We start from the raw sequence: 115,343 nt of genomic DNA, 5'->3' as shown, positions 1-115,343 counted from the left end.
CCATCCTCTCGGGCTTCGAGATCGCGCAGAACGGCGCGGCCTCGGGAGGCGCGGTGCTGCAACATTCCAACTCCGCGCAGGAGGCGCGCGCCAGCTATACGCTGACGCAGGGCGGCACCTTCGATCTGACCATCGGCTATTTCGACGAGACCGACGGCGTGTCGAGGCTCGACGTGCTGCTCAACGGCAGTGTCCTCGCCAGCTTCGATTGGGACAGCAGCGCCGGCAGCACGCTGGCGAACCTTGCCAGCCGGGCCACGTACACGCTCGACGGCGTGAAGGTGGCCGCGGGCGACGTGCTGGAGCTTGCCGGCATCGGCGACGGCCGCGAACCGCTGCGCGTCGACTATGTGGACTTGACCGCCGTCACGCCCGGCCCCGATCCGACCCCGCTTCCCGCGCTCTACGAGGCCGAGGATTTCGAGATCGTCTCGGGCTTCGCCGTGGCCCGCAACGGAGCGGCCTCGGGCGGCTATATGCTGCAGGCCACCGGCAGCGGCGAGGCGCGCGCCGCCTGGACCTTCGAAGAGACCGGCACCTACGATCTGGCCATCGGCTACTTCGACGAGACCGACGGCGTCGCTTCGATGCGGGCGCTGCTCAACGGGGTGCAGATAGCCGCCTTCGACTGGGACGGCACCGACGGCAGCAGTATCGCCAACCGGGCCAGCGCCACCGAGCACGAGATCACCTCGGTCGCGCTTGAGGCCGGTGACAGGCTGGAACTGGTTGGCTTCGCCGATGGGCGCGAGCCGCTGCGGACCGACTACATCCGCCTCACCCCAACCGATCCAGAACCGCCCGTGCCGGAACCCTCGCTGGACCTGCTCTTTGCCTCAGGCGGCTCGCTGTTTATCGGGCTGAACGACGGCGACGGGCAGTTCGAGGCGCGCGACACCGGCATCAGCGCCGAAGCGGACCCGTCCGGGCTGCAACCGCTCGATTTCCTGAGCGGGGATTTCGACGGGGACGGCGACAGCGACATCCTGCGGGTGGTAGCGGACCTGCCGTACCTGCCGGCTGAAGACACGCCCGGCTACAGCTATTCGGTGACAACCACGCTTTTTGCCAATAACGGAACCGGTGTGTTCATCGAGGGAACCAGTACCACGGAAGAGCTGACCGTCAACATCGGCCTCGACGAGGGACGCGTAACCTGGGCCGCCAACGTCTTCTCAGCCGCCGACATCAGCGACATCGACGGCGACGGTGACCTCGATCTTGCGGCGCTCGGCAATGCGTCGAATACCCTTTTCGTCTTCGAAAATGGCGGAAATGGCCAGTTTGCGCTGAAGTCGGCGGCTTGGGCCTTGCTCAATGAAATTTCGACTGAGGCGCATTTCGCCGAGATGAATGGCGACGGGTTGGAGGACCTCGTCTTCTTCACAGCATACTGGCCGGCAGAGACGATTGTCACGGTCAACGACGGCACTGGGCACTTCATCGCTGTGGACTCGCTTTCGGCTGGCGAAGGCACCTGGTTCGACGATTTCGAGGACGTGGACAACGACGGAGACACCGACGTGCTGTTCGGCGCCTGGGGCGATGGACGCGGGAGATTCATCTATCTCAACGATGGAACCGGCGCGCTCGACGGCGGTGCCTCGATCGACCCACCGGGAGAGGATTCCTTCATCGGCGGCGCGAAGGCAGGCAACTTCGACGGCGATCCGCAGATTGAAATCGTCAACCTCGGCGCGAACCTTACACCGCGCGCGCCCGGTCTCGTGACCTATGACGTGGTGGTCGGCACAGAGAGGGTCGAACTGGTCGAGACCGGCTACGATCCGTCGATCGTCGGAGGCATGCTGAAGGACGGTGATTTCGACCTCGACGGCGACCTCGACCTCCTCGCTCGCCTCGAGTCGACCGGCACGGTCGTGCTGCTGCAGAACGACGGGGCGGGCAATTTCACCGAAAGCGACGCGCTCTTCACCGCGGACACCGAGGTGCCGGTCGATTACATCCTGACGACCGATTTCTTCGACGAGTCGACGATCCTCATCTAGGGAGCTGGAATTAACCAATTGCAGAAGCTCGTAGTGCGACTGGAGAGGCCAGGTGCACCAGCCAGATGGGCGCCCCTGCCTGGAGCCAGGTCCACCATACTGCGCAAACTCATCAAGGGCGCACCCGGGATGAAGGTCCGCTTCGCCGGACAGAGCGCCTCTAGGCGAAGGGCAAGTTTGGGCTGGCTCCGGGCCTTAGCCCTGTCCATGGTCAAGGTCCGAAGATCGATTTCTCAGAGGTCCACCGCCTCAGAAATTGTCAGGGCGTCTTCTAACTCCACACCCAGGTAGCGAACGGTACTGTCCATCTTACAATGCCCGAGCAGTAACTGAACGGCGCGCAAGTTGCCGGTCTTGCGGTAGATTTGAGCCACCTTTGTCCTTCTCATCGAATGCGTGGCATACGCAGACTGCTCTAGCCCGATGGAGCTCACCCAGCCCTTTACCAATCGGGCATACTGCCGCGTCGAAATGTGCAGACGATCATGAACGCGGCCGGGCCATAGATATTCTCTGCCCCTCATCGTCGGGCTAGCGAGCCAGGCCATCAATGACCGCCTCGTGCCCTCGGTGATCTCGAAGCGCACTGGCTGTCGAGTTTTCTGCTGCACGACCGATACGCGCTCCTTGATCGAACCGGCAGAAAGCACGTCCGCCACTTTCAGGCACACTAGGTCGCAGCCGCGTAACTTGCTGTCGATCGCTAGGTTGAAGAGGGCGAGGTCGCGGATCTTCGCTGCGATTTCCAAACGGACACGGATGGCCCAGACGTGTCGAGGTAAGAGGGGCCGCTTTTGACCGATAATGCGGCCACGGTTCCAGGCGGGTTTGGTGGGGCGGACGGCGGGTAGGTTCTCATTTTCCATGGTGAAGGTTTCCCTCCACCGCGCCCAGCCCCATCTCCGACCCGTTGCCGGCGGCGTAATGCTACCATGGAGACCCAGCACCGCAGTGCTGCGAAACGGCGACAAGTCTGAATCGTGGGTGCAGGGCCACGCCCTCGCTGCGAGTGCATTCGGCTGGTCCCAGCCCGTAGCTGCCCTTCGTGGAAAATAGGCCGGTCTGCTCTGAGCCGACATGAAGGGCTGACAGTCGATCTTCGGTACGCTGATCGCAGACGGTCAGAGTGGACAGGGAAGTGTAATTTTGTATCACAACCTGCCGAACGGCGAGGTTCGTGCGAAGCACGCGCGCGGGATGATGACTCCACCAGATCAATCGGGCGTCTCGCACCCATCGGAGAAGTGCCTCAGAGAGAGGTAGAGAGCCGAATCGCATGAAACAATGCCGCCATGCTCTGCTGCATGACGGCATCTATATGTGGTGTCAGTAAGCGATCATAGCGCTAAATGTAGAGATTTAGTCAGGGTTGCTCATGGAGGTTGCTCCTAAAGTCATGTGGCTTACACCACTTCGCTGTTCAACATAGCTTCCCCTGCAATGATTTCAATAAGGTTCAGCCAAGGCCTGATGAGACGGCGATTGTGCGCCGTCGGCCGGATCACGCTGCGTGTCTGTTGATCCTGACCGTGTGACAAGGCATTCCGAATGCCGCGCAATCTATCAAAGGTGTTCCGTACCCCATTGTTCGAAAAAGTTTCGAGAGAATCCTTCTCAGTGATGAGGCTCTTCACGGCGTAGCCACCGTCAAAATTGGTCGGCGTGCAGAAATATTTTTTATGCCGTGTAATTTCTGTCCAGAGTAGCTCCATATTGATGGTTTCAGTTATGAGATTTTGAGCCTTCGGTATATCATCAGTGGCGCTCTTTGCTGATAGCGCCTCCACCACAGATCTCATTGTGGCATCAATTTTAGAATGGGCGTGCGGAGATGATAGTATCTTCTTAATGCGGGACCGCGTTTGAGATTCGATAAAATGAAAGGCGAGATACTCAATAATTCGATAGCAAGTTAAGAAGGTCACGATCTCATTGCCTGAGAGTGTCGCTTCCCTCCAGTAGTTCAGTGCATTGATGTCGATCTCGCGGCCAGATATCTTCTTAGGAAATTCTCCATGAAGATACCGGTCCCTTGCTGAAAAGTCTTTCGCGATAGGTTCGTGAATGAGCACTTGAGGGGTCTTCGTGTCATAGTACGACATGAAGGCATTGAGATGGATAACCAAGTTGTCAATCTCTTCCCAATCCAGCTCTCCTAAATCAATGTAGAAAGACCTTGGGGTACTCAGCGCGCGTCCCCCGTGATGACCGTCTTCGCCATCCTCAGTTCGCTGAAGAAGCATGAATGACGTTAAGTTTCTGTAGTTCGTTGCATTTGAATTTGAAACCGGCTCAGCGCAAGCGGCGATACTCATCAGTCGCTGGGACGCCTCTCCAAACCAACATTTATGGGTATTCCCACCAAATAGGAACTCAAACTCTCGCTCTGCAGTTTCCGCGCTCGCCGAATTCAAGTGATATGCGGTCCATATGACCTCCAGTTTCTTGGTGTCTCTATGATAAATTGCCGAGTATTTCTCAGGAAGAGTGCTTCCATTGAGGCTCTCGAAGAGGCTATATTGCTTATCGGAGTCATCTGGGATAACCAGCCCGATCGTCTTGTCACCCCAAGGGGTTGCGATGAAGATTATCCCATCATTGCCTTTGCTTACCTCAGAGTAACTATTGTTTTCCAAGTAAGCGGCCAGCTTCCCTCTTACTTCTTCTTCACTTACGCTCATCTCTAACCTTTTCCTTGCCTCAGGAAGCGTCGTCACACCGAGAAACCTTTCAGAGGTAAGCCGTTGCGCCGAAGCGCCCGAGTTTCTGCGGCTTCCCGACGCGCACCTGTCTACTTTCCATTTGCTCACCATTTCAATCAAAGTTCTTGATGAGGGGGAATATCTGCAGTCGGTCTTCTCATGGCGCCATGAGACTTCTCACGCTACGCGTCGCCAAGTGGCACACGTGCCATGTGCACTGGCCGAGCCAACAGCCAAGCAACATATTAACATGTCCTTTGGGCCGTTTCGCTGACCAGTCTCGACAGCGCATAGGCAATCTGCATATCCGCAATCTGCGCATTGCGGCCGGACGGCGCCAGCGCGCGTGCTCAGGCTTGCGCTCCGCCAAAGCTATGTCATGAATGTCGCTCGCAGGCCGTTCGGTTCAGGCCAATGCGTGCTCCCGCAACCAACTTTCGCGAAAATATCGCCTCGGACGGCGTCGAGTTTAATCGGCGCCGATTTGCGTAGCATCTCCGAGAGATTAGCCGACAGCTCCAGACGGTGACCGTCCGCGTCCGCGTCCCAATGGACGACCACATTCTCGACGATCTCGTGCAACTCGTCGATCGCGCGTCCAGCGACGGCCTCGTCGGAGATGAGCTGACCCCATCGAGTGGTCCGGGTTAAATGCTAATGCATGGTCGGCCTTCGATCTATGGGGATGAAGGTCTCCGGTGCCGGTGTCCGATATCCAAGAGCGCTATGCGGCCGAGCGGTGTTGTAGTGCTTTCGCCATTGTTCGATGAGGATTTGCGCCTCCCTCAACGAGTAGAAGACCTCGCCATTGAGGAGTTCGTCCCTGAACCTGCTGTTGAAGCTCTCGCAATAACCGTTCTCCCAGGGTGACCCCGGCTCGATGTAGGCGGTCTTCGCCCCCACCAACTCGATCCAGTCGCGGACCTTCTGCGCGATGAACTCCGGGCCGTTGTCGGACCGGATGAACCGCGGCGGGCCGCGCTGGATGAAGAGATCGGTCAGGGCGTCCAGGACATCGGTGGAGTTCAGTCGCCTGTCGACACGGATCATTAACGCCTCCCGCGTATATTCATCGAGGATGTTGAGCGTCCGGTAGGTCCGGCCGTCACTGGTCCGGTCCTGCACGAAGTCGTAGGACCAGACGTGGTTGGGGTGCTCGGGCTTCAGCCGCACGCAAGAGCCATCGTTCAGCCAGAGCCTGCCGCGCTTCTTCTGCTTGTGTGGGACCTTGAGCCCTTCGCGCCGCCAAATGCGCGCCACCCGCTTGTGGTTCACCTGCCAGCCGGCACGCCGCAGCAGCACGGCGACCCGGCGGTAGCCGTAGCGGCCATACTCCCGGGCCAGATCGATGACGTCGGCGGTCAGCCGCGCCTCGTCTTCCCGGCCCTGTGGTGGCTTGCGCTGCGTGGAGCGGTGTTGGCCGAGCACCCGGCAGGCCCGGCGTTCGGAGATGCCGAGTGTCTCGCACACATGCTCCACGCATTCGCGGCGGCGCGAAGGGCTTAGAAGTTTCCCTGGGCAGCCTCGGTCAGGATCAGCTTCTCGAGCGTCAGGTCAGATACCGCCCGCCGCAGCCTCAGGTTCTCCTTCTCGAGTTCCTTCAGCCGCGACAACTGTGCCCGGTTCATCCCACCATACTGCTTACGCCACCGGTAGAACGTGTGCTGCGATATCCCTATCTGTCGCACCGCATCGGCCATTGACAGGCCTTGGCCGTGCAACACCTCGACCTGGCGCAGCTTGGTGACAATGTCTTCAGGCTTCTCACGCTTTCCAGCCATTCTGTAGTCCTCCTGTTCGCCGAAATCCTATCGGATTTCAGGCTTCGTGGGTGGACCACTTCAAAGGGGCTGGCTCAGAATAAGCGCATAAGTCCATAGACTTATACGCTATCAGGCGCCCCAAGGCCATTCAATGAAAATGGTAGGTGGCGGAGACGAAGGGATTCGAACCCTCGAGACGGTTTCCCGCCTACTCCCTTAGCAGGGGAGCGCCTTCGACCACTCGGCCACGTCTCCGCGGACCCGTTTAGAGATGGAGCGACCGAGAAACAAGGCGAAAAATGCGTTTTCTCCGCCGCTCATGTCACATGCTTAATATTATATATGTTTCCCAATACCGCCGCAAAAGATCCGCGTGGTTGGCAACGATTTGTCAACGGCGACAGCCACGGCCTCATGGGTTCACAGGCCATGGAAGAGTGTAGGTTTTGACAACTTCGCACGGAAGCCGGTGCTTGCGAGCGAGGATTTTGTAGCTTCTGAATATCGGAGTTCGTCCACCCAATCCTGGTGCAGTTTTCCGTGGTGACTCGCAAGGAACCAGTTCCTTGCGATGTGTCCGGCGTCAGCGCCTATGGGACATCTGAATTGATTTCGGAAAGGAGGGTTTCTGGCTCATCGTAACCACCAAGGAGTGGAGATGAGACATAAACCCGGAACACCTAAGCCTTCCGCCGAGAAGGTTGTGAAGGACATCCGCCGACGCACCCGCAAACAGCATTCGGCGGAGGAAAAGATCCGCATCGTGCTTGAGGGCCTTCGCGGCGAGGAGAGCATAGCCGAGCTTTGCCGGCGCGAGGGGATTGCGACGAGCCTGTACTACAGTTGGTCCAAAGAGTTTCTCGAGGCCGGCAAGAAGCGGCTTGCTGGTGACACAGCGCGCCAGGCGAGCAGCCCGGAAGTGAAGGTCCTGCGGGCTGAGGCCAGCGCGCTGAAGGAGGCCTTGGCAGAGGCCACCCTTGAGAATCGGCTGCTCAAAAAAAGTATGATCGGGGATGGGGGAGACCACGAATGAGGTACCCTGCATCCGAAAAGCTCGAGATTATCCGGCTCGTCGAGAGATCACATCTGCCCGCGGCGCGCACGCTGGAGATGTTCGGTATTCCGAAGACAACCTTCTATCGTTGGTACGACCGATACCGATCCCTTGGCGAGGCCGGTCTCGAGGATCGCCGACCCCACCCGGGTCGGGTCTGGAACCGCATCCCTGATGATGTCCGGCAGGATGTGGTCGGCTTGGCGCTGGAGGAGCCCGAACTCTCTCCACGGGAGCTTGCGGTGCGCTTCACAGATACGAAGAAGTACTTTGTCTCAGAGGCTTCGGTGTATCGCATCCTCAAGGCGCACGACCTGATCCCGAGCCCTGCCTTCATCGTTGTCAAGGCTGCGGACGAGTTCCGCGATAAGACGAGCCGGCCAAACCAGCTCTGGCAGACCGACTTCACGTACCTGAAGGTGATCGGTTGGGGTTGGTACTATCTGAGCACCATCCTGGATGACTTCAGCCGATATGTAATCGCCTGGAAGCTCTGCACGACCATGCGAGCCGAAGATGTCACTGACACACTCCAGCTCGCGCTGGAGGCGTCCGGTTGCGACCAGCCGACCGTGCTACACCGACCACGACTTCTCAGCGACAACGGCTCGTCCTACATCGCAGGCGATCTCGCAATCTGGCTGAAGGACAAGCAGATGGAGCATGTGCGCGGGGCCCCCAACCATCCGCAGACGCAGGGCAAGATCGAACGCTGGCACCAGACCCTGAAGAACCGCATCCTGCTGGAGAACCACTACCTCCCCGGCGCACTCGAGGCCGCGATCGAGACCTTCGTCGACCACTACAACCATCAACGCGTCCATGAGAGCCTCGGAAACGTCACCCCGGCCGACGTCTACTTCGGTCGCGCCAAAGCCATCTTAGCCGAACGAAGGAGGATCAAGTCCGACACCATCCGCCAGCGCCGCTTGCTCAACCGAACTCAGGCGGCCTAACCTCGAACAGTATGAGCCAGACCCTCCTGACCGGCTGAGCATTCCGGGTCCCAAATTATGTGATGACGGACAATTCAGCGTTCTGAGCAAAATCTCCTAGATAGTGGAGATCGAAGGGAAGCTGTGCGTGCTGTGTTCGACGCTGCGGAACATGTCTTTAAGATATCGTTCAAAGGTTCGATCTCTCTGAATAAGTCGGCGGTGCAGCAGTATTTGAAGCCGGCAGTTGATAAGTCTATCACCGACACGACCATGAGACGGGCTTCGCAAAAGAACTGTGATGCTCTCGTTGATTGGACGGATGCCTGCCACAACTATCGGCACGTTTCTCCGGATGTCGAACCAAAGATGCCATCAGAGGAACTTACCGTTTTACTGGTGTCCCAAGGATTTTCGTATGTGCGCTGGCTGGTCGACTTGAGGAGACGTTACTTAGTTCCAGCGTCAGAATACGCATCGGGCGGTGCAATTTCCTGATCGAATCTAGTTGTCGCTTAGCTGCTAGCGTCTGAGGAGCGGTGAGCTCTGATCCTTAGGCGGTGAAAGAGCGCGGCGTCCATGATGGGCGGATTTTCGCTGAAAATGGTCGTGCTGTGGGAAATATATTGGTGGCGCGCAGAATCCGTGCGGTCGACTGCGGCTTCGGCGATTTACGTAACGAATTCAAAGTGTTTGGATGTTTTGGCGCGACCCTTAGCAGGGAAGCGCCTTCGACCACTCGGCCACGTCTCCGCTGACGCGGATAGCCAAGCAAACATAGGGACTACAAGGCGAAACTGGCCTCTTCTCGAAAAAAATCCAAAACCCCAAAAACCGGCTCAAACGGCACTGAAAGGCACCGAACGGCACCGGTTTTGGGTAAGATCCGGTCAACTTCCCCTACAGATAAAGCGCGTTCGGGCGGCAGGCGCCGAAGGAGCCTCAAGGTCAGCAAAATGCTGCAAGGAGCTCTCAGGCAAAGTTTCCGGAGTGGCGCAATCGATCCGACCTCCTCTTTGGAAGGAGACACGGTCATGAGCTCGAGCCAGGAAAGTCCAGGGGAGGCAGATGTCCAAGAACTTGCTCACTACTGGCGGTTGCCCTCGGCGCGCGCCACGCGCGAGCTCGCCCACGCTGTCGGCGTCCGAAAGGTAGGCGGTCGCTCCCCTTGGCATGGGGTCTGGGTGGTCGAAGGTCTCGCGCCGCCGCCGCAGTATCGCTGGAAGGAGCTCAAGCCTCCGGCAAACCCGGCGCGGTTCAGCCAGAGCCTGCCGCGCTTCTTCTGCTCGTGTGGGACCTTGAGCCCTTCGCGCCGCCGTTCGCTGCGGGCCTCGAACCGATGGCGGACCACGGCTCACCGCGCCACCCGCTTGTGGTTCACCTGCCAGCCTGCCCGGCGCAGCAGCACGGCGACCCGGTGGTAGCCGTAGCGGCCATACGCCAGGGCCAGATCGATGACGTCGGCTGTCAGCCGAGCCACGTCTTCCCGGCCCTGGGGCGGCTTGCGCTGCGTGGGGCGGTGCTGGCCGAGCACCCGGCAGGCCCGGCGTTCGGAGGTGCCGAATGTCTGGCGCACAGGCTCCACGCTCTTGCGGCGGCGCGAAGGGCTAAGGCGCTCCGCCCCTCAGGGCTGAAACGGTCCCCCAGACCGTTTCCGGGACGCCCTTCACCCCCGAGCAGCCTCGGTCAGGATCAGCTTCTCGAGCGTCAGGTCGGACATCGCCCGCCGCAGCCTCAGGTTCCCCTTCTCGAGCTCCTTGAGCCGCGACAACTGTGCCCGGTTCATCCCGCCATACTGCTTCCGCCAGCGGTAGAACGTGTGCTGCGATATCCCGATCTGGCGCACAGCATCGGCCATCGACAGGCCTTGGCCGTGCAACACCTTGACCTGGCGCAGCTTGGTGACAATATCTTCCGGCTTCTCTCGCTTTCCAGCCATTCCGCAGTCCTCCTGTTTGCCGAAATCCTATCGGATTTCACGCATAGTGGGTGGACCACTTCAAAGGGGCTGGCTCAGACTGTCGTGGAGGAGCCACCATGTCCAAGACTAGGTGATCGAGCCTGAGATTTTCGATCAATACGTGTGCATCGCAGGCTTCCTTGCTATCGAAGCAGTGGCGCTGCATGAACTGCTCGTCATTTGCCATTGCGAGGTCGCGAGCCAAGCCCTCATCCGCCTCACGGAACGCGTTGCCTGCGACATCCGTGATCTGCCCGTGATGCGCGCAGAGATCGACCTTGTTTTGTCAGAGTTGGCCGGGATCGGCGCCGGTGATCTGGACGAAGCTTGTGTCCGCGGTGGAGCCCCTGCGGACCTTGACGCGGCCGTGCGTCTCTACGGTGCCCGGCTCGGTGTTCTGCGAGCCCGGCTGGGACAATAGGCTTTCCGCAACAGCGCCGGCCCTCGTTGGCGCTGATAACTTTGACGAAGACAGCTGATCTTGCGTGGCACTCGCCGAGGACTGTCGTCAGGGAGACCTGCATGAATATGCTTTCAACCACCAGCCACGTCGTAACGGCGCGAGACCCGCGAGAGGACGCTGTTCTCGACGTGGTCGACTTCATTCGCCGAGACGGTATGGTGCTCTACGACCTCTTATCTGTTCTGGGGGATGAGGAGGGGGTCGACGCGGTGGCTGAACTCATAGGCCTCTGCGTTGCCTCTCTGCCCGCACGGCCAGCATTGATAGCCGAGCTGGCGGAGGTCGCGCGCTCCCTGATCATGCTTTCGTTAAGGGAGATCGACGCGCCGGCCCTTTCGGGCTGCGCGACCTTCGATGTCCTCAACGCGGTGCGATGGTCAGGGGCGCGGGTGGCCGACCTTTGCCCTCGTCTCGCCGCGACCTGATCGAGACTTTCAGCTCGCGTCGCGCTCGTCAGACAGGCGGTCGATGACCGCCATTACTTCCGATAGCCGCCAGCGCGACGAGTTGCCGAGCTTTAGAGGCTTCGGGAAAGTCTTGTTCTTGATGTCCGTGTAGATGCTGGCGCGCGACCGCTGAAGGATGTCCACGAGAGTGGCGATCCCGACGAGGGTGTCGGGGGTGGGCGACGTGATGTGCATGATGATCTCCTTGTCTCTATGCGGAGGGGAGATCGGACCGTTTTATGACGGCCCAATAGAAATCATGGCGGGTTGGACGAAAAAACTCTTCCGGATGCTGGACGCGATGAGGGCTTGTCCCATCGGCTTCGCGCCCGGATCATTCCGTATGTTGAAACGGGTGCTGAGAAAGCAGCCCTGCCATCTTGCCACCCCGGCGCCACCCCAGACGGCTTTCCGCCCGACGGGCATCAACGCCACATAGGAGGAAGTCACCGTTGATACTGGGGTAATTTGGTAGCGGAGGAGGGACTTGAACCCCCGACACGCGGATTATGATTCCGCTGCTCTAACCAACTGAGCTACTCCGCCAAGAAGTGGGGGCTGAATATGGTTCTGGCGCGGTATCGTCAAGCGGAAAAAACACCTGCCGCGGCGGAAATTTCCAACTTTCTGGGACCGGCGCCAGAGACGCTATTTCACGATGGTTTCGTCGCGCACGAAGAGGTTCGCCCAGGCTCTGTCGACCAGGTCCGGGGTCATCTTGTAGGGCCAGCCTTCGAAGTCGCAGATCGCCTTCATCTGGTCGATCAGGAACACCGGCTGGTAGTTGGCATAGACGTTGTCGATGGTCGGATATTTGGTCTTCAGCAGGTGCACGAGCGAGGCCTCGTCGAGCACCATCTGCTTTTTGCGGGCGACCATGGCGAAGATTTTCAGGAAGTCCTGCTGGTTCGGGCCGTCGATCTTGATCTTGAAGAAAATCCGGCGCAGGGCCGCCTTGTCGAAGATCTCGTTGGGATGGAAGTTGGTCGAGAAAATCACCAGCGTGTCGAAAGGAACCTCGAACTTCTCGCCCGATTGCAGGGCGAGGATGTCCTTGTTCTCTTCCAGCGGCACGATCCAGCGGTTGACCAGTTTCTGCGGCGGTTCGGCCTGACGTCCAAGGTCGTCGACGATGAACAGACCGCCGGTGGATTTCAACTGCAGCGGCGCCTGATAGGTGCGGGCGGTGGGGTTGTAGACCAGATCGAGCATGTTCAGCGACAGCTCACCGCCGGTGATCACCGTGGGCCGGTCGCACAGCACGTAGCGCGTGTCGAAGCGGTTGTTGCGGCGCAGGCGGGTGGGGTCCTCGATGTCGCTCTCGGCGGCGGAATGCACGATCGGGTCGTAGACGGTGATCACCTGCCCGGAATATTCGATGGCGCGCGGCACGAAGATGCGGTCACCAAGCGCGGCACGGATGCCGTTCGAGATCGAGGATTTACCGTTGCCCGGCGGGCCGTACATCAGGATCGACCGGCCAGCGCTCACTGCCGGGCCGAGGTGCGAGATCAGATCGTCGGGCAGCACGAGATGCCCCATTGCGCCGGTCAGCGCCTCGCGGGTCATCTGGATGTTGCGGATCGACTGTCGCTTCACCTGTTCGCGGTAGGCCGAAAGCGGCACCGGCATGGGGCCGAAATATTCCGACTGCGAGAGCGCATCCAGCGCCCGCGCCTTGCCGCTGTCGGTCAACTGATAGTTCATCTCGCTGCTGCCCACCTCGCCGCGGGTGCCCATGGCTTCGATGAGCCCGTGGCTGCGTCCGAGGTCGACCAGTTCTTGGGTGATCACGATCGGCAGGCAGATCGCATGGGCCAGGTCAGTGACCTTATTGGTGTTGTTGCGGAACATGGTCTTGAGAACGATGTCGCGCATCATCGTGCGCGGCAGCACCATGTCTTCGAGCCGCTTCGGCGCCGGGGGCGCGATCACGCTGGTGGTTTGCATGTTCATCGGTCGGTGGTCCCTGATCTGGCCTGCGCGGCGCCATCCTTCTTGCCGCACAGGAAGCCGCATCATTGTGGCAAGAGCTTGGCTTGGGGCGGGAATTGCAGCGGCGCCGGAGCGGCGGTGCAAAGGCGGGGCGGCTTGTGTCGCGCGGGCGGCTGCGCGAGGCTGGTGCCCGATGCAGGATGACGCAGGATCAGGAGACCATGATGGGTGCGCAGGTGACGGTAGGTGTGATCGGGGGAACGGGGATGCTGGGGCGGAGCCTTGTCACCGGGCTGCTTGCAAGCGGGGAGGTCGCGGCGGAGGGGCTCTGGGTCTCGAACCGCTCGGGCGGTGCCGAGGGGCTGCCGGACGGGGTGCAGGCGACCGCCGACGCGCAGGCGCTGGTTGCGGCCTGCGATGTGGTGATCCTGTCGGTGCCGCCCGCGCAGTTCGGCGCGCTGGAGATCGACGCGTCGGGCAAGCTGGTGATCTCTGTCATGGCCGGCGTCAGCGCCGCGCGGATCGCCGAGCACACCGGCGCCGAGCGCGTCGTGCGCGCCATGTCGAGCCCGGCCGCTGCACGGCGGCTGGCCTTCTCGCCGTGGTGTGGGGCGCTTTCCGCCGAAGATCGCGCGCATGTGACCCGGCTGCTGGGCGCATGTGGCAGCACCGCCGAAGTGCCCGATGAGGCGCAGATCGAGATCTTTACCGCGATGACCGGGCCGGTGCCGGGCTTCGTTGCGCAGCTTGCGGCCTCCATGGCCGATTACGCCGAACGCCGGGGTGTCGCGCCCGCAGTGGCGGATATGGCGGTGCGGCAGCTGTTTCTGGCCTCGGGCGAGATGCTGGCCGGGGATCGGCAAACCGCCTCTGCGCATGTGCGCGGCATGATCGACTACGCGGGCACCACGGCGGCGGGACTTCTGGCGATGCAGGAGGCGGGGTTTCAGGATGCGGTCGATGCGGGGCTGGACGCTGCCGTGGCGCGCACGCGCGAGATCGCGGGGTAGGGGTCGCCGCTCAGGCGGGCTCGGCCCCATAGAGGGCACCCAGAAGCAGATAGAGGCCTAGCGTGCCCCCCAGTGCCAGCCCCATGGGAAAGCGACTGCCGCTCTCCCAGCTGGCCCAGCCGGGGGCGAGGCGGCGCAGCGGCGTGGCGCGCACCAGTCGGTGGCTGACGAAGGCGGCAAAGAGTGTCGCGGCAAAAAGCGCCATGACAAAGCGCAGATCGCCAAGGTGGATGAACGGCGCGGCGGCGGCGGCGAATTTCGCATCGCCCGCGCCAACGGCCCCCCCGGCGTTCAGCGCGATGCCTGCCAGAAGCACGGCCATCAGCTGCACGTAACGCCATGCGTAATCGCTCAAAGGCAGGACAAAGGGGCCGATAACGACGAAGACCACGAAGAGGGCGATCACCGATTTATTGAGGATCTTCATCCACTTCATATCGGTGTAGCAAACCCAGAGGCAGATGGGCAGCACCAGCGGGAGGAACCAGAGCGCAGCGGATGCGGAAATCACCAGCACCTCCCCAGCCTCAGTTCACCACGGGCGCTTCGAGAGCGTCCAGCGCACGGGCGGCCGCTTCGAAGTGCTGCGGATGGGTTTCAAGCGCGTCGCGCAGCAGGCCTTTGCCAATCTCCACATCGCCGCGTTTCACCGCCGCAAGGCCCAGCGTCTGCAGCAGCTCCGCGCGTTCGATCTGGGTCATATCCATCACCGGCAGCGTGTAGTTGCCCTGCGCGCCACGGGCCAGCACGAGGTTGTTCTTGGCGGTGAAGAGCTTGGGGTCGCGGCGGATGGCGTCGCCAAAGAGCTTTTCGGCGTCGGCATAATCGCCTCGGCTCAGCTTCGAATAGCCCCAGTTGTTCAGCACGGAGGCGGGCTTGGTGGTCAGGCCCGAGGCGATCTCGTAGAAGCTGTCGGCCTTTTGCCACTGCTGGTGGCTGTCGGCGATCATCGCTTCGAGCCGGTAGCGTTGGAAGGTCTCATGGGTGGGCGGGATGGTGCCCAGCACCTGCTCGGCCTTGTCCCAGTTGTTGTTGCGGATCAGCGCATCCGCAAGCGCCACGCTGTCCTCGTTGCTGGCGCCCTGATGCGCGACCACCTGCGTCCAAGCGGTGACGGCCTCGGGGTAGCGCTTGGCACGGACGAGAGATTTCGCAAGACCGCGCTGAAAATCGATGCGTTCGGGCTGCTGATCGGCGCTGCGCGAGAAATAGGCCACGGCCTCTTCGGGGTCGCCAGCGCTCAGCATCACTTCGGTAAGACCTGCGCCGTCGATGGCGTTCACCCCGGTGAACTCGCGGTCCACGGCATCCTTGTCGATGTCTTTGCTGCAGGCGGACAGGGCGATGAGACCCGCCGCGCAGGCGATCAAAACGTTCCGGTGGCGCATTTTCTGCGTCCTTTTGCTGCTCTTGCCTCGTCTGGGGCCTGCTTTCAGGCCAAGGGCTTAGCCGCCGTGCCGGATGAGATAGTCGCCACCGCCCCGGCGGATCAGCCTATAGTCTTGATTTTGCGCCGGATCATAACCCGTATCGTCCAGCTTTGCGAGCGCCAAGCGCAGGTTGTCGCGGATTTCGTCGCTTTCGCCGTTGTCCAGCGCGTAGGCGCGGCGGAACACCTCGGCGGCTTCCGAGGTCTGGTCTGAGTTGATCAGCACGACGCCAAGGTTGTTCCAAGCGGCGGGCCAGTCCGGTTCAACCTCGACGGCGCGGCGCAGCAAGGTCTCGGCCTGCCCGAGCCGACCGAGCGCAAGGTTCGCTGAACCGAGCGAGCTGAGCACCTCTGCGGTGAGCCCATGCGTGCCAGCAGCGCGGGTGTAGGCCTCGAGCGCCAATTCTGCCTGTCCGGCTTGCATCAGCCGGTGCCCGACGAGCAACTGATCGACCTCGGAGCCTCTGGGATCGAGGGCAGGTGCAAAGGGCGTTCCGGGCTCCTGTTCGAGCGTGTCGGTCCGCCCGAACGCACCAAGGCCGCCCGAAGAACAGGCGGCCAGGATGAGCGGAATGAATATGAGCGTCAGTGCGCGCGGCATGTGGCCTATTTGACGAGACTTCCGATGTTCGAGATGCCCACCACCGAAGGACCCACGAGGATCATCAGCAGTGGCGGCACCGTGAGGATCATAGTGGTCAGCGTCATCTTTGTCGGCAGCTTGTTTGCCTTTTCCTCAGCGCGCATGACCCTTTTGTCACGCATTTCGCCCGCGTAGACCCGCAGCGCGTCGGCGATCGAGGTGCCGAAGGACGAAGCCTGGTTCAGCACGGTGACGAACGACGACACATCCTGCACGCCGCAGCGCTCGCCCATGTCGTTGAGCACGGCAGATTTCTCTTTGCCCGCCTTCATCTCGTTGCTGATGATCTCGAACTCGTCGGCCAGCGCCACATAGGAGGCGCGCAGCTCGCCGGCGACGCGGCGGATCGACTGGTCGAGCGACTGGCCCGCCTCGACGCAGACCAGCATCATGTCGAGCGCGTCGGGAAATCCCTCGACGATTTGCTGGCGGCGCTCTTCGACGCGACGGGTGACCCAGTATTTCGGCGCGAAATATCCCGCGGCGCCCGGGCCGATCATGAACAGCATCTTCTCATGCAGAGGGGCGTCAGGCGTGCCGAGCACAAGCATGTAATAGGCCGAGCCCACAGCCAGAAGGCCCAGCCCCAGCGCCATTTGCGCGAAGTAGTAGATGCGCACCGCGTCGCGCGAACGATAGCCGGCCTGCATGAGTTTCATGCGGATGGCGCTCAGTTCCTCGGCGGTCTGCGGCTCGAGGTATTGGGCGTATTTGTTGAGCTTCTCGTTGCGCCGCGTGTCGCGCAGCACCGCGCGGGTTTCCTTCTCCATCTTCTTGCGCGAGGTCTCGCGCAGCTTGTCCATCGGATCGGGGCGCGAGCGCAGCATCAGCGGAATGCTGGCGAGGATCAGCAGGAAGGCGAGGCCGGCGACGACCATCAGCGGTCCGGCGGGGCCGAGCTTGGCGGTGATCAGCGTATTGAGCGTGTCGAGCATGGCAGGGGCCTCAGACTTTGATGTTCACGAGCATCCGCATGACCACGAGGTTGGCGGTCAGGAAGATGGCCACGGCAAAGCAGCAGGGGATGAAGAGCGGGTGATCGACCACTTCGTCGTAGTAGTGCGGATCGAGGACCTGGATCGCCAGCAGCACCACCAGCGGGAAGCCCGAGAGGAACTTGCCGGACCATTGCGCCTCGGCGGTGATGGCTTTGACGCGGCGGAACAGGCGGAAACGGGCGCGGATCACCTTGGCCAGACCGTCGAGGATCTCGGCGAGGTTGCCGCCCGACTGCTGCTGGATGGTCACCGCCACGGCGAGGAAGCGAAGGTCCTGCATGTCGAGCCGTTCGGCCATATGCTTGAGCGCTTCGCCGATGTCCCGGCCATAGGTGGCCTCGTCCGAGATCACACCGAATTCGGTGGCCAGCGGGTCCTTAATCTCTTTCGACACGATGGTGATGGCAGAGCTGAACGGGTAGCCGACGCGCAGGCTGCGCACCATCAGTTCCACCGCGTCGGGCAGTTGCTCTTCGATCAGCGCGAGGCGCTTCTTGGCCTTGTTGTTCACCCACATAAAGACGCCGCCGACGCCGATGACGACCCCCATGATCACGCGCACCGGCAGCGTGGCTTCGGTGCCCATCGTGAGACCGAAGAAGGCAAAGACGCTGACCCCGATCATGATCAGGATCAGTTGCTGCGGGGTAAAGGCCAGCGCGGCCTTTTGCGCGCGATCGGCCAGCAGCGAATAGAGCGGGATGCCGCGGCGGTCGAGATGCTGGTCCATCTCCTTGCGCAGCTTGGCCAGAACCTCTTCGCGGCTGTCGTGCTTGTTCAGCATCTCCAGCCTGCGGTTGACCCGGCTGTTGAGGCTGATCGATTTGCCAAAAGCGACGAGATAGACACCCTCGACCAGCACCAGAACGCCGATGAAGATCAGGCCGTAGATGATCGGTTCTGCACTCAGCATGGCGCTTACTCCGGACGGAAGGGTTCGTAGATCGAGGGCGGCACGTCATAGCCCCACATGCGGAACCGCTCGGAGAAGTGGCTGCGCACACCGGTGGCAGTGAAATGGCCGAGGATCTTGTTCTCGGGGGTGAGGCCGACGCGCTGGTAGCGGAACACTTCCTGCATCGAGATGACGTCGCCTTCCATGCCGGTGATCTCGGTGATCGAGGTCATCCGGCGCGAGCCGTCCTGCAGGCGGCTGGCCTGTACGAGGATGTGCACCGCCGAGGAAATCTGGCTGCGCATGGCCTTCAGCGGCATCTCGACCCCGGCCATGGCGATCATGTTCTCGAGGCGCGAGATGGCGTCGCGCGGGTTGTTGGCGTGGATCGTGGTCATCGAGCCGTCGTGGCCGGTGTTCATCGCCTGCAGCATGTCGATCACTTCCTCGCCGCGCGTCTCGCCGACGATGATGCGGTCAGGGCGCATCCGCAGCGCGTTCTTCAGGCAGTCACGCGGGGTGACCGCGCCCTTGCCCTCGACGTTCGGCGGACGGCTTTCCATCCGGCCCACATGGGTCTGCTGCAGCTGAAGTTCGGCGGTGTCTTCGATGGTCAGGATGCGTTCGCTGTCGTCGATGAAGGACGACAGCGCGTTGAGCGTGGTGGTCTTGCCCGAACCGGTACCGCCCGAGACGATGACGTTGAGGCGGGTGGCGACGGCAGCCTGCAGGTAGACGGCCATTTCCTCGGTGAAGGCGCCGAAGTTCACCAGATCGTCGATGCCTAGCTTGTCCTTTTTGAATTTCCGGATCGACACCAGCGAGCCGTCCACCGCGATGGGGGGCACCATGGCGTTGAAACGCGAGCCGTCGGCAAGGCGGGCGTCGACATAGGGATTGGATTCATCGACCCGGCGTCCCACGGCGGAAACGATCTTGTCGATGATCCGCATCAGATGGCGTTCATCCTTGAAGGTGACATCCGAGATCTGCAGCTTGCCGTTGCGTTCAACGAAGATCTGCCGCGGCCCGTTCACGAGGATATCCGAGACGGTGTCGTCCTTCAGCAGCGTTTCGAGCGGCCCCAGACCTTTGACCTCGTCATAGAGCTCTTGGTTCAGCGTGCTGCGTTCCTCGCGGTTCAGCACGATGCCCTTTTCCTGCAGCGACTCGGTGGCGATCGCGGCGATCTCCTCGCGCAGTTCGCCCTCGCTGGCCTGATCGATGGCGGCAAGGTTCAGGTTGTCGAGCAGCGCGCGGTGCAGTTCGAGCTTGATCTCGCCAAGCCGTTCCTTGCGCTTCTTCTCGCGATCCTGCGGTGCCGCCTCGGCGGGGCGCGGCGGCTTGGGCTTGCGCATGGACTGCGGCTTTTCAGCGCTGGCCTTGGGCGCGGCGACGGTGGTCGCAGCAGCTTCCTCAGCCGGGGCAGGGGCCACCGCGACAGGTTTCGACGGTGTCTTTTTGTAACGAGAAAACATGGCGGGCTCCTATCACGCGGCTTCCGCATCCGATTGGCCGATGGCGTAGAGCTCGGCGGCCAGTTTGGCGATTTCTTTACGCAGCGGGTTCTTGGCCGCCTGACGGGCCAGCGGCACGCCATGGTCGCCAGCCATCTGCACTTGCTTGCCGCCGTCGGGCAGCAGCACACTGAAGTCGATGCCCAGACCTTCGGCCATCCGCTTGGCGCGGGTCTTGCCTTGAAGGTCGGTGAATTTCGGGGCGTGGTTCAGCACAAAGCGGATCTTCTCGAAGGGCAGATCCTCGGATTGCAGCGCTCGCTTCAGGCGCAGCGCATTCTGTGCCGAGCGCATGTCGAGTTCGACCAGCGCGAAAAACACCTGCGCCTCGGTCAGAACGGTGTCGGTCCAGTCCGAGATCGCCTTGGGCAGGTCGACCACCACAAAATCGAAATGCTCGCGCGCGACGTCGAGCAGAGCCTTCACGTCCGTGGGCGAGAGCATGTCCATCGGCAGCATGTCCGGCGGCGCGGTGAGAACCTGCAGTTGATCCTCATAGGGCACCAGCGCCTGACCGAAGCTGTCACCGTCCATCGAGGGGATATCGCTGAGCAGTTCCAGAACCGCCTCGCGGCGGGGCAGGTCGAGGTAGGTGGCGACGGTGCCAAATTGCAGGCTGAGATCGATCAGACAGACCCGCGGCGCCGCATCCTTGCGCACGGTGGCAAGTTCCCATGCGAGGTTCACTGCGAATGTGGTTGTGCCGGTGCCGCCGCAGAGCCCCTGCGCGGCGACCAGAATGCCATCGCCGCCGCCCTTGAGCTTTGTGCCGTGTTCCGCCGCCGGGACAGCCGCCGCCTCGGCACGGGCGCGCAGACGGCTCACCGCGTTGGCCAGTTCACCTTCGGGCAGCGGGTAGGGGGCGAATTCGTCGGCGCCGCCCCGCAGCAACTGGTGCAGGGCCGCGGGGGTCACATCTTCGGCGATCAGAATGACTTTGATGCCGCGCTCGATCGCGCGGCCGATGATCTTGCACAGAAGCGGAAGATTGTTCTCATCCTCGCTGTCCATGGCAAGTGCGATGAATTCCAGCGTGCCGGCGTCTGGCTGGCCGAGGAAGGTCAGCGCCTCCTCAAAGCCGAGATCGCCCCAGCCCTCGCCGAGAAGCGTTTCCATATCCTCGATGAGCAGGTCGAAATTCTGCACATCCCGGCTGACCGTGCAGGCCAGGATCGGTGCGGGGGCGCTCTGCCGCTCGAGTTTGGTCGTCATGCTTCTGTCCTCTGCCTCTGGCGGGAAGGCGGCGGGCAGGGCGCATATGGCGCTCTGGCACTTCCGACCGCGCGCGGACCGACTCGAGTCTGAGCCGGGACCGCCCCGCTAGAGCAGAAATTGTCGGTCAAGTGGGGCAACATTTTGACCGAAAAACCGTAATTGTACGGTATTCTTGGACGATGGCCCCTGCGGGTCCGGCGTTACTCGCCGCCGCCCGTCAGGGTCGTGCCGGTGACCGTGCTGGTCGGCTCCGCGCTGCGCACATATTCGCGGTAGATCACCTCGGCGTATTTGCCATCCAGCAGGTTGGGGTGATCCTGCACGAAGCCCGACACTTCGGTGACCGTGCGGCGGTTGCGCCGCTCGCGGCCCTCGGTGACGATCAGCGGCTGTGTCTCGCCAAAGGAGACCACCGCCTCGAGCCGCGACGTCGAGATGCCCTGCGTCGCAAGGAATCGCACCACCGCCTGCGCCCGGCGCAGGCCGAGCGACTTATTGTAGGCGGCATTGCCGACCAGATCGGTGTGGCCGTAGACCCGGAAACGAATCTCGGGGAATTGGCGGATCCAAGTGGCCTGCTGGCGCAGCACCTGCTGCGCAGCGGCATCGAGTACCGTGCTGTTGAAGGCAAAGTTCACCATGCTGGGCACTTCGGAGGCAAAGCGGCTGGAGAGGTCGAGCACGTAGTTCTGCTGACCGGTCATCACCAGCGAGTTGTTCATCGTGGCGTTGCCGAAGTTGCCGCCGTCGACGTCAGAGCCGGTTTCCTGCTGCGAGCAGCCCGCGACAAGCGCCAGCGCGAGGGCGGCACTGCCGCCTTTGATCATCATCCGTGTTGTCCGCACCAGTCCTGCCCGCATCAGATCAATCCATCACATAGCCGTAAGAGCCGCTGAAGTCCTGCTTGGCGACTTCGCCTGCCGCGCCCCGCACCGGGCGTTTGCCCTCGTCGGTGGTGCGGCCATAAAGGAAGAGATCGCGCTCGGATGGCGGACGGACACGGTCGGTCGGCAGCGCCAGCGCCTGACCGCGGGTCGGGGTGACCAGATGCGGCGTGACGATGATCACCAGTTCGGACTGCTGGCGGCTATATTCGGCGCTGCGGAACAGCGCGCCAAGCACCGGCACGTCGCCAAGCCACGGCACCTGACCGTTGAGGTCGGTGAAATCATCCTGCAGCAGTCCCGCGATGGCAAAGCTCTCGCCGTCCCGCATCTCGACGGTGGTCGAGGTTTCGCGGCGGCGGAAGGCGTCGATGCGGATGCTTTCCTGATCAAAGCCATTGGTGCTGTCGATCGACGAGACCGCGGCCTTCAGCTCAAGGTTGATGAGATCGCCATCAACCACGCGGGGAATGAAGTTCAGCTCGACGCCGAAGGGTTTGAACTCGACCGAGATCGAGCCCTCGTCCTGCGCCACCGGCACCGGATATTCGCCGCCCGCGAGGAAGGTCGCCTCTTGGCCCGAAAGCGCGGTCAGGTTGGGCTCGGCCAGCGTGCGCACCACGCCTTTCGATTCCAGCGCTTCAAGCAGGATGCCCACTTCGAGCCCGCCAGCGTTGAAGCCAAAGAGCGCGGCACCCTCGGTGTCTTCCGAGAGGGTGAGGGCAGAGCCCAGTTCGTTCTCATTCTGCAGCCAGCTGCCGGATTCGGAGTTGAGCCCGAGATCGCCGCCCAGCAGGTCACCGCCCACCGAGAGCGAACTGCGCAGAGTCTTCGCGACCGAGCGCTGCATCTCGGCGAAACGCACCTTCAGCATCACCTGCTGCACACCGCCCACCGACATCAGGTTCGACACGCGCTCGGGCGCATAGCGTTCGGCGAGGTCCAGGGCCCGCTGCAGCTTTTGCGTGCTCGACACGGTGCCGGACAGCACGATGCCGTCGTTCGCGGTGCGCACCTCGATCTTTTCGCCGGGAAGGATTTGCCGCAGACGCTCTTTGAACTCGGTGACATCGGCGGCGACGCGCACGTCGACATTGGTGATCAGCTGCCCCGCCGCATCCAAAATGGTGAGCGTGGTGGTGCCCGGCGTCTTGCCCAGCACATAGATCGTACGATCCGAGAGCGACGAGATGTCAGCGATGGCGGGGTTGGCGATTGAAAGCTCGGCGAAAGGCGTGTCGCTTTCCACCACGACGGCGCGGTTCATCGGAACGCTCAGCGCGCTTTCGGTGCCAGTACGGACGACGCGCAGGCTCTCGGCCTGTGCCGCTGGGGCAAGGGCACTCACGCTCAGCGCCAGCCCGAAGAGGGCCGCCTTGAAGATGCTGTCAGCTGTCATGTGACCTGCCTTTCGATCACGCCTCAGAGGCGGGTCTTTTTGCCCGCAATTGCCGTCACTCTGCGCGCAATGCCGATTTTATGCAATAATCAATGGGTTCGCTGCGTCTCTTGCTGTGGATCCATGGCAACAAATAGGCAGTTCCGTTCACGAAAACGGGACGCCCAAAGGGCGCCCCGCATGAGTGTCTTTGCCTCAGAGGGGCTGCCAAGGGGCGCAGCAACCCTTTGATACTACGTTAGTTTGTGCAGGGAATCGCGATCTCTGCCACCTCGCCGCCGCGGCGCACGCGGGTGGTGCAGACCTGCGGGCGCTTCTGATCGGGCTCGGCCTGGTTCTTGGCGAAGCCCAGCAGCACGCGCTGGTCCACCTCGATGGCCTCGGCCACGGTGGTGTCATTGGCATTCATCAGCGACAGCGAAAGGCGACCGGTGCTTTGCGCCTGCGCCAGCGAGGCGATCTGCTGCGGGCTGGCGGCCACGGTGACCGAGCGCGCCACGTTCACATCGGCGTCTTCCATATCGGCGGTCTGGTCGATGGCGAGCAGGCGTACCCCGGTCTGGATCAGCTTGGTGAACTCGCCGCGCGGGCGGTTGAGGTCTTCGGTGGCGACGCGGCCTGTCCAATAGACGTCGACGCGGTCGCCCGGACGCAGGAAGCCCGACACCCCCGAATGCACGTCGACCTTGATGGCAAAGGCGCGCTGTCCCGGCTCCAGCCGCGAGGTCAGACCCGCGTCGCCGCCGGGCTCGCTGATCTTGACGGGCACCACCGCTTCGAATTTCTCGATGGGTCGCATGGCCACGCGCGGCGCATCGCCTTCGTGAAACAGCGGCGTTTCGGCGTCGAATGCGCCTTCGGGCATGATCTCGACCGGCCAAGGCGCCAGCTTGACGTCGTCCGGCGTGACGATCTGGCCGTGCGCGATGGCGCGGGTGGTCACATAGATCTTCTTGATGGGCACGGCTGCGACCGATTTCGCGCGCTCTTCTTTCAGCGCGGTCTGATAGCTGCCGATATAATTCTGCGCCATATAGACAGCGAAGCCGGCAAGCCCGAGCCCCGCGATCAGAACCAGTCCGAAAAGCAGTCGCATGTCATACCCTTTCGCGACAGGGCCGCGCGCGGCCCATACATCCTGTTGCGCACGTCAGGCTGTTTCCTGCGCGCTACCAGTCACCGAAGATGCCCGAGGATTGTGTTGAAAACTGGCCCGTTCTGGGCTTTCACCGCGGCAGTTGCGGGGCGGGGGCGAGATAAGGACAGGGCCAATGGGCCTCGGACCAAGCGTCAGCGGCCCCCAACGCACATCGGACCGCGCCCATAGGGTGCAGCCGGAGGAATGCCCTGCGCGGGCGGCAATCATGAGGTGAAGCGGGACCTGCTCAGCAGCCCGAAAATGCCGATCTTGGGGACGGCGTTGGAGTAGGTCAGTCGAAGATGCTGGCTTCTTCTTCGACGGCGGTTCCGACGGTTCCAAGCAGGTCGGAGGCGGAATTGCGCGTCGCATAGGCGACAATCCCTGTGAGGGCGACCACGGCGGCGGTGAGCACGACCCAGTCGACGGTGACTGCGCCGGCCTCATTGCTTGCAAAGCGTCTCAGGAACTTGCGCATCATGTCATCCTTGTCGGCGGGACAGAGTGTCGGCGGTACACTGGCGGCGGACCAGTCCGTTGTTTCGAGACGACCAGACGTTCGGATCGTCGGCGAAGTGGTATCGCCGGGCTCCCCAACCCGGCGATACGATCTCATGCGCGGTTGCGCGGAGTATTAGCCGCCGAACAGCGAGGTCTCGTGATCGCCAACGGCGTCGCCGGTTGCGGACAGCAGCGCGTTCGCGCTGTCGCCGATCATCGAGTAGGCGCCGAGCGCCATGGCCACCACGGCTGCGGTCAGCACGACCCAGTCCACAGTCACTGCGCCGTCTTCATCCTTGCGGAAGTTTTTGATGAACTTAAGCATTTGTGTCTCTCCGTAAATCCAGTTTGCTTTCTTCAACCGGCGTGGTCCCGTTCGCGGGCCTCTCTCATTGCCCTGTTCCCTCGCGGCCTGGGACTATAAAGCCCCTGGATTGAGGCGGGAATTTGGCACAATCGGATTGTTTTTGCAGTCGCGCTTGAAAGTGGCGACGTCGAGCTAAGGCAATGTTTTATATCGGTAATTATGAGAATCTCGAGGCGTTTCTGGCAAAAGCGCGCCAGCGAAGGGGGGATTTGCCACGATTGTGCACGGAATCAGTGGCTTGACTTGGTTGCCCAGCCGATCTGTGCAACACTCATATCAGCCATTGGCCTTGGCCCGGCGCATAAAAACGACTCGATCCGCCGCAGCGCAGAAGGTCGGGCGGCAAAACGCAGAGTGTCGAAACAACGCGCGCCAGCACCATCGGCGGTGCAGGCAGAAATACAGGCACAGATTTTCAGGCAGGCCGCCGCAGTCCGAACACCCGGACCGGCGGCAGATTGGGCAGGCAGCAGTGACCTCCACAGGCAGACTTCTCGCATCCGCGGGGCTTGCGATGCTCGTGAGCCTCTCCGCCATCTCGTCATATGCGGAGCAGCCCGCGCCCTTCGCCGATTTCTCTGCCAAGCGCGTGACCCCTCCGAAACCCGGCACAAAGAAGCGGATCACCGTGCAGATTGCACCAGCCCCGCCGAAACCCGTGCCGCTGGCGCGCGAGCCGGAGGCAGAGGCGCCGCCTGCGGGGGGCCGCGCCGAGGGCGGCGGCACTTACGCGTGGTTCTGGCAGGCGGTCTCGCCGGAACTGGCGGCCACCGGTCCGGGGCGGCTGGAGCCGGCGCTGCTCAAGCTCGCCAGCCCGCCACAGGGCGGCGGCGTGCACGCGCCGCGGCTGCAGCAATTGCAGGACATCGCCGCGCGCTACGGCCGCGACCTGCTCGGCGCCACGGTCGGATCCCGCGTGTCCCCGGCGCTCGCGCTGGCGGTGATGGCGGTGGAATCGGGTGGGCGCAGCGATGCGGTCAGCCGTGCCGGGGCGCAGGGGCTGATGCAGCTGATGCCCGCCACCGCGGCGCGCTTTGGTGTCGCCAATGCGCTCGATCCGGTGCAGAACATCAAGGGCGGTGTGGCTTTCCTCGATTTCCTTATGGAGCGGTTCGACGGCGATCCGATCCTCGTGCTGGCCGGATATAACGCCGGCGAAAACTCCATCCCGCAGTATCAGGGCGTGCCGCCCTACGCCGAAACCCGCGACTATGTGCCCAAGGTGCTGGCCGCCTTCACCGTGGCCAAGGGGCTCTGCCTCACGCCGCCGCAGCTGATCTCGGACGGCTGCGTCTTCCGCGTCAGCGCCAACTGAGTCCTTCTTCTCTTTCCAAATACGCCGGGGGAGACGCGCGCAGCGCGGCGGGGGCAGCGCCCCCAACAAACGCGTCGACGCGAGTGCGACCACCGCCAGCCCCTCGACGCGCCAGCGCCGATCCCGCATAACCGCGCGCATGGATCATCTGCCCATCGACGCCGCCCTTCCCGATCTCATTTCCGCCCTGCGTGCCGAGGGCCGCGCGGTGCTGCAGGCGCCGCCGGGCGCCGGCAAGACTACCCGTGTGCCGCTGGCGATGCTCAAAGCAGGGCTCACCAAGGGCCGCATCCTGATGCTCGAGCCGCGCCGGCTTGCCGCGCGCGCCGCCGCCACGCGTATGGCCGAGACGCTGGGCGAGTCCGCGGGCGAGACGGTGGGCTACCGCATCCGCGGCGAAAGCAAGACCTCCAAAGCCACCCGGATCGAGGTGGTCACCGAGGGCATTCTCACCCGGATGATTCAGGTCGACCCCGAGCTTGCGGGCATTGGCGCGGTGATCTTCGACGAGTTCCACGAACGCTCGCTCAACGCCGATCTGGGGCTGGCGCTATGTCTCGAGATCGCCGGGGCGCTGCGCGACGATCTGCTGCTGCTGGCCATGTCGGCGACGCTCGATGCGGGGCCGGTGGGCGAGCTGATGCAGGCGCCGGTCATCACCTCCGAGGGCCGCAGCTTTCCTGTCGAGGATCGCTGGCTTGACCGCGCCGTGCCCAAGGGCCAGCGCTTCGAGCCCGCGATGGCCGAGCTGATCGAGCGTGCCGCGCGCGAAACCACCGGGGGCATCCTCGCCTTTCTGCCGGGGGAGGGCGAAATTCGCCGCACCGAGGGGCTGCTCAAGGGGCGGCTCCCCAAGGATGTGACGATCCGTCCGCTCTTTGGGGCCATGGAGTTCGCCGCGCAGCGCGCCGCCATCCGGCCCGAGGCGCAGGGACGCAAACTGGTGCTCGCCACGTCGCTCGCCGAGACTTCGCTGACCATCGAGGACATCCGCGTGGTGGTCGACGGGGGCCGCGCCCGCCGTGCACGCTTCGATCCCGGCTCGGGCATGTCGCGTCTTGTCACCGAGAAGGTCACCCGCGCCGAGGCCACGCAGCGCGCCGGTCGCGGGGGCAGGGTGGCCGAGGGCATCGCTTACAAGCTCTGGACCAAAGGCGAGGAGGGCGCGCTGCAGGCGTTTCCTCCCGCCGAGATCGAAACCGCCGACCTGTCGGGGCTGGCGCTGGAACTGGCGCTCTGGGGCGCCACACCCGAGGATCTACCGTTCCTTACCGCGCCGCACCCCGGCGCCTATGCCGAGGCCTGCGCGCTGCTCAAGATGCTGGGCGCACTTGATGGCTCTGGCCGGATCACCGAGCATGGCCGCGCGCTGGCGCGCCTGCCGCTGCACCCGCGTCTGGCCCATATGCTCAGCCTCGCCGGGCCCAAGGCCGCGCCGCTTGCCGCGTTGCTGGCCGAGCGCGATCCGCTGCGCGGCGCGCCGTCGGATCTGGGCTTCCGGCTCGAGGCGATCCGCGATCTGCGCCGCTTCAGCCAGAGCCGCCCCTATGAGGTGAACCGCGCGGCGCTGGAGCGGATCAAGACCGAGGCCAAGCGCCTCGCCCGCGCAGGCGGCGCAGGCAGCGCGGGCGATCCGCTCTCGCCCGCGGCGCAGGCGGCGCTGGCCTATCCCGACCGGATCGGTCTGCGCCGTAAGGGCGATGCGCCGCGCTTCCAGCTCTCGGGCGGCAAGGGCGCGGTGATGGATGAGGGGGACCCGCTGGCCGGCACCCGCCTGATCGTGGTCACCGACACCGATGGCAACCCGCGCGAGGCGCGCATCCGGCAGGCGATCCCGATCAGCGAATCCGAGCTGCGCGATCTCTTTGGCGCGCAGATCGCCTGGCATGATGTCTGCGCGTGGTCGAAGCGCGAGCGCCGCGTCGTGGCGCGTCGGCAAGAGCGGTTCGGGGCCATCGCGCTCGACGACCGCTTGTGGAAAGAGGCACCCCCCGAGGCCATCGCGCAGGCCATGCTGGAGGGGGTGCGCGATCTGGGGCTCGCGCTGTCGGATGCCGCCCGCCGCTTCTGCGCGCGGGTCGAGATTGGCCGCGAGGCGGGGCTGGGCCTGCCGGACATGGGCCCGGAGGCGCTGATGGCAGAGCTCGAGGACTGGCTGCTGCCCTATCTCACCGGGGTGAAGACCGCCGAGGACTGGAAGCGCTTCGACCTTCTGCCTGCGCTGCGCGCGCGGCTCGACTGGGGGCAGATGCAGGCGCTTGATGCGTCGGTGCCGGGTAAGTTCGTTACGCCGCTGGGTCGCGAGATCCCCATCGACTACTCCGGCGAGCACCCCGAGATCACCCTGCGCATCCAAGAGATGTTCGGCCAGCGCGAGCACCCGAGGGTTGGCAAGCAGCCGCTGCGCGTGACTCTTCTGTCACCGGCGCGCCGCCCGGTGCAGACGACAATGGACCTGCCGGGCTTCTGGCAGGGATCCTATGCCGATGTGCGCAAGGACATGAAGGCGCAATACCCCAAGCATCCGTGGCCCGAAGACCCGCGCGAGGCCGACCCGACGCTGCGCGCCAAGCCGCGCGGGCGCTGACCACCGCTCGCGCACGGATTAGGTGGAGCCTAATCCGTAGTGACGCATTGGTTTCTTTTTTCTCACTCATAGCTGGCGCACCTTCCACCGCGAAGACCCCGGTCGGGAGCTAAGACGCTGACCCGCAGGCCGTTCGTGCGCTACAGCCGCATCTCTGCCTGCCGGTGCTCGGCTTGAGCAGCCCCTTCCGTGGTTCAGGAAATTGGACCCTCTGATTTGTACGGAAGGACTCACCGATGTCGGTTGAGAAGACAGAAGCCCTCGTCATCGGCGCCGGGCAGGCCGGGATCGCCGCGAGCGAGCATCTTGGCGCCAATGGCATTTCGCATATCGTTCTCGAAAGAAAGCGCATCGCGGAGCGCTGGCGGTCAGAGCGCTGGGATTCGCTGGTCGCCAACGGCCCGGCGTGGCACGACCGCTTCCCCGGACGGGAGTTCGCGGGGGATCCAGAGGCCTTTGTGCCCAAGGAAAAGGTCGCTGACTACTTCGAAGCCTATGCGCAGCAGATCAACGCGCCGGTGCGTTGCGGCGTTGAAGTGACCAAGGTCAGCCGTCTTGAGGGCCGTCCCGGCTTCCGTGTCGAAACCTCCGATGGTGTGATCGAGGCCGACTATGTGATCTCGGCCACCGGGGCCTTCCAGCAGCCGTCGATCCCGCCGCTGGTGCCCGCTTCGGTGCCTGTCGCGCAAATGCATTCCAGCCAGTACCGCAATCCAGCGCAGCTGGCCGAGGGCGCGGTGCTGGTCGTTGGCGCGGGATCTTCGGGTGTGCAGATCGCGGACGAGCTGCTTGCGTCCGGGCGCAAGGTCTATCTCTCGGTGGGGCCGCACGACCGCCCGCCGCGCGCCTACCGGGGCCGCGATTTCGTCTGGTGGCTGGGGGTGCTCAACAAATGGGACGCCGAGGCCAATCCCGCGTCCGAGCACACCACCATCGCCGTCAGCGGTGCGCATGGCGGACACACGGTGGATTTCCGCAAGCTCGCCGCGCGCGGGATGGTGCTGCTGGGCCGCACCGAAAGCTTTGAGGAAGGCGCCTTTGGCTTCGCGCCTGATCTGGCGCGGAATATCGAGGCGGGCGACGCCAATTACCTTTCGCTGCTGGATGAGGCCGATGCCTATGTGGCGGCCAATGGTCTCGATCTGCCGCTGGAGCCCGAAGCCCGCCGCATTGGGACGGACCCGGCCTGCATGACCGATCCGATCCTGTCGCTCGATCTCGCCGAAGCCGGGATCACCACGATCCTCTGGGCCACTGGATTTCACTGCAACTATAGCTGGTTGGCGGTCGATGCGCTGGACGGGGCTGGAAAGCCGCGCCACCAGCGCGGGGTGTCCACCGCGCCGGGTGTCTATTTCCTCGGGCTGCCTTGGCAGACGCGGCGCGGGTCCTCGTTCATTTGGGGCGTCTGGCACGACGCGAAATATGTGGTCGATCACATCGCCAAGCAGCGCGGCTATCTCGCCTATGCCCCGGCGGTCGCACCGGTGACAGAGCCCGCCTGATCCCACCCACTCCCATAGCCCGCGCCCGGAAGCTGCCCTCCGGGCGCGGGCGCATATGACAAGACCAATCGCGGCGCGTCGCAGCCGCCGCCCGGAGACAAACAATGCAGACCCTCTCGCACTACACCACCCGCGCCGCGGCGCTGACCTTCCGCACCCAATGCTGGATCGATGGACGCTATGTGCCCTCCGCTTCCGGCGCGCGCTTCGAGACGGTGAACCCCGCCACAGCCGAAACGCTGACCGATGTCGCCCATGGCAGCGCCGAGGATATCGACCGCGCCGTGGCTGCCGCCCGGCACGCCTTCGAGGACCGGCGCTGGTCGGGCAAGACGCCGGGAGAGCGCAAGGAGGTCATGCTGCGCCTCGCGACCCTGCTGCGCGAGAACCTCGAGGAACTGGCGCTGCTCGACACGCTCGATATGGGCAAGCCGATCTGGGAGACGGTCAACGTCGACGCGCCGGGCTCGGCGCATTTCTTCCAGTGGCACGCCGAGGCGATCGACAAGCTCTATGATGAGGTCGCCCCCACCGGCGGGCGCGACGTGGCGCTGATCCGCCGGGTGCCGCTTGGCGTGGTGGGCGCGGTGGTGCCGTGGAACTTCCCGCTCGACATGGCCACGTGGAAGCTGGCCCCGGCATTGGTGGCGGGCAACTCGGTGGTGCTCAAGCCCGCCGAGCAATCGCCGCTGTCGGCCCTGCGCCTTGCCGAACTGGCCGCCGAGGCGGGTCTGCCCGACGGGGTGCTGAACGTGGTGCCGGGCTTTGGCGAAGACGCCGGGCAGGCGCTTGGTCGTCACCCGGACGTGGATTGCCTCGTGTTCACCGGATCAACCGAGGTGGGCAAGATGTTCCAGCGCTACGCCGGTGAGAGCAACATGAAGCAGGTCTGGCTGGAGACCGGCGGCAAGAGCCCGAACCTGATCTTCGCCGACGCCGATCTTGATGCCGCCGCCGACAAGGCCGCCTTCGGCATCTTCTTCAATCAGGGCGAGGTCTGTTCGGCCAACTCTCGGATGCTGGTGCATGAAAGCATCGCGGAAGAGATGATCCAGCGGATGAAGACCCGTGCCGAGGCCATTGTGCCCGGCAACCCGCTCGATCCCGAGACGAAGATGGGTGCCATGGTCGATGCCCGGCACGCCGAGCGCGTCGCTGGTTTCCTCGCCTCGGGCAAGCAGGACAGCCGCCTGATCGCGGGCGGTGAGCGGCTGACGATTGGCGGCTCGGATGCTTTCATCCAGCCGACGGTCTTTGCGGATGTCCCGCGTGATGCGCGCATCGCCCGCGAGGAAATCTTTGGCCCGGTGCTGTCGATCCAGACTTTCAAGGACGACGCCGAGGCCATCGCCATCGCCAATGACAGCGTCTACGGCCTTGCCGCCTCGGTCTGGACCCGCGATCTCAGCCGCGCCATGTCGGTCTCGGACGCGCTGGTCGCGGGAACGGTCTCGGTCAACACCGTCGATGCGCTCTCGGCCATGACCCCCTTTGGCGGTATGAAGCAATCGGGCTTTGGCCGCGATCTATCGATCCACTCCTTCGACAAATACTCGGCGCTGAAGACCGTCTGGATCAGCTATTGAGGGTTCCGGCGCAGCGGGGTGGGGTGTATTAGGGCAAGCCTAACGCACCCCGTCCCGGAGGAAGACGTGCCCTTACGCTTTACCCTGCGCCAGATGGAATATTTCGTTGCCGTGGGCGAATGCGGCTCGATCGCGCTCGCGGCTGAAAAGGTGAATGTCTCCTCTCCGTCGATCTCAGCGGCGATCTCGCAGCTGGAGGCAGAGTTCGGCCTGCAGCTGTTCATCCGCCGCCATGCCCACGGGCTGTCGCTGACGCAGGGCGGGGCGCGTTTCATGACCGTGGCGCGCGACCTGCTCGAGAAGGCCGCGACGCTCAACGATCTCGCCAATGACATCTCGGGGCAGGTGCGCGGCCCGCTCAACGTGGGCTGCCTGCTGACCTTCGCGCAGATCGTGCTGCCGCAGCTGCGCCGCAGCTTTGTCGATGCGTGGCCCGACGTCGAGTTCCACCAGTTCGAGCGTGATCAGCAAGAGCTGTTCGACGGGCTGCGCTCGGCGCGGATCGACGTGGCGCTGACCTATGATCTGAACGTGCCTTCCGACCTCGAATTCCTGCCGCTGATCGAGCTTCCGCCCTTCGCCTTGGTGCACGAGGGGCACGAGTTGGCGGCGCTCGACAGCGTCACCCCTGCCGAGCTGTCGGATTATCCCATGGTGCTGCTCGACCTGCCGATGAGCGGTGAGTACTTCCTGTCGTTCTTCACCAAGCTCGGGATCACACCGATGATTGCCGAACGCACCCGCGACATCGCGGTGATGCGCTCGCTGGTGGCCAATGGGTTCGGCTATGGCATGGGCAACACCCACCCGGCGACCGACCTTGCCCCAGATGGCCGCCGCCTGAAGTTCATCCCGATGACCGGACCTGTGCGGACGCTCAAGCTCGGGCTGCTGATGAGCGAGGGCGCGCGTAGTTCCCGGACGATCCGAGCCTTCATTGATCACGCGCAGGCCGAGATCACCGAGACCCGCGCTCCGGGCCTGCAGATGCGCCCGTGACGGCGCTATATATCTGACCCAATTTCATTTTTTACGCCAAATGCTGCGCAGGCAAGCTGCACCCTAATTCAGCGATTAGGGTGAGGCTAACTCAAGCTTTCAGAAGGTATAATTTACTCGAACCTTACTCCGACCGATCAAAGCACCGAGCCCGGCACGACGACACGCCGCAAGGAGAAGACGGTGCGAAACCCCAGCTACGATATCCTGTTCGAACCCGCCAAGATCGGCCCGCTGACCGCGAAGAACCGGTTCTACCAAGTGCCGCATTGCAACGGCGGCGGCTATCGCGACCCCTCTGCCGTTGCGGCCATGCGCGGCGTGAAGGCCGAGGGTGGCTGGGGCGTGATCTTCACCGAGCAGACCGAGATGCACCACACCTCGGAGATCACCCCGTTCATCGAGCAGCGCCTCTGGGACGACGCCGACATCCCCGCGCTGCGCCGCATGTCCGACGCGATGAAGACCAACGGCGCGCTGGCTGGCATCCAGTTGGCCTATTCCGGCATCAACGGCCCGAACCTCTACACCAAGGAGGTGCCGCTGGCCCCCTCGGCACTACCGATCCGCACCTTCACCAATGACCCGGTGCAGGCGCGCGCGATGGACAAGACCGACATCCGCGATCTGCGCCGCTGGTTCGTCAATGCCGCCAAGCGCTCGAAGATCGCCGGGTTCGACCTGATCTGCCTCTACGGCGCGCATGGCTTCGGCATCTTCCAGCACTTCCTGTCGCGCGCCACCAACCAGCGCACCGACGAATACGGCGGCTCGCTGGAGAACCGCGCCCGCTTCGTCAACGAGGTGATCGCCGACATGCGCGACGCGGTGGGCGACACCATGGGCATCACCCTGCGTGTCAGCCTCGACGAGACCATCGGCCAGCTTGGCTTTTCCAACGCCGAAGTGCGCGAGTTCATCGAGATGAACGCCGACCTGCCGGACCTCTGGGATCTGGCGCAGGGCACTTGGGAAGACTGCTCGGGCCCCTCGCGTTTCAAGGAAGAGGCGGCGCAGGAAGTGCTGGTCAACGGCATCCGCGAGCTGACCTCAAAGCCGGTGGTTGGCGTCGGCCGCTTCACCTCGCCTGATGTGATGGCACGGCTGGTGCGGCAGGGCGTGCTCGACTTCATCGGCTGCGCCCGCCCGTCGATCGCCGATCCCTTCCTGCCCAAGAAGATCGAGGAAGGCCGGATCGAGGACATCCGGGAATGCATCGGCTGCAACATCTGCATCACTGGCGACATGACCATGTCGATCAGCCGCTGCACCCAAAACCCCACCTTCATGGAAGAGTGGCGCAAGGATTGGCACCCCGAGACGATGAACGCCAAAGGCGGCAGCTCGAACGCGCTGATCGTCGGGGCGGGCCCTGCCGGTCTCGAAGCGGCACGTGCGCTGGCGGTGCGCGGCTATGACGTGGCGCTGGCCGAGGCGGGCACCGAACTGGGCGGCCGTGTCGCTCGTGAGCGGCTGCTGCCCGGGCTTTCGGCATGGGGCCGCGTGGTCGATTATCGCAGCTATCAGCTGTCGCAGCGCGCAAATGCCGAGACCTATTTCGACAGCCGCCTCACCGCGCAGGACATCCTCGAGTTCGGTTTCGAGAACGTGTGCATCGCCACCGGCTCGCATTGGCGCGCCGATGGGGTCTCGCGCCAGCACGTGGTGCCGATGCCCGCCGATCCGGCGATGCCGGTCTTCACCCCCGACGACATCATGGCGGGCCAGTTGCCCAAGGGCGAGGTCGTGCTTTTCGACGACGATCACTACTACATGGGCGGCGTCATCGCCGAGTTGCTGGCCAAGGCAGGCTGCAAGGTGACCTTCGTCACCCCCTCGGCCTATGTGTCGGACTGGACGCTCAACACGCTCGAACAGGCGGCGATCCACAAGCGGCTGGTCGAGGCGGGCGTGAAGATCGTGCTCAACACCGGCATCGCCGAATTGAAGGCGGGCGAGGTCGTGACCGAATGCACCTACACCGGCCAGACCTCGGCCATCGGCTGCGAGGCCGTGGTGATGGTCGCCTCCCGCATCTCTGATGATGCGCTCTACCACGAGCTGAAGGCGCGTGAGGACGAGTGGGCCGACGCTGGCATCAAGTCGGTCAAGCTGATCGGGGATGCGGCAGCCCCCGGCCCGATCGCATGGGCCACCTACGCCGGTCACCGCTACGCCCGCGAGCTCGACATGCCCGACATCGGCGACGCGCTGCCGTTCCGCCGCGAGGTCACGCAACTCGCCTAACCCCCCGTCCGGCGCCGCAGGGGAGGGCGGCGCCGGGCCCCAGACACAGGGATCTCACCATGACACGCGGAAAGGCCGTAGAAGTCTTCAACGTCTCGAAACGCTTCGGCGACTATCAGGCGCTCGACCACGTCGATTTCACCATCCACGAGAACGAGTTCTTCACCCTGCTGGGGCCTTCGGGCTGCGGCAAGACCACGCTGCTGCGGATGATCGCCGGCTTCGAGACCCCCAGCGAGGGCGCGATCGTGCTCTTTGGGCAGGAGATCGACCAACTGCCCGCGCACAAGCGGCGGGTGAACACCGTCTTTCAGAGCTATGCGCTCTTTCCGCATATGACGCTGGCGCAGAACATCGCCTTCGGCCTCGAGAACCTCGGCTGGGACAAGGCGCGGCGCGAGGCCCGCGTCGCCGAGATGCTCGAGCTGGTGCATATGACCGCCTTTGCCAGCCGCCGCCCCGATCAGCTTTCGGGTGGGCAACGCCAGCGCATCGCATTGGCCCGCGCGCTCGCCCCCGAACCCAAGGTGCTGCTGCTGGACGAGCCGCTCTCTGCGCTCGACCTGAAGCTGCGGCAAGCCATGCGCGACGAGTTGCGCGCGCTGCAGCGCAAGACCGGCATCACCTTCATCTTCGTCACTCACGATCAAGAAGAGGCGCTCGACATGTCCGACCGCATCTGCGTGCTGGGGCAGGGACGGGTGCAGCAGATCGGCACGCCCGCCGAGATCTACGAAGAGCCTGAGAACCGCTTTGTCGCCGACTTCATCGGTGAGAGCAATTTCCTCGACGCCGAGGTGATCTCGCTGGACGGCGCGCGGGCGCGGATCCGCACACCGCTGGGACTGGAGTTCGACGCGGCGCAAAAGGGGCTGACCGGCACCGGCCCGGCCACCATGTCGCTGCGCCCCGAGAAGATCGGCCTACAGGATCAGGCCACGGGCAACGTGATGACCGGCACCATCCGGTCGCGCAACTATATGGGCGGCTATACGCATTTCGTCGTCGAGACCGGCGGTGCAAGCCTGCGCGTCTCGCGCCGCAATGCGCTCAGTCAGGCCGAAAGCTACGCCATCGGGCAGGAGGTCCGCCTTGGCTTTCGCGACGAGTCGGTGCGGGTGCTGGCGCAATGAGGGGCGCGCGCATCTGGGGCCTGATGCCCGCATGGGTGCTGATGCTGGGCACGCTGATGGTCCCGCTGCTGATCGTCGCCGCCGTCTCGGTGGCCGAGCGCGGCTCCTACGGCGGCTTTGCGTGGGATTTCAACCCGCTCTCCTATCGCGGCATCCTGTTCAGCGAGGATTGGGATGGCAATCTCGTCTTCGATCCCAAGTATCTGGCCATCATCGCCCGCACGCTGCTGCTGGCCGGGGCCACGACGCTGATCTGCATGATCCTCGCGTTGCCCGTGGCCTATGTGATCGCCACCCGCCCGCCGCGGATGAAGGCGATTTTGATCTATCTTGTGACGTTGCCGTTCTGGGTGTCGATGATCGTGCGGGTCTATGCGTGGCTGATCATTCTCGGAAACGAGGGTTTCTTGGGCCGCTTCTGGCACTGGATCGGCGGCGAGGGCACGTTGCTCTTCACCCCCGGCGCGATGCTGGTGGGCATGGTCTACAGCTATATCCCGCTGATGGTGCTGCCGGTCTTCGCCGCGATCGAAAAGCTCGACCCGGCGCTGCTGGAGGCAGGGGCTGACCTTTACGCCAGCCGCTGGACCACGGCGCGCCGGGTGATCCTGCCGCTGACATGGCCGGGGCTCGCCGCAGGCGCGGTGCTGGTCTTCGTTCCGGCGCTCGGCACGGTGCTCGAGCCGATGCTGCTGGGCGGCGGCAAGCAGATGATGATGGGCACGCTGATCCAGACCCAATTCGGCGGCGCGCGCAACTGGCCCTTCGGGGCCGCGGTGGCGCTGGTGCTGATGGCGATGGTGGTCATCGTGCTGCTGATCAACGCGCGCCGCGCGATGCGCAAGGAGGCTCGGGCATGAGCAAGGCGCACAACGTCCGCCACTACCCCGGCGCGGGGCTGGTCACTTGGGTGTTCTTCCTGTGGCTCTACGCGCCCATCGCCGTGGTGATCTGGTTCTCGTTCAACGAAAACCGTCTCGTCTCGGTGTGGACCGGCTTTTCGATGAAGTGGTACGAGGCCGCGCTGACCAACCGCGCGCTTCTGGATGCGCTGCGCGTCTCGCTGACCGTGGCGGTCATCGCCACCACCGTGTCGACGCTGGTCGCGCTTTCGGCGGCCATGGTGCTCAGCCGCAACGAGACCATGCGCTTTCGCCGCCTGTCGGAGACCGTGGTCAACCTGCCGCTGCTGCTGCCCGAGATCGTGGTCGCCGTGGCCTCGCTGATCCTCTTCTCGCAGCTGGGATTCTCGAACGGCATGGCACGGCTGATCGTGGCGCATTCGACTTTCTGCACGCCGTTTGCCTTCCTGCCGATCCGCGCCCGGATGCAGGGCATGAGCCGCGACTACGAAGAGGCCGCCAAAGACCTTTACGCATCCCCCTTCACCGCCTTCCGGCGGGTGACGCTGCCGCTGATCCTGCCCGGCGTCTTTGCCGGGGCGATGTTGGCCTTCGTGATCTCGATGGACGATTTCATCACTTCGAACCTGCTCGCCACCGGCGGCACCACGACGCTGCCGGTCTATATCTTCGGCCTGATCAAGCAGGGCACCACGCCCGAGCTCAACGCGATCTCGACCCTGCTGATCCTCGCTTCCCTCATCATCGCGACCGTCGCGCTGGTCCTGTCGGCCCGGTCGATGCGGCGCGGCTGATACCTCCCAACGAAAAACCAACAGGAGAGACATCCATGAAACTCAAGACCCTCCTCGGCGCGGCCACCGCCGTCGCGCTGGCGCTGCCGGCCCATGCGGGCGGCACGCTCAATCTCTACACCTGGTCGGATTCCATCGCCCCCGAACTCATCGAGAAATTCGAGGCGCAGACCGGCATGACCGTCAACACCGACGGTTTCCAGTCTAACGAGGATGCGCTGACCAAGCTGCAGGCAGGCTCGTCGGGCTATGACATCGTGACCCCCTCGCAGCACTTCGTGAAGATCATGATCGACGAGGGGCTGCTGGAAGACATCGGTGCGAAAGATCTCGCCGCCTACGCGCAGGTGGACGACAAATGGAAGGGCAAGTGGTGGGATCCTGAAAACGCCTATTCGATCCCGCTCGCCTATGGCACCGCAGGGTTTGCGGTGAACCGCGACGTCTATGAGGGCCCGATCGACAGCTGGGAGGTCTATTTCACCCCGCCCGCCGATCTGAAGGGCAAGGTGGCCTCGCTGTCTTACCCGGATGAGGTTGTGGGCGCGGCGCAGCTCTATCTCGGCGTGCCCTTCTGCTCGGAGGACAAATCCGAGATGAAGAAGGTCTACGATCTGCTGATGGCGCAAAAGCCCGACGTGGCCGCCTACAGCTCGGACAACATCGAAAACCGCATCGGCACAGGTGAGGTCGGCGCGCACTTCTGGTGGGACGGCAACGTGCTGAAAACCCGCAATGCGGGCTCGAACATCGTCTACGCCGAGCCCAAAGAGGGTCTCGTGGGCTGGCTCGACAGCTTCGTCGTGCCGAAGGGCGCCGAGAACGTCGAAGGTGCGAAGCAGTTCATCGACTTCATGTCCGAGGTGGAGAACGCGACGATCCAGTACAACTACTACGCCCACTCTTCGCCGGTGGAGCTGGACCTCGAGAAAGCCAAATACACCCCCGAGAACGCCCCCGAACTGTTCCCGACGGTGCCGGTCGAATTCTCCAAGGCCTGCTCGCCCGCGGCGCAGGATCTGGTGACCAAGGTCTGGACCGACCTGCTGCAATAAGCGCTGAACCCGCAATTGCCACGCCCGGCCGGAGACGCTCTGGCCGGGCGCCTTCCATTGATCGAAAGCCCCGATGCCATGACCCGCACCAGCCCGCAGACGCTCGAAATCCACAATGCGCGCGACATCTTCAGCCGCGCGCCCGTGTCCCTGCGGCTCAAGGACGGGCGGATCGACTGGATCGGTACGCCCGGCGCCATGCCAGACGGAGAGATGCCCGCTCGGCGGATCGAGGCGGGGGGGCTTTGGGTCTCGCCCGGCCTATGCGACAGTCATCTGCACCTCTTTCAGGGCGGCGTGACGCTGGGTCAGTTGAACCTCTTCGGGATCGACACCCGCGCAGCGTTCGCGGCGGCGCTGACCGCCTATCGCCAAGGCCGCGAAGGCAGTCCTTTGCTCTGCGCCATTTCGGCGAATTATGAAATTCTCGGCCCCGGCACGCGGCCCGACCGACATGCTCTTGATGCGCTGCTGCCCGATCAACCGCTGATGGTCTACGCGGTCGATCTGCACACCGCATGGGCCAACACCGCCGCGCTTGCCGCGGCGGGGCTGATGGATGAAATCCCGGAGGTGAAGAACGCCGAGATCGTGCTCGGGCCGGATGGCAAACCGAACGGCGAGCTGCGCGAGGGCAACGCCATGCGCCTCGTCGGCAGGCTCTCGGCCCATGGCGGGCGCGACAATGCGGCGATGGCGGGGGATGAGCCCGGCCCGGTGAGCGAGGCCGACCGTGCCGCCGACAAGGCTGCCATTGCCGCCGCGATGAAGGCCTGCGCGGCCTATGGGATCACCACCGCCGTCAATATGGACGGCAACCTCTATCAGGCCGAGTTGCTCTCGGAGATGGAGCGGGATGGCGCGCTGCCGATCCGCGTCTCTCTGGCGATGCGGCTGTCGCCCTCGCATGACGACACCCGCATCAATGAGTTGATCGAGGCCGCCACGCGCAAAGGCTCGGAGAAGCTCTCCTTTGGCCGCATCAAGATGTTCCTTGATGGCGTCTTCGACACATGGACCGCCTATCGCACCGATGATTACCCGGACCGTCAGGGCTTTCGCAGCGCGCCGCTGTTCACGCACGAGCGCTTTACCGCGCTTTGCGAAGACGCCGATGCGAGGGGGCTGCAAATTCAGGTGCATTGCGTCGGCGATGCCGCCGTGCGCACGGCGCTCGACGGCTATGAGGCGGCGCGCGCAAAGAACGGTGCCCGCGATGCCCGCCACCGGGTCGAGCATATCGACATGCTGCACCCAGACGATCTGGCCCGCTTCGCTGCGCTCGACGTGGTGGCCTCGATGCAGCCGGTGCATCCGCCGGGCTCCAGCGGCCTGCCGCTCGAGCCGACCGTGTCGATCATGGGCCGTGACCGTTGGCAGGACACATTTCCATGGAAGACCCTGCAGGACGCGGGTGCCACGCTCGCCTTTGGCACCGACTGGCCGACCGCGCCGCTCTCGCCGTTCAATGCGATCCATTCGGCGCTCTCGCGAGAGCCGTGGGCCGAGGATGTGCCGGACCAGCGCATTCCTTTCGAGGCGGTGATCGAGGCTTATACGTTCGGCGGGGCCCATGCGCTCTTTGCCGAGAGCACACGCGGGGCGCTGCAGCCGGGCATGGCGGCGGATGTGGTGCTGCTCGATGGCGATCCGCGGGCGCTGGTCGCGGGTGCTGGCGCCTGCCGGGCCGCGCTCACCATCTGCGATGGCGCCGTGGTCTTTGAGGCAGACGCATGAGGCTGGCCCGCGTCGAAGAACTGCTCGCCACGCTGGTCGGCTTTCCCACGGTGTCGGCGAGTTCGAACCTTGCGCTGATCGACTGGGTCGAGGGGTTTCTGAACCGGGCGGGTTTCACCGTGACCCGCATTGCGGCAGAGGGGGCACCCAAAGCCGGGCTGCTGGCGCGCTTCGGCGAGGGCGAGGGGGGCGTTCTGCTGTCGGCCCACACCGATGTGGTGCCAACGGATGGGCAGAGGTGGAGCGTCGATCCGTTTTCCCTGACCCGGCGCGGGGATCGTCTGCTGGGGCGCGGGACGACCGATATGAAGGGGTTCATCGCCTGCGTGCTCGCTCTGGCCGAAACGCTGCGCGACGCGCCGCCCAAGTGCCCGGTGATGATCGCGCTCAGCTGGGATGAGGAAGTGGGCTGCCGCGGCATCCCGCAGATGATCGACCGGGTGATCCCCGAGCTTGGCCGCCCCGACCTCTGCATCGTCGGAGAGCCAACGCTGATGCGTCTTGGCATCGGGCACAAGGGCAAGGCGAGCTACCGCGCCACCTGCCACGGCGAGGCGAAGCATTCGGCCATGGCGCCGCGCTTCACCAATGCGCTGCATCTCGCCGCCGAGCTGATCGCGGCCCTGCGCGCCGCGCAGGAGAGGCTGGCCGAGCAGGGCGCGCAGGACGCGGCCTATGATATCGCCAGTTCCACCGTGCACGCCGGACGGATGCAGGGCGGCGTGGCGCTCAACATCGTACCCGAGCATGCCGAGGTGGAGTTCGAGATCCGCCATCTGGCGCAGGAGCGGGCCGAGGACATCCTCGCGGGGATCGAAAGCGACCTGCCCGAAGGGATCGAGATCACCCGCACCGGCGCCTATCCCGGGCTCGACACCGACCCGTCCCGGCCAGAGATCGCGCCTCTGGCGGCACTGCTGCCCGATGCCGCGCCGCTCAAGGTCTCCTATGGCACCGAGGCGGGTTTCTTTGCCGCGCTGGGGATTCCCACAGTGGTCTGCGGGCCGGGCACCATGGCGGACGGGCACCAGCCCGACGAATCCATCGCCCGCGCCCAGCTGGACCTCTGCTGCGACGTGCTGGACCGGTTGCTGCGCGGCTGACACTCTTTCCGGGGCCCGCCTAGGCTCTTTCATCTCGCTGCGATTTTTCCGCGCGGTGCTACCGCGCGGGTGGACATTGCCTGCGCCCGTGGCCCAAATCGGGGCAAACGGAGCGAGGTGGCATGGATATCGAGGATCTGGCAGCACGGATCGAGGCCGGGGAGCGGCGCGCTCTGGCACGCGCAATCACGCTGGTGGAAAGCGGGCGGGCCGATCACCGGGCGCAGGCAACGGCGCTGATGGAGCGGCTGCGCGGGCAGGGCCGGGGCCGCGAAGGGCTGCGCATCGGCCTCTCGGGCACGCCCGGCGTCGGCAAATCCACCTTCATCGAAGCCTTCGGCATGATGCTGACGGGGCAGGGGCTCAAGGTTGCCGTGCTGGCGGTCGATCCCTCCTCGGCGCGCTCGGGGGGCTCGATCCTCGGCGACAAGACCCGCATGGAGCGGCTCTCGCGCGACCGCAACGCCTTTATCCGGCCCTCTCCGGCGCAATCCCAACTGGGCGGTGTGGCGCGCCGCACGCGCGAGGCAATCGGTCTCTGCGAGGCCGCTGGCTTCGACGTGATCCTGATCGAGACCGTGGGGGTGGGGCAATCCGAGACCATGGTGGCCGAGATGTCCGATCTCTTCCTGCTGCTGCTGGCCCCGGCGGGCGGCGACGAGCTGCAGGGGGTCAAGCGCGGCATCATGGAGAGCGCCGACATCATCCTCATCAACAAGGCCGACGGCGACCTCAAGGCCACCGCGACGCGCACCTGCGCCGACTATGCAGGTGCGCTGCGGCTGCTGCGCAAGCGCCCGCAGGACCCAGACGGCTTTCCCAAGGCGCTCACCGTCTCGGCGCTCGAGGAGGCGGGGCTGGAGGCCGCGTGGCAGGAGATGCAGGCGCTGACCGACTGGCGCCGCGAGGCCGGTCAATTCGCCGCCCGCCGCGCCGAGCAGGCCCGCCACTGGTTCGAGGCAGAGGTGCGCGAGGGGCTGCTCTCGCGGCTGCGTCAGGAGCCGGTACGCGGCGCAATGGAGGCGCTTGCAAGCCGCGTCGAATCCGGCGAGATAGTGCCCGCGCGCGCGGCAGATGAAATCCTCCGGACTTATCTACCGGCCTTTGCCGGGAAGGGCACTTGACGCCAACCGGCCTTGGAGCTAGAGAAGCGCGACCAGATTCCGGGCGCTGTGAAAGCGGCGCCCTTTGATATTGGCGGAAGGCCCGCTTTCGCCCCGAGACATGAAGGAATGGACCAAATGTCGCGCGTATGCGAACTGACCGGCAAAGGCCCCATGACGGGCCACAACGTGAGCCACGCCAACAACAAAACCAAGCGTCGCTTTCTGCCCAACCTGAACGACGTTACTCTGCAGTCGGAAACCCTTGGCCGCGGCGTTAAGCTGCGCATCTCGGCTTCCGCTCTGCGTTCGGTCGACCACCGCGGTGGCCTCGACAAGTTCCTCGCCAAGGCGAAGGACACCGAACTGAGCGCCAACGCGCTGAAAGTCAAAAAAGAAATCGCAAAGGCTCAGACGGCGCAAGCCTAATCTGGTCCACAGAGATTTCCACAGCCCCGAAGCAGCCTGCTTCGGGGCTGTTTTCGTTTGTTTTTATGTGCTTGGTCTGCTGTGCTCAGCGGGGCTGTCGAACCTTCCCCAAAAGTTATCCCCACGTCATGCCCTTGCGTCGCCTCTGGGGATGGTTCACGAAACCGCTGTAAGCTTCGGTGTTTGGGGAGGAATGTTAAACATGCAGGTGAACCTTTTTGCGGCGATGGCGCTCGCGCTGTCCACAGTGGTAGCCGGACACGCCAAGGCTGAGATCATTGTCGAGGATGCCTACGCCCGCGCGGCCATGCCCTCGGCGCCCACCGGCGCGATCTTCATGACGTTGCGCAACGACGGCCCCGAGGACGCGCGACTCGTTTCGGTTGAGTCGGACGCCGCCGCCAAGACTGAGCTTCACACTCATATCGCAGGCGAGGATGGCGTGATGCGGATGCGCCCGATTGAGGGCGGGCTGGTGATTCCCGCCGGTGGCAGCCACGCGCTGGCCCGCGGCGGCGACCACGTCATGCTGATGGGCCTCACCCACCCGCTCGATCAAGGCGCGCAGATCGGCCTGACGCTGGGATTCGAGTCTGGCGAAGAGATTCGCATCGACGTGCCGGTCGATCTGGAGCGCTGAGCTTCAGCCCGCCAGCAGGTCCTCAACCCAAAGCGGCACGATCCGGCTCGCCGGTCCGACCCGATGCTCGGCAAAGAGTCGCGAGCCGTCGCTGTCGGCGAGGTTGAGCTCCACCGTATGGGCCCCGGCATAGGTCGCCTCCTGCACGAAGCCAGCGGCAGGATAAACCTGCCCGGAGGTGCCAATGGCGGCAAAGAGATCGCAGCTTCCGAGGTGCTCGGCGATCTCGTCCATGTAATAGGGCATCTCTCCGAACCAGACGATGTCGGGGCGCGTCGCGGCGCGCCCGCAACTGGGGCAGGGTTCGGCAGGGGCCATGACCAGCGGCGCCGTCCAGCGAGACCCGCAGACGGCGCAGAGCGCGCCTTCAAGCGCCCCATGCATGTGCAGCGCCTTGGCGCCCGCCGCCTCATGCAGCCCGTCGACGTTCTGGGTCACAAGGATCACCTCGCCCGCATGCTCGCGCTGCAGACGCGCAAGGGCAGCATGGGCCGCGTTGGGCGTGGCCTCGGCGGCCTGCGCTCGGCGGGCGTTGTAGAAGTCATGCACCAGCGTGGGGTTGCGGGCAAAACCCTCGGGCGTGGCCACATCCTCGATCCGGTGCTGTGCCCAAAGCCCGCCCTCGTCGCGGAAGGTGCCCAGCCCGCTTTCGGCAGAGATGCCTGCTCCGGTGAGAATGACGATCTTGCCCAGCTTTGCCAATTTGTCCGTCTCCTGCTTTGCGCCTGCCGCGTGGACAGGCTATCACCGGCCCCGGAAGGAGACCCGCATGGCTTACCGTATCCTCTTTGTCTGCTTGGGCAATATCTGCCGCTCTCCCTCGGCGGAGGGGGTGCTGCGTGTGAGGGCCGCAGAGCGCGGCGTCGCGCTCGAGATTGACAGCGCCGGCACCGGAGACTGGCATGTGGGCGAGCCGCCCTACGGTCCGATGCAGCGCGCGGCGCGGACCCGCGGCTACGATCTGTCGCGGCTGCGCGCGCGGCAGGTGGCGGCCGAGGATTTCCACCGCTTCGATCTGATCATCGCCATGGACCCGTCGAACCTCGAAAATCTCGAGCGCCTGCGCCCGGCACAGGGTGGGGCCGAGCTGCGCCTCTTCACCGATTACGCGCCGGGCAGTGGTGCCACCGAGGTGCCCGATCCCTACTACACACGCGATTTTGACGGCACGCTCGAGCTCATCGAACGCGCCGCAGAGGGCCTGCTGGACGCGCTTTCGCGCTGAGGCGCTGTTGCGCCGAAGGATCGCCTCGGGCGGCGTGCGCTGCGGCGGGTGGACAGCCCGTGCCGCATGCGCCATTGAGACGCTAGGTAAAATCAAGGCGCGTCAGGCGTCGGGGCAGATCGAAGGGTAGTAGAATGGCAAACGGAACCTTTGCAGTGCTCATGCTGATCGCGGGTCTCAGCGACATGGGCGTCAACTATTGCGGCACGTCGAGCGGCTGCGTCGGCAGCAGCGAAACCTCGCCGCGGCTCGCCTTCTCGGCAGGCTCGGTGGTCGAGCGCCACGCCGAGGCGAAGCCCGAGGTCTATCTGCGCTACGATTTCGGTCGCAAGTTTGGCCCCTTCGGTCAGGCCATCGGCGTGTCGCTGGCCGAGGATGGCGAAAGCTGGATCGGCTATGGTGCGACGTGGAACACCGCGCTTGGCAACACGCCCTTCTATGCCGAACTGCACGCCATGCCGGGGCTTTATGCCGACAATGGCGGCTTCGAGCTTGGCGGTCCGATCGAGTTCCGCTCGGGGATCGAACTGGGCTACGAGAACCGCATGGGCTGGCGCTTTGGCCTCAGCTATGATCACCGCTCGAACGCCGACATCTACGACAACAACCCCGGCATCGAGACGGTCCAGTTCCGGGTCAGCATCCCGACCCGTTGAGCGCGCATTTCCGCCGAGCTTGAGACAGGCGCCCCTTGGGGGCGCCTTTTTCTTTGTGCGGCCTAACAAATTCGTCAATTTGAACGTATCGCTTTGGCGCGCCCGCGGGGGCGCTGTAGCATGGGCCGCAGACCTCAGAGGGGGAGAGCCCAAATGTCCGCGCATCGCAACCGCATGTCCCACTCCATAGCCGCCTATGTCGCGCCTTTGGCCGCCTGTGCCACGCTTCTGTTGGCGGGCACAGGGCACGCCCAAATGCAGGGCCATGGCGCAGGGGGCCATATGGGGGGCCAGACGGGCGCGGGCATGATGCATGGCCATGGCGCCGATGGCACCGGGCATGATGAAGTCAACATGCCGGGCCTGCGCGGTCTCAACGCCACGCCCGAGGAAAGCGCCGAGCTTGCCACCATGTTCCGCAATTTTCGCACCTTCACACGCGAGGTCACCAATCTGCCGGACGGCATCAGGACGGTGACGCGCTCCTCCGATCCAGAGGTGATGGGCGTGCTCGTCAGCCATGTCACCGGGATGATCGCGAGGGTCGAGGCGGGGGACGATCCCAAGGTCTTCATCCAGAGCCCGACGCTCGACATCTTCTTCGCCCGCCCCGAGGCGATCGACACGCAGATCGAGGTGACGGACTCCGGGATCATCGTCACCCAGACCTCGGATGATCCGCAGATGGTGGCGGCGCTGCACACCCATGCCGCCGAGGTTTCGGACATGGCCGCACGCGGCATGCAGGCGGTGCACGAGCGGATGATGCATCAGGGCGGCTGAGCCGCCCGCTTCCCGAATTGCAAAAAGGGCCGGGGTGATCGCCACCCCGGCCCTTTCATCTTTCCCCAAATACTCACCTTCCGCCCGCACCGCCAAAGCGGCGACGGGCAGGGGCGCCTCGCTTACCCCAGCGCTTCGTCGCAGCGCGCGCAGGTGGACGAATGGCTGTGCGTGCCCACATCGGGGAGGATCTTCCAGCAGCGCTGGCATTTCTCGCCCTCGGCCTTTTCAAAGACCACGCCCACATTCGGCACATCGGCCATGCGGAAGGCCTCTGCCGGGGCCGGATCGGCGGTTAGCGCGACGTTCGAGGTGATGCAGATATCCTCGAAAGCGACCGACTTCAGCGCCTCGAGCATGTCCGCGTCCTCCACATGCACCACCGGGGCCGCTTCGAGCGAGGCGCCGATGACCTTCTCGGTGCGCTGCAGCTCCAGCGCCGCTGTGACCGCGCGGCGAGCAAGGCGCACCTTGCCCCATTTCTCGGCCAGCGCGGCATCGCGCCAGTCCGCCGGGGTGGCGGGGAAGTCTTGCAGGTGCACCGAGCTTTGCTCGCCCGGGAAGCGGTCCAGCCAGACGTCTTCCATGGTGAAGGGCAGCACCGGCGCGAGCCATGTGGTCAGACGGTGGAACAGCAGGTCCATGACCGTGCGGGCGGCCTTGCGGCGGGCGGTGTCGCCGTCGCAGTAAAGCGCGTCCTTGCGGATGTCGAAGTAGAAGGCCGACAGATCCACGGTGCAGAAGGTGAAGACCTGCTGGAACACGTGCTGGAAGTCATAGGCGCGGTAGCCCTCGCGCACCACCTCGTCGAGCTCGGCCAGACGGTGCAGCACCCAGCGCTCCAGCTCGGGCATGTCGGCGGCGTCGACCCGGTCGCTTTCCTCGAAGTGGCCAAGCGCGCCGAGCATGAAGCGCATGGTGTTGCGCAGGCGGCGGTAGCTGTCGGCCACACCCTTGAGGATCTCCGGCCCGATCCGCTGGTCGGCGGTGTAATCGGTCTGGGCGACCCAGAGGCGCAGGATGTCGGCGCCATACTGTTTGATCACCTCTTCGGGCACGATGGTATTGCCGAGCGATTTGGACATCTTGTTGCCCTTCTCGTCCAGCGTGAAGCCATGGGTGACCACGTTGCGATAGGGCGCGTGGCCGGTGGTGCCGACCGACTGCAGCAGCGAGCTGTGGAACCAGCCGCGGTGCTGGTCGGTGCCTTCCATGTAGACGTCGGCGATGCCGTCCTTGGTGCCATCGGCGCGGTCGCGCAGCACGAAGGCATGGGTCGAGCCGCTATCGAACCACACGTCGAGCACGTCGTAGACCTGCTCCCATTCATCGGCGTTGTAATCCGCACCAAGGAAGCGCTCCTTGGCGCCATCGGCGTACCAGCAATCGGCGCCCTCGGTCTCGAAGGCCTCGCAGATGCGCGCGTTCACCGCCGGGTCCTTCAGCAGGAAGCCCTCGTCGGTGGGCAGCGCGCCCTTTTTGGTGAAGCAGGTCAGCGGCACGCCCCAGGCGCGCTGGCGCGAGAGCACCCAGTCCGGACGCGCTTCCATCATCGAGTAAAGACGGTTGCGGCCCGATTGCGGTGTCCATTTCACCTGATCGATGCAGGTGAGGGCGCGATCCCGGATGGTCTTGCCGTTCTCGTCCTGCCCGTCCTGCACGTCGCGGTCGATGGCAGCGAACCACTGCGGCGTGTTGCGGAAGATCACCGGCGCCTTGGAGCGCCAGCTGTGCGGGTAGGAGTGGGTGACGCGGCCACGCGCGATGATGCCGCCAGCCTCGACCAGTTTGGCGATCACGGCGTTGTTGGCCTTGCCTTCCTTCCCCTTCTGATCGAACACGCGCAGCCCGGCAAAGAACGGCACATGCGGCAGGAACTCGGATTCCTCGCCCACGTTGTGGGTCATCCGGTCGATCCAGTTGCGCTTGACGAAGCACTCATAGTCGTCGGCACCGTGGCTGGGGGCGGTGTGCACAAAGCCGGTGCCCGCGTCGTCGGTGACATGGTCGCCGTCGATCATCGGCACGTCGTAGTCCCAGAAGCCCTCGGCGCCGTCGACGCCGCGCAGCGGGTGGGCGAGGGTCATGCCCGACAGCTCATCGGCCGAAATGCTGCGCTTGCGCGAGACCATATCGGGCTCGAGGCGGGCAGCTTTGAACACGTCGCCAGCCAGCTTGTCGGCCACGACGTAGAGATCGCCGACCGAGCACCAGCATTCCTCGGGGGTGCCGGTGACCTCGTAGAGGCCGTATTCGATCTGCGGGTGGTAGGCGACGGCCTTGTTCGACGGGATGGTCCAGGGGGTTGTGGTCCAGATCACCACGCGCGCGCCATCAAGCTCGCCGCCCGAGACGATTTTGAACGGCACCCAGATCGTGTGCGACTTGTGGTCGTGGTACTCGATCTCGGCCTCGGCCAGCGCGGTCTTTTCGACCGGCGACCACATGACCGGCTTCGAGCCCTGATAGAGCGTGCCGTTCATCAGGAACTTCTGGAACTCTTCCGCGATCACCCGCTCGGCGTGGAACGCCATGGTCAGATAGGGATCGTCCCAGTTGCCGGTGATGCCAAGGCGCTTGAACTCGTCGCGCTGGATGTCGACCCAGCCTTCGGCGAACTTGCGGCATTCCTGCCGGAAGTCGATGACCGGAACCTCGTCCTTGTTCTTGCCCTTCTTGCGGTACTGCTCTTCGATCTTCCACTCGATCGGCAGGCCGTGACAGTCCCAGCCCGGCACATAGCGCGCATCATGACCCATCATCTGGTGCGAGCGCACGATCATGTCCTTGATGGTCTTGTTCAGCGCGTGGCCGATGTGCAGGTGACCGTTGGCATAGGGCGGGCCGTCGTGCAGCGTGAAGGGCGTGCGCGCGCCGTCCTCGGCCTTGTCGCGGAGCCGGTCGTAGATGCCGATCTTGGCCCAACGCTCCAGCCATTCCGGCTCGCGCTTGGGCAGGCCCGCGCGCATCGGGAATTCGGTCTTCGGAAGGTTCAGCGTGTCCTTGTAGTCAGGCGTCTGGGTGGTGGTGTCGGCGCACATGTTCTGCGGTCCCGGAAATGATGTCGGATGTCTGAGAAAGGTCGGCGCGGCGGTCCATACGCCTTGTCCCGGCGGCTCTATTGATCAGAGCGCCGGGCATGTAATTCGAATGATGATCGCATTGCGGGGCATCATGCGCGCCTTATAGGCAAGCGACTCGCGATGGTCCAGAGCTTGCGCGCGGTGCCCAAGGCTGGTGCCGAAATACACGCCATGGGCGGAAATCCCCCGGTGACGCTGCGGCAGTCCGGCGCTCTGGCGCCGCCTGCCCCGAGGCGCTGGCGGGGATCGGCCAATGGCCCAAGCGGGATTTGGCGGCTGCGCGCCGAATTCCGCAATCACGAAGGAAGTGAAGGACCCGCCGGACCAAAATGAGGTTGTTACGGGCAGACGCGGTGCACGCCGGGCTTTCGCGGCCCGAACCGGACGCACCCATAGCGAACCCATGGAGGCTCGATGGCCTATCGTGACGAAGATCTGCCGCGTGGCGGCGCCTATGGCTCGACCCTGAGGGCAGAGCCGACCATGCGTATTGCAGAGCCGCCGCAGACCGGCGCCTTCGGTAATTTTGCCGGGGGTCTTCTGGTGGCGGTCCTGCTTGTGCTCGGCCTGATGGTCGGGATCGGAACCCTGCGCGTGCACGGGGATGGGGACGCCCCCGCCACCGCGCCGGGGGGCGGAGCCATAAGCTCCGTTCCGGGGGAGTGAGGCGGCACCGACGCTGCCGACTTCCTGAGTGCGCTGGCCAATTGTGGCTGGCGCTTGGTGCGCCCCTGTCCAGCCGCAGCGGCTTCGCTGCCACTCACGGATGGTATGGGCAGGGGCTTTCGCTTTCGACCGGCCCCGCGTAACGGGGTTTGTTCAGGCCAGCGCCGCCGGTGATGGTTTCGTGATCTCTTAGGGGGCCGTCGCGGCGCTGGCTGCCTTTAAAGCGCGCCGTCAAAGTGCGAAGAGCCGTCCGACGACAAAGGCGATGCCCGCCGCCACGCCGCCGATGGCCAGCGTCTCGAGGCCCGAGCGCCACCACGGGCTGAGCGACCAGCGGCTCTTGTAGGCGCCGATCGCGAAGAAGCAGGCGAGCGTCAGCACGGTCGCCACCTCCAGAGCGTTGCCCAGCCCCAGAACGAAGGGCAGAAGCGGCACCAGCCCGGCGGCGAGGAACGCGGCGAAAGTGGCCAGCGCGGCGCGCATCGGCTGCGGGTCCACCGACGACAGCCCATGATCCCCGGCCAGAAGCTGCGTGCACCAATGCTCGGGGTTGGCGGCGATCTGCGCTGTCGCCGCCTCCAGCACCTCACCGGAGAGACCCTGCCGGGCCAATTGCGCGCGCAGGTCGCGGCGGGCGGTCTCGGGAGCCGTGTCGATCCGCGCGCATTCCGCCTGCCGCAGCCGGTGCAGATCGTCGAGTTCCGCCTTGGTGCCCGAATAATTGCCCGCCGCCATCGAGAACCCGTCCGCCAGCACATTGGCAAAGCCAAGCGCGAGGATGATGAAGGGCGACAGCTCGGCTCCGGCCACCCCGGCGACGATGGCGAAAGTGGTCACCGATCCGTCGATGGCACCGTAAACGATGTCGCGCAGCCGTCCGTGGCCCTCGGGCTGCGGCAGGTCGGTGGAGATGTCGGGCTGGCTGGTCATGCGGCTGGCTCCTGCTTGCGGGCATAGAGTGACCCTGCCGCAGCGCGCGCGCCTTGTCTTTGATCAACTTGTCTTTGATCAACTTGTCTTTGATCAATTTGCCTTTGATCACCCGGCGCCGCGATGGACGCCGCCGCCAGATGGCGCGCTCAGCCCTTGCTGCTGTCCTTCATCACCAGCCCGGCCAGCGCGGTGCGGATGATGTCGCGCACCGGCGGGCGCTTGCGGCGGATGAAGGGCAGGGGGCGGCAGACCTCGATCGCCGCGACGCCGACCCGTGCGGTCAGCGCGCCGTTGACCATCCCCTCGCCGAAGCGGCGCGAGAGCTTGCCCAAAAGGCCGCCACCGAGCACGGGCTCGAGCATGTCGTCCCCGACCGCCACCGCGCCAGTGGCCACCAGATGCGACATGACCGCCCGCGTCAGCCGCCAGCTGCCCAGCGTGCCCGAGCGCCCGCCGTAGATCTCGGCGATGCGGCGGATCATGCGGATGTTGGACGAAAGCGCGGCGATCACATCGGCCAGCGCCAGCGGCACCAGCGCAGTCACAGTGGCGACTTGCCGCGCCGCCGCCTCGACCTCGCGCCGGGCGGCGCGGTCGAGCGGTTCCAGAAGTTCGGTCTCGGCCAGCCCGATCAACCCCGAGGCGTCAAAGACTTCCTCGCCGCGCTCCTTCAGCCGCTGCCGTCCCCAGCGCGTGTCCTCGCGACCCGCGTAGAGCGACGACAGATCGCCCACCAGCTTGCGCGCGGCCTTGAGGTCCTCGGCAGCCAGCGCGGCATCGGCGGCGCGGTGCAGCGCGTCCACCTTGGCCAGCCGCGAGATCGCCGCCAGTTCCTTGACCACGATGGCCAGCGCGACCAGCACGAAGAGCGCAAGGAGCACCGTCACCGCCAGCCCCAGCAGCGGCACCGAGGCAATGAGATCGGTCACGAAGCGCCACGCCGCAATCGAGATCAGCGTGGTCAGCAGCGTGCCCGCCAGAGCCCAGAACCAGCGCGCCAGCTTCGACGGGCGGCGGGCGGCGAGCGCCGCGGCGGTGGTCATCGCCTGCCCCTGCGGGCCGGGAAGGTCGGGCTCGGGCACCGGCGGTGCTTCGGACGGGCTTGCCGCCGGTCCCTGATCCTCGTCGAGATCAATCAGGATCGGTCCCTGACGCGGCGGCGTGTTCGGGGGCAGGTCGCTCATCCGCGGGCCTCCATGCTGGGGGAGGCCTGCGCCTCCCATACGTAGAAAAGATCAGGCAGGCCCTCGTCATTGGCCGAACCGTCGCCGCGGCGCATGACCGCAAATCCGGCGCGCTCGTAGAACCGCCGGGCCTGCGTGTTGGCAACGAAGGTCCAAAGCTCCAGCCGTTCGGCGGCCCCTTTCGCCGCATCAAGCAGCGCCCGCCCGACGCCGCTTCCCTGCGCCTGCGGCGTCACGAAGAGCGCATGCACATAGCCTTCCTCGCGGGCCAGAAAGCCCTGCAGCCGCCCGTCTTCGGCCTCGGCCACGGTGACCCAGCCGCGCGCGATCATCTGCCCGGCGTGGGCGATATCTTCGGCGCCGCTGTGCAGCACCGGCTTCCACGGATGCGCCGCCACCGCGTCGGAGATCATCGCACCAAGCTGGCCCGCATCGGTGGAGCGGGCCGCGCGCAGGGTCGGGGCAGGGGCGCTCACAGCCGGTCCCCAAAGAGGAACTGCGCCGCGCGGTCGAGGCGGATATGCGGCGGGCCCTCGCCGGGTTTCAGCGTGAGCGGGGCCGGGGCGAAGCGCATGATCTCATAGTCATCGCCCAGCCATTGCTCGGCCCCTTCGCGCGCGGGGGTCAGCAGATGCGTCGGATCCTCGGGCAGCGCACCGGGGTAGAAGGCCGCCTGCCGCCCGCGCGAGCCGTCGGGGTTCAGCAGCGTGCCGCGCACACAGTCAAGCTCGCGCCCCTCATGCGGCAGCGTCTGCTCGACGGTGGCACGCAGTGCGGCCATGGACATCGCCGAGGTCTCGGCCCCGGCGAACCGCGCACGGTCGCGGGCCTCGCGGGTCAGCGCCTCCATGATCGCGGTCAATCGCCCGTGCTGGCTGTGGTGCAGGTGGTCGGCCTTGGTGGCGGCAAAGAGGATCTTCTCCACCCGCCGCCCGCGCAGCAATTGCGTCAGCCACGCGTTGGGGCCGGGACGAAAGGCGCCGAGGATCCCGGCCATGGTGCGGCGCAGATCCTCCAGCGCCTGCGGCCCGGCGTGGATCGCGCCAAGCGCATCCACCAGCACGATCTGCCGGTCGATGCGCGAGAAGTGATCGCGGAAGAAAGGTTTAACGATCTGCGACTTATAGGCCTCGAATCGCCGCTCCATCTCGCGCCAGAGCCCGCGCCGCGCGGGGTCTTCGGGCTTGGGCAGCGGCGCGAAGGTCAGCGCCGGGCTGCCTTCCTTCTCGCCGGGCAACAGGAAGCGCCCTGGCGTGCAGTCCGAAAACCCCGCCTCGCGGGCAATGTTCAGCGCCTCGGTGAAAGAGGCGGCCAGCGCCTTGGCCTTCGGCTCGGAGAACTCCTCGTTGGGATCGACCCCGCCGATCAGCGCAAGGAAAGGCTCGGCGCCGGGCCGCTGCGGCAGGCGTTTGAGTGTCGCGTCGGTCCACGCCTCGAAGCTCTGTTCGAGCAGCGAGAGGTCAAGCAGCCATTCGCCCGGGTAGTCGACGATATCGAGATGCAGGGTGCGCGGCCCCTGCAGCCCCGCCAGCATGCCCGTGGGCCGCACCTTCAGCGACAGCCGAAGTTCGGAAACCGCGCGCGTGCTCTCGGGCCAATGCGGCGTGCGGGCGGTGAGCGCGGCGAGATGGGTCTCATAGTCGAAGCGCGGCACCGTGTCGTCGGGCTGGGGCTGCAGATAGGCGGCGAGGATGCGCGCCTCCGCCTCGGCAGCCAGCTGCGGCATGCGCCCGCGGTCGAGCAGATTGGCCACCAGCGAGGTGATGAAGACGGTCTTGCCCGCCCGCGACAGCCCGGTGACGCCGAGGCGGATCACCGGCTCGAAGAAGGTTTCAGACAGCGTGTCACTGACGTTGCCGACGCCGCGGCTGAGCGTGTCGGCAATGGTTCCGATGACCAAAGTGGAGCCCCTCGTTCTGCGTTTGATGTAACAGATAGAGGCGGATGCGCCCGGTTGCCAGTGGTGCAGGCCGAGGTTGCAGGTTTGGGTAGGTCTAGGTGGAGGGGGCGCTGCCCCCTCGGCGCTATGCGCCTCACCCCCGGGATATTTGTGCCAAGAGGAAGTGGCGGGCGTTCGCGGGGATTGCTGGGGGCGCGGCGGCGGGGTAAGGGGCAAGCCATGCCCAGATACGCGCTTTTGGTGGAATATGATGGCGGGCCCTTCGCGGGCTGGCAGCGTCAGGCGGATCAGCCCTCGGTTCAGGGGGCGATCGAAGCCGCCTTGGCGAAACTCGAAAAGCGCGATCATACGATCGCCGCCGCCGGGCGCACCGACGCGGGCGTGCACGCGCGCGGGCAGGTGGCCCATTGCGACATGGAGAAGGTCTGGGATCCGTTCCGTCTTGGAGAGGCGCTGAACTTCCATCTCAAGCCCGCGCCGGTCGCGATCCGCGCCTGCGCCGCGGTCGCGGATGACTGGCACGCGCGCTTCTCGGCCATGGAGCGGCGCTATCTTTTCCGGGTGCTGGTGCGCCGCGCGCCCGCGACGCTGGAGAAGGGGCAGGTCTGGCGGGTGATGAACCAGCTGTCGCTGGAGGCGATGCGCGAGGGCGCGGCGCATCTCATCGGCCTGCATGATTTCACCACCTTCCGCTCGACCATGTGTCAGGCCGCCTCGCCGGTGAAGACGCTGGACGAATGCCGGATCGAAGAGATCGAGACCGGCGCGGGCACCGAATACCACTTCCACCTGCGCGCCCGCAGCTTCCTGCACAATCAGGTGCGCTCGATTGTCGGCACGCTGGAGCGCGTCGGCGCGGGCAGTTGGCAGCCCGAGGATGTGAAGGCGGCGCTGCAGGCCGCCGACCGCGCCGCCTGCGGCCCGGTGTGCCCGCCCGATGGGCTCTATCTGATGGGTGTCGGCTATCCCGACGATCCCTTCGGCAGCTGAGCCCGCGTAAGGTGCTTGATTTACGCCGCGAAACCCGGCAAGAGCAGCGCCATGACGCAAGTGATCCGAATCCGACGAGCCTGAGCTCCTCCCTTCGTGCCCAATCCGGGCGCGCCGCATACGCTTGTCCGTCTGACATCCCCTTTGAAAACTTGACTTGGCCCCGGGCCCTTGGCACCAATCGGGCCTCATTGCAGAGGAAGACCCAATGATCCCCTCCGTCCTGCCGACCTATTCGCGCGCGCCGCTTCACTTCGTGAAGGGCGAAGGCTGCTGGCTGATCGAGGAGGACGGGCGCCGATTTCTCGACATGGGCAGCGGCATCGCGGTGAACGCTCTGGGCCACGCGCATCCGACGCTGGTGGCCGCGCTCACCGAGCAGGCGGGTAACCTGTGGCACGTGTCGAACCTCTATGAGATCCCGCAGCAGCAGGCGCTGGCCGACAAGCTGGTGGGTGCGACCTTTGCTGACACAGTTTTCTTCACCAACTCGGGCACCGAAAGCTGTGAGCTGGCGGTGAAGATGGCGCGCAAATACTGGTACGAGAAGGGCCAGCCCGAGAAGACCGACATCATCGCCTTCACCGGCTCGTTCCATGGCCGGTCCTCTGCGGGCATCGCCGCCGCGGGCACCGAAAAGATGGTGAAGGGCTTCGGGCCGATCCTGCCGGGCTTCAAACATCTGCCCTTCGGCGACATGGAGGCGCTCGAGGCGGCGATTGACGAGCACACCGGGGCGATCCTGATCGAGCCGGTGCAGGGCGAAGGCGGCATCCGCCCGCTGCTCGATGACCAACTCAAGGCGCTGCGCAAGCTTTGCGACGAGCGCGGCGTGCTGCTGATCCTCGACGAGGTGCAATGCGGCATGGGCCGGACCGGGCGTCTCTTCGCGCATGAATTCGCGGGCATCACCCCCGACATCATGATGGTCGCCAAGGGCATCGGCGGGGGCTTCCCGCTGGGCGCGGTGCTGGCCACCGAAGAGGCGGCCTCGGGCATGACCGCGGGCACCCATGGCTCCACCTATGGCGGCAACCCGCTGGCCTGCGCCGTCGGCGGTGCGGTGATGGACGTGATCTGCGCCGAGGGCTTCCTCGACGAGGTGAGCCGCAAGGCGGGCCTCATCCGGCAAAAGCTGGAAGGCCTCGTCGCGGCCCATCCCGATATCTTCGAGGAAGTGCGCGGACAGGGGCTGATGATCGGCCTCAAGACCAAGGTTGCTCCGGGCGATTTCGTCAAGGCGGGCTATGCGCAGGAGCTGATCACCGTGCCCGCCGCCGACAATATCGTGCGCCTGCTGCCGCCGCTCAACATCACCGAGGAGGAGATCGCCGAGGCGGTTGCCCGTCTGGACGCAACGGCCGCCGCCCTGGAGGCCGCCGCCTGATCTTCCTCTTGGCAAAAATATCCCGGGGGAGTCCGCCGTAAGGCCGGCGGGGGCAGCGCCCCCAGCTCCCGGCCCAACAACAAAGACCCGACAGATGAACCATTTTCTCGACATCCATAAAACCGACCCGGCGGACCTGCGGTCGATCATCGACAGCGCCAAAGCCATCAAGGACAGCCGCAACGGTCGCCCCAAGGCCATGGCCGACGACGAAACCCCGCTCGACGGGCGCATGGTGGCACTGATCTTCGAGAAGCCCTCGACCCGGACCCGCGTCTCCTTTGACGTGGGCGTGCGGCAGATGGGCGGGCAGAGCATGGTGCTCTCGGGCAGCGACATGCAGCTGGGTCATGGCGAGACCATCGCCGACACCGCCCGGGTGCTGTCGCGCTTCGTCGACATGATCATGATCCGCACCTTCGACGAGGCGGTGCTGACCGAGATGGCCGAGTTTGCCACCGTGCCGGTGATCAACGGTCTGACCGACCGCACCCATCCGTGCCAGATCATGGCCGATATCCTCACCTTCGAAGAGCACCGCGGCCCGATCAAGGGCAAGAAGGTGGTGTGGTGCGGCGACGGCAACAACGTCTGCGCCTCCTTCCTGCATGCCGCCGGGCGCTTTGGCTTCGATTTGACCTTCACCGGCCCGGTGCAGCTTGATCCCGAGATGGAATTCGTTGGGCTGGCGCGCAACGAAGGCGCCACGGTGACCATCGAGCGCGATCCGTTCAAGGCCGTCGAGGGGGCCGATCTGGTGGTCTCGGACACTTGGGTGTCGATGCATGACGCGCAAAGCGCCCGCGAGCGGCGTCACAATATGCTGCGGCCCTATCAGGTGAACGAAAAGCTGATGGAGGCCGCGGGCAAGGACGCGCTCTTCATGCATTGCCTGCCCGCGCACCGCGGCGAGGAAGTGACCTCGGAGGTCATGGACGGTCCGCAGTCGGTGATCTGGGACGAGGCCGAGAACCGTCTGCATGCGCAAAAGGCGATTATGCGCTGGTGCCTCGGCGGCTGATATCGGGCCTGGGCCGTTTGCTCGGGCCGTATGCTTGGGTGAGGGGGCTCTGCCCCCGCCCGCCTGACGGCGGTCTCCCCCGGCGTATTTTGAAAGAGAAGAAGCCGGGTGGCAGCGCCCGGCTTTTTTGGTTTTTGCGGGGGGCAAAAGCCATGCACAAGCCATGCACAGCCCATGTGCATCGGCGGCACCGGGCGGGCGCTTGTCATGGCGGCTGTTATCGCTACCTTTCGCGCAGAACGCATAGGAGGCTTCCATGGCAGACCCGCAGATCGGCATTTACGGATTGGGCACGATGGGGGCCGCGCTGGCGCTCAACATGGCCGACAATGGAATTTCCATCGCCGTCTCGAACCGCAGCGCGGATCCCATCGCGGCATTTCTGAAACGTGCCGAGCCCTTCGCGGCGCAGGTGCAGGCGCTGGACACGCTCGAGCAGCTTATCGAGGCGCTGCCGAAGCCGCGGCTGCTTTTGGCGATGATCCCCTCGACCGCGCCGATGGACGAGTTTCTGACCCATGTGATTCCGCTGCTGGCGGCGGGCGACACGGTGATCGACGCGGGCAATGCCGATTTCCACGCGACCCGCGCCCGCGCCGCGCAGCTGGCCGAGCATGGGCTGCATTTCGTCGGCCTTGGCGTCTCGGGCGGCGAGGATGGGGCGCGGCATGGCCCGTCGATGATGTTCGGTGGCGCGATGGACAGCTGGCAGGGGCTGCAGCCGATCCTGTCGAAGATCGCCGCCCGTTTCGAAGGCGCGCACTGCGTCGACCGCATGGGTCCCGATGGCGCCGGGCATTTCGTCAAGACGGTGCACAATGGCATCGAATATGCCGACATGCAGATGATCGCCGAGGTCTATGACCTGCTGCGCAATGGCGCGGGACTCTCGCCGGCGCAGATCGGCGCGCAGTTCACCCGCTGGAACGAAGGGCCGCTGGAAAGCTACCTCTTCGAGATCACCGGCACGGTGCTGAGCTATGAGGATGCGCTGGGCGCCGGGCCGGTGGTGGATGCCATCCTCGACCGCGCCGGACAGAAGGGCACCGGGCGCTGGACGGCGATCGAGGCGGTCAAGCTCGGCCAGTCGGCGACGATGATCGAGGGCGCGGTGGCGGCGCGGGCGTGGTCGGCGGAAAAGCCGCTGCGCGAGCTGGCCGGGGCGGCGCTCGGCAGCGACCGCGAGGCGTTTGCGCCCGAGCCTGACGATCTGGAATCGGCGCTGCTGGCGGCGCGTATCCTTGAGTATGCGCAGGGCTTTCGGATTCTGGCGGCGGCCTCGGAAGACTATGACTGGCAACTTGATTTTGCCCGTATCGCCGAGATCTGGCGCGCGGGCTGCATCATTCGGGCTCGGCTGCTGGACGATATCGCCAGCGCCTTCCGCGACGGCGCGCCCGAGGGGCAGCTTTTCCTCGCTCCGCGCTTTGCCGAGGTCTTCGAGGCGGGCATCCCGGCGCTGCGGCGGCTGGTATCGCAGGGGATCGCGGCGGGCTATCCGCTGCCGGTTCTCTCCTCTGCGCTGGCCTTCTGGGACACGCTGCGACAGCCGCGCGGCACGGCAGCACTGATTCAGGCGCAGCGCGATTTCTTCGGGCGTCACGGGTTTGACTGGGTTGACGGACAGGACGCGCATCACGGCCCTTGGTGGGACTGACCCGCTGCCCGCCTCTGGGGCGCCGCCTGTGCACGGGACTTGTCTGGCCGGTGCACGGCGTTGCCGCTCGCGGTTTCCGGCCTAGCTTGCCTCTGCACGGAGCGCGGTCTTGATTTGAGCGTGCTTCCCGCGCAGCATTTCTGCCGAGGTGGACTGGCCGACATAATCTGGCCAGTTTGATCGGGCCAGTTTGACCAAGGCAGGCCCCGGGCAAGAGATGAGGCGGAGCCGATGCTGTCGATGAAATACGAGCTGCTGGGCGGGCTGGGTCTGTTTGGCGCGCTCTTCGTGATTTTGGTGCAGCCCGGTTCTGAAAAAGAGCGTCTGGCGCTGAGCGCCACAATCGAGACGGCGCGCGAGACGGTCTCTTACGACGTCTTCGGGCCGCAATAGACCCGTCCCGGCGCGCGCGCTTGCCTTGTGCCCGGTGATGTTGAGAACTGCATTGCGGGTGTTCCGGCCGGGCCCCGAGTAACGAGGATAAAGACCATGTTTTCGCGCCTGACCTCCGGGGTGACCGGCCTGAAAGGGGCCGTGCTTGCCCTTCCGATCCTGCTTGCGGCCTGCACCGATCCCGCGGTGGTGGCGCAGCCTCAGAGCTTTGATGCCTCCACCGAGCTTGCCATCGCCTGCCGCCATGACGAGGCCTTGGCCACGCTCGCCAGTACCGAGGCGGCGCGCGGCGGCAGCACCAGCGCCAGCGAGTTGCAGCGGGTGATCTTGCTCCGCAATGCCGGGCGGACCATGGATGCGGCGAGCGTGCTGCGTGAGCGCAACGCGCGCGACGATGTGACCGCTGAGGAGGCGGTGCAGTCGGGCACGCAGGTCGAAGACGCGCTCGACAGCATCCGTGCGCAACGTGCGGCGCGCAGCGGAAGCCGCAGCTGCGGCTGACCTGCGGGGCGCTCTGGGGTGGGCGGTGCCGCGGCGCTGATGTCGCCGGACGCGCAACTGTGGTATAACCAAGGCAGGGAGGATGCGGGCCGGACCGGTCTGCATAGTGCATAAGGACGACCCGCGGGTCCTTCCCCGGAGGAGTCGTTATGCCAACATTCATAGTGACAGGGTGCTACACGGCGGCGGCCTTGAAAGGCATGATCGCCGAGCCCAGCGACCGCGCCGAGGGCGCACGTTCGGTGGTCGAGGCCACGGGCGGCAAGATGCTCGCCTATTACGCCACCACCGGCGCGACCGACTGGATGGTGATCGTCGACGTGTCCGACGTGCACGATCTTTTGGCCAGCCTGATGGGGGTCGGAGCCTCGGGGATGGTGAGCAACATCCAGACCGTCCGGGCGTTTTCCGCCGAAGAACTCATGGACATGCAGAAGAAGGCCGGGAAGGCGGCGCAGAGCTACAAATCGCCGGGATGAGGCGGCGCGCATGACGGGGGCGGCGCTGTGCCGCCCCTGCTTTGAGGCGCCGTATTAAGCCCGCAGCACGGCGCCGGGGTTCATGATGCCCGCAGGGTCGAGCGCGGCCTTGATCGTCCGCATCGCCGCCAGTTTCGCGGGGTCGGAGTACCGCTCCAGATCGGGCACCTTCAGCCGCCCGATGCCATGCTCGGCGCTGACCGAGCCGCCCATCTCATGCACCAGATCATGCACGCAGCGCTGCACGTCGGCGCGCTGGCTTTCATACTCCTGCTTCTTGCGGCCCTTCGGTGGGAAGACGTTGTAATGCAGGTTGCCGTCGCCGAGATGGCCAAAGCAGTTGACCCGAAAATCGCCAAGCCGCGCCAGCCGGTCCAGCCCGGTCTCGATGAACTCGGGCAGGGCGCTCAGCGGCAGCGAGACGTCATGGCTGGCGATCGCGCCGATATGGCGGTTGGCCTCGGGGATGCGCTCGCGGATGTCCCAGAACTGCTGCGCCTGCGCCTGCGACTGGGCGACCAGCCCGTCGCTTACCAGCCCCGCCTCCATCCCGGCGGCAAAGAGCGTCTCGAGCGCCGTCTCGGGGTTCATGCCCTGCGCCAGCCCAAGATCGACGAGAACGCACCACGCCGGAGCCTCGGGCCACGGCTGGCGCAGGCCCGGCAGGGCCTCGGCGAGGAAATCGAAGCTCATACGCCCGATCAGTTCAAACGCGCTGACCATCTCGCCAAGCTGCTGGCGGGCCAAGGCCAGCAGGTCCAGCGCGGCGGCGGGGCTCTCGACGGCCAGCAGCGCGGTGCCGGTGCTGGCGGGGATCGGAGATACTTTCAGCGCGGCGGCGGTGATCACCCCCAGCGTGCCCTCGGCGCCGACCAGCAGCCCGCGCAGATCGTATCCAGTGTTGTCCTTGCGCAGCCGCTTCAACCCGTGCCAGATCGATCCGTCGGGCAGCACCGCCTCCAGCCCCAGCACCTGCTCGCGGGCGTTGCCGTAGCGGAGCACGTTGAGCCCGCCGGCATTGGTCGAGAGCAGCCCGCCGATGCGCGCGGTGCCCTCTGAGGCGAGCGAGAGCGGGAACAGCCGACCGGCGTCCTGCGCAGCGCTCTGCACATCGGCCAGCACCGCGCCCGCCTCGGCGACCAGCACGTTTTCCTGCGGATAGACGGCGCGCACCGCCGACATGCGCTCCAGCGAGATCAGCAGCGGCGCGGGGCCATCGGGGGCGATCTGCCCGCCCACCAACCCGGTGCCGCCGCCATAGGGAAGCACGCCGACGCGCGCCGCGTTGCAGGCGCGGACGATGGTCGAGACCTCTTCGACGGTGCGCGGCAGCGCCACCCAGCGCGACACCCCCTGCCAGCGCCCGCGCGGCTCTTCGAGGTAGCACGGCTCGGCGCGGCGCAGCGTGTCTTTGGGCAGCGCGCGGCTCAGGGTTTCGGCAAAACCGTCATCGGCGGCATTGAGCGGCATGTCGGACAGGGGAATTGCAGTCTGGGGCATTGCGGTCTCCGTTTCCTGCGCCCGTGATACCGCGCTCACCGGCGATGCCAAGCCCTGCGCGGGTTGCCGCGATGCGGGCGAAGCGGCGGTAGAGCGGTGCCATCAGCAGTGGCGTCAGGAACATCGGCACCTGATAGCAGCCGATGAACAGCAGCAGCGGGTCGGTGACGCCGGTGGGCAGGGCAACGAGGAACAGCCCGATGTTGCGGTTGCCGGCGATCATCGCCAGCGCCTCGAGCCCTTCGCGCCGGCCCGTGCGGGCGAGCGCCCAGCCCACCAGCACCTGCGGCCCGAGGTTGGCGACGAAGGCTAGCGCCAGCCATGCCAGCAACTCGCCGGGCCGCTCCAGCAGAGCGGGCCGGATTTCCGAGGTCAGCGCCAGCACGATCACCGTCATCAGCAGCGCCGAGGCCCCGTCAAGCTGTGCCAAGGCGCGGGGGCCGGGATCGGGCAGCAGCCACGGACGCAGGGCGAAGGCGATGCCGGTGGCCAGCAGGATCACCACCAGCAGTTTCAGCGCCGTACCGAGGATGCCCGTCGCGCCGCCGAGGGCGGGCAGCAGGGCGAAGACCGGCAGCGTGGTCAGCGGCAGCACCAGCATTCCCAAGATCAGCAGCCGCAGCGCCGGGCCGGGATCACCGCCGACCATCAGCGTCAGATTGGGGCTGCTGGCAAGCGGCGCGGCGGCGAGCATCAGGATCACCGACAGCGCGGCGGGGCTGTCCAGCAGGCCGAAGGGCGCCATAAGCGCCACCAGCGCCAGCGGCGCGATCAGCTGGAATGCGAGCGTGGCGCCGAGGTTGCCGCGCAGATGCCGCGCCGCGCCAAGCGCCGCGCGCGGGCCGATGCGCAGGGCGGCGGTGAAGAGCATCACCGCCACCAGTTCCGACAGCCAAGGCCGCACAAGATGCGCGATTTCCGGCACGGCGATGCCGAAAGCCAGACCGATCAGCATCAGCCAGCGCGCGTGACGGGCAAGAAAGGGCAGTGGGCTCACGCGAAACGGTCCGGCGAGAAGGGCGCGATGTCGATATTGGGCCGCTGCGCGCCGACCAGTTGCGCCAGCAGGCGGCCGGTCTTGGGTCCGGCGGTCAGCCCCACATGGTCATGCCCGAAGCCAAAGAACGCGCCCCTGAGGCCCGGCGCCGCGCCGATCAGCGGCAGCGAGTCCGAGACCGAGGGGCGGTGGCCCATCCATTCGACCTCATGCTTCCACGTCAGCTCGGGCATCGCCTTGGCGATGCAGCGGCGCAGCAGCTCGAAGGGCGCCTTCGAGGGCGGCGCGTCGAGCCCGCCAAACTCGACGATGCCCGCCAGCCGCAAGCGGCCCTCCATCGGGGTGGCGACGAATTTCTGCGCGGCGAACATCACCGGGGCGCGGGGCATCATCGAGGGCTCGTAGAGTTCGAGGTGATAGCCGCGCTCGCTTTCCAACGGGGCCGCGACGCCCAGACGCTTGGCCAGCGGGCCGGACCAGACGCCGGTGGTGATGACGGCGGCGTCGCAGGGCAGGGTCTCGCCGCCGATGCGCAGGCCGGTCAGTGCGCCGTTCTCTTCAGCGAAATCCGTCACTTCACCGATCACCAGCCGCGCGCCGAGGCTTTGGGCATGGGCCGCCAGCGCCTTCACATAGGCGCCCGGGTCGGTGATGCGGCCATGATCCGGCTGGCGCACACCCAGCGCGAAGCTTTCGCTCATCGCCGGGTCGTAGCGCTGGAAGGCGCCGTTCTCGAGCACCTCATGGGCAAAGCCGAGCGCGCTTTTGGTCTGCCAGGTGAAGGCGTCGGCTTCGAAAGCGGCGCGGTCGGGGTAGGCGTAGACGTAATCGCCCGGGACCAGCCATTTCTCGGCGGGGGTGCCCGTGGCGAGCGCTTGGTGGTCGGCAAGGCTGTCGCCGATGAGGGGCGCGATGGCATGGGCGCGGCGCAGCGCGGCCTCGGCGCTTGCCTCGCCCATGTAGCGGCGCAGCCATGGCAGCAGCTTCGGCAGGTAAGGCCAGCGCAGGAACAGCGGCTGGTCGGGATCGAGCAGCATTTTCGGGGCTTTGGCCCAGAGACCGGGGCCGGGCACCGGCAGCACCGCCGCCGCCGCCAGCACGCCGCCATTGCCGTGGCTGGTGCCCGTGGCCGGGCCCTCGCGGTCGATCAGCACAACCTCGTGGCCGTCGCGCAGCAACGCAATCGCCGTGCTGACGCCGACAATTCCCGCACCGATCACTGCCACCGTCTTCTTCATCTTCGGCTCCCTGCGCCCGTGTACGCCACCCTTGGGGGCGGTGATGTCATCGCGCGCCATAAGGCGCCGTTGCGGCAGCTTGTGCAAGGGGGGCTATGGCGCGTGTGGGACCGATGCGGAGGCGGGCGAGCGCCTGCCCGTGGGGTGGCGCTGCTGCGCTTGAGGTCTTGGGTTTATACCGGCCAAGTCCGTGAAGCGTCCGAACGCCGTCCTTCGTTGCAAAAGCGCCAGCCCGCCGGGACGGGCAGGCGCTTGCCCGGCGGCTTCGCCTTGATTCCGGGCCAGATGCGCCCTCTTGAAACGCAAAGAGCCGGAGCTTTCGCCCCGGCCCTTGGAGTTCAGATAAGCCCGGTCACTTAGCCCGGTCACATCGCCGCGCGGAACAGCGCCTCGAGGTTCTCTTCGGTCAGCTCGATCGGGTTGCCGCCGCAGGAGGGATCCTTGATCGCGCCTTTCACCAGCTCGGGGATCGACGCTTCGGTCACGCCGAGCGCGGTCAGCCCCTTGGGCACGCCGAGGCTGTCGTTAAGTTCGTCCACGAAGGCGCAGAACCCGTCAAAGCCACCCTCGATGCCGAGATAGCCCGCCGCCTTGTCGAAGCGCTCGCGGATCGCATCCGCGTTGAACTTCAGCACGGCAGGCATGCAGACCGCGTTGGTGGTGCCGTGGTGAGTGCCGAAATGCGCGCCGATGGGATGGCTCATGGCGTGGATCGCGCCGAGGCCCTTCTGGAAGGCGGTGGCCCCCATGGCGGCGGCACTCATCATCTGCGCGCGCGCCTCGATGTCGGTGCCATCGGCATAGGCGCGGGGCAGGTAGTCGATCACCAGCCGCATGCCCTCGAGCGCGATGCCCTGCGACATGGGATGGTAGTGCGGCGAGGAGAAGGCCTCGACGCAATGAGCAAAAGCGTCGAGCCCGGTGCCGGCGGTGATCGCCTTGGGCATGCCGACGGTCAGCTCGGGATCGCAGATCACCACGGCGGGAAGCATCTTGGGGTGGAAGATGATCTTCTTCTCATGGGTTTCGGAGTTGGTCAGCACGCCCGCGCGCCCGACCTCTGAGCCGGTGCCCGCGGTGGTCGGCACGGCGACGATGGGGGCGATGGCGGCGGCGTCGGCGCGGGTCCACCAGTCGCCGATATCCTCGAAATCCCAGACCGGGCGGCTTTGCCCGGCCATGAAGGCCACGCATTTGCCAAGGTCGAGGCCGGAGCCGCCGCCGAAGGCGATCACCCCGTCATAGCCGCCCGCGTTATAGGCCTCGACGCCCGCGGCAAGGTTGCGCTCGTTGGGGTTGGGATCGACGTCGGCGAAAAGCCCGCATTCGAGCCCCGCGGTTTCCAACACCGCGATGGTGCTTTCGGTGACCGGCAGGGCAGCAAGGCCGCGGTCGGTGACCAGCAGCGGCTTGGTGATGCCAGACTGCGCGCAGGCGGCGGGCAGTTCCGCGATGCGGCCCGCGCCGAACTTGATGGCGGTGGGGTAGGACCAATTGGCGGTGAGGCTCATTTCGTCACCTTCTTGAGATGGTAGGATTTGGGGCGGGTGAGGTTGTGATAGCCGATGACCGACAGGCCGCCGCCGCGCCCGGTCTGCTTGCAGCCGGTCCAGCAGAGGCCCGGATCGAGGTAATCGGCGCGGTTCATGAAGATGGTGCCGGTTTCGATGGCATCGCCTACGGCCTGCGCGCGCTCGACGTCCTGCGTCCAGAGCGAGGCGGTGAGGCCGAAGGGGCTGTCGTTCATCAGGGCGATGGCCTCGGCGTCGTCCTTGACGGGCATGATGCCCACGACCGGGCCGAAGCTCTCGTCGCGCATGACGCGCATCTCGTGGGTGACATTGGTGAGGATCTGCGGCGTCAGATAGGCGCCGCCATCGTCCTCGGGGAGGGTGTCGATATGCGCCTTGGCGCCCATCTCCAGCGCCTCTTTGATCTGCGCGCGCACCTCATCCGCGAAGCGCACGTTGGCCATCGGGCCGATGGTGGTCGCCTCGTCGAGCGGGTTGCCGAGCTTGTAGCCTTTGACTACCGCCACGGCCTTCTCGACGAAGGCGTCGAAGAGGCTTTCGTGCACGTAGATCCGCTCGATCCCGCAGCAGCACTGGCCGGAGTTGAACATGGCGCCGTCGATCAGCGTGTCGACCGCCGCGTCCACATCCGCATCCTCCATCACATAGCCCGGATCCTTGCCGCCAAGCTCCAGCCCGAGGCCGGTGAAGGTGCCCGCCGCAGCGCGTTCGATGGCCTTGCCGCCGCCGACCGAGCCGGTGAAGTTGACGAAGTTGAAGGCGCCTTCGGCGATGAGGGCCGAGGTGGTGTCATGGTCGAGATAGAGGTTCTGGAACACCGCCTCGGGCACGCCCGCCTTGTGGAAGGCATTGGCAAGCCGCTCGCCCACGAGCAGCGTCTGCGTCGCGCCCTTCAGAACCACGGTGTTGCCCGCGATGAGCGCCGGGGCCACGGTGTTGATCGCGGTCATATAGGGGTAGTTCCACGGCGAGACCACGAAGACCACGCCATGCGGCACGCGCTTGATGTAGCGCTTGAAGGTGGCATCCTCGCCAACCTCGATGTCCGCCAATGCGCCTGCGGCGATCTCGGCCATATGCGAGGCGCGCTCGTTGAAGCCGCCGAATTCGCCGCCGTAGCGGACCGGGCGGCCCATCATCTGCGCCAGTTCGGGGACGATCTGATCGTTCTGCGCGCCGATCTCGGCGACGCCCTTCATCACCAGCTCGATACGCTCGGCCAGCGGGCGGGCAGCCCATGCGGCCTGCGCGGCGCGGGCCGATGCCGCGGCCTCGCGGGCCATCTCCAGCGAAAGGGTCTCGCGCGAGGCAAAGACCGAGCCGTCGATGGGGGAAATGCAGTTCAGCGTTGTCATAGTGTCCTCTTCACGCTCTCTCGAAGCCGCGCGCCAGCTCGTAGTCGGTGACGGCGCGGTCGAAATCTTGCTGCTCGATGTTGGCGGCATGGGCGTAGTGATCCACCACCTTATCACCGAAGGCGTCGCGCATCATCTTCGAGCCGCCAAAGGCGAGGATGGCGGCGCGCAGGGTGCTGGGCACGTCGGGCACATCGTCCATGCCGTAGATATCGCCCTGTGCCGGGTCGGGCAGTTCGAGCGTCTCTTCGATCCCCGCAAGGCCCGCCGCCAGCTGCGCGGCGCAGGCGAGATAGGGGTTCATGTCCGAGCCGGGGATGCGGCATTCGATGCGCACGCCCTTGCTGTCCTCGCCGACGAGGCGGAACCCGGCGGTGCGGTTGTCGATGCTCCACGCGGTCTTGGTGGGGGCGAAGGTGCCGGGCGCAAAGCGTTTGTAGCTGTTGATATAGGGCGCCATGAACAGCGTCACGTCGGGCGCGTATTTCAGCAGGCCCGCGACGTAATGCTTCATGGTCTGCGACATGCCATGCGCGCCGTCCTTGTCGTAGAAGGCGTTGTCATCGCCCGCGAACAGCGACTGGTGGATATGCGCGGCGCTGCCGACCTTGTCGGCCTGCCACTTCGACATGAAGGTCGCGGCATGGCCGTGCTGGTGGGCGATCTCTTTGACCGCGTGTTTGGCCAGCGCGTGGTGATCGGCGCAGGCCAGCGCGTCGGCATAGCGGATGTTGAGCTCTTCCTGCCCGGTCTCGGCCTCGCCCTTGGTGCATTCCACCGGCACGCCCATGGCATAGAGATGGTTGCGGATCGGCCGCAGCACGTATTCCTCGCGGCTGGTGAGCTGGATGGAATAATCCTGATTGTAGGGCGAGAGCGTCTCGAGATCGCGCCAACCGCTGTGGCGAATCTCGTCGAAGGAGCGAGCGTAGAGGAAGAACTCCAGCTCGGTCGCCATCATCGGAGTGAGGCCCATGGCCTCGGCGCGGGCGATCTGCGCCTGCAGGATCTGGCGCGGCGACTCGAAGGCCGGGGCGTGGGTGTGGTGATCCATCACGTCGCACAGGATCATCGCGGTGCCCTCGAGCCACGGCACGGGGCGCAGCGTCGCGAGATCGGGCTTCATCACATAGTCGCCGTAGCCCGAGGCCCAGCTTGTCGAAGCAAAGCCTTCGGGGGTGCTCATCACGAGGTCTGTCGCCAGCAGGTAGTTGCAGCAATGGGTCTCGTTGATCGCCTGCTCGAGGAAATTCGAGATGTGGAACCGCTTGCCCTGCAGACGGCCCTGCATGTCGATGATGCAGGCAAGCACGGTGTCGATCTCACCGCTCTTGGCGGCATCCTTGAGTTGGTCGAGAGTCATTGGGGCAGCCATTCCGGGGCTCCTTGCTGGGCAGGCCGCGACGGCATCGCGGCATCGTCGTCTCTTGGTTCTACAGAGCTGGCCCCCGCGCAAGATGCGCGGAGGCCGGGTGTCGTAAGGGAAGTGGATCAGAAGGTGTAGGGCGGGCCCGCTTGGTTGATCACGCCGTTGTACTCTTCGAAGATCGACACGACCTTGGCGTGCACTTCGCCTTCCTGCGCGATCTCTTTCCAGAACTCCTTGGCGGCGTTCTCGACCTCGGCCCATTCCTCCGGCGGCACCGAGCGCAGCTGCAGCTTGTCGCCGGTGGCGCGCAGCTTGGCTTCGCCGCCCCAGTACCACTGGTTGCGGTAGGTGTCGGCGGCCTTGATCGCGGACATCACCAGCGTCTTGAGGTGCTCGGGCAGGTCGGCCCAACGCTGCTGGTTAACGAAGATCGAACCGATCCACGCGCCAGAGATGTTGTTGGTGAGGAAGTAGTCGGTCACTTCCGCCCAGCCCACGGTGTAGTCTTCGGTGATGCCCGACCACGCCATGCCGTCAAGCTCGCCGGTCTGCACGGCAACTTCGGCATCCTCATAGGGGATGTTCACCGGCACCACGCCGAACTGGCTCAGGAAGCGGCCAGCGGTGGGGAAGGTGTAGAGCTTCAGCCCGTCGAGATCGGCAAGGCTGGTGATCTCTTTCTTGGTGTTGAAGTTACACGGGTCCTGACCGGCGGCCGAGAGCCACGTGACGCCGACCTTCTCGTACTCGGCGCGCCAGATGTCGGCGAGGCCGTACTGCTCGAAAAGCACCGGCACGTCGAGGATGTGCTTGGTGGCAAAGGGGAAGTAGCCGCCGAAGACGCGCATCGGGGTCGGCGAGGCCATGGAGTCGTCATCCGAGTGCACGGCGTCGATGGTGCCGCGCTGCAGCGCCTGGAACAGCTCGCCGGTGGGCACGATCTGGTCGGCGTAGTAGAGCTCGATCTCCAGCTCGCCCTGTGCGGCGGTGTTGATGTAGTCGATGATCGGCTTGGTCACTTGTTCGCCGAGGGCGGCGCCCGCGTAGGTCTGGAAGCGCCATTTGATCGGTTCCTGTGCGCGGCCGATGGAGGGCGCGGCCAGCGCCGCCGGAGCGGCGAGGGCGGCCCCGCTAAGGATCTTGCGTCGTGTCAGGGTCATCTTGTCTCTCCTGTTGGATGGTTGAAGTATGCGCCCCTCTTTGCGGGGGTCTCTTTTTTACTTGTCGTAAACCAGGTCCGGCAGCCAAAGGGCGAGCTCGGGGAAGATCATGATGATGGCAAGCACCACGGTCATCACACCGACGAAGGGGATGATCGAGGTGTAGATGTCGCGCAGGCCGATCTCGGGCGGGGCCATGGCGCGCATCAGGAAGAGGTTATAGCCGAAGGGCGGTGTCATATAGGCGATCTGGCAGGTGATCGTGTAAAGCACACCGTACCACACCAGATCGAAACCGAGCGCCCCCACCAGCGGCACATAGAGAGGCGCCACGATCACCAGCATTGCCGTGTCGTCGAGGAAGGTGCCCATGACGATGAAGCTCAGCTGCATCAGGATGAGGATCATCCACGGCGAGAGGCCCAGCTTTTCGGTGAACAGCGTCTCGATGGCGTTGACCGCGCCCAGCCCGTCGAACACCGCGCCGAAGGCGAGGGCGGCAAGAATGATCCACATGAACATGCACGACACGCCCAGTGTCTGCCGCACCGAGGTCTCGAAGACCTCGCGGGTCATCCGGCCCTTGATCACCGCGGCGAGGAAGGCGGCGATGGCACCGATGGCCGAGCTTTCCACAAGCGAGGTCCAACCGTTGACGAAGGGCACCATCATCACCGCGAAGATGATCAGCGGCAGCAGGCCCGCGCTCAGCAGGCGCAGCTTTTCCGACATGGGGATATCGCGGTCTGCTTTGGGCAGCACCGGTCCGAGCGCGGGATTCAGGCGGCAGCGGATGATGATGTAGATGACGAAGCCCGCGGCCATCACCAGCCCGGGAATGATCCCGGCCAGCCACAGTTGCCCCACCGGCTGGCGCGCGATCATCGCGTAGAGCACCAGCACCACAGAGGGCGGCACGAGGATGCCCAGACTTGACCCGGCTTGGATCACCCCGGTGACCATGCGCTTGTCGTAGCCGCGTTTCAGAAGTTCGGGCAGGGCGATGGTGGCGCCGATGGCCATGCCCGCCACGGAAAGGCCGTTCATCGCCGAGATCAGCACCATCAGCCCGATGGTGCCCACCGCCAGACCGCCGGGCAGCCCGCCCATCCAGACGTGGAACATCTTGTAGAGGTCATCGGCGATCTTCGATTCCGACAGCACATAGCCCATGAAGATGAACATCGGCAGCGTCAGCAGCGGATACCATTTCATCAGCTTGATCGAGGCGGCAAAGCCCAGATCAAAGCCGCCACGATCCCCCCAGAGGAACAGCGCCGCCAGCACGGCGACAAAGCCGATGGCGCCGAACACGCGCTGGCCGGTCAGCAGAAGGCCCAGCATGCCCGAGAACATGACAATAGCGATCAGGTCTTGCGACATCAGATTTCCTCTCCGCGGATGCGGGCGATGTCGCGGAAGAACTCGGCGACGCATTGCAGGATCATCAGCGTGACCCCGAAGCACAGGATGACTTTCACCGGCCAGACGTAGGGACGCCACGCGCTCGGGCTGCGCTCGAGATAGCCCATGAGCTCTCCCGCCGCGTCCGGCCCGCCGGTGACGAAGGCCCAGATCAGCTGGCCGAAGAACTTGAACGGCTCGGTGCCGAAATAGCCAAAGCTATAGGCGGTGGAACTGATCGCTCCCCAGAGCAGCACGCCGAGGTAGAACAGCAGGAACCAGATGGTGATCACATCGACCATCGCCTTGCGGCGCGGCGACCAGTCGCCATAGAAGAAGTCCATCCGCACGTTCGAGCCCATCTGGATCGAATAGGGCCCGCCCAGCACGTAATAGGCGACCATGATGAACTGCGCGGTCTCCAGCGTCCAAAGCGTGGGGGTGAAGAAGGTCTTCGACACCGACGACCAGAGCAGCACGCCGATCAGCACAAAGATTAGATACATGGCGAACCGCCCGATAAGGCGGTTCATCCGGTCGATGATGCGGACATAAGAGACCATGGCCTCAGGCATTGTTCGTCTCCGTAAGTCCAAGCCCCGCCAGCGCTGGGCGCAGCAGGGTCAGCAGTTCGCCGGCGATGGTCTCAATGCCGGTCTCATCGGCCAGCAGGTCGTTGCGGACCTCGATCATCACGTTCGGCAGATCATTCCCCATGCCGTGCAGTTTCAGCGAATGGGTCACCCCGTCCTCGGGGCCATAGGGATCGTTTCGGGCGATGCGGCGACCGGGCAGGCGGGTCGCTTCTTCGAGCATGTAATCGGCGAGACGGCTGTCTTCGTCATGCAGGATGCCGATCTCGACCTCGCGCTGGATGCCGAACCATGTGGGCGTGAAGCTGTGCACGGTGACAAGGGCAAAGGGCGTGCCCAGCGTCTTGCGGGTGACCACGGCGCCGGTCACGGCGGCGCAGAACGGATCGTAGATGTCGCGGGCACGCTGCGCGCGGGCCGCCTCGTCGAGCGCGCGGTTGCCCGGCACATCGACGGTCTCGGTCTTTTCGGGCATTGCCGAGGGCACCTCGGGCGGGCGGTTGAGATCATAGACCAGCCGCGAGACCGCGCCTGCCACCAGCGGCGCATCCAGCGCCTCGGCCATCCGCTCGGCAAGCGCGAGCGCGCCCGGGTCCCATGCGGCGTGGCTCTGCCGGGCGGCTTCGGAAAGGCCGAGCCCGTCGTAGCGTGCGGGAATGGCGTTGGAGGCGTGTTCGCACAGGAACAGGGCCGGGCCTTTTCCCATGGCCCTGCGTACCTCGAATGCGGTCGCGTCCTCTTGCTGCACGGCTGTCCCCCTCGTGTTTGGAAAAACCTTTCCACGAGGCTTGTAATGCGTCAATATTTTTTCAGAGCGGGTTCCCGCAACACCGGGGGGGCGTGAAGTGCCAAGAATATCTGCTCAAATTTTGGACCTCAGACGAAGAGGAGCCGCCGTTGACCAGCCCGACAGGCACCGTGCGCCAGCTCATTCGTGAGCATTACGCGCATCTGACCAACTCGGAGCGCAAGTTCGCGCAGGCCTTGCTCGACGATTATCCCGGCGCGGGAATCGCCTCGATCACCGCTGCGGCATCCAATGCCGGGGTCTCGACGCCGACGGTGGCGCGGATGGTGCAGAAGCTGGGGTTCAAGGGCTATCCGGCCTTCCATGCGGCGCTGCTGTCGGAATTGCAGGCCAAGGTCTCGGGCCCCGAGGCGCGCCGCGCGGTCTGGGCCTCGGAGGCGCCCGAGTCGCATCTGCTCAACCGGTTTGCCGAGGCGGTGACGCAGAACCTGCGCCAGACCTTCGCCAATATCGATGCCGCCCAGTTCGATGCGGCGGCCAAGCGGCTGGCCTCGACCGAGGGGCGGCTCTACGTGGTTGGCGGGCGGATCACCCGGTCGCTGGCGGAATATGCCTTCACCCACTTTCAGGCGATCCGCGCGCGGGTGACGCATCTGACCTCCTCTTCCGCCACATGGCCGCACTATGTGCTGGACATGACCGAGGGCGACACGCTGCTGATCTTCGACATCCGCCGCTATGAAGAGAACCTTCTGCGGCTGGCCGAGATCGCGCGGGCGCGCGGCATGCAGGTGATCCTGATCACCGATCAATGGGCGAGCCCGATCTCCAGCGTTGCCGATCACGCGTTCAATTGCTGGGTCGAGATTCCCTCGGCATGGGATTCCAACATTTCCACGCTGTCGCTGGTCGAGGCGCTGGTCGCCGCGGCGCAGGAAGAGCGCTGGCCCGATGCGCGCGAGCGGTTCGAGCGGCTGGACGAGTTGTTCGAACTGACGCGGCTGTTCAGGAAGCCGTGAGGGGTAGGGCGAGGTGATAGCCGGGTCGGTGCTGGCCCGTGGGTTGGCGCCGCAACGGTTGAGGTCTGCGCTTTATCCCTGGCAAATCCGCGTGACTTCCGAACGCCGTGCAAGGTGGCAAAGCGCCAGCCCGTGGGGACGGGCCGGCGCTGGCCCGGCGGCCTTCGGCCTTGTTCCGGGCAGGCGCTCGCCCGGCTCTTGCCCCAGACAAAAGAAGCCCCCGGCGCTGTGAGGGGCGACGGGGGCAGGCTGGGAGAAACAGGCTCCCTTGGGGTGTGCCATGCGGGCGGTGTCGGAAGGCCAAAGCCTCCGTGCCAGTCGCGGCGCAAGTGATGATCACCTTGCGGCGTCCGGCCAAATCTGGATGTGCCTCAAGTCCGCGTAAGGGTGCGGCAATGTCCTCTCCCGCGCGTCTTTGAAGAGATCACACCAGATTCTGGTGACCCGAGTTCGTGCGGCAGTCTTTCCTCCCTTGCCACGCGATCTACTGTTGCGGTCTTGTCCGTTCTGGTGTGATCTGAGATCACAGTTGCAGAAGGGCTTGGTAAGAGTCAACGGGGAGTTAGGGGACATGGGGCAAATTTCAGAGAATCCGCCGCAGCAACGGCCGCGCACCTTGGCCGATCAGGTGCATGAAACGCTGTGCGAGATGCTGCTTTCGGGTCAACTCAAGCCGCGCGATCGCATTTCGCTGCGCGATCTGGCCGAGCGGCTGGATGTGTCGATGATGCCGGTGCGCGAGGCGGTGAGTCGGTTGGCCGCCAGTGGCGCGCTGCTGGTCGAGCCGAAGCGCGCGGTGCAGGTGCCGCTGATCAGTGCCGCGGAGTTCGAGGATCTGACCGAGATGCGCATGCTCACCGAAGGGCAGGCGGCGCGGCTGGCGGCAGAGCGCGCCTCGCCCGAGCAGATCGAAGAGATTCTGGCGCTGGCGGCGCGGTTCGAGGATCTGCTCGACAGCGCCTATGGCACCGCCGAGCCGGTGGCGGCCAACAAGGACCTGCATTTCGCGCTGTATCGCGCGGCGGGATCGCCGGTGCTTATGGATGTGATCCGCATGCTCTGGCTCAAGGCCGGGCCGATCATCAACTACGACATCGGGGTGAGCAGCCTGCCGCTGGAAGAGGAGATGACGCGCTCGCGCACGCACCATTCGCGCAGCCACCACCGGCAGCTGTGCGAGGCGCTGGAGGCGCGCGACGCCGAGGAGGCGGCGCTGGCGGTGACCGAAGACATTCGCGTGGCCTCGGAACTGATCCGGGCGCGCGCGGAGGAGGAATTGGAAGACAGCAGGAGGAGGTTGTTACCGTGAATTTGGAACTTGAAGGCGCGCGGGTCATCGTGACCGCGGGCGCGCAGGGTATTGGGCGGGCCATCGTCGAGGGGTTTCTGGCCGAAGGCGCGCGTGTGGCCACCTGCGACATCGACGAGGCGGCGCTTGCCGCGCTGCCGGAGGAGGTCTGGCGCCAGCGCTGCGACGTCTCGGACCCGGCGCAGATCGAGAGCTTCATGCAGGCGGCCATCGCCGAGCTTGGCGGTCTCGACGTGCTGGTCAACAACGCCGGGATCGCCGGGCCGACGGGGCCGGTGGAGGAGATCGATCCGGCGGAATGGGAGCGTTGCCTGACGGTCTGTCTCAGTTCGCAGTTCCACTGCGTGCGGCACGCGGTCCCGGCGCTGCGCGAAAGCGGCAATGCCTCGATCATCAACCTGTCGTCCATGGCCGGGCGCGTCGGCTTTGCGCTGCGGACGCCCTATGCGGCGGCGAAATGGGGGGTGATCGGCTTTACCAAGTCGCTGTCGATCGAACTGGGCGGCAGCGGGATCCGGGCAAATGCGATCCTGCCGGGCATTGTCGCCGGTGACCGCCAGCGACGGGTTCTGGAGGCCAAGGCGCAGCGGCTTGGCAAAAGCTTCGACGAGGTCGAAGCGGCGGCGTTTTCCTATACCTCGCTCAAGGAATACGTCGAGCCGCAGCAGATCGCCGACCAGATCCTGTTCCTCGCCAGCCCGCGCGGGCGGACCATCTCGGGGCAGGCGGTGTCGATCTGCGGCGATTGCCAGATGCTCGCGTAACGCGGGCTGCGGTTCAGCTTGCCAGTTCAGCCCGAGTTTACCCCTGGGGCTGGGCTGCCGTATTTGCCGGGCAGGGGGCAATCGCCTCTTCGGTGCGTTCGAGCACCAGCAGGGTCATCATTCCCACCGGCGGCAGCGCCCGCCGCTCGACCAGCCGAAGCCCCGGCGTGTCCAGCACCACCGAGATGTCGAAATCCGAGTGCCAGCCGATGCGGTCGGCGAATTTCGCCGTGCGGCGGGACAGATGCGCCAGCGGCCCCTGTTTGCGGGCGAAATGGTTCGACATGATGAGCTGGCCGCCGGGTTTGAGCACCCGCACCATCTCGCGCATGACGCGCTGGGGCTCGGGCACCACCGAGATCATATGCATGGCCACGACCCGGTCGAAACTGCCGTCGGCGAACTCAAGCTTGCGCGCATCCATACGCTGCAGGGCGGCGATATGCGGAAGCTGCATCCGGGCGACGCGGCGCTTGGCCTGCGCCAGCATCTCGGCGCTGTAATCGACGCCGGTCACCTTCATGTGGCGCGGCAGCAGCGGCAGCGAGAGCCCGGTGCCGACCCCGACCTCGAGCACCGTTCCGCCCTCGGGCCCTTCGACCCGGCGGCAGGCGGCGCGGCGCGCGGCCTGCGTGATGGCTCCGAACGTCTGATCGTAGATCGGAGCCCAGCGGGCGTAGACGGTTGTGGCGGCGCGTGGATCCAAGATGCCCTCCCTGCATCACCGTCCCGAAACACGCGGGACAGTCACGGCATAACATGGCGTTAGCCGGGGCGCGAGGCACAGGACCGCGATTTGGCAGAGGCTTGCCCGCGATCGGGCGCGGCGGCGCGCATTGCTGGCGGCGCGGGATGCGCGTTTCAGCGCGAATGGCGCCTCTTTGGGTGTCCACGCTCCACATGAAAGGGTGGCTCAAGCGGCTGTGATCCGCTGGGCGTCTCACCGCCCGTTTGCCGCCGCGCGCCCGGCGATGTTCCGCGAGCGGGATTTGACGGGCAGAGCGCCGCCGCCGCCATGGCGGCCTGACGGCAAGTCCTTGCCAGATCATCGGGTTTTGGCGCGGCGGGCTTTGAAACGACCGGGTTTGGCGACTAGCTCAGCCTCAACGCCGCGGGATACCCCCGCGTCGACAGGCAAACGGAAGGAGACTTCTATGAAACTCAAGTCGACCCTGCTCAAGTCCACTGTCATCGCAGCGCTGGTTGCGGCCCCCATGGCTTCGGTGATGGCGCAGACCGCCACGCCCGAAGCCCCCGCAGAAGCCCCGGCGCAAAGCCAGGCTCCGGTCGAGACTCCGGCACCGGCGGCTGATTTCAGCGACGAGCAGCTGACCGCCTTTGTCGATGCCGCCACGCAGGTGCAGGCGGTGCAGCAGGACTACATGATGCAGATCGAGGGCGTGGAAGAGCCCGAAGGGAAGCAGAAGCTGGTCGAGGAAGCGCAGGCCGAAATGGCCGACGCGGTGAACGAGACCGACGGCATGGACGTCAACACCTACAACGAGATCGGTCAGGCGGCGCAGGCCGACCCGCAGCTCAACGAGCGCATCATGGCGATGCTGCAGGAGCGCACGCCCGCCAGCCCCGAGACAATGACTGAGTGACCCCCCTCACATACCGGTCATTGCGAGCCGTCCCTTCGGGGGCGGCTCTTTTCGTGCGGGGGGAGGCGCATTTGGCTGCGCCTCACTCTAGCGGCGCGGCCTCTTCGATTTGCGTTTCGATCTGCGCCTCGGGCAGCGCTTCGCTGGGCGCATCATCGGGCACAAAGACCACCCGGCCGATCTTGCGGTTCGGCCCCCAGTTGCGGTGCTTGAGCATGCCGTCGACGATGTAGAGATCCTCGATCTTATAGGCGGCGCGTGTGCCGGTCTCGTCCTGCACCTCGATGAAGGGCGTCAGCGTGTCTTCTTCGAGACGGAAAAAGCGCGGGTCGGCATGGGCCTCGAAGTCGCGCATGATCATCAGCACCGTGTCGTAATCGGTGATGCGCTCGTCGACGAAATAGGCGCAGGTGGCCTCATAACCCGCGCCGCCCGCGCCGAGGATCAGCGCCGGAACCCAGATCGCCGGGTTGGCCGCCGCCGCGGCTGCGGCCGCGCCGCCACCCTCCAGCAGCCCCGCCGCGCCGCCCGAGGCGGCCAGCTTGCCGCCCAGCAGCGTGAGGCCGCTGGTGGCGTTGACCAGCGTGTAAAAGCCGCCTTCGCCCGTCGTGCCGGTCACCTGCCGGGCCGCATCGGTCGCGGCGCGCGCAGCATCGCCCACGGCGTCGCCGACCAGCCGGCTGGGCCGGTAGTCGCAGATCGCGGCGGACAGGGAGGCGGTGGAGACCAGCAGCGCCACGGTGGCGCCCACGCAGGGTCTCAGGATCTTCGGTGCGGGCATCGGAAAGCTCCCATGCAGATGGCGGTGAAGAGGGGATGTAGCGCGGCCCCGCGCGGGGCCCAACGTGAAAGGCCGGGGCGCATTCGCCCCGGCCTTCCGTTCCATACCAAACCGGGATGCCCCGGGTCAGCTGTCCATCTTGAGTGCGGAGATGAAGGCCTCCTGCGGGATCTCGACCTTGCCGAACTGCCGCATCTTCTTCTTACCGGCCTTCTGCTTCTCGAGCAGTTTCTTCTTCCGCGTGGCGTCGCCGCCGTAGCATTTGGCGGTCACATCCTTGCGCATCGCCGACAGGGTCTCGCGCGCGATCACCTTGCCGCCGATCGCAGCCTGGATCGGGATCTTGAACATGTGGCGCGGGATCAGCTCTTTGAGCTTCTCGCACATGGCGCGGCCGCGCATCTCGGCGCGCTCGCGGTGCACCATCATCGCCAGCGCGTCGACCGGCTCGTCGTTCACCAGGATCGACATCTTCACGAGGTTGTCCTCGCGGTAGCCGATCATGTCGTAATCGAAAGAGGCATAGCCCTTGGTCACCGATTTCAGCCGGTCGTAGAAGTCGAAGACCACCTCATTGAGCGGCAGATCGTAGACCGTCATCGCGCGCCCGCCCACATAGGTCAGGTCGAGCTGCAGGCCGCGGCGCTCTTGGCACAGTTTCAGCACGTCGCCGAGATACTCGTCGGGCACCATGATGGTGGCTTTAATGCGCGGCTCTTCGATGTGATCCACGGTCGACATGTCGGGCATGTCGGCGGGGTTGTGCAGGTCGCGGCGCTCGCCGTCCTTGGTGTAGAGGTGGTAGATCACCGACGGCGCGGTGGTGATCAGCTCGATGCCATACTCGCGCTCGAGACGGTCGCGGATCACCTCGAGGTGCAGCAGCCCGAGGAAGCCGCAGCGGAAGCCGAAGCCGAGCGCCGCCGAGGTTTCCATCTCGAAGGTGAAGGACGCGTCGTTCAGCGCCAGCTTCTCGATGGCGTCGCGCATGTCTTCGAAGTCATTCGCATCCACCGGGAAGAGCCCGCAGAACACCACCGGCACCGAGGGTTTGAAGCCCGGCAGCGGGTCGGCGCATTGCTTTTTCTCGTGGGTGATCGTGTCGCCGACGCGGGTGTCGCGGACCTGTTTGATCGAGGCGTTGAGATAGCCGATCTCGCCCGGGCCGAGTTCCTGCACGTTGGTCATCTTGGGGCGGTAGACGCCGACATCGTCGACATCATAGGTGCCGCCGGTCTTCATCATGCGGATGCGGTCGCCCTTCTTCAGCACGCCGTCGATGATCCGCACGATACAGATCACGCCGAGATACTGGTCGTATTTGGAATCCACCAGCATCGCCTTCAGCGGCTTGTTGCGGTCGCCCTCCGTCGGGGCGGGCAGGCGCTGCACGATGGCTTCCAGCACGTCGGGGATGCCGACGCCGGTCTTGGCCGAGATCAGGCAGGCGTTGGAAGCGTCGATGCCGATCACATCCTCGATCTGCTCTTTTACCCGGTCGGGTTCGGCGGCGGGCAGGTCGACTTTGTTGAGCACCGGCACGATCTCATGATCGGCGTCGATGGCGGTGTAGACATTGGCCAGCGTCTGCGCCTCGACCCCCTGCGTGGCGTCGACCACCAGCAGCGAGCCTTCGACCGCATGCATCGAGCGCGCGACTTCATAGGCGAAGTCGACGTGGCCGGGCGTGTCGATGAGGTTCAGCACATAGGTCTCGCCGTCCTGCGCCGGATATTCGATGCGGACGGTGTTGGCCTTGATGGTGATGCCCCGCTCGCGCTCGATATCCATCGAGTCGAGCATTTGCTCCTGCATGTCGCGTTCGGCGACGGTGCCGGTGAGCTGAATCAGCCGGTCGGCCAGGGTGGATTTCCCGTGGTCGATGTGGGCAACGATGGAGAAGTTACGGATATGCGCGAGATCGGTCATGATTGGGTCGATATGTAAGGGTTTTCGCGCCCGGTCAAGCCCGCGCGCGCGGGCCTTCGCGGCGTCACGCCCCTCGCGGTGGCAACGCGCTGCCGCCCCGCCGCCCCCGGCGCACGATCGCCCGCCGTTTCAGCACCGCGCGCGCAGCGCGCCGGCACCCGTTCCCACGCGCTCTGTATGGGCGCAAACCCCCATGGCGCAAGGCTAGCCCCTTCTTCTCTCTGACAAATACGCCGGGGGTGAATTGGCCGCAGGCCAAGAGGGGGCAGCGCCCCCAAAACGGCGGCAGGACGATCGCGCTAGGGCCAATGATCGCTGCGTCCAGCAACGAATCGGTGAATTGAAAAACCCGTGCGCATGGGGCATTCTGGTGCAAAGCCTCGATGAGGAGGGCGCAAAGCCCCGGAGGCACAGGCAAGGGCAGCGAATGGGCAGGCGGATGAAGCCAATTTATCTGGTGACGATTCTCGCGTTCGTGGCGGGCTGCGGCGGCGGCTCGCGCGACTATGACGTGACGCGCTTCGCGACCGGACCGGTCAGCAAGGCGTGCATGAATTCCGACCGCAAGGCGCGCAGCCGGGCGCTCTGCGGTTGCGTGCAGGCTGCGGCGGACACCGAACTCAGCTATGGCGACCAGCGCAAGGCGGTCGGCTTCTATCGCGATCCTCATCGCGCGCAGGAAGTGCGTCAGTCTGACCGCAGCTCGGACCGCGATTTCTGGAAGCGCTATTCGGCCTTCGTCAATCGCGCCGAAAGCCTGTGCCGCGGGATCTGATCGCCCGCAGGCGCGGTGGCTGGGGCGGGGCGGGCTCAACGACCAATGCATTGCGACCTCTGACCTCAGGGCGCGGCGCTAAACGCTGGCGCCCTTAGGCACATATCGGGCCGCGCGAACGCGCCAGCCCGACCCACCCTGCGAAACCCTTGGAAAGCTGCATCTGCGGCCCGACATTTGCGACAACACGCCGCTGCGCGCCTCTGTCCTCTTTAAACGTGAGGGCCCATGCGCCACCTTTGTGCGATGCAAACCGAGGTGCCTTCTATGTCCCATTTGCCGCCGGAGACCGGCATGCCGGCTAAACCACCCGCCGGCTCCGCTACCGCGAGCGCCGAGCGTGAGACATGGCCCGCCGTCTGGCGCGGCTTTCGTCGGCGCTGTCCGAGTTGCGGCAACGGGCCGATTCTGCGCTCCTATCTTAAGGTGCGCGATCATTGCCCCGTGTGCCGCGAGGATCTGCATCACCACCGCGCCGACGACGGCCCGGCCTATCTGACGATCCTCATCGTCGGCCACATCATGGCGCCGGCGCTGCTTTGGGTGTTCACCACGTGGCGGCCTGAGCCGCTGATCCTGATCACGATCTTCCTTATTGGCTGCATCGGGCTTTCCCTCTACCTTCTGCCGCGACTGAAGGGGGCGATCGTGGGCTTCCAATGGGCGCGCGAGATGCATGGTTTCGCGCGCGAGCCCTGAGCCCGCGCAACGACGTCCCCGCCGATAAGACCGCAGGAAGGCAGGGCAGAGGCATGAGCAGCGACAAGACAGCGATCCGCGACGCATCCACGGTGATCGTGCTGCGCGACCGGGACAGCCGTCCCAGCATCCTGATGGGCCAGCGCGGCGCCGCGGCGGCCTTCATGCCCAACAAGTTCGTGTTTCCCGGCGGCGCGGTGGACGAGGTCGATGCCGAGGTGAAGCTGGCTGGCCCGCTGCCCGCGCTCTGCGCCGCGCGGCTGGCCGAGGATGCGCCCGCGGGCCGTGCCAATGCGCTGGCGGCGGCGGCCATCCGCGAGCTTTGGGAAGAGACCGGGCAGATCCTTGGCTGGCCGGGCAAATGGCCGGTTGCGCCGGAGGGCTGGGAAGGGTTTGCCGAGACCGGCCACCGCCCCGACGCCTCGGCGCTGCAGTTCGTATTCCGCGCGATCACCCCGCCGGGCCGTCCGCGCCGTTTCGATGCGCGCTTCTTCCTTGTCGAGGCCGAGGCGCTGCGCAGCGACCCCGATGATTTCTCTGCCGCCTCGGATGAGCTGTCGCACCTGCAATGGGTGCCGCTCGACGAGGTGCGCCGCTTCGATCTGCCGTTCATCACCGAGGTGGTGCTGGCCGAGGTCGCCGCCCGCGTCGAAGACCGCAAGCCGCCGCGCTCGGTGCCGTTCTTCCGCAATGATGACGAGGAAAGCCTCTTCCTGCGCCTGCGGGGCCGCGCGCCGGACCAGCCCGAAAGCGACCGCCCGCGCCGTCAGCTGCGCATCAGAAGGTAATATCCCGCAAAAAGCAGCGCCGCGAGCAGGGCGAGGTTGAACATCAGCCCGCCCAGAACGCCCAACTGCCAGTAGCGGCGGCGGGCCTTGGCGTCGATGCCCTCGAGATGGGCGGCGACGCGGGTTTCGGCCCGGCGCAGCGCTTGCATATCGATCTGTTTGGCGAGCTTGGGGTGGCCGGTCATGCCCTGCGCCGCGCGCAGCTGTGCCAGATCGCGCCGCGCCCACCGCGGCAGGCGATGCGCCGCGCGGCTTGCGCGCTTCTCGAAACTGCCCTTGCCGAGCCCGAGGCGGCTTTCGAAGAGCGGCATCAACCGTGCGCCGATTTGAAGGTCCTGATCCATAGGCGCACAGTCGGAGATTTGTCGGGGCCGCGCAACTTCCTTCGAAGGAAGTTGCAAATCTCTTCGAAGAGATTTGGCCGCGCGGACCCAGCGCTTTTGGCCTTTTCCCACCCGCGCCCGCGGCTTAGACAGGGCGCATGCTGAACATGATCCGCCACGGCTCCGCCACCGACCTCCCGCCGCTCGTCATCGTGCATGGGCTCTTTGGCTCCGCCCGCAACTGGGGCGTGATCGCCAAGCGGCTGTCGGACCGGCGTGAGGTGATCGCGGTGGACCAGCGCAACCACGGCGACAGCCCGCGCAGCGAGAGCCACAGCTACCCCGACATGGCGGCTGACATCGCCGAGGTGATCGAGAGTCTCGGCGGCAAGGCCGACGTGCTGGGCCATTCCATGGGCGGCAAGGCGGTCATGGTGCTGGCGCTGACCCGCCCGGATCTGGTGAACCGGGCGATCCTCGCCGATATCGCGCCGGTGACCTACACGCACAGCCAGATGGAAAACATCGAAGCGATGCGCGCCGTGGATCTGACGCAGGTCGAGAAGCGGTCCGAGGCAAACGACCAGCTGGCCGCGCATATTTCCGATCCGACGCTGCGCAGCTTCTTCACCCAGTCGCTCGACCTGCAGAACAAGCGCTGGAAGCTGAACCTCGACGTGCTGGCGGCGGAAATGCCGAAGATCATTGGGTTTCCGCAGATCGACGGGCAGTTCGACGGGCCCGCGCTGTTTTTGTCGGGGGCAAACTCGGACTATGTGCAGGCCGAGCACCGGCCGCGGATCAAAGAGCTGTTCCCGAACGCGAAATTCGCGAAACTACCGGGCTGCGGTCATTGGCTGCACGCCGAGAAGCCGCGCGAGTTCGAAGCGGCGGTGCGGGCTTTCCTCGATCTGACCGCCTGAGGTCTGAACGCCCGAGGCGCGGCTCGCTGCCCGATTTGCGGGCGCTGCGGGCGGGTAATTCGAATTTCCCAAATCTGCGCATTCCCGTTCCGAAAAATCCCTGTCTTTCCCTTGCTCCGGGGAGGGCAGGGCGGCTTGTAGTTTCCGAAAGCCTTATGTTCAGAAAGGAAAGCCCCTATGCGCGCGCAGCCCTCAGTCGCCTTCGAGCAGGTGCAGCCTGCCGTCGAGCCAGGGCAGTTGGCGCAGCGCGGGGCTGATCACCAGATCCGAGACCAACTGACGCATGGTGCGCGCCACGTCGCGCGGCACACGGTCGGCCCAATCGGCGGCGGCGAAAAGCGAAATGGTGCGCGAGAAGGGCTTGATGGGCAGCGGATGTGCCTCGATCCGGTCGTGCACCCGCGCCGCGCGCATGAAGCCGAGCGGCGTGGTGATGCCCCAGCCGACGCCGCGCGCCACCAGCGTCATCAGCGACAGATGGGCGCCGATCTCGAACCGCTCGGGGAAGTCGAGCTTGAGCCGCGACAGATGCGTTTCGATCTGCCGTCCGATCAACTGGTCGCGGTCGTAGCGCAGCAGCGGCAGCGCCGACATGAGCGCCTCGGTGCCGCCTGCCTCGCGCGCCTTGCCGCGCGGCGCCACCAGCACGAAGGGATCGCGCACAAGCGGGTATTCGATCACCCCCTGCGCCGCCGTGCCGGGGCTGGCTGCGATGGCGATATGCAGGTGGCGATCGGTCATCGCCTGCATGATCTCATGGCTCGGTGCGGTCACCAGCTTGAAGCGGCAACGGGTCATATTCTCGGCGAGGATGGTGACCAGTTGCGGCGTCAGATCATTGTCGAAATCGTCGATGACGCCGAGGTTGAGCTGCGACAGATGCGTCAGATCCATCACTGTCAGCTCGTTCTGCGCCAGCCGCAGCTGGCCCAGCACCGCCTGCGTGCGCATCAAGAACGAGCGTCCCGCCGGGGTCAGTTGCATGGGCCTGCGTCCGTGATCGACGAGATCGGCACCAAGCGCTGTTTCGAGATTTCGCAACTGCTGGCTCACCGCGGGCTGGCTGAGCCCGGTGCGTTCGGCGGCCTGCGCCACCGAGCCGCTGGCGGCCAGCGCCTCGAACACCTCCAGCCCGCGCAGGGTGATCCCCTTCATCAGCATCGCCTCGTCCCTCATCCGCTGTGGCGCCGCCGTGCCGGTGCCCGACTGCGCCATGGCTTGGTCCGGGCGCGGCCCGGGCTCGGCTCGACCCTCGCACAGATTTACAAAATCCGAAACTCCCAAGCGACAGGCCAGTGTTTTCTCCCATGTCCGTAACCTATCTCAAATCCGCTCCCGGCCTGCCGCCGCGCTCTGCCGCCGATACCGCAGACATCGTTCAGATCATGCTGGCGCGGCTGCGCAGCGAAGGCGCCGAGGCGGCGCGCGACTACGCCGCGCGGCTGGACGGCTGGCAGGGTGACATCCTCGTGCCCGCCGCGCGGCTGGCCGAGGCGCAGCGGGCGCTGCCGGTCTCGCTGCTGGAAGATATCGCCTACGCGCACGCCAACATCCGCGCTTTCGCGCAGGCACAGCGCGCCTCGGTGCAGGAGTTCGAGGTCGAACTGCGTCCCGGCCTGCGCGCCGGGCAAAGGTTGATCCCCGTGGGCTGTGCCGGCTGCTACGTGCCGGGCGGGCGCTACGCTCATATCGCTTCGGCGCTGATGACGGTGACCACCGCGCGGGCCGCCGGGGTCGAGACGGTCATCGCCTGCTCGCCGCCGGGTCCGGAGGGTATCCATCCGGCGATCCTGCACGCGCTGCATGTGGCGGGGGTGGACGAGGTGCTGGCGCTTGGCGGGGTGCAGGGCATCGCCGCGATGGCCTTCGGCCTCTTCGGCCAGCCAGAGGCGGATATCCTTGCGGGGCCGGGCAATCAGTTCGTCGCAGAGGCCAAGCGGCAGCTGTTCGGGCCGGTGGGGATCGACATGGTCGCCGGGCCCACCGACGTGATGATCCTTGCCGATTCCTCCGCCGATCCGGACCTGGTCGCGCTCGATCTTTTGGGGCAGGCCGAGCATGGGGGCAATTCGCCGGTCTGGCTGGCCACCGATCACCGCCCGCTGGCCGAAGCGGTGATCGAGCGCCTGCCGCGCCTTGCGCAGACGCTGCCCGACCCCAACCGGAGCGCTGCGCGCGAGGCGTGGGCGCAGCTTGGCGAGGTGATGCTGGTGCCGGGCCGCGAGGAACTGGCGGCGCTGGCGGATCACTATGCGCCCGAGCATCTGCATGTGCAGGCCCGCGATTTGCCATGGTGGGGCGCACGGCTGCGCGCCTATGGCTCGCTGTTTCTGGGCGCTCAGACCACGGTTGCCTTCGGCGACAAGGCGGCGGGACCAAACCATGTGCTGCCCACGGGCCGCGCGGCGCGGCACACGGGCGGGCTGTCGGTGCATAAGTTCCTCAAATGCGTGACATGGCAGGAAGCGGACCCGCAGGCGCTGCCCGATCTCGCCCGCGCCAGCGCCGGAATTTCCCGCGCCGAAGGGATGGAAGGCCATGCCCGCAGCGCCGAGGCGCGGCTCGCGCCGGCACCGCTGCGCGCGGTCGGATGAGGGTGCGGCGCAGATAAGTGGCGCCAGTCACGGTCCTGTGATGTGCCTCTAAGATGCTGATAAATAGTGTATTTGTGGCATCCCTTTGCCCGTCCCGCACAACCCTGCGAAAATTTCTTCTCTCGCAGCGACGGGACCTTTCCGGCGCTGCGTAAAAGCTTGTGATCGGCAGGCACTGAGGCCTCCGGCGAAAGTAGCGATGAATGAGGAGATCGCAGCGATGACACGCATGAACAAACTGATGACCGGTGCCGCCCTTGTGGTTCTGGGCACGGCGAGCCTTGCCTTTGCTGCAACCGACGCCAAGCCGATGGGCCCCCGTGGCGATCGCCCGGCGCCCATGACGCAGATGTTCGAGACCTTCGACACCGATGGCAACGGCAGCATCAGCCGCGACGAATTCGCGGCCAACGGCCCGGCGGCAGGTTTTGCCGACGCCTATGCGGTGGCGGATGCCGATGGCAACGGTGAATTGGAAGGCGACGAGTTGATCGCCTTTGCCGATGCCCGCAAGTCGGCGCGCGAAGCGCAGCAGCTGGAGATGCGCAAGGCGCGCATGGAGCAGCGCATGCTCGAGCGGTTCGACGCCAATGAAGACGGCAAACTGACGCTCGACGAGATGCAGGCGCAGGGGCCGATGGGCTTCTTCGACCGCTTCGATGCGGATGAGAACGGCGAAGTCAGTCAGGACGAACTGGCACAGGCTGGCCCGATGCGTCAGGGCCCCGGCGGCGAAGGCCCGCGCGGCGGCAACGACCGGATGATGCGCCATGACGGCGGTCAGGGTGGCCAGTTCCGCGGCGAGCAGGGCCATGGCGGCCCCGGCGGCCACGGCGGTCAGAAGGGCATGGGCTTCAAGCGCGGCCCGCAGGACGGCAGCGGCCCGCGTGGCGGCGAAGGTCCGCGCGGCGGCGGCATGCAGGACTTCTGGCAGTACTGAACGGAACCGGGCGGGCCGCGCGTTGCGGCCCCCCGGCCATTGCGTGGCCCGTCGCTTCGGGCTAGCGCAGAGGAATGGACCGGATGCCCTTTGATGCCATGAGCGAAGCAAGCGACGAGGCGTTGCTGGCGGCCTATGCCGCCGGTGATCAGACCGCGGCACGGGCGCTGGTTCAGCGCCTTGCGCCGCGCGCCTTTGGCCATGCCGTCCGGATGCTGGGCGACCGGGCCGAGGCGGAAGATGTGGCGCAGGAGGCCCTGTTGCGGCTGTGGCGCGCCGCGCCGTGCTGGCGCGACGGCGAAGCGAAGGTCTCGACATGGCTCTACCGGGTCGTGTCCAATCTTTGCATCGACCGGATTCGTCGCCGCCGCGGCGGTACGGTGGATCTGGACGAGATCGCCGAACCTGCCGATCCGGCCCCCGGGGCCGAAGCGGCGCTGCAGGGCCGCGCCCGCGAAGGCGCACTGCAAGAAGCGCTGGACGCGCTGCCCGAACGGCAGCGGCAGGCGGTGGTCTTGCGGCATCTCGAGGGGCTTTCGAACCCCGAGATCGCCGGGATCATGGAGATTGGCGTGCGCGCGGTGGAGAGCCTTACCGCGCGTGGCCGCAAGGCGCTCGAGGGTCTGCTGGCCGGAAAGCGCGCAGAGCTGGGGTACGACGATGACTGACGAGCGCAGGATTGAAGAAGGGGATCTCGGCCCCCTGTTCGAGGCGGAACGGCGCGACGCCGCGCTGCCTTCGGGGGACTGGATGGCGCGTATGGAGGCGCTGGCGCTCGCCGAGCAGCCCGCCCCGCGCCCGGCTGACGTGCCCCGCGCTGCCGCGTCTCGTGGCGGCGGTTGGCGCGCCGCGCTGCGCGCCTTCGGAGGCTGGCCCGCGATGGCCGGGCTTGCGGCGGCATGTGCCGCAGGTGTGTGGATCGGCGTTGCCTCGCCCGATGCGATGTCGACGCTGATCTCTTACGACACCAGCAGCACACTCTCGGCGCTCGACCCGTCGAGTGGCTTTGACTACGCGATGTTGGGACTTTGAGAATGGCATCTGAAACACCGAAACCGGCGAGCTCGCAGGCTGGCGGCAGCACTGGGCGCTCGCCGCGCTGGATGCGCTGGCTGCTGCTCGGCTCGCTGGCGCTGAACCTTGCGGTCGTGGGGATTGTTGCGGGCGGCGTGCTGCGTCACGGCGGGCCTGATCGCAACGGGCCGCCGCGCGGCCGCGACTTTATCGCGCCCTATACGTCTGCGTTCTCTGACTCGCAGCGCCGCGAATTGGGGCGCGAGCTTTTCGCCTCCTTCGAGCGCAAGCGCGGCGACGCACGACCCCCGGCACCGTTCCGTGCCTATCGCGAAACGCTGGAACTGCTGCGCGCTGAGCCTTTTGACCGGGCGGGGTTCGAGCAGGTGTTGAGCGCCCAAGATGCGCGAGCTGCAGAGCGGCAAAAGATGGGCCAGCAGGTGCTGGTGGACTATGTCTCGGGGCTGTCGCCCGACGAGCGGGCTGCCTATGCCAATCGGCTTGAAATGAAGCTCGACGAATTGGCGAAACGCCTGCCTCCGAAAAAGCGCGACTGATTGCGCGCCGAACGGGTGGTTCTGTCCGGCATAGACGCCCGGTCAGCGCCGCAGGGCGCGCGGTGCGTCTTGCAGGCTGGGAGGCGCGAGCGCCGTTCTGCCCAGATGCACCTGATTGCGCCCGGCGTGTTTGGCGCGGTAGAGTGCTTGGTCCGCCCGCTTTAGCGCCTCCTCCGCGGTGTCCGGTCCGTAGCTGAGGGCCAGACCGATGCTGATGGTGACCTGCGGCGCGCAAAGTGGCTGTGTCGCGACCCGCCTGCACAGCTTCTCTGCCGCGGCAAGCGCTTGCGCGGCATCGGTGTTCGGCAGCGCGATGAGGAATTCCTCGCCCCCGAAACGCGCCACGAGGTCGGCGCTTCGCAGATCGCGGGCCAAGGTCCGCGCCGTGGCCGCGAGCACCTGATCGCCCACCGGGTGCCCGCAGCGGTCGTTCACCGATTTGAAATGGTCGAGGTCCGCAAGAAGGATCGCCAGCGGCTCGGCCTGCTGCTGCGCCTGTTCCAACATCCGTGCAAGATGCGGCAGCGCGTAGCGGCGATTGTGAAGCCCGGTGAGCGGATCGGTGACCGCGGCGCGCAGCCCTTTACGCAGCGCCTTGCGGTGGCTTTGGACCCGCCGCGCCCGGCTGATCAGACGCGGCAGGCGCAGGGCCAATTCCAACGGATCGAGCCCGCCCGAGAGCACATCGTCGGCCCCGAGGTCGAGCGCCTTGGCGGTGATCTCCGGCTGGCCGGGGCCGGTGACATAGACAATGCAGGGCGGATGTCCGCGCCGCTGCATGCGCAACTGCGACAAGAGCGCGAGCCCGCTGCCAGCGCCGCACCCTGTGTCGATGAGAATGATCGCCTCTGACGCGGGCGCGCGCGCCGCCAAGAGCCGTTCCGGCTCGGCGGTGCGCAGCTGCGCGTCGAGCGCGATACGAAGCTGCGCCGCGGTCGCATCGAGGGCCGGGTCGGCTGTGAGCGGCAGCAGCGTGATCTTGGGCGGCCTGCTGAACCCTTGCGGCGCTTCGGCTAGACCCAAGGCGCGCTGCGTGTCGTCGCGCATCCGCATTTCGTCGCGCGTGCGGGCATGGCTCAGCAAATTGCGCAGCCGGGCCAGCAGCAGCTCGCCATCGCTGCGGGCAATGACATCATCCGCGCCGACAGCGAGCAGCGCCAGCCGTTCCTCTGGGCGGTCCTCGTCGGAGCGCAGCACAAGCGGCGTATCGCGGTGACCGCCAAGCGCCCTGAGCCGGGTGCAGAAGGTGGTGCCGCACATATCCGGCAGCATGCTGCCCGCAATCACCAGATCGGGCGGCGTCGCGGCGGCGAGCCGCAGCGCTTCGGCGCCGCTCTCGGCGGTGGTGACCGTATAGAAGGCCGAAGCCAGCTTGGCCCGCAGCAGGATGCGCTGCTCGGCGGTGGCCTCGGCGATGAGGATCCGTCCTGTCATCTCGTCCAATCGTTCTCCTGCCGCGGCGCGGCGCCCTTCGCGCTAATGCCCGCTCGCGGCCTCCTCCAGCCAGCGCGGGGCATGGTTCCATTCGTCCCGTTGGGTCCCTAAGAAGCGCCCGCACCTGCGCGTTGCGGGCGGGGCTTGCATCCGAATGCGCGCTCAGTCTTTATGAAAACTGGTTAAAAAAGCCTTTCGAAATCCGGGAGAGACGCGAAGATGCTGGGCCGCGACCAAGCAGAACTGATCGGCTTGCAGGCCGCCGCATGGCTGGCCGCCAATGACGAGCTCTTGCCGGTCTTCCTCGGGGCGACAGGGGCTTCGATCGACGACTTTCGCTCGAATCTCTCCGATCCGGGCTTTCAGGGCGCCGTGCTGGATTTCCTGCTGATGGACGACGCATGGGTGCGGGCGTTCTGCGACGAAAGCGGCCATGCCTATGACGTGCCGTTTCAGGCGCGCCAGCATATGCCCGGCGGCGGCGAAGTGCATTGGACATGAGCCCGTTGCGCCACCGCGCCGACGGGGTGCTGTTCGACAAGGACGGCACATTGTTCGATTTTGCCCGCACTTGGAACGTTTGGGCGCTAACCGTGATGCGGCAGCTTGCCGGGGGCGAGGCTGCATTGATCTCGGCCATGGCGCGGGAGCTGCGCTTTGAGCTCGAGACCGAGTCTTTCTTCAAGGACAGCCCGGTGATCGCCGGGACCAATCGCGAGGCCGCCGAATGTCTGGCCCGCGGGCTGGGGCGTGCCGATGTCGGCGAGATCGAGGCTTATCTCGCGGCCGAGGCGGCGCGCGCGCCGCTGTCGGAGGCCGTGCCGCTGCTGCCGCTGCTCGAAGGGCTGGCGCGCGAGGGTCTGCGGCTTGGGGTCATGACCAACGACAGCGAGGCCTCGGCGCTGGCGCAACTGCGCGGGGCAGGAGTGGCGCAGAGTTTCGATTTCATCGCCGGTTTTGACAGCGGCCATGGCGCGAAACCCTCGCCAGAGCCGCTGCTGGCTTTTGCCTCGGCTGTTGGGTTGGAACCTGCGCGGGTGGTCATGGTCGGTGACAGCACCCATGATCTCGAAGCCGGACGGGCTGCGGGAATGATGACGGTTGCCGTGCTCACCGGCCCTGCGGAGGCTGATGACCTTTCTCCCCACGCCGATATGGTGCTGCCGGATATCGGCCATCTGCCCATGTGGCTGAAGTCTGAGGTCGCCTGATTAGGGATATCTGCCCAGTCCCTGACGGTTTACCGCTCCATTAATCTCTCTGCGCTAAAGTTCTGGCGGGCCTGCGTGGTGGCAGGCCTGCTTTGAGACGGGTTTGAGGATCGCGCTCGAGGATCGCCCTCAAGGATCGCAATGGAAACCCCAAAGACAGGAGGATGGGCGGATGCACGGGCTGGTCGCCCGAACACTCCAGTGCTTCTTGCAGGACACTTATGGGCCCGACCTCTGGCGAGAGATCGCGACCCGCGCGCGGCTCGAACTGCCGGATTTCGAGGCGATGCTCGACTATGAGGCGCAGCTTGTCGGGCGCGTTTTGCAGGCCGCCGAAGCCGAACTCGGCAAATCGCGCAATGTCATGCTCGAGGATATCGGCACCTATCTCATCACCCATCCCAACAACGAGGGACTGCGCCGGCTGATGCGCTACGGCGGTGAGGATTTCATCGACTTCCTGCACTCGCTCGAGGAACTGCCGGGGCGCGCGCGACTCGCGGTGCCTGACCTCGATCTGCCGTTGCTGGAATTGCGCGATGTGGCTTCCCGGCAGTTCACACTTATCTGCCACTGCAGGCCGCCCGCGAGCACTGGTTTTTCCCATGTCATGGCTGGCGTGCTGCGGGCCATGGCAGATGATTACGGCGCGCTGGCCCTGCTTGAGTTGCGCGACGGAAGCGGAAGCTGTGAGCTGATCGACATCACGGTGATTGAGACCGCCTTTGCCGAGGGGCGCCGGTTCGATCTGGGCGCGCATGGGGCGGGGTGCCGCCGATGATGGAGCTGAGCCTGCCACAGACCACGCTCGATGCGCTCTGTCCCATGCACCTGCGTCTGGATGCGAGCGGCCGGATCGTCGCGCTGGGTCCGACCCTGCGCCGCGTGCTGCGCGGGGGTGCAGAGCGGGCGGGGGCAGACTTCGGCGGCCAGCACTTCACCAGTCTCCTCGAGATTTTCCGTCCGCGCCGGATCACCGACATCACCCAGCTTCATGCGGCGTCTGGCCGTAAACTGCATGTTCGCTTCACTGGTCGCGCCGAAGAGCGCCGTGGCGGTCTGCGCGGGCTTGCGCTGCCGGACACGGGCGGCGGGGCGGTGCTCAACCTCTCGTTCGGTATTGGCGTGGTCGAGGCGGTGCGCGATCACGCGCTGACCAGCAGCGACTTCGCCCCGACGGATCTGGCCATAGACATGCTCTATCTTGTCGAGGCGAAATCGGCCGCGATGGAGGCCTCGCGCACCCTCAATCGGCGTTTGCAAGGGGCGATGCTGGCCGCCGAGCAGCGCGCCTTCACCGATCCGCTGACCGGCTTGCGCAACCGCCGCGCGGTGACCCATGCGCTGGCCGAACTGCTGCGCCGTGATGCCGAATTCGCGCTGATGCATGTGGACCTCGATTTCTTCAAGCGGGTCAATGACACGCTGGGCCATGGGGCAGGGGACCGCGTGCTGCAGCAGGTGGCGCGGATCATGCTCGAGCTCACGCGGCGTGACGACACGGTGGCGCGGGTGGGCGGCGATGAGTTCATCATCATCCTCGTCGGGCTCACCGACGCCGAGCGGCTGTCGGAACTGGCCGAACATCTGATCCGGCGTCTGGAGGCGCCGGTGGCCTTGGGAGAAGAGCGCGCGCGGATCTCGGCCAGCATCGGCATCGCCGCCAATGGGGAGGCTGCGCGCTATCGCAGCGCCAGCGCGCTGCTCGAGGATTCCGACACAGCGCTTTACTCTGCGAAGCGCGCGGGCCGCGGACAACACGCGTTCTTTCGGCGCCCGCCCGAGGGTGTCACAAGCGGGCAGGGCAACGCTCTCAGGGCCGCGCCGGAGGGCGATCCCGGGTGCGAGAGCCCAGAGCCAAAGGGTCGCGGCGGGGCTGCCGCTAGGTGAAGTAAAAAAGACCAAGAAATTTTCTAGAAGGGGGTTGCGCCCCTCCGGCCTCTGGCGTAAATCCCGCGCCACGGTTGGGGCGTAGCCAAGTGGTAAGGCACCGGTTTTTGGTACCGCGCACCGTAGGTTCGAATCCTACCGCCCCAGCCAATGACATCCACAAATTCCATACCTTACAATGGGATAGCCGCTGATCAGGCGGCCAGCCTCCCGTCTCCACGACGCGGTGGTTCACAAACTGGTTCACATGGATCGGGGCGTGGATCGCGCAAACCAGGCAGGAAATGGGGGCTGCATCTCGTCCGCAGAAACGGGGTCTTCTACTTCCGCAGGCGCTGGTCGATAACCTTGCGTCAGGCGGGGGCGCCCGCGTTTCTGTCGGTTTCCCTGCGCACACAAATTCTCTCCGAAGCGGTCAAACGGTCTGCCGACCTGCTGTCCGCCATCGAGGCAGGAGAGAAAAGAGTGCTCGAACAAATTCAGAACGCGTCGGCAAACGACGTCCAGGTCAAGGCGATGCTGCGGGAGCTTGTGCGACGTGCCATCGCAGGGCTGGTCGCGCGGCAGGAAAGCGAAATGCCGATCGCCAATTCCGACACCTATCTTGATGGCATTGCCGCCGAGACACGCCAGATCGTCGCGGCGCAGCGCAATCGGGACTGGGCCATGGCGGAGCATTTTGCCGCGGGTGTCGCTGCAGAGAATGGGATCGAGGCATCCGCCTTGGTCACGCCGCAGATCGCGCGGCAGGTCCTCGCGCTCATGCGCCAACTCCATGACCTCTCGACAGAAGTTGAGCGGGACTTTTCAGACCCTCTTCATGTTGGACGTCACCTGATTCTCCGCCACGATCTGGCCGCCACGCCCGAAGCTTTCAACCCCCCGATGCGCGTCTCGGACGCCGTCGAGAAGGCATGCGATGAAGCCCCGCGCGACACCGAGAGCAAGATCCGCGTGATGGGTAAGCTTGCGATCGCCTTTTTCGGCGATATCCCGGTCGCCTCAATTTCACTCGAGCAATCCTTCACGTTCCTCCATGCCGTATGGATGTTGCCGAAAGGGTGGGGCAAAGGGCACGGCCGAAATGGACCCGATCAGGTCGGGCGCGATCTCTGCCCGCTCGAAGAGACTCGCCAGGCGGACGAGAAGGATGCTCATGTTCTGGCCGAGATCATGAGCCTCGAGCACCTTTCGGTGCCGGACAAGCGTCGCAGGCTGGTGCTCGAGCTCACGCCACGATTGACCGACGGATATCTCTTTGTGCACCGCGACATGCTTAACCGCATCTTTCGCGCGGCTCTCGGCAGGTCACGTGTCGGTCGCGACCTTGACGACGGCCATCGGGTCATCCCTTCGCACGCTCAACTCAAGCGGCGTCTCTACAAGTGGCACAAGGACCAGAAGACGGCCTGCGGCCTGCCAAAGCGGGTCTCGCGACCGAAGCGGCGCTTGTCCTGGTCTCTGGAGCATGTTGCTCAGCTTCTCGGCTCGCCAATCTATCTTGGGAGCAAGTCGAAGAAGCAGCGCTGGCGCAAAGCAACTGCGAGCGATCGGCATATTGTGCGCGACGCCATTTATTGGGTCCCGCTCATCATGTTGACCATGGGGGTGCGACCTGAGGAAATCCTTCAAGCGGCGGTGCGCGATGTCGTCCGGCGCGACGGCGTGCTCTGCATTTTCTTCGGTGAGGAAGAAGACATCATCCTGAAGACCGAACAGTCCCGACGCATCCTGCCGGTCCCGAAGATCTTGCTGAACCTTGGATTTCGTGAGTGGGTCGTTTCGAAACTGCAAGCGGGAGACACCTGGCTGTTCCCGGAAATTCAGCCGGACAAGAATCACGGCCGTCGCTCGCAGATTTTCGGCGACCGGTTTCGGACGCTGCTGAAGCACCTGAAATTGCTTTGCAACCGGGAAGACCTCTACGCGATGCGCCGAACCTTGTCCTCAAAGCTCATGCACGCTGGAACAGATACTGGCACCCGGCAGAAAATCCTGGGGCACCTCGAGGGCACCACGGTCGACAGGTACTACTCGGACCATGGCCTCCTGGAATTGCGCAAGATCCTCGATTCGGTCGACTACGGGTTCGTCGTGGGCCGTGATCGGCGGCATGCGTTCCCTGTCATCACAGGGACATCGACACTGCTGTTGCCGTCGCTGGATGTTGACGTTGCGTTGACAGATGCCGGCGACCTTGCTGCGCTCCAACTCCGAGATTCAGAGACGGATGAGGTGCTCTTCGAGGCTGCTGTTGCCGGTCGGAAGGCGCCGAGCGGTTACCCTTGGAACGACTGCGCGCCGCTTCAAGCTGCCGAGATCGCAAAAAAGATTGTCACTCTGGCGCGGGACCACGCGATCACGTTCCCGGCCAGCGAAGAGGCCACGTCAGCGCTCGAGCACCTGCTGATCCTGGCAGAGGAGCCGCCCAGCCAGTTTCCCGAGGCCGTTTCCGGGCCGGTCGCTCCGACCGAGCATGCCGCCGTGGAAGCCGCGACAGATATCAATGTTGCGGCGGACATGTCACCGGACGCAGATCGAGGGACCCTGGCTGCGGGTGATATTGTTGTGTGCGCCTTCCCATCCTCGCGCCCCGGGACAGTGGCCCCCGCACCGAGGCCCTGCCTTGTTGTGAATGTCCGCACCCTGGCCGGACGGACTCATCTCGATCTGGCCTGGGGCGGTCCCCTGACCGCCGCGAGCCCGGCACCCTATGAGCTTGCGGTGTCGCAGCCCGCGGAACTCGCAACAGCCCGAGTGGACATTCCGACACGCTTCAATCTCCGGCGTCGCGTTCTTGTCTCCGAAGATTGCCACGCAGTCCTGCAAAAGCGCCTGGGGCGCATTCCTCCCGCGGCTGCCTTGCGCCTGCGCGACTGCCTGACTTTCGCCGGAGATGTCTCTCCCGTGCCTCTTGAGGAGGCACGGTCCCCCGCGAGACCGCTGACCATCGAGCGGCGCCGCAGCAAGTCTGTGCGCTCGCAATACGGGCGCTGAGGTCCGGCCTCCGGTCCCTGGCCAGGAGAGCTGAAAGTTTCCATGCGCGGATAGCGGCGCTCGGCAGCCCGTACCTGACGCAATCTCTTCATGCGTGACGGTTCCTGCTCGGACCAGGAAAGTGCTTCTTCGGGCAAGAAAATGTTTCCGCCGCTTCCTGGCGCGACCAATCTTCTGAGGGAAGGCCATCTCAGAAGCCGGGTTTGTCAAATCCGGTTTGACAAACAGAAGGACAAACATCGAATGACACGTACATCGGAACGCAAGAAGCAGGGTGGCCGCCCGCCGAGCTACACTCAGGAACAGGTCTACGGGGTCATCGCGCGCCTCATCGCGTGCGGGACGCCCAGCCGAGCAATCGATGCGTCCATGGTCAAGCAGGAGCTCTGCAGCGCCTTTGGCATCAGCCCAACGGTTCGGCCCGAAAGTCTGCAGAAGCAAGTCGACATCGTGCTATCTGACTACGAGAGCGACGAAGCCGATGCCCTGCTGAGATCGCTTCCTGAAATGGTCACGGCTTCACTCGACCATTTCATGCAAGGGGCGCGGGAGGCTTTCGCGCTCATGGTCGCGCGGCAGAATGCCAGATGTCAGGCTCAGGCAAACAACGCCTGCGAGGAGCTGCGGGCGGAGAAGCGGACGGCGCTCTGGCGCATTTCCGAGCTCGAAGCTGAAGTTCACCGCCTCGAGAAAAACAGACAGACACTCATCAGTGAAAGAGACCATCACCTTGCGGAGGCAGAAAAGCTTCGCGAGAAAATTCGTTCAGATGATGAAGAGCTCAATCGTCTCCGGGGAGCCAATGAGCTTGTCCAGCTCCTGGTCTCACAGCTACAGCAGACCGGGCATGAAGACATGCCACGCGCAGCAGAGTCTGCAAGTCTGCAAGACAGGTCCGCAGCCAAGAGGGCCTGAAACCGACCCGAGATACGCGTTCACCGGAACCAGCTCGTGATTTCATAGCGCTGCCAAGCGGAAAGCTCGGCGGCGCTTTTCTTTCTGTCTTTCCGGGGTACTCAATTGCTCCACCGCATTTGCCGTGCCGTGGCGGACATGGTGGGGTTGATATCCGCCCCCCACGTTCAAGCCTGCAGAAGTGCAATAGGCCACTGTACGCGCCTTCAAATCTTGGCGGTCACTTCGGAATTTTGAGGGAATCGCTTCCGAAAATGTCCGAACGACCAATATCCACTTCCATGGATATCTTTCACACATACGAGGCGCTGACCTCCCCGTTTCCGCCTCAGCACCTTCAACGTGCTGGCACGCCCTTCGCCATCGCAACAGCGCTTGCTCTTCTGAGCAAGACGGAAGGGGTACCACTTTTCGCCCTCAAGTTCGGGCCGATAGAATTGGACGCCCGATATCCGGCGGCCAATGTTCCTCTGCACGCGCGCAGTGTGTTCAAGATGGAACTCACTCGCTACCAAGGCTGGCGCCGCACGGTGTTCGACGCCTTCCTATTGGATACTGGGTGCCCGCCTGAACAGGACCCAATCTCGGCATTGATGCGCATTGCGCGTCTCGAAATACCAGGGAATTCCTACCAGCATCTTCGTACGCTCCGGCGAGTGCTGCCCGACAGAACGGGGCCGAATGATCTTGGCTATGGCCAGGCTCTGCGCATCGACAAGGAAATCGAGCCACCCCTGAGGATCAGCTTCCGCACCAGCCTTAGCGTCTTGGATCGTCTCCATGCGCTGCCGCTTGCGAGAAAATCTCGACATCTGCTGCCTGCGGAGCCAATTGGTCGCCTGCCTCCACCAAGCAGCCACCTCTACCACGCTCCTCTGCCGCCGCGTCTGGATAGGGTGTATCGAGATGCATCGACCACGCTCCGGGCCGCAATTCCTTTCACATATCGCATGGCTTGCCTGACCGAGACCCTTAGCCCCGCCGCAGACCCGACCCTGGAAGAGCTGGCCGACAAGTCGCGCCTGTTGTGGGAGGTCGATCCTGCCTTTTTTGGATTTCGCCGCCCGACAAAGACTGCATTGAAGTCATACATTCGAAATATCGGAAAGCATGCCTCGGTCGGCCACTCGGCGCCTCAACGGGCCGTTTCTCCGACGCAGTTTGCTTGGGCGAAGCTTCGCGCACAGCTGCGATCGAGTGGGAAAGAAGAGCTGGTCCAGAGGACCTTTGGAGTCTCGAGGTACGCAATCCCGGCCGGGCTTGCTCCCCACGATTTGACCGCGGACTGGTTCAGTAAAACAATGGACGGGCTCCAGGGCGACCATCTGAGAGCGTTCCGCAGCGGCGCTTTCGCGCTGGACAGCCTTTTCGAGGGAGACGTCGTTCCTGGCATTCTTCTTCCTCCAGGCCGAAGCGGTCTGGAGCGCGAAAGATGCGAGCCAAGGGCGTCATGAACTCCGGCGTCGGTCGTTTTCCGTGGGGCATAGAACAGCTCCTGGTTCTTCGGTTGGTGCTCTCTACTGTTTCCGAGCACGTCCAGTGATCTGCATTGATCGGGCTGGGGTATCCTGGACACGGCGCCGCCGCTCAGCGCACTCGGTCATCAAGTGCCAAGCTTTTCTGGCCGATATCGCAGGTAAAGAAGACGGGCATTTTCCGAGATTCATATGCGGCTCCGCGCACCGGCGGCGGTACCGTCTGTATCAATGCGCCCGTTTGCCATGATCTGGCGATGGGACGGTTTGCTCGTCAATGGCCGGCACGCCTTTATGCTGCATTTTCCGCGGTGTGCCTGTGATATTGGCTTCTGTCAGGGTCGGACTATCACGTCGATGCCACCGAACCCCGCAGCGGATGCAGGCATGGCGCGAGGTGGGCGTTCCCACAAGCTTTGGGAAAATAGCAGGGCGTCACCGGCAAACGGAGTTCGGCCAAGCAAGCCACGGAGACGAGCGATTTTACCATGTGCGGTCGCGGTGTGACGCAATTGGGCCGCGCCTAAGTGACGCCTTGAAAGAGGCCTTGCGGCGGGAATAGGTTGCGACAGGTTTTTCTTTTGCCGCGGCTCTACGAATGACTGTGGCGCATAAGGGGTTCTTCGATTTGTCTGCATTGGGTTGGGTCTCCTTCGGAAAGGCCGAGGCGGAAGCCGTCCAGACTCTCATCGGGGCATTGAGCGACAGCGAGGCTCGCGATGAGCTAGGCTTGGGTTCTATCCGTGACGGTTTCTCTGATCTGCTCTTCCCGGGCACGAGCACGGTGCAGACCCGTCTGCGCTATTTCCTCTTCCTGCCGCAGATCTTTCGGGAGCTTGACCTCAAGCGGGGTGATCGCAAGACGCGGCTGCGCGAGGGAGAGGCGGCGTTGATCACGCGCCTGCAGTCGCTGCCCGAGGCTGATACGTGGTTGCTGATCGGCTCGGAGGCAGGAGAGAAGCTGAAGCGAATGCCGAGTGCGGTCTATTGGGGCGGCTTGGGGCTCTGGGGCGTCCGCAGCCCGGCATTCGCTCGCGCCGGGATCGGTGAGGTGCTTGATCGAATGGCCGAGGGGGAGGCTTGCTGGGAGGAGTGCCCGAGCATCGCCGCGAGCGACTCGCGGGGATTTGCTCTCACGTGCGAAGAGGCGGATTGGATTTCGGACCGCTGTTCTTCTATCCGTCACGGCGGGACGCTGTTGGGCTATCTCATGGCCCGTGCCGGGAAGCTGAAGGAACATCGGGACCTGGGGTCGCTGGCAGAGATCGACCTGCCACCGTCGATGCAGCAAGTCCTCAATCATGCACTGGCGTTTGCGGAAACGATGCATGGCGCGGCGCTTCTTTACAACCTGATGCTGGCCGAGCATTTCAGCCATGATGCACAGGAGGTCCATGCGAATGAACTCCGGAAATGGCGACAACGAGAGCAGTTTGGTCTGCCGACCTCGGCCCGCGATCTGATTGCGCCGCTTCTCAAGCAGGGACCGTTGGTGGGCTTTAATCCGAAGCAGCCAACTCTGCGCTTCATCGATGACTGGATCGGGGTGATGGGCGAGCCTGAAGGCCCCGCTGCCCGGGCGCTGATCACCCGGCGTGAGATCGAAACCAAAGGCAGCCGTGCCCGGTTGCGTTTCGTCCCGCAGGACTATCGCTGGAATGGAAGTTCAGGGGCGGGACAAATTCAGTATCGCTGGGGTGTCGTGCGCCGCTATCTCGATGACATGGCGGCAGCGGCGTGAAAGCAGATACGGTATTCGCCCCCGCACAACGGGTCGATTTTGGCGAGGCGCTGCTGCCCCCCGAGGGATACCGCCTTGAGGCCGCGCTCGGCACGACCTTCTCGATGGATTTCCTTACCGCACTGACGGTGCCGGTGTCGCTCGCTCTTCGCGGCGGTGTGCAGCGCGAGGAGCTGTTGGCAAGCCCCTTAGCCGCGCTTGCCGCCATGCGCCGCCTCGAGGATCGGGTGACGGTTTGTGTCGAGGCCGGGAATATCCATCCTCCCGCTGGAAAACGCACGGCGCTGGTCAGCCTGCTCGAGGGGCTCGTCAGGGAGGTCAGTCCCCCCAAGGGCGCGAGTTTCCATCCCAAGTTATGGCTCCTGCGCTTTGCGCCCGAAGACGGTGGGCCGATGCGGCAGCGCCTGATCATGATGTCGCGAAATCTGACAAGGGACCGCTCATGGGATGTGGCGCTGCGGCTAGAGGGAGAGGAGAAGGCCGAGCACCAACGCGCCAACGCTCCCTTGGTCGGGCTGATCGACTGGTTGCCGGTCGAGAAGAACTCCCATCTCCGCGGCCTGCGCGACGGCTTGCAGCATGTGCGATGGGAGCGCGTCCCAGGTTTCTCGCCACCGCTTTTCCATGCTCACCATCCGCTGGCGCAGGCAAGGGACCTCTGGCGACCGGGCAGGGGGCAACTCGCCGTGATCTCGCCCTTCTGTGACGATGCTGGGCTCGGCGCGCTGGGGCGCGATCGAATCCAGGCCCTTGTCGCCTGCGATGACTGGCTGGCCGCGCTGAAGAGCCCCTTGCCCCGCAGCCTGATGCTGGCCGATCACGGCCTGCCGGAACCCGACCCAGAGGCTGCGTTCTCGGCCGAGGACCGCGCCGGTTTGCATGCAAAGCTCTATGTCCTCGAACAGGGTGAAGATACAGTGATAACGCTTGGTTCGGGCAATGCCACTTCTGCCGGGCTGGGGCTGAATGGCCCGCGTAACATCGAGGTCTTCGCCAGTCTGCGCGGGCGGACGACCAATATCGGCGGAATCGGGCTCGACGGCGCCGGCATCCTTGGTGTTGGAGGTATCGGCCCCTTGCTGCAGGACTGGATGCCGCGGGCCCCGCGCGAGGATGAGATTGCGGCAAAGATTTTCAACGATGCCGTTCGGGCCGCACGCCACGCGATCATCGCCGCTGGCGCAAAGCTTAGTTTTGCTCCGCTGGAGGATCGCCTCTCTCTTAACTTGTCCCTCGTCTTGCCCGATTTGCCTGACATTGCAGAGATCCGTGCGCAGTTGGTGACGCGGGATAACGGTGTCTTACTTCAGGGCGCTGGTCCTTGGGATCTCGGCTCGGTGCGGCTCGCCGACGCGACCAGTTTCGTGCAATTCGATCTGTGCGGCCTTGATGGCGAGCGCGCAGGCTTCGTGACCAATCTCGAGGCCGAGGGGCTTCCCGAGGGGGATGCGCGGTTAAAGGCGCTGTTGTCGGACATCGTTCGGACCCCCGAGCAGTTCTTGAGCTTTGTCGCGGCCATGCTTGAACAGCGCCCAGATATCGAGGGAATGATTAGGGCTGCCAGCGAAGGCGGCGGCAGCGCGAGAGGCACCCGACCGGTACCTCCGGTTCTCGAGACCATGCTCGCGGCCTATCTCGATGACGACGGCCCGGCGCGGTTGCGCGATCTCGATCGCGTGGTCGGGCTGATGGGGCGCGACCTGGGTGGCGAGGTGATGCGGGAGTTTCTAAACCTCTGGGGTGAATTCAAAACGGCATTGGGGAAGGCGGCGTGAGCTTCGATCCGCAACAGCTACTTTCGGGGCTGAAACCTTTCCAGCGCGCCACCGTCGACTACGTGATGTGCCGCTTTGATGTCGGCGCACCGCGCTTCCTCGTGGCCGACGAGGTCGGGCTGGGCAAGACCCGCGTCGCGCAGGGTGTGGTGGCACATGTCCTGTCGCGCCTGCCCGAGGGCGAGCGCGCCGATATCATTTATGTCTGCTCGAACAGCGCAATTGCCCGGCAGAACCTGCGGCTGCTTAATGTCCTGGGCGATGCCGAGGTTCGCGCAACCCGCCTTACCCTGCTGTGCGACGCCACGACCCGGCTGCGTGACGACGCGGCCAATTTCATCGCACTCACCCCGGCGACGAGTTTTGACAAGTCTGGCGGGCTCGGTGTTGCCCGTGAACGGGCGCTGATCCGCAAGCTGCTGCAGGACCGCATCGAAGGCGATCGGCTCGACAATCTGCTGCGACATCCAGCGCAGAAGCACTGGACGGGATATGTGGCTGCGGCAAAACTTTCCGAGACGATCGACTGCGAAGCCACCGCGGAACTGCTGCTCGCCGACGGTATTGAAGAGCGCATCCGGACCGCCGACCTCGGCAATAGCGACGTGCGTCGCCCGATTGTCCAGGAGTTGCTGCAGCGGCTGGCACGACATGCCCTGACCTCGCTGCGCCCGAAGCTGGTGATCTTTGACGAGTTCCAACGCTTCCGAAATCTCTTTGCCGAGGGCGACAGCGAAGCGCAGGCCCTGATGCGGACGTTCCTTCAGGCAGAGGCTGCCGGGGCCCGCGTTTTGTTTCTCTCGGCGACGCCCTACCGAATGCTGACACTCAATGGCGATGATCCGACGGCTGGGGATCATCATGCCGATTTTCTTGAGACCATCTCGGTGCTTTATGGCGATGAGGGGCCGGCCGCTGCCGAAGCCCTGCGTGAAGAGATGCGCCGCTTTCGTGATCACCTTCGGGATTTCGCCCAAGGCCACACGCCGCAAGCCGCCGAGGCGCGTACAGCCGTCGAGAGCCGGCTGCGCAAGGTAATGAGCCGACACGAGCGGGTGGCGGGCGACAGCGGGGACGCAGGAATCCGGCGTAGGATCCTGTCTGTCCCTGTCCAGGCAGATGACCTGCGACAGGCCAAGGCCGTACATCAAGTCGCCAAGGCGATCCGGGGGCATGGCGCAGTCGAATACTGGAAATCTGCCCCTTATCTCTTCAGTTTCATGGGCGACTACGATCTTGCGAAGAAGATCAGGGCATTTCCGGCACGCGCCAAGCTGGCATCGACCGGAAAGCCTGCCATGGTTTCCGAGCACAAACGGCAACGCTTCGAGCGCATCCCTCCTGGCAACGGCCGGATGCGAGCTCTGATCGAGGAGACGCTCGATCAGACTGACCTTCATCGCAGGCTATGGTTGCCACCCTCGCTACCCTATCTGCAGGGGGGCGAAAGCCTGACAAAGACGCTGATCTTCTCGGATTGGCAGATGGTGCCCGAAGCGGTGGCGGCGCTTGTCTCCTACGAGGCAGAGCGCAGGCTGCGCCGCGAGCGCGGCTTGAGAGGTGCGCCGAAGAAGCGAGAGGTGCCGCTCCTGCGCCTGCGCACGAACGCCGAGCAGATCGGCGCCAGCATGCATGTCATGACATTGCTATATCCCTCGGCCTTCCTGGCCCGCGTGGTCGACCCGTTGCGGATCTGGCGTGAGCATGGGGCGATATCGGCCGTGGAGATGCAGGCCGAGGCCGAGAAGCTGATTGCCGGCGCACTTGAAGAAATATCGCTTCCTGAGGCAAAAGGGAGAGTTGCATGGGAAGTTCTCGCCCGGCTCGACCGGTGTGAGCCGGGCTGGGCGCGCGCGATCCGGGAGGGCCTTAGGGCGGGCTCCAGTCGCGAGGCGACTGGTGCCGCCGCCGCCTGCCTTGACGCTTTCGTCGCTGGCAGTCCGGAGTTGCCTGAGGCCGCCGCAAGCTCTGCAACCATCCGCTTCCTCGCACGTGTCGCCCTGGGCAGCCCGGCGACCTGCCTATTACGTGCTCTCAATCGCTATGCCGATCTGCCGGCTCCTCAACGCGCTTTCATGGCGGCGCAGGTTGCGATGGGCTTCCTCACACTCTTCAATCACCGCGAAGTACGGCCGCTGCTTCTCTCCGAGGGCAGCGAAGGCGCCTGGTCTCGCGCGCTTGATTACTGTGCCGAACATGATCTTCAGGCCGTCCTCGACGAATATGTCTTCCATCTAACCGGCGGAAAGCTGGTAGAGGGCCAGGAAGAAGGCGAGCCCGCGCATCGGGGCCTGGCTCGCCGTATGCGCGAGGCCATCGGTTTGCGCACCGCGCCGATCACTCTGCACAACCCTTTCCATGACGAGGGACGCTCGCGGCGCAGCATGCCTTCGCATCTCGCGGCCCGCTTTGCGGCCAATGCATCCCGGGACCAGGAAGGCGGCGGTGTGCGCATTGACACCCTCCGGGATTCCTTCAACTCGCCGTTTAGGCCGTTTGTCCTGGCCTCGACCTCTGTCGGTCAAGAGGGGCTGGATTTCCATCTCTATTGCCACCGGCTCTGGCACTGGAATCTTCCTGGCAACCCGGTCGACATGGAGCAGCGCGAGGGGCGAGTCCAGCGCTTCCTGAACCATGCGGTGCGGCTGAACATAGCAACCAATCACTCCAAGGCTGCTCGCGATTCGGAAGGTCCCGCCTGGCCGGCCATGATCGCCTCGGCAGAGATCGAGGTGAATGACCGCGGCGAAGCCAGGCTCGGCCTGAGACCGCATTGGCTTTATGCCGGCGATGCTCCGGACCCAGTCGAAATTGAAACCGTGCTGCCTCTGCCGCCACTATCCCGTGAAGCACAACGTGCCATGTGGCTCCTCCGGACAACGGCCCTTTACCGGCTCGCCTTCGGGCAGCCGCGGCAGTCCGATCTTCTTACCATCCTGGAGACAGCCGAGTTCGACGAGACAACAAGGGAGCAGCTTCTGATCCGCCTCGCGCCGCCGGTGGCGCCTTAGTTTTGTCGGAAGTACGCCAGTCTGGCGATGGGCCAGGTGACCTCCGTTAACCTCGACCCCGCCGTTCATTGCGCTCATTCGATGCTGAGCGCCAAGGTGGCACAGAGCCATCGCAAGACAGTGGGTGTGCGCGTCGTGAGACTTCTGCTCGGGTACATTGAGATGGATAGGGGCGTTCGCTATTTGGGCGCTGACCTAGTGTTCACCGTTTGACAGAAGATTCCAATCTTGGCTCCGGGGGGCTCGGTTGTTTGAGCTAAGCTCTGAGGGGCGGCAATGCCGGACCCTCTTGGCTTTCGCTGCATTTGCTGCATGCGCTCGGGTGTCGGGCCGCGATGCGCAAGTAGCGGACGGACATTTCTTGGCGACGCCGGGTGATCAAAGCTACTGTTCCTTGCTTTGACGAGGCTTCCAATGTCTCTCAACGCCAACTACTGTCTACGTTGCCGGGTGTAGGCTGAGATTGAAACCAACTCAGAAGTTGATCGAATGCTGGAAAAAGCGCGCCGAATGGCGATAAACTCATACCGTGTTTGCGGGGATATTGATGGTAGGGATTTTCAGGGGTTCCGCCCTCCAATTCAGCAGGAGAAGAGAAGGTTAGTAAAGATAGCGGTTATCGACGATCAACCATTTGAGGCCGGGGTAAATTTGCGAAACTTCGGATACGACATATCGGAAGTAGGTGATGTCAAGAAGCTCAATGAGATCGACATCTACCCCGTAATATTGTGTGATCTTATGAATGTCGGGATGTTTTTCGACGCAGACTCTCAGGGGGCGTCTTTAATTCGCGAGATACGCAGAAACTATCCATCCAAATATATTGCCGCGTACTCGGGCTCAAGTGCGAACTCTACGCAGGCACAAAAGGCAAAACAATACGCTGACTCCTTCATCAAGAAGGACTCAGATATAGAAACTTGGGTTGAGAGGCTTGATGAGCTTATAAGTCGAGCAACAGACCCAAAGATCGTTTGGCAAAGAACGCGAGCCGCTATGGTCGCCGAGGATGTGGATACCCGATCAATTCTTATACTTGAGGACGCTTATGTGCAATCCGTGACCAAAGCCAAACCTGACCTTAGTCAAATGCGGGCGGTGATAAATGGCGACAATTTCTCCTCTGCGGCAAAGACCATTATCCTGAATCTCGCATCATCCGCGATATTTGCCGCCCTAGCTTGAGTAGGTGAGTATGTTTGTGTTTCCTTCTGTATCTGGTCAACCTGACGATTACGAATTTTCTGACGGGCTTCTCTTTAGGCTCAACCCCGACCTTGGAGGCTCTGGAAAGATAAGAGCATACGCGCAAAAAACGAAGCCGGGATGGTACAAGATTGACTACAACTATAGCATGTTTGTTCATAAAAGCGCCGAATTTGGGCTCATTAGGTTTGTGGGTTTGCTGCCGAATGGAGACAAACCTTTAGCTGGACTTGGAGAGAAGCATCCTTTCTCCAAGAAAGAAATAGAGAGCTACGTAGAGAGCCTCGTTGACGGTGAGAGGCTGAACCGTGACCGCATCAAGGATGAGATTTCCCTATTAATTCACGACCTAAGGAGGTTCTCAACCTCAATATATCAGAATGCAGTCGCGACAAAGAAGGCGATCTTTGATGGAGATAGCGGTGAAGCGGAGATTAGAATAGAAAACACTCTCGCAGCTCAAGCCATGCTTGGAATAAGAACTGACATTCTTGACTTCACTGAGAGTCGCGGCGTTGAGCTAGAGGATTCAAATATACCTGTCTACAGAAGGTTTGACAAAGTCGTGAAAAGCTTTCAGCCTGGATGCAGACTGAAAAATATCGAACTGGCAATCTCAGGGTCATCTCACAGCCTTGTTCGCGGGCCGGATTGCGCCGAGATCATTGCGTACATCTTAATTGATAACGCCCTAAAGTACTCGCCACTAAATCACAACATCGGCGTTCGGGTTGATGAGTCTAAAGAACATGTATCTATTTCGATCACATCTCTCGGACCGGTTATGTCAGAGAACGAACTGCCTCGAATATTTGAGAAGGGGTTCCGAAGTGCTTCTGCTAGATTGCTGGATTCCGGAGGCACCGGATATGGGCTCTTTCTAGCCAAGTCTTTGGTTGCCAGATTTCATGGGGAAATCAGGTGCAGGCAATTCGGTGAAGTGACCAACACAAACAAGGGTGCATTTCAGGACACTGCCTTTGAGGTGATATTCCCTATATCGGAGTTTCGCGCGGCTCCGGTGTATCAACACCAGGAGAGAAAGGGCCCTCCTAGACAGCTCTCGCCCGCTAGAAAACCTTCAGTGGTGCAGCCAAGACGCGGAGCGTCCGCTACCAAAAAGACTAAGGTTGCGCGAGGCAATACACCATCTGCGGGCGTCACTCTCGCCAAAGAACCTGTGCAAAAGCGAAAGAACAAGCCTCGGAGAGGACGAAGAAGGGTTAAACCTACTGGCTCTGATTGAACCACCCCGAGCAAGATTAAGGTCCGCGGCGCGATTGATCAAGCGGCAGCTTAGGGCTGACATCAGCCGAATGCACTCGCAGTGTGGGCGTAGCCGAGCAAAGGCAGTTTGGCCTCGAGAGGCGATTTGACCGCTTCACTATAGGATGCGGGATCAATGTCTGACGCCCAGCTTCCATCGGGTACGACTAATATCACTCTTTCGGACCTACTGGAGGTGCATCATCCACAAGACCGGCTTCGCCGCACTCGTCTCAAGGCTCCGCCTGCAGACGCCGCAGCAGATTCCCGAGCTTGGCACAGCGGCAACAGCCCGCAACGGCGGGTCGAATAATCCGCTAACTGCTTATGGGAGAAAGGTCGCACCCAAGCCTCATATTGGATTCCTGCGAATTTCTTCTTTGTGGCTGGGGCTCATGGCCAATATGCAAATAGCGATTGTCAGGAGTTGCCTCATGGAAGATACGAGTTTTCCCGATTTTTCTGCCCAGCAGGGCGAGGGGTCTGAGCCGCAGGATGAACGACGGGGCATCCGTGATCTGATCCGGGACCGGGTTGAGCACCTTCGAGTCAGGCTGCTCGACAGCTCGAGGCGCAATCCGCTCATCCAAATTCCGTTCCGGCAAAACTCTTCGACATTGATCCGCTTCGTAGACGAGCTTCCGGACGTGCTCGCAAGGCGCCTTGCCGCGCAAAGTGCCATGCGGCTTGTTCCATTGCCTTCTATCGACAAACCCCTTCCCGACGAGGCCACCGACGAGTTTCTCGAGATGGTCGAGATCGCCCGGGTCTCCGATGAGCTCTACCTGGAAGCTTTGGCAGAACTCGACCCCGCTCACCCCGACTATGCGCAGAAGGAACTCGATCTCGAGCGCGCGATGAAGGACCGCGTCCGCGACGAGCTGGGCCTGCCGGAAAGACAGACAGCGGAAAACCCGTCTCTCGCCGCGCATGCGCGGGCGCACAACATCTCCCCGGACTATCTCCTGCCGCTTCCCTACGACGTGCATGACGACGGTCGACACGAAGATGCGGACATCCAGACCTTGCTGCTGCCTGACCGCCTGGACAGGGTTGGCCGCTCGCTGCACGATCGAGGCCATTCCTTCGAGCGCGAGACGGGTGTCAACGTGCTGCACGCGGCATTCGGTGTCCTGGAATGGAATGAGCCAGGATCGTCCCGTGCCCCTGCGCAATCGCCACTGCTTCTGCTCGAAGTGAAGATGTCCCGCAGGAAGACGCCCGGCGGCAACGAATATCACATCTGTGGCGAGAACGAACTCGAGATCAACACCACGCTGGCGCAAACCCTCGAGGCCGAGTTTGGCCTCGCCCTCCCTGCCTATGAGGGCGGGTCCATTGAGCGCTACTTTGAGACCATCCAGGACCTGGCTCCCGCCGGATGGCACTGGGCTCTGCGCCGCGAGGCGCTGGTCGGGGTCTTCCCGTCTTCCCGGATCGCCATGTATCGCGACCTCGATCCCGAGAAGAGCGTGGTGACCGAAAGCCCGATCATCGAGAAGATGCTCGCCACCGCGGGTGGGGACGGCGCGGTCTATGCGGATGTCTATGATACCGATGACCCCGAGGTCGAACGTCGCGTTCCGCGTCTGGTCATGGATGCAGACGCCTCCCAGTTCTCGACGCTTGTCGATATCGCCAATGGCAACAACGTCGCGATCGAGGGGCCTCCCGGGTCCGGCAAGAGCCAGACCATCGTCAACCTGATCGCTTCGGCCATGGCAGACGGCAAGAAGGTCCTCTTCGTCGCCGAGAAGCTCACTGCCCTCGACGTGGTTCGCAACCGCCTCGACGCGGCTGGCCTCGGCGAATTCATCCTGCCGCTCCAGGCAGGGCGCGGCTCCCGGGACGCCGTGTTCCAGAGTCTCGACGACAGATTGAAGATGGAGCCGCCGGCCAGCGGTTCGGCGCAATCCCACAAGGCGCGGCACGACGCCCTGGTGCGGCGCCGCAGTGACATGCAGTCTTACCTTGAGATGCTTGGCACCAAGCTCGGGGATACCGGTCAGACCGTGCATGAGGCCCTGGGCCGGACGATCGCGACTGCGGAGTTCCTCGACGGCTTGCCGCGAGAAATTCGCCGCATTCAGATGGTCGCGCCCGAGCTGATGAATGCGGACACGCGCGAGGAGATCGCCGGCGACATCCGCATGGTGGTCGACCGCCTCAACGACGCCGACCAGATCGCCGCCTTCTGGCGTGAAGTCGGCAAGGCGCCGCTGCGCAACGATGAGGCCGAGGACCTGTCTCGGGACTTCGCCAAGCTCGCAGGGGATATCGAAGCACTCCTCACCGATACGGCGGCAAGCGCCCTCAAGGCCTTCCTTCCCGAGGGCATGATCGCAGCAGACGAGGCGCTGACCACCCAGGCTCTCATGGCAATTGCCGGCAATCCCAACTGCGATGCGGGTCTCGCTGAGGCGCTGCTCGATCCATCTCTCCAGCAGGAAGCCCATGAAGTATGCGAGGCGCGCGAGTCGGCCACTGCAGCCGAGGGCGCGCTTCAGGAAGCTCTGAAGGAGCCTGACGCCGACGGGGTTGACGATCTCATCCGCGAAGCGGGCGACTTTGCAGAACGCAACGGCGGGCGCATCGACCCCTCTCAACTCGCGCAGGCAATGGCCGAGGTAGAAGCCAACTGCGAGGCCCTCAAAACGCAGCTTGACCTTGCGGTGGCTCTCCCCGCGCGCTGGGCTGAGACTGCCGAGCAGGATGGCACCACGCTTGCCGACATTCGGCTCGACATCGAGATGCTTCTGCGCGCCCCCGAGAATATCCTCAAGCGCCGGACCGCCGACGATGCGCGCGCCATTCCCGCCTCGGCACGCAGCGCGGCAACGACATTGCGAAAGCTCGAGAGTGACCTGCAGGGGCTGCGCAATCGCCTCCCCAGGGCCGGTGACCATGATACGCAGAAACTCAAGGCCGCTGCCGTCACCATCGAGACCTCTAATTTCCTGCGCATCTTCTCCAGTTCCTACAAGGAAGCATGGACCCTTTTCAGCGGCACGCTTGGGGGAGAGAGGAAAGCCGAGCGCAGAGACGCCGTGCTGGCGCTCAGGGACTATGCAGCCTGGGCCGAGAGGCGCGACGCCTTCACCGGCGATGCCCGGCTTGCAGCGGAGCTCGGAAATGTCTTCAGCGGCATGACAACCGATGGCGCAGCTCTGGAGGCCCTGGCGAGCTTCCACGACAATGTCGCCCGCATCTCCAAGGGGGACGAGCGCCTGCGCTATGCGCTCGAGACAGGCAACCTCGACAGCCTTCACGCCTTCGCGGATGCGGAGGCGATGCCTGCGCGCACCCTGTCGTCGCATGCAAGGGACATTACCGAGACTGAAGAACGCATCGCAGAGCTGCGCGAAGATCATCGTGCTGCGACCTCCTTCTGTCTGTCTTTCAAATGCCTCGGCGTCCTCGATGCTGAGATGATCGACCGCGCGAGGTTCGCCCGCGCCGATCTGGCCAGAGCCGAAGAACGGGCACGAAGCTCGCGGGCGGCGGAGCTTCTTGGAAATTACGAAGACACCCGCGAAATCCGCGTGGCCATCCTTGTGTCCCGCAACCTCTCGAAGCTGCCGAACCCGATGGCCGGCATCGAGCTTCTTCGCAAGGCAGATGCCGCGGATATCGTCGACGGCATCCAGACCCTCGCCTACGACTTCTTCCGGACGCGCAGCGATCTCTGTGACACGGCGCTCTGGATCGCCAACGACCTGGCGCTGGACTGCGCCGAGGAAGGCGATGAGTTTGACTGTCTCAAGGCACTGGCGCCGCGCACGAGGGCCATCAAGGAAGCCACCTCGCGGCCCGAGGGTCTCGTGGAGCGTGCGCGCCTGCTCCGGGCCGTTGCAGCCCTCGAGCAGCGCGGCCTCAAGGTTCTGACGGACTGGGCCCAGAGTGACGAAGGCCGCGAGCATCGCGCTGTGCTGCCCCAGATCACCGAGGCCATCCTTGCACGCAACCTGACGGATCATGTGCAGGACAAGTTCGGCCGGGTCCTCGACGCACGCGACGGCGCTGACCTCGACCGTCTGCGGAGCGAGATTGCCCAAATCGACCGTGAACTGACCACGCTTTCCCGGGCAGCAATCCGCGAAGAGCTGATCGACCAGTGTCTTCCGCCGGCCGGCAATGGCACCGGGAAGGTCGGCACCTTCACGCAGATGAGCCTCATTCGGCACGAACTCGGCAAGAGCCGTAACCGGATCGGTGTGCGAGACCTCACCGGACGGGCAGGGCGGGCTCTGATCGAACTCAAGCCCTGCTGGATGATGTCTCCCCTTGCGGTGGCGCAATACCTCCATGGCAAGGTCTCCTTCGATCTCGCGGTCATCGACGAGGCGTCTCAGATGACGCCCGAGAACGCCCTCGGTGCGATCATGCGTGCCAAGCAGGTTGTCATCGTCGGCGACACCAAGCAGCTCCCACCGACCAGCTTCTTCGCCAAGGTTCTCGATGAGGCCGATGAGGACGAAGACATCCGCTCGGACAGCGAGAGCATTCTCGACATGGCCAACACCAGCTTCACGCCGGTGCGCCAGCTGCGCTGGCACTACCGCTCGCGTCACCCTGACCTCATCGCGATCTCCAACAAGATGATCTACGACGAGAAGCTGACCATCTTCCCGGCGGCCCGTGATGGGGATGCCGAACTGGGAGTCGAGCTCGTCGAAGTGGCCGGCGAGTATCGAAAGGGGCGCAATATCCCCGAGGCTCGGGCGATCGTCGCAGGTGCCATTGAGCACATGCGCGAGCACCCTGACCGCTCGCTCGGACTTGCGACGATGAACAAGGATCAAACCGAAATCATCGTCAGCGAGTTCGAGCGCGAACGCGCCCGCCATCCGCATGTCGAGGCCTACATCGAGCGCTGGGCCGAGAAGGACGACGGCCTCGAGGAGTTCTTCGTCAAGAACCTCGAGACCATTCAGGGCGACGAGCGCGATGTCATCATGATCTCCACGCTCTACGGCCCAGAGGCTGAATCCGGCAAGGTCTACCAGCGCTTCGGGCCGGTGAACTCCGCACACGGGCACCGCCGCCTCAACGTTCTCTTCTCGCGTGCCAAGGAGAAGATCGTCACCTACAGCTCCATGAAGCCGACCGACATTCAGGCAGACGGCAAGGCCAAGGGCGTGGCAATGCTTCGCGCCTGGCTCGAGTTCTCGAAGACGGGCCAAATTGGCCAGATCGAGGGCGAGGGGGCCAAGCACGGCACGCCGGACAGCCCGTTTGAGAGCTTCGTCATCTCGCAGGTCGAGGCCGCCGGCTTCGAGGCCGTACCGCAAGTCGGGGCCTCCGGCTTCCGGATCGACATTGGCGTGAGGCACCCGGACTGGCCCTATGGCTTCATCCTTGCGATCGAATGCGACGGGGCGCCCTATCACAGCTCGCGCTCCAGCCGTGATCGTGACCGGCTTCGCCAGCAAGTACTCGAAGGTCTTGGCTGGCACTTCCATCGCATCTGGTCGACCGACTGGTTCCGCGATCCGCGAGGTCAGATCGCGCGTCTGCGCGACGCGCTGCACGCCGCGCTTGAGCGCGCCAAGAGCGATGAAATCCGGCGCCGCGAGGAACGCGCTGAAGCAACAGAGCGCGCCCGGCTCGAAATCGAAGCTTCGGTCGCCCGTGCTCATTGGGAAGCAGAGGAGGCAGTCGCTCTTGCGGAGGAGGTGCTCGAGGGTCAGAAGTCCCAGAGGCCGGCGCGGCGCGGTAAGTCCGCGGAAGACGCTGTCGCAAAGAGCCCCCAGGGTCTCCTCTTCGGGGATGCCGACTTCACCTTCCCGGGAGGTGCGAGCCTTGCCGAGCAAGCCATGTCCAAGCTCGAAGCCCATCGGGAAAGCCATGCCTTCGACCGGTTCAACCGCTCGGCCACACTGCGCAAGCGTGGCTTCTACTGGCTCGGCTTCCTTGAAGGGGTGGCAGCCTCCGAGGCCATCGAGGAGGGTGAAATCGAAGCCATGATCAACGAGGCATGTGAGATTGATGCCTTCCTCGGCTTCACCGGCGAGGATACCATCGGCGAAGCACTGAACCTGGCGCTTGCCGCCTGCGGCGACGACGTTCTGAAAGCCATCAAGCTCCACGCCGAGACCATCGCCGCAAGCCTCGGAGATCCGGAAAAAGACAGCGAAAAGGATCTGGTCAACACCTTCCTCGGCTTCTGCGCCGGGGTCGTATGCGACGGTCAGATCACTTCCGAGGAGGCCCGCAAGATCCACGCTCGCTTCCACTCCGAGCCGGTACTGGCCGAGGCGCCGATCTTCGCTTCCCTGCGCTGGGCGGTCGACGGCGCACTTGCGGATGCAGAGCTGGACGAGGCGGAGGCAGAGGAGCTGCGCGAATGGATCGCGGCTCTCGTCACTGACGGGCATGCGGACACTGGTGTGGCCAATATCGGGGGCGTCATCGCACCCACAGACCCGATTTCCGATCCCGCCCAGCTTTCCTTCGATGGGAAGACCTTCGTGCTCACCGGCAAGATGAGCATCGGGCCGCGGTCTCTTATTGGCGCCGAGCTGACCCGGCGCGGTGCCGTCCTGAAGTCGAGCGTGACCGACGAGACCGACTTCATCGTCGTGGCAACCACGGCCTCACGAGCATGGAAGACCACGCACTTCGGCACGAAAATCGAGGCAGCCCGAGGCAAGATCGCGGATGGACACCCCATGCGCTTCGTCACCGAACGTGCGCTTGCGGAGGCATTCCTGACGGTCAACGCATGACTCCCCCAGGATGAAACGCCGCGCGGCGCAGCCCTGGGGTTTGCGCCGTGCTTATTTTTGCGGGCTAGGCTGCGCGCCGCGAGATATTCAGCTCCTTGGCCGCCTTGCTACACGATCAGGGTTTCTCAGCCTCCATCATATTCCGGACGATGTCGATGAAGAGATCGAGCCTCCGGATGCCAGTGATCGGTGTTCCGGTTAACCCCAACCAGGTGTGCCGCAATCATTGCACTCCCATCCAGCGCCACGCATCGGTCCGGGTATATCCCCACCGGCACCGCTTGGTCGAGCCACAGCGCGGGCAGCTCTGGTCGTCTTCTTCCTCGCAGCGGGCATCAAGAGCGAGCACGGCCTTGACCCGCCGTTGGGGGTCTGTCGTGGCTTTGCCAAGCTCGGCGAGCTGCTGCGGCGTTAGGCGAAGCCGGTCTTGTGCATGGTGCTCCTCCGTAAGGTCCGAAGGAGTGATATTAGCCGTTTCTGCCGGCACGAAGGACGACCAACACGCTATGCTGACATTTCCGATCGGCGACGAGTGTCTGGCGTAGCTGCAATGCTGCAG

The 115,343-nt window shown here is 64.7% G+C and carries 97 protein-coding genes, 3 tRNA genes and 1 pseudogene (1 of these 101 cut by a window edge); 59 read left to right on the top strand and 42 right to left on the bottom strand.

The window, feature by feature from the left end; translation table 11 throughout:
• Positions 1-2,009 carry the 3' portion of an FG-GAP-like repeat-containing protein gene (locus AYJ57_RS15740; RefSeq protein WP_066108046.1) on the top strand. 514 nt of this gene lie to the left of the window's left edge, so the window shows 2,009 of its 2,523 coding nt (coding positions 515-2,523); the start codon falls outside the window, past its left edge; it ends in the stop codon at positions 2,007-2,009.
• Between the two features lie 233 nt (positions 2,010-2,242).
• Here the strand turns inward: AYJ57_RS15740 and AYJ57_RS15735 are convergent, their stop codons facing one another.
• From AYJ57_RS15735 to AYJ57_RS15715, 4 genes are all read right to left on the bottom strand, one after another.
• Entirely contained in the window at positions 2,243-2,875 is a 633-nt protein-coding gene (locus tag AYJ57_RS15735; RefSeq protein WP_066108043.1) for a tyrosine-type recombinase/integrase, read from the bottom strand.
• Between the two features lie 537 nt (positions 2,876-3,412).
• A complete protein-coding gene (locus AYJ57_RS15730; protein ID WP_066108039.1) occupies positions 3,413-4,690 on the bottom strand; it encodes a hypothetical protein in 1,278 nt (425 codons plus the stop codon).
• 675 nt (positions 4,691-5,365) lie between these two features.
• Positions 5,366-6,492 (bottom strand): IS3 family transposase gene (locus AYJ57_RS15725; RefSeq protein ID WP_157374173.1). Its coding sequence is split into 2 segments (ribosomal slippage): positions 5,366-6,228 and positions 6,228-6,492, totalling 1,128 coding nucleotides; the frame shifts between segments, so codons are not numbered across the junction.
• A gap of 147 nt (positions 6,493-6,639) precedes the next feature.
• Positions 6,640-6,729 (bottom strand) — tRNA-Ser (locus AYJ57_RS15715).
• Positions 6,730-7,132: 403 nt separating this feature from the next.
• On the opposite strand from AYJ57_RS15715, the gene AYJ57_RS15705 reads away from it, so the two are divergent.
• Both AYJ57_RS15705 and AYJ57_RS25925 read left to right on the top strand, forming a co-directional pair.
• Positions 7,133-8,484, top strand: a protein-coding gene (locus tag AYJ57_RS15705; RefSeq protein WP_157374205.1) for an IS3 family transposase whose coding sequence is annotated in 2 segments (ribosomal slippage) — positions 7,133-7,469 and positions 7,469-8,484 — 1,353 coding nt in all. Because the reading frame shifts where the segments join, the coding sequence is not laid out codon by codon here.
• Positions 8,485-8,607: 123 nt separating this feature from the next.
• Positions 8,608-8,961: a hypothetical protein gene (locus AYJ57_RS25925; protein WP_157374203.1), complete on the top strand. Its 354-nt coding sequence runs from the start codon at positions 8,608-8,610 to the stop codon at positions 8,959-8,961.
• Between the two features lie 757 nt (positions 8,962-9,718).
• Here AYJ57_RS25925 and AYJ57_RS26370 read toward each other — a convergent pair.
• Positions 9,719-10,402: pseudogene (locus tag AYJ57_RS26370) on the bottom strand (transposase); the annotation flags it as partial.
• Between the two features lie 112 nt (positions 10,403-10,514).
• On the opposite strand from AYJ57_RS26370, the gene AYJ57_RS15690 reads away from it, so the two are divergent.
• Positions 10,515-10,844, top strand: a complete 330-nt coding sequence (locus AYJ57_RS15690; RefSeq protein ID WP_066108025.1) for a hypothetical protein — start codon at positions 10,515-10,517, stop codon at positions 10,842-10,844.
• Positions 10,845-10,945: 101 nt separating this feature from the next.
• Complete coding sequence (locus AYJ57_RS15685) at positions 10,946-11,311, top strand: hypothetical protein (RefSeq protein WP_066108022.1); 366 nt, start codon at positions 10,946-10,948, stop codon at positions 11,309-11,311.
• Between the two features lie 9 nt (positions 11,312-11,320).
• Here AYJ57_RS15685 and AYJ57_RS15680 read toward each other — a convergent pair whose 3' ends face one another.
• The 3 genes from AYJ57_RS15680 to AYJ57_RS15665 all read right to left on the bottom strand — a co-directional run bounded on the left by AYJ57_RS15680 (position 11,321) and on the right by AYJ57_RS15665 (position 13,288).
• The gene (locus tag AYJ57_RS15680) at positions 11,321-11,527 is read right to left on the bottom strand and encodes a helix-turn-helix transcriptional regulator (RefSeq protein ID WP_066108021.1); all 207 of its coding nucleotides are present in this window, start codon (positions 11,525-11,527) and stop codon (positions 11,321-11,323) included.
• 274 nt (positions 11,528-11,801) lie between these two features.
• A tRNA-Met gene (locus tag AYJ57_RS15670) sits at positions 11,802-11,878 on the bottom strand.
• A gap of 102 nt (positions 11,879-11,980) precedes the next feature.
• Positions 11,981-13,288, bottom strand: coding sequence for an ATPase (locus AYJ57_RS15665; protein ID WP_066108016.1), 1,308 nt, complete (start codon positions 13,286-13,288; stop codon positions 11,981-11,983).
• Positions 13,289-13,467: 179 nt separating this feature from the next.
• Here AYJ57_RS15665 and AYJ57_RS15660 point away from each other — a divergent pair, with 179 nt between their 5' ends.
• Positions 13,468-14,277, top strand: coding sequence for a pyrroline-5-carboxylate reductase family protein (locus tag AYJ57_RS15660; protein WP_237220252.1), 810 nt, complete (start codon positions 13,468-13,470; stop codon positions 14,275-14,277).
• A 10-nt stretch (positions 14,278-14,287) separates the two neighbouring features.
• Here the strand turns inward: AYJ57_RS15660 and AYJ57_RS15655 are convergent, their stop codons facing one another.
• The 12 genes from AYJ57_RS15655 to AYJ57_RS15600 all read right to left on the bottom strand — a co-directional run bounded on the left by AYJ57_RS15655 (position 14,288) and on the right by AYJ57_RS15600 (position 25,221).
• Complete coding sequence (locus AYJ57_RS15655) at positions 14,288-14,794, bottom strand: prepilin peptidase (RefSeq protein ID WP_066108010.1); 507 nt, start codon at positions 14,792-14,794, stop codon at positions 14,288-14,290.
• Between the two features lie 10 nt (positions 14,795-14,804).
• Entirely contained in the window at positions 14,805-15,665 is an 861-nt protein-coding gene (locus tag AYJ57_RS15650; protein ID WP_066108006.1) for a tetratricopeptide repeat protein, read from the bottom strand.
• A gap of 57 nt (positions 15,666-15,722) precedes the next feature.
• Positions 15,723-16,307: a tetratricopeptide repeat protein gene (locus AYJ57_RS15645; protein WP_066108003.1), complete on the bottom strand. Its 585-nt coding sequence runs from the start codon at positions 16,305-16,307 to the stop codon at positions 15,723-15,725.
• A gap of 5 nt (positions 16,308-16,312) precedes the next feature.
• Positions 16,313-17,284 carry a type II secretion system F family protein gene (locus AYJ57_RS15640; RefSeq protein WP_066108000.1) on the bottom strand — a complete coding sequence of 324 codons (972 nt, stop codon included), beginning with the start codon at positions 17,282-17,284 and terminating at the stop codon, positions 16,313-16,315.
• 10 nt (positions 17,285-17,294) lie between these two features.
• Complete coding sequence (locus AYJ57_RS15635; protein ID WP_066107997.1) at positions 17,295-18,260, bottom strand: type II secretion system F family protein; 966 nt, start codon at positions 18,258-18,260, stop codon at positions 17,295-17,297.
• Between the two features lie 5 nt (positions 18,261-18,265).
• Positions 18,266-19,720 (bottom strand): CpaF family protein, encoded by a 1,455-nt coding sequence (locus tag AYJ57_RS15630; protein WP_066107995.1) that lies wholly within the window; start codon positions 19,718-19,720, stop codon positions 18,266-18,268.
• Positions 19,721-19,732: 12 nt separating this feature from the next.
• Entirely contained in the window at positions 19,733-20,971 is a 1,239-nt protein-coding gene (locus AYJ57_RS15625; protein WP_066107993.1) for an AAA family ATPase, read from the bottom strand.
• A gap of 203 nt (positions 20,972-21,174) precedes the next feature.
• Positions 21,175-21,801 carry an OmpA family protein gene (locus AYJ57_RS15620; protein ID WP_224906278.1) on the bottom strand — a complete coding sequence of 209 codons (627 nt, stop codon included), beginning with the start codon at positions 21,799-21,801 and terminating at the stop codon, positions 21,175-21,177.
• 37 nt (positions 21,802-21,838) lie between these two features.
• A complete protein-coding gene (locus AYJ57_RS15615) occupies positions 21,839-23,257 on the bottom strand; it encodes a type II and III secretion system protein family protein (protein WP_066107988.1) in 1,419 nt (472 codons plus the stop codon).
• Positions 23,258-23,495: 238 nt separating this feature from the next.
• Entirely contained in the window at positions 23,496-24,353 is an 858-nt protein-coding gene (gene cpaB / locus AYJ57_RS15610; RefSeq protein ID WP_066107985.1) for a Flp pilus assembly protein CpaB, read from the bottom strand.
• A gap of 334 nt (positions 24,354-24,687) precedes the next feature.
• Positions 24,688-24,876, bottom strand: coding sequence for a hypothetical protein (locus AYJ57_RS15605; protein ID WP_442974820.1), 189 nt, complete (start codon positions 24,874-24,876; stop codon positions 24,688-24,690).
• A 153-nt stretch (positions 24,877-25,029) separates the two neighbouring features.
• Complete coding sequence (locus tag AYJ57_RS15600) at positions 25,030-25,221, bottom strand: Flp family type IVb pilin (protein ID WP_066107982.1); 192 nt, start codon at positions 25,219-25,221, stop codon at positions 25,030-25,032.
• Between the two features lie 556 nt (positions 25,222-25,777).
• Here AYJ57_RS15600 and AYJ57_RS15595 point away from each other — a divergent pair.
• From AYJ57_RS15595 to AYJ57_RS15525, 15 genes are all read left to right on the top strand, one after another.
• The gene (locus AYJ57_RS15595; protein WP_066107979.1) at positions 25,778-26,578 is read left to right on the top strand and encodes a lytic transglycosylase domain-containing protein; all 801 of its coding nucleotides are present in this window, start codon (positions 25,778-25,780) and stop codon (positions 26,576-26,578) included.
• A 139-nt stretch (positions 26,579-26,717) separates the two neighbouring features.
• Positions 26,718-29,165 carry an ATP-dependent helicase HrpB gene (gene hrpB, locus AYJ57_RS15590; protein ID WP_066107976.1) on the top strand — a complete coding sequence of 816 codons (2,448 nt, stop codon included), beginning with the start codon at positions 26,718-26,720 and terminating at the stop codon, positions 29,163-29,165.
• 236 nt (positions 29,166-29,401) lie between these two features.
• The gene (locus tag AYJ57_RS15585; RefSeq protein ID WP_066107974.1) at positions 29,402-30,670 is read left to right on the top strand and encodes a flavin-containing monooxygenase; all 1,269 of its coding nucleotides are present in this window, start codon (positions 29,402-29,404) and stop codon (positions 30,668-30,670) included.
• 104 nt (positions 30,671-30,774) lie between these two features.
• Positions 30,775-32,256 (top strand): aldehyde dehydrogenase, encoded by a 1,482-nt coding sequence (locus tag AYJ57_RS15580; RefSeq protein ID WP_066107972.1) that lies wholly within the window; start codon positions 30,775-30,777, stop codon positions 32,254-32,256.
• A 66-nt stretch (positions 32,257-32,322) separates the two neighbouring features.
• Positions 32,323-33,255: a LysR family transcriptional regulator gene (locus tag AYJ57_RS15575; protein WP_066107968.1), complete on the top strand. Its 933-nt coding sequence runs from the start codon at positions 32,323-32,325 to the stop codon at positions 33,253-33,255.
• Positions 33,256-33,438: 183 nt separating this feature from the next.
• Positions 33,439-35,502, top strand: coding sequence for an oxidoreductase (locus tag AYJ57_RS15570; protein ID WP_066107962.1), 2,064 nt, complete (start codon positions 33,439-33,441; stop codon positions 35,500-35,502).
• Between the two features lie 59 nt (positions 35,503-35,561).
• Entirely contained in the window at positions 35,562-36,635 is a 1,074-nt protein-coding gene (locus tag AYJ57_RS15565) for an ABC transporter ATP-binding protein (RefSeq protein ID WP_066107958.1), read from the top strand.
• On the top strand, positions 36,632-37,495 hold the full coding sequence (locus AYJ57_RS15560; protein WP_066107956.1) for an ABC transporter permease: 864 nt from the start codon (positions 36,632-36,634) through the stop codon (positions 37,493-37,495). Before AYJ57_RS15565 ends, AYJ57_RS15560 begins: the two co-directional genes overlap by 4 nt.
• The gene (locus AYJ57_RS15555; protein ID WP_066107953.1) at positions 37,492-38,292 is read left to right on the top strand and encodes an ABC transporter permease; all 801 of its coding nucleotides are present in this window, start codon (positions 37,492-37,494) and stop codon (positions 38,290-38,292) included. Before AYJ57_RS15560 ends, AYJ57_RS15555 begins: the two co-directional genes overlap by 4 nt.
• A 35-nt stretch (positions 38,293-38,327) precedes the next feature.
• Positions 38,328-39,347 carry an extracellular solute-binding protein gene (locus tag AYJ57_RS15550; protein WP_066107950.1) on the top strand — a complete coding sequence of 340 codons (1,020 nt, stop codon included), beginning with the start codon at positions 38,328-38,330 and terminating at the stop codon, positions 39,345-39,347.
• 78 nt (positions 39,348-39,425) lie between these two features.
• The gene (locus AYJ57_RS15545; RefSeq protein ID WP_066110386.1) at positions 39,426-41,084 is read left to right on the top strand and encodes an amidohydrolase; all 1,659 of its coding nucleotides are present in this window, start codon (positions 39,426-39,428) and stop codon (positions 41,082-41,084) included.
• Positions 41,081-42,187 carry an acetylornithine deacetylase gene (argE, locus tag AYJ57_RS15540; protein ID WP_066107949.1) on the top strand — a complete coding sequence of 369 codons (1,107 nt, stop codon included), beginning with the start codon at positions 41,081-41,083 and terminating at the stop codon, positions 42,185-42,187. The genes AYJ57_RS15545 and argE overlap by 4 nt, the downstream gene beginning before the upstream one ends.
• Positions 42,188-42,309: 122 nt before the next feature.
• A complete protein-coding gene (gene meaB, locus AYJ57_RS15535) occupies positions 42,310-43,311 on the top strand; it encodes a methylmalonyl Co-A mutase-associated GTPase MeaB (protein WP_066107946.1) in 1,002 nt (333 codons plus the stop codon).
• A gap of 117 nt (positions 43,312-43,428) precedes the next feature.
• The gene (gene rpmB / locus AYJ57_RS15530) at positions 43,429-43,719 is read left to right on the top strand and encodes a 50S ribosomal protein L28 (RefSeq protein WP_066107943.1); all 291 of its coding nucleotides are present in this window, start codon (positions 43,429-43,431) and stop codon (positions 43,717-43,719) included.
• Between the two features lie 202 nt (positions 43,720-43,921).
• Complete coding sequence (locus AYJ57_RS15525) at positions 43,922-44,359, top strand: copper chaperone PCu(A)C (protein WP_157374201.1); 438 nt, start codon at positions 43,922-43,924, stop codon at positions 44,357-44,359.
• Positions 44,360-44,362: 3 nt separating this feature from the next.
• Here the strand turns inward: AYJ57_RS15525 and AYJ57_RS15520 are convergent, their stop codons facing one another.
• Positions 44,363-45,052, bottom strand: a complete 690-nt coding sequence (locus AYJ57_RS15520) for an NAD-dependent deacylase (protein ID WP_066110384.1) — start codon at positions 45,050-45,052, stop codon at positions 44,363-44,365.
• Positions 45,053-45,128: 76 nt separating this feature from the next.
• On the opposite strand from AYJ57_RS15520, the gene AYJ57_RS15515 reads away from it, so the two are divergent.
• The 3 genes from AYJ57_RS15515 (at position 45,129) to AYJ57_RS15505 (ending at position 47,023) form a co-directional block, all read left to right on the top strand.
• Positions 45,129-45,584: a low molecular weight protein-tyrosine-phosphatase gene (locus AYJ57_RS15515; RefSeq protein WP_066107937.1), complete on the top strand. Its 456-nt coding sequence runs from the start codon at positions 45,129-45,131 to the stop codon at positions 45,582-45,584.
• A gap of 134 nt (positions 45,585-45,718) precedes the next feature.
• Complete coding sequence (locus AYJ57_RS15510) at positions 45,719-46,240, top strand: acyloxyacyl hydrolase (protein ID WP_066107934.1); 522 nt, start codon at positions 45,719-45,721, stop codon at positions 46,238-46,240.
• Between the two features lie 153 nt (positions 46,241-46,393).
• Positions 46,394-47,023 carry a hypothetical protein gene (locus tag AYJ57_RS15505; RefSeq protein WP_237220251.1) on the top strand — a complete coding sequence of 210 codons (630 nt, stop codon included), beginning with the start codon at positions 46,394-46,396 and terminating at the stop codon, positions 47,021-47,023.
• A gap of 122 nt (positions 47,024-47,145) precedes the next feature.
• On the opposite strand, the gene ileS is transcribed toward AYJ57_RS15505, so the two are convergent.
• Positions 47,146-50,064 carry an isoleucine--tRNA ligase gene (ileS, locus tag AYJ57_RS15500; RefSeq protein WP_066107931.1) on the bottom strand — a complete coding sequence of 973 codons (2,919 nt, stop codon included), beginning with the start codon at positions 50,062-50,064 and terminating at the stop codon, positions 47,146-47,148.
• Between the two features lie 456 nt (positions 50,065-50,520).
• Between ileS and AYJ57_RS15495 the strand changes: the two genes are divergently transcribed.
• On the top strand, positions 50,521-50,772 hold the full coding sequence (locus AYJ57_RS15495) for a hypothetical protein (RefSeq protein ID WP_066107929.1): 252 nt from the start codon (positions 50,521-50,523) through the stop codon (positions 50,770-50,772).
• Positions 50,773-51,003: 231 nt separating this feature from the next.
• Here the strand turns inward: AYJ57_RS15495 and AYJ57_RS15490 are convergent, their stop codons facing one another.
• The 4 genes from AYJ57_RS15490 to AYJ57_RS15475 form a co-directional block, all read right to left on the bottom strand.
• Positions 51,004-51,702, bottom strand: a complete 699-nt coding sequence (locus AYJ57_RS15490; RefSeq protein WP_066107927.1) for a VIT1/CCC1 transporter family protein — start codon at positions 51,700-51,702, stop codon at positions 51,004-51,006.
• 149 nt (positions 51,703-51,851) lie between these two features.
• Entirely contained in the window at positions 51,852-52,889 is a 1,038-nt protein-coding gene (locus AYJ57_RS15485; protein ID WP_066107924.1) for a YcjF family protein, read from the bottom strand.
• Positions 52,886-53,365 carry a GNAT family N-acetyltransferase gene (locus tag AYJ57_RS15480; RefSeq protein ID WP_335740018.1) on the bottom strand — a complete coding sequence of 160 codons (480 nt, stop codon included), beginning with the start codon at positions 53,363-53,365 and terminating at the stop codon, positions 52,886-52,888. The genes AYJ57_RS15485 and AYJ57_RS15480 overlap by 4 nt, the downstream gene beginning before the upstream one ends.
• The gene (locus AYJ57_RS15475) at positions 53,362-54,789 is read right to left on the bottom strand and encodes a YcjX family protein (protein ID WP_066107922.1); all 1,428 of its coding nucleotides are present in this window, start codon (positions 54,787-54,789) and stop codon (positions 53,362-53,364) included. Before AYJ57_RS15475 ends, AYJ57_RS15480 begins: the two co-directional genes overlap by 4 nt.
• A gap of 219 nt (positions 54,790-55,008) precedes the next feature.
• Between AYJ57_RS15475 and truA the strand changes: the two genes are divergently transcribed.
• The 7 genes from truA to AYJ57_RS15445 all read left to right on the top strand — a co-directional run bounded on the left by truA (position 55,009) and on the right by AYJ57_RS15445 (position 61,217).
• Positions 55,009-55,779 (top strand): tRNA pseudouridine(38-40) synthase TruA, encoded by a 771-nt coding sequence (gene truA / locus AYJ57_RS15470; RefSeq protein WP_066107919.1) that lies wholly within the window; start codon positions 55,009-55,011, stop codon positions 55,777-55,779.
• A gap of 208 nt (positions 55,780-55,987) precedes the next feature.
• Positions 55,988-57,166: an aspartate aminotransferase family protein gene (locus AYJ57_RS15465; protein WP_066107916.1), complete on the top strand. Its 1,179-nt coding sequence runs from the start codon at positions 55,988-55,990 to the stop codon at positions 57,164-57,166.
• A gap of 94 nt (positions 57,167-57,260) precedes the next feature.
• Positions 57,261-58,187 (top strand): ornithine carbamoyltransferase, encoded by a 927-nt coding sequence (gene argF, locus AYJ57_RS15460; protein ID WP_066107912.1) that lies wholly within the window; start codon positions 57,261-57,263, stop codon positions 58,185-58,187.
• 256 nt (positions 58,188-58,443) lie between these two features.
• Positions 58,444-59,844: an NADP-dependent phosphogluconate dehydrogenase gene (gene gndA / locus AYJ57_RS15455; protein WP_066107910.1), complete on the top strand. Its 1,401-nt coding sequence runs from the start codon at positions 58,444-58,446 to the stop codon at positions 59,842-59,844.
• Between the two features lie 231 nt (positions 59,845-60,075).
• Entirely contained in the window at positions 60,076-60,237 is a 162-nt protein-coding gene (locus AYJ57_RS25920) for a hypothetical protein (protein WP_157374199.1), read from the top strand.
• A gap of 96 nt (positions 60,238-60,333) precedes the next feature.
• Positions 60,334-60,738 (top strand): hypothetical protein, encoded by a 405-nt coding sequence (locus tag AYJ57_RS15450; RefSeq protein ID WP_066107908.1) that lies wholly within the window; start codon positions 60,334-60,336, stop codon positions 60,736-60,738.
• A gap of 149 nt (positions 60,739-60,887) precedes the next feature.
• Positions 60,888-61,217, top strand: coding sequence for a GYD domain-containing protein (locus AYJ57_RS15445; RefSeq protein WP_066107904.1), 330 nt, complete (start codon positions 60,888-60,890; stop codon positions 61,215-61,217).
• A gap of 54 nt (positions 61,218-61,271) precedes the next feature.
• Here AYJ57_RS15445 and AYJ57_RS15440 read toward each other — a convergent pair whose 3' ends face one another.
• The 10 genes from AYJ57_RS15440 to AYJ57_RS15395 all read right to left on the bottom strand — a co-directional run bounded on the left by AYJ57_RS15440 (position 61,272) and on the right by AYJ57_RS15395 (position 73,071).
• Complete coding sequence (locus tag AYJ57_RS15440; RefSeq protein ID WP_066107901.1) at positions 61,272-62,687, bottom strand: FAD-binding oxidoreductase; 1,416 nt, start codon at positions 62,685-62,687, stop codon at positions 61,272-61,274.
• A complete protein-coding gene (locus AYJ57_RS15435) occupies positions 62,665-63,714 on the bottom strand; it encodes a hypothetical protein (protein ID WP_066107898.1) in 1,050 nt (349 codons plus the stop codon). The genes AYJ57_RS15440 and AYJ57_RS15435 overlap by 23 nt, the downstream gene beginning before the upstream one ends.
• Positions 63,711-64,952, bottom strand: coding sequence for an NAD(P)/FAD-dependent oxidoreductase (locus AYJ57_RS15430; RefSeq protein ID WP_066107895.1), 1,242 nt, complete (start codon positions 64,950-64,952; stop codon positions 63,711-63,713). Before AYJ57_RS15430 ends, AYJ57_RS15435 begins: the two co-directional genes overlap by 4 nt.
• A 365-nt stretch (positions 64,953-65,317) precedes the next feature.
• Positions 65,318-66,463: an iron-containing alcohol dehydrogenase gene (locus AYJ57_RS15425; protein ID WP_066107892.1), complete on the bottom strand. Its 1,146-nt coding sequence runs from the start codon at positions 66,461-66,463 to the stop codon at positions 65,318-65,320.
• Complete coding sequence (locus AYJ57_RS15420) at positions 66,460-67,839, bottom strand: aldehyde dehydrogenase family protein (RefSeq protein WP_066107889.1); 1,380 nt, start codon at positions 67,837-67,839, stop codon at positions 66,460-66,462. The genes AYJ57_RS15425 and AYJ57_RS15420 overlap by 4 nt, the downstream gene beginning before the upstream one ends.
• Positions 67,840-67,849: 10 nt before the next feature.
• On the bottom strand, positions 67,850-69,214 hold the full coding sequence (locus AYJ57_RS15415; protein WP_066107884.1) for a glutamine synthetase family protein: 1,365 nt from the start codon (positions 69,212-69,214) through the stop codon (positions 67,850-67,852).
• Between the two features lie 116 nt (positions 69,215-69,330).
• Positions 69,331-70,368: a TRAP transporter substrate-binding protein gene (locus AYJ57_RS15410; protein WP_066107881.1), complete on the bottom strand. Its 1,038-nt coding sequence runs from the start codon at positions 70,366-70,368 to the stop codon at positions 69,331-69,333.
• Positions 70,369-70,425: 57 nt separating this feature from the next.
• Positions 70,426-71,751, bottom strand: coding sequence for a TRAP transporter large permease (locus AYJ57_RS15405; protein WP_066107878.1), 1,326 nt, complete (start codon positions 71,749-71,751; stop codon positions 70,426-70,428).
• Entirely contained in the window at positions 71,751-72,347 is a 597-nt protein-coding gene (locus AYJ57_RS15400) for a TRAP transporter small permease subunit (RefSeq protein WP_066107875.1), read from the bottom strand. The genes AYJ57_RS15405 and AYJ57_RS15400 overlap by 1 nt, the downstream gene beginning before the upstream one ends.
• On the bottom strand, positions 72,340-73,071 hold the full coding sequence (locus AYJ57_RS15395; RefSeq protein ID WP_083191316.1) for an N-formylglutamate amidohydrolase: 732 nt from the start codon (positions 73,069-73,071) through the stop codon (positions 72,340-72,342). The genes AYJ57_RS15400 and AYJ57_RS15395 overlap by 8 nt, the downstream gene beginning before the upstream one ends.
• A gap of 191 nt (positions 73,072-73,262) precedes the next feature.
• Between AYJ57_RS15395 and AYJ57_RS15390 the strand changes: the two genes are divergently transcribed.
• From AYJ57_RS15390 to AYJ57_RS15380, 3 genes are all read left to right on the top strand, one after another.
• The gene (locus tag AYJ57_RS15390) at positions 73,263-74,132 is read left to right on the top strand and encodes a MurR/RpiR family transcriptional regulator (RefSeq protein ID WP_066107869.1); all 870 of its coding nucleotides are present in this window, start codon (positions 73,263-73,265) and stop codon (positions 74,130-74,132) included.
• A gap of 571 nt (positions 74,133-74,703) precedes the next feature.
• The gene (locus tag AYJ57_RS15385; protein ID WP_066107866.1) at positions 74,704-75,441 is read left to right on the top strand and encodes a GntR family transcriptional regulator; all 738 of its coding nucleotides are present in this window, start codon (positions 74,704-74,706) and stop codon (positions 75,439-75,441) included.
• Positions 75,438-76,205 (top strand): SDR family oxidoreductase, encoded by a 768-nt coding sequence (locus tag AYJ57_RS15380; RefSeq protein ID WP_066107863.1) that lies wholly within the window; start codon positions 75,438-75,440, stop codon positions 76,203-76,205. Before AYJ57_RS15385 ends, AYJ57_RS15380 begins: the two co-directional genes overlap by 4 nt.
• 37 nt (positions 76,206-76,242) lie before the next feature.
• On the opposite strand, the gene AYJ57_RS15375 is transcribed toward AYJ57_RS15380, so the two are convergent.
• Entirely contained in the window at positions 76,243-76,911 is a 669-nt protein-coding gene (locus AYJ57_RS15375) for a class I SAM-dependent methyltransferase (protein WP_066107859.1), read from the bottom strand.
• A 448-nt stretch (positions 76,912-77,359) separates the two neighbouring features.
• On the opposite strand from AYJ57_RS15375, the gene AYJ57_RS15370 reads away from it, so the two are divergent.
• A complete protein-coding gene (locus tag AYJ57_RS15370; protein ID WP_066107856.1) occupies positions 77,360-77,809 on the top strand; it encodes a DUF4168 domain-containing protein in 450 nt (149 codons plus the stop codon).
• 82 nt (positions 77,810-77,891) lie between these two features.
• Here the strand turns inward: AYJ57_RS15370 and AYJ57_RS15365 are convergent, their stop codons facing one another.
• Both AYJ57_RS15365 and lepA read right to left on the bottom strand, forming a co-directional pair.
• Positions 77,892-78,590: a hypothetical protein gene (locus tag AYJ57_RS15365; protein ID WP_066107852.1), complete on the bottom strand. Its 699-nt coding sequence runs from the start codon at positions 78,588-78,590 to the stop codon at positions 77,892-77,894.
• A gap of 126 nt (positions 78,591-78,716) precedes the next feature.
• Positions 78,717-80,519: a translation elongation factor 4 gene (lepA, locus tag AYJ57_RS15360; protein ID WP_066107849.1), complete on the bottom strand. Its 1,803-nt coding sequence runs from the start codon at positions 80,517-80,519 to the stop codon at positions 78,717-78,719.
• Positions 80,520-80,976: 457 nt separating this feature from the next.
• Here lepA and AYJ57_RS15355 point away from each other — a divergent pair, with 457 nt between their 5' ends.
• The 3 genes from AYJ57_RS15355 to AYJ57_RS15345 all read left to right on the top strand — a co-directional run bounded on the left by AYJ57_RS15355 (position 80,977) and on the right by AYJ57_RS15345 (position 82,781).
• A complete protein-coding gene (locus AYJ57_RS15355) occupies positions 80,977-81,294 on the top strand; it encodes a hypothetical protein (RefSeq protein WP_335740017.1) in 318 nt (105 codons plus the stop codon).
• Positions 81,295-81,588: 294 nt separating this feature from the next.
• Positions 81,589-81,993 carry a DUF983 domain-containing protein gene (locus tag AYJ57_RS15350; RefSeq protein WP_066107843.1) on the top strand — a complete coding sequence of 135 codons (405 nt, stop codon included), beginning with the start codon at positions 81,589-81,591 and terminating at the stop codon, positions 81,991-81,993.
• A gap of 53 nt (positions 81,994-82,046) precedes the next feature.
• A complete protein-coding gene (locus AYJ57_RS15345; protein ID WP_066107840.1) occupies positions 82,047-82,781 on the top strand; it encodes an NUDIX hydrolase in 735 nt (244 codons plus the stop codon).
• On the opposite strand, the gene AYJ57_RS15340 is transcribed toward AYJ57_RS15345, so the two are convergent.
• Positions 82,760-83,092, bottom strand: a complete 333-nt coding sequence (locus tag AYJ57_RS15340) for a hypothetical protein (protein WP_237220250.1) — start codon at positions 83,090-83,092, stop codon at positions 82,760-82,762. The two genes, AYJ57_RS15345 and AYJ57_RS15340, sit on opposite strands and share 22 nt — an antisense overlap.
• A gap of 170 nt (positions 83,093-83,262) precedes the next feature.
• Here AYJ57_RS15340 and AYJ57_RS15335 point away from each other — a divergent pair, with 170 nt between their 5' ends.
• Complete coding sequence (locus AYJ57_RS15335) at positions 83,263-84,027, top strand: alpha/beta fold hydrolase (RefSeq protein WP_066107835.1); 765 nt, start codon at positions 83,263-83,265, stop codon at positions 84,025-84,027.
• Positions 84,028-84,219: 192 nt separating this feature from the next.
• Here AYJ57_RS15335 and AYJ57_RS15330 read toward each other — a convergent pair whose 3' ends face one another.
• Positions 84,220-85,188, bottom strand: a complete 969-nt coding sequence (locus AYJ57_RS15330; RefSeq protein ID WP_066110377.1) for a LysR family transcriptional regulator — start codon at positions 85,186-85,188, stop codon at positions 84,220-84,222.
• Between the two features lie 146 nt (positions 85,189-85,334).
• On the opposite strand from AYJ57_RS15330, the gene hisD reads away from it, so the two are divergent.
• The 5 genes from hisD to AYJ57_RS15305 all read left to right on the top strand — a co-directional run bounded on the left by hisD (position 85,335) and on the right by AYJ57_RS15305 (position 89,132).
• Positions 85,335-86,621, top strand: a complete 1,287-nt coding sequence (gene hisD / locus AYJ57_RS15325; protein WP_066107833.1) for a histidinol dehydrogenase — start codon at positions 85,335-85,337, stop codon at positions 86,619-86,621.
• A 220-nt stretch (positions 86,622-86,841) separates the two neighbouring features.
• Positions 86,842-87,561 (top strand): EF-hand domain-containing protein, encoded by a 720-nt coding sequence (locus AYJ57_RS15320; protein ID WP_193789548.1) that lies wholly within the window; start codon positions 86,842-86,844, stop codon positions 87,559-87,561.
• A gap of 83 nt (positions 87,562-87,644) precedes the next feature.
• The gene (locus AYJ57_RS15315) at positions 87,645-88,229 is read left to right on the top strand and encodes an RNA polymerase sigma factor (protein WP_442974819.1); all 585 of its coding nucleotides are present in this window, start codon (positions 87,645-87,647) and stop codon (positions 88,227-88,229) included.
• A complete protein-coding gene (locus AYJ57_RS15310; protein WP_083191314.1) occupies positions 88,222-88,593 on the top strand; it encodes a hypothetical protein in 372 nt (123 codons plus the stop codon). The genes AYJ57_RS15315 and AYJ57_RS15310 overlap by 8 nt, the downstream gene beginning before the upstream one ends.
• A gap of 2 nt (positions 88,594-88,595) precedes the next feature.
• The gene (locus tag AYJ57_RS15305; protein ID WP_083191313.1) at positions 88,596-89,132 is read left to right on the top strand and encodes a periplasmic heavy metal sensor; all 537 of its coding nucleotides are present in this window, start codon (positions 88,596-88,598) and stop codon (positions 89,130-89,132) included.
• A gap of 42 nt (positions 89,133-89,174) precedes the next feature.
• Here the strand turns inward: AYJ57_RS15305 and AYJ57_RS15300 are convergent, their stop codons facing one another.
• A complete protein-coding gene (locus AYJ57_RS15300; RefSeq protein WP_066110371.1) occupies positions 89,175-90,566 on the bottom strand; it encodes a diguanylate cyclase in 1,392 nt (463 codons plus the stop codon).
• 219 nt (positions 90,567-90,785) lie between these two features.
• Between AYJ57_RS15300 and AYJ57_RS15295 the strand changes: the two genes are divergently transcribed.
• The 14 genes from AYJ57_RS15295 (at position 90,786) to AYJ57_RS15230 (ending at position 114,784) form a co-directional block, all read left to right on the top strand.
• Positions 90,786-91,067: a DUF3572 domain-containing protein gene (locus AYJ57_RS15295; protein WP_066107822.1), complete on the top strand. Its 282-nt coding sequence runs from the start codon at positions 90,786-90,788 to the stop codon at positions 91,065-91,067.
• The gene (locus AYJ57_RS15290; RefSeq protein ID WP_066107819.1) at positions 91,064-91,777 is read left to right on the top strand and encodes an HAD family hydrolase; all 714 of its coding nucleotides are present in this window, start codon (positions 91,064-91,066) and stop codon (positions 91,775-91,777) included. Before AYJ57_RS15295 ends, AYJ57_RS15290 begins: the two co-directional genes overlap by 4 nt.
• A gap of 172 nt (positions 91,778-91,949) precedes the next feature.
• Positions 91,950-92,558: a heme NO-binding domain-containing protein gene (locus tag AYJ57_RS15285; protein WP_066107816.1), complete on the top strand. Its 609-nt coding sequence runs from the start codon at positions 91,950-91,952 to the stop codon at positions 92,556-92,558.
• Complete coding sequence (locus AYJ57_RS15280) at positions 92,555-93,667, top strand: GGDEF domain-containing protein (protein ID WP_066107812.1); 1,113 nt, start codon at positions 92,555-92,557, stop codon at positions 93,665-93,667. The genes AYJ57_RS15285 and AYJ57_RS15280 overlap by 4 nt, the downstream gene beginning before the upstream one ends.
• A gap of 75 nt (positions 93,668-93,742) precedes the next feature.
• Positions 93,743-93,817, top strand: a tRNA-Gln gene (locus AYJ57_RS15275).
• Between the two features lie 198 nt (positions 93,818-94,015).
• Positions 94,016-96,664 carry a tyrosine-type recombinase/integrase gene (locus AYJ57_RS15270; protein ID WP_193789547.1) on the top strand — a complete coding sequence of 883 codons (2,649 nt, stop codon included), beginning with the start codon at positions 94,016-94,018 and terminating at the stop codon, positions 96,662-96,664.
• Between the two features lie 243 nt (positions 96,665-96,907).
• The gene (locus tag AYJ57_RS15265) at positions 96,908-97,579 is read left to right on the top strand and encodes a hypothetical protein (protein WP_066107805.1); all 672 of its coding nucleotides are present in this window, start codon (positions 96,908-96,910) and stop codon (positions 97,577-97,579) included.
• 281 nt (positions 97,580-97,860) lie between these two features.
• Entirely contained in the window at positions 97,861-99,033 is a 1,173-nt protein-coding gene (locus tag AYJ57_RS25915; protein ID WP_157374197.1) for a hypothetical protein, read from the top strand.
• Positions 99,034-99,652: 619 nt separating this feature from the next.
• On the top strand, positions 99,653-100,795 hold the full coding sequence (locus tag AYJ57_RS15255) for a DUF6361 family protein (RefSeq protein ID WP_066107801.1): 1,143 nt from the start codon (positions 99,653-99,655) through the stop codon (positions 100,793-100,795).
• Complete coding sequence (locus AYJ57_RS15250) at positions 100,792-102,570, top strand: hypothetical protein (protein ID WP_066107796.1); 1,779 nt, start codon at positions 100,792-100,794, stop codon at positions 102,568-102,570. The genes AYJ57_RS15255 and AYJ57_RS15250 overlap by 4 nt, the downstream gene beginning before the upstream one ends.
• Entirely contained in the window at positions 102,567-105,581 is a 3,015-nt protein-coding gene (locus AYJ57_RS15245; RefSeq protein WP_066107793.1) for a hypothetical protein, read from the top strand. The genes AYJ57_RS15250 and AYJ57_RS15245 overlap by 4 nt, the downstream gene beginning before the upstream one ends.
• Before the next feature lie 489 nt (positions 105,582-106,070).
• A complete protein-coding gene (locus tag AYJ57_RS15235) occupies positions 106,071-106,769 on the top strand; it encodes a hypothetical protein (protein WP_157374195.1) in 699 nt (232 codons plus the stop codon).
• 10 nt (positions 106,770-106,779) lie between these two features.
• Positions 106,780-108,036 (top strand): sensor histidine kinase, encoded by a 1,257-nt coding sequence (locus tag AYJ57_RS25535; RefSeq protein WP_083191311.1) that lies wholly within the window; start codon positions 106,780-106,782, stop codon positions 108,034-108,036.
• A 454-nt stretch (positions 108,037-108,490) separates the two neighbouring features.
• Positions 108,491-114,784, top strand: a complete 6,294-nt coding sequence (locus tag AYJ57_RS15230; RefSeq protein ID WP_083191310.1) for a DUF4011 domain-containing protein — start codon at positions 108,491-108,493, stop codon at positions 114,782-114,784.
• The last annotated feature ends 559 nt before the right edge of the window (positions 114,785-115,343 follow it).

Source organism: Salipiger sp. CCB-MM3 (assembly GCF_001687105.1).
Classification (GTDB): domain Bacteria; phylum Pseudomonadota; class Alphaproteobacteria; order Rhodobacterales; family Rhodobacteraceae; genus Salipiger.
Note: the sequence above shows the minus strand (reverse complement) of the source record. Positions and strands in the feature narration are given on the sequence as shown.

Bases quoted from the DNA above. Each gene is read 5' to 3' on its own strand.
- AYJ57_RS15555 (WP_066107953.1), top strand. From the start codon at position 37,492: ATGAGCAAGGCGCACAACGTCCGCCACTACCCCGGCGCGGGGCTGGTC.
- argF (WP_066107912.1), top strand. From the start codon at position 57,261: ATGAACCATTTTCTCGACATCCATAAAACCGACCCGGCGGACCTGCGG.
- AYJ57_RS15730 (WP_066108039.1), bottom strand. From the start codon at position 4,690: ATGAGCGTAAGTGAAGAAGAAGTAAGAGGGAAGCTGGCCGCTTACTTG.
- AYJ57_RS15450 (WP_066107908.1), top strand. From the start codon at position 60,334: ATGTTTTCGCGCCTGACCTCCGGGGTGACCGGCCTGAAAGGGGCCGTG.
- AYJ57_RS15580 (WP_066107972.1), top strand. From the start codon at position 30,775: ATGCAGACCCTCTCGCACTACACCACCCGCGCCGCGGCGCTGACCTTC.
- AYJ57_RS15255 (WP_066107801.1), top strand. From the start codon at position 99,653: ATGACTGTGGCGCATAAGGGGTTCTTCGATTTGTCTGCATTGGGTTGG.
- AYJ57_RS15565 (WP_066107958.1), top strand. From the start codon at position 35,562: ATGACACGCGGAAAGGCCGTAGAAGTCTTCAACGTCTCGAAACGCTTC.
- AYJ57_RS15335 (WP_066107835.1), top strand. From the start codon at position 83,263: ATGCTGAACATGATCCGCCACGGCTCCGCCACCGACCTCCCGCCGCTC.
- hrpB (WP_066107976.1), top strand. From the start codon at position 26,718: ATGGATCATCTGCCCATCGACGCCGCCCTTCCCGATCTCATTTCCGCC.
- AYJ57_RS15485 (WP_066107924.1), bottom strand. From the start codon at position 52,889: ATGAGCGACCTGCCCCCGAACACGCCGCCGCGTCAGGGACCGATCCTG.
- AYJ57_RS15495 (WP_066107929.1), top strand. From the start codon at position 50,521: ATGGCCTATCGTGACGAAGATCTGCCGCGTGGCGGCGCCTATGGCTCG.
- AYJ57_RS15630 (WP_066107995.1), bottom strand. From the start codon at position 19,720: ATGTTTTCTCGTTACAAAAAGACACCGTCGAAACCTGTCGCGGTGGCC.
- AYJ57_RS15620 (WP_224906278.1), bottom strand. From the start codon at position 21,801: ATGATCAAAGGCGGCAGTGCCGCCCTCGCGCTGGCGCTTGTCGCGGGC.
- AYJ57_RS15600 (WP_066107982.1), bottom strand. From the start codon at position 25,221: ATGCTTAAGTTCATCAAAAACTTCCGCAAGGATGAAGACGGCGCAGTG.
- AYJ57_RS15445 (WP_066107904.1), top strand. From the start codon at position 60,888: ATGCCAACATTCATAGTGACAGGGTGCTACACGGCGGCGGCCTTGAAA.
- AYJ57_RS15235 (WP_157374195.1), top strand. From the start codon at position 106,071: ATGCTGGAAAAAGCGCGCCGAATGGCGATAAACTCATACCGTGTTTGC.
- AYJ57_RS15490 (WP_066107927.1), bottom strand. From the start codon at position 51,702: ATGACCAGCCAGCCCGACATCTCCACCGACCTGCCGCAGCCCGAGGGC.
- AYJ57_RS15595 (WP_066107979.1), top strand. From the start codon at position 25,778: ATGCTCGTGAGCCTCTCCGCCATCTCGTCATATGCGGAGCAGCCCGCG.
- AYJ57_RS15625 (WP_066107993.1), bottom strand. From the start codon at position 20,971: ATGACGACCAAACTCGAGCGGCAGAGCGCCCCCGCACCGATCCTGGCC.
- meaB (WP_066107946.1), top strand. From the start codon at position 42,310: ATGGATATCGAGGATCTGGCAGCACGGATCGAGGCCGGGGAGCGGCGC.
- AYJ57_RS15660 (WP_237220252.1), top strand. From the start codon at position 13,468: ATGACGCAGGATCAGGAGACCATGATGGGTGCGCAGGTGACGGTAGGT.
- gndA (WP_066107910.1), top strand. From the start codon at position 58,444: ATGGCAGACCCGCAGATCGGCATTTACGGATTGGGCACGATGGGGGCC.
- AYJ57_RS15410 (WP_066107881.1), bottom strand. From the start codon at position 70,368: ATGACCCTGACACGACGCAAGATCCTTAGCGGGGCCGCCCTCGCCGCT.
- AYJ57_RS15525 (WP_157374201.1), top strand. From the start codon at position 43,922: ATGCAGGTGAACCTTTTTGCGGCGATGGCGCTCGCGCTGTCCACAGTG.
- AYJ57_RS15370 (WP_066107856.1), top strand. From the start codon at position 77,360: ATGAAACTCAAGTCGACCCTGCTCAAGTCCACTGTCATCGCAGCGCTG.
- AYJ57_RS15665 (WP_066108016.1), bottom strand. From the start codon at position 13,288: ATGAACATGCAAACCACCAGCGTGATCGCGCCCCCGGCGCCGAAGCGG.
- AYJ57_RS15515 (WP_066107937.1), top strand. From the start codon at position 45,129: ATGGCTTACCGTATCCTCTTTGTCTGCTTGGGCAATATCTGCCGCTCT.
- AYJ57_RS15300 (WP_066110371.1), bottom strand. From the start codon at position 90,566: ATGACAGGACGGATCCTCATCGCCGAGGCCACCGCCGAGCAGCGCATC.
- AYJ57_RS15330 (WP_066110377.1), bottom strand. From the start codon at position 85,188: ATGCTGATGAAGGGGATCACCCTGCGCGGGCTGGAGGTGTTCGAGGCG.
- AYJ57_RS15440 (WP_066107901.1), bottom strand. From the start codon at position 62,687: ATGCCGCTCAATGCCGCCGATGACGGTTTTGCCGAAACCCTGAGCCGC.
- AYJ57_RS15285 (WP_066107816.1), top strand. From the start codon at position 91,950: ATGCACGGGCTGGTCGCCCGAACACTCCAGTGCTTCTTGCAGGACACT.
- rpmB (WP_066107943.1), top strand. From the start codon at position 43,429: ATGTCGCGCGTATGCGAACTGACCGGCAAAGGCCCCATGACGGGCCAC.
- AYJ57_RS15405 (WP_066107878.1), bottom strand. From the start codon at position 71,751: ATGTCGCAAGACCTGATCGCTATTGTCATGTTCTCGGGCATGCTGGGC.
- AYJ57_RS15685 (WP_066108022.1), top strand. From the start codon at position 10,946: ATGAATATGCTTTCAACCACCAGCCACGTCGTAACGGCGCGAGACCCG.
- lepA (WP_066107849.1), bottom strand. From the start codon at position 80,519: ATGACCGATCTCGCGCATATCCGTAACTTCTCCATCGTTGCCCACATC.
- AYJ57_RS15680 (WP_066108021.1), bottom strand. From the start codon at position 11,527: ATGCACATCACGTCGCCCACCCCCGACACCCTCGTCGGGATCGCCACT.
- AYJ57_RS15400 (WP_066107875.1), bottom strand. From the start codon at position 72,347: ATGCCTGAGGCCATGGTCTCTTATGTCCGCATCATCGACCGGATGAAC.
- AYJ57_RS15320 (WP_193789548.1), top strand. From the start codon at position 86,842: ATGACACGCATGAACAAACTGATGACCGGTGCCGCCCTTGTGGTTCTG.
- AYJ57_RS15415 (WP_066107884.1), bottom strand. From the start codon at position 69,214: ATGGCTGCCCCAATGACTCTCGACCAACTCAAGGATGCCGCCAAGAGC.
- AYJ57_RS15510 (WP_066107934.1), top strand. From the start codon at position 45,719: ATGGCAAACGGAACCTTTGCAGTGCTCATGCTGATCGCGGGTCTCAGC.
- AYJ57_RS15735 (WP_066108043.1), bottom strand. From the start codon at position 2,875: ATGGAAAATGAGAACCTACCCGCCGTCCGCCCCACCAAACCCGCCTGG.
- AYJ57_RS15615 (WP_066107988.1), bottom strand. From the start codon at position 23,257: ATGACAGCTGACAGCATCTTCAAGGCGGCCCTCTTCGGGCTGGCGCTG.
- ileS (WP_066107931.1), bottom strand. From the start codon at position 50,064: ATGTGCGCCGACACCACCACCCAGACGCCTGACTACAAGGACACGCTG.
- AYJ57_RS15545 (WP_066110386.1), top strand. From the start codon at position 39,426: ATGACCCGCACCAGCCCGCAGACGCTCGAAATCCACAATGCGCGCGAC.
- AYJ57_RS15605 (WP_442974820.1), bottom strand. From the start codon at position 24,876: ATGATGCGCAAGTTCCTGAGACGCTTTGCAAGCAATGAGGCCGGCGCA.
- AYJ57_RS15465 (WP_066107916.1), top strand. From the start codon at position 55,988: ATGATCCCCTCCGTCCTGCCGACCTATTCGCGCGCGCCGCTTCACTTC.
- AYJ57_RS15350 (WP_066107843.1), top strand. From the start codon at position 81,589: ATGCCGGCTAAACCACCCGCCGGCTCCGCTACCGCGAGCGCCGAGCGT.
- AYJ57_RS15290 (WP_066107819.1), top strand. From the start codon at position 91,064: ATGAGCCCGTTGCGCCACCGCGCCGACGGGGTGCTGTTCGACAAGGAC.
- AYJ57_RS15385 (WP_066107866.1), top strand. From the start codon at position 74,704: ATGGGGCAAATTTCAGAGAATCCGCCGCAGCAACGGCCGCGCACCTTG.
- AYJ57_RS15315 (WP_442974819.1), top strand. From the start codon at position 87,645: ATGCCCTTTGATGCCATGAGCGAAGCAAGCGACGAGGCGTTGCTGGCG.
- AYJ57_RS15395 (WP_083191316.1), bottom strand. From the start codon at position 73,071: ATGGGAAAAGGCCCGGCCCTGTTCCTGTGCGAACACGCCTCCAACGCC.
- AYJ57_RS15550 (WP_066107950.1), top strand. From the start codon at position 38,328: ATGAAACTCAAGACCCTCCTCGGCGCGGCCACCGCCGTCGCGCTGGCG.
- argE (WP_066107949.1), top strand. From the start codon at position 41,081: ATGAGGCTGGCCCGCGTCGAAGAACTGCTCGCCACGCTGGTCGGCTTT.
- AYJ57_RS15280 (WP_066107812.1), top strand. From the start codon at position 92,555: ATGATGGAGCTGAGCCTGCCACAGACCACGCTCGATGCGCTCTGTCCC.
- AYJ57_RS15650 (WP_066108006.1), bottom strand. From the start codon at position 15,665: ATGCGCCACCGGAACGTTTTGATCGCCTGCGCGGCGGGTCTCATCGCC.
- AYJ57_RS15310 (WP_083191314.1), top strand. From the start codon at position 88,222: ATGACTGACGAGCGCAGGATTGAAGAAGGGGATCTCGGCCCCCTGTTC.
- AYJ57_RS15645 (WP_066108003.1), bottom strand. From the start codon at position 16,307: ATGCCGCGCGCACTGACGCTCATATTCATTCCGCTCATCCTGGCCGCC.
- AYJ57_RS15365 (WP_066107852.1), bottom strand. From the start codon at position 78,590: ATGCCCGCACCGAAGATCCTGAGACCCTGCGTGGGCGCCACCGTGGCG.
- AYJ57_RS15230 (WP_083191310.1), top strand. From the start codon at position 108,491: ATGGAAGATACGAGTTTTCCCGATTTTTCTGCCCAGCAGGGCGAGGGG.
- AYJ57_RS15425 (WP_066107892.1), bottom strand. From the start codon at position 66,463: ATGAGCCTCACCGCCAATTGGTCCTACCCCACCGCCATCAAGTTCGGC.
- AYJ57_RS15430 (WP_066107895.1), bottom strand. From the start codon at position 64,952: ATGAAGAAGACGGTGGCAGTGATCGGTGCGGGAATTGTCGGCGTCAGC.
- hisD (WP_066107833.1), top strand. From the start codon at position 85,335: ATGTCCGTAACCTATCTCAAATCCGCTCCCGGCCTGCCGCCGCGCTCT.
- truA (WP_066107919.1), top strand. From the start codon at position 55,009: ATGCCCAGATACGCGCTTTTGGTGGAATATGATGGCGGGCCCTTCGCG.
- AYJ57_RS15345 (WP_066107840.1), top strand. From the start codon at position 82,047: ATGAGCAGCGACAAGACAGCGATCCGCGACGCATCCACGGTGATCGTG.
- AYJ57_RS25535 (WP_083191311.1), top strand. From the start codon at position 106,780: ATGTTTGTGTTTCCTTCTGTATCTGGTCAACCTGACGATTACGAATTT.
- AYJ57_RS15340 (WP_237220250.1), bottom strand. From the start codon at position 83,092: ATGCCGCTCTTCGAAAGCCGCCTCGGGCTCGGCAAGGGCAGTTTCGAG.
- AYJ57_RS15305 (WP_083191313.1), top strand. From the start codon at position 88,596: ATGGCATCTGAAACACCGAAACCGGCGAGCTCGCAGGCTGGCGGCAGC.
- AYJ57_RS15505 (WP_237220251.1), top strand. From the start codon at position 46,394: ATGTCCGCGCATCGCAACCGCATGTCCCACTCCATAGCCGCCTATGTC.
- AYJ57_RS15420 (WP_066107889.1), bottom strand. From the start codon at position 67,839: ATGACAACGCTGAACTGCATTTCCCCCATCGACGGCTCGGTCTTTGCC.
- AYJ57_RS15635 (WP_066107997.1), bottom strand. From the start codon at position 18,260: ATGCTGAGTGCAGAACCGATCATCTACGGCCTGATCTTCATCGGCGTT.
- AYJ57_RS25920 (WP_157374199.1), top strand. From the start codon at position 60,076: ATGCTGTCGATGAAATACGAGCTGCTGGGCGGGCTGGGTCTGTTTGGC.
- AYJ57_RS15560 (WP_066107956.1), top strand. From the start codon at position 36,632: ATGAGGGGCGCGCGCATCTGGGGCCTGATGCCCGCATGGGTGCTGATG.
- AYJ57_RS15585 (WP_066107974.1), top strand. From the start codon at position 29,402: ATGTCGGTTGAGAAGACAGAAGCCCTCGTCATCGGCGCCGGGCAGGCC.
- cpaB (WP_066107985.1), bottom strand. From the start codon at position 24,353: ATGCGACTGCTTTTCGGACTGGTTCTGATCGCGGGGCTCGGGCTTGCC.
- AYJ57_RS25915 (WP_157374197.1), top strand. From the start codon at position 97,861: ATGGATATCTTTCACACATACGAGGCGCTGACCTCCCCGTTTCCGCCT.
- AYJ57_RS15640 (WP_066108000.1), bottom strand. From the start codon at position 17,284: ATGCTCGACACGCTCAATACGCTGATCACCGCCAAGCTCGGCCCCGCC.
- AYJ57_RS15295 (WP_066107822.1), top strand. From the start codon at position 90,786: ATGCTGGGCCGCGACCAAGCAGAACTGATCGGCTTGCAGGCCGCCGCA.
- AYJ57_RS15265 (WP_066107805.1), top strand. From the start codon at position 96,908: ATGACACGTACATCGGAACGCAAGAAGCAGGGTGGCCGCCCGCCGAGC.